Below are 115343 nucleotides of genomic sequence, written 5' to 3'. Positions count from 1 at the left end.
GATACTACGATCCAGCAATTCCGTAACTTCTTCGGTAGCGATGAAGTTTAATCATGAACATGAAAGAACCTGTATCTTATGATATGGGTTCTTTTTTTCATTTTTTTACATACACAGGCTTGGTTGGGAATCGAGAGAATCATAAACGATTGATAACTGGGGTTGAAGTGTAAATCCGGCACCAGGCCAACTGTGAAGGATTTGTGAAGTGAGCTTGATAATTTACCCTGCTTTCAATAGAAAATCCTTTTCATTATCGTTGTTTTCTTATAAAATGAGTGAATAGTCATTCAATTCAGAAAGGGTGTGCACAAGTTGGGCAAAATATCATATATCGATAATATAACGGAGTGGATCTATGATTTTTCTTTTAAACATGAGATTAAGATCCGCTTTTCGGAAACTGATATGTTTGGGCACTTGAATAACACGATTCCTTTTACTTATTTTGAGGAAGCTCGGATTGAGTATTTCAACAGTATGGGGTTCATGAAGGATTGGACCTCGGCTGAATGCGGTGAGATGCCGGTTGTTGCCAATTTACAGTGTGATTACCTTAAGCAGATGTTTTTCAATGATAAATTGACAATCCATGTGAAAGCTGACCATATCGGAAATTCTTCAGTGGACCTACACTATATGGGGACTAAACAAGATGGTTCAATTTGTTTAACGGGCAGGGGGACGATTGTACAAGTGTCCAAGGCAACCGGGAAGCCGGTACCATGGACGGAAGACATGAAGCGTTCGATGCTGTATACTGTGCTGGAACATTCCTAAAAATATTTCCATTTAGACAAGTAAAAGAGTCACTCGATTGCCCCAGCCGACATACTATATCTTGACTAAATAGACACCCACTCCGGGTTTTATGCTGGTGAAGGCAAGGAGGGTAACATTACTTGAAGGAGAACGAATTCACTCATAAGCCACTACTCACCAAAAGAGAAAAAGAAGTATTTGAGTTACTAGTACAAGACAAAACAACAAAAGAAATCGCAGGTGAATTGTTTATTAGCGAAAAAACAGTTCGAAACCATATTTCGAATGCGATGCAGAAGCTTGGAGTTAAAGGACGTTCGCAGGCAGTCATAGAACTCCTTCGTATGGGAGAACTTAAGCTTTAATGTGTTAACTCTTAATACGTAAGCCTTATAAATATTTTCTCTCCCGTTCATTGGCAGCATATAAGGAAGGGCAAAACAATTTGGTTGTTTTGACTTCTTTGGATGCTGCTTATTTTAATGGAGAGCGTTGCATTATGATTCCAGGTAATCAATCTTGAAAATCATTTCACTTTCAGCCAAAATGGTAGTATGATAAGTTTCATGAAGTGGGGAGCTGTGTGTATGGATGAAGAGAAGCAGGCGGCATATGTAGCCGATATCGAGAGGGAATTGCGCTATGTATCGTCATGGCTTAAGCAAAGGGGAAGAGAAATTCTCCATGATTATAAAATTACCATTCCTCAATTCGTGGCTTTGCAATGGCTTTTTGAATCAGGCGACATGACGATTGGCGAATTGTCCACGAAGATGTTTCTCGCCTTCAGCACAACGACGGATCTGATTGACCGCATGGAGAAACATCAGCTTGTCCAGCGTGTCAGGGATGAAAAGGACCGGCGTGTGGTTCGAATTCACCTTCTTGAAGAAGGTGAACGGATAATCGAAGAAGTGATTAATAAACGGCAGCAGTACTTGAGTGGCGTGTTAGTTAATTTTAACGAATCTGACATCATGTCCCTCAAAGGGATTCTAGTAAAACTACATCAAGAAATGAAAGAAAAATGAGGCGAGTTTTTTGAAACAACCGATAGGCATCATTGATTCAGGGGTAGGCGGTTTGACAGTAGCTAAAGAAGTCATGCGTCAGCTTCCAAATGAAAATATAATTTACTTAGGTGATACAGCAAGATGCCCTTATGGGCCGAGGACCAAAAAAGATGTCCAAACCTTTACATGGCAAATGACGAGGTTTTTGATGAAGAAGGAAATAAAAATGTTGATCATCGCCTGCAATACAGCGACTGCAGCTGTACTGGATGAAATCAGGGCAACACTTCCGATTCCGGTGTTGGGTGTCATCCATCCAGGGGCAAGGGCGGCTTTGAAAGTTTCTGATTCCTTGCATATTGGCGTTATTGGTACGGAAGGCACGGTGAAAAGCAAAGCATATGACGATGCGCTTGCCTCCATCAATTCCGATGTGAAAGTAGATAGTTTAGCATGCCCGAAATTTGTCCCAATCGTAGAAAGCGGGGAGTTTGAAGGGGGTATCGTCAATAGGGTCGTGGCACAAACCTTGAACCCGTTGAAGAAAACGAAGATCGATACATTGATCCTTGGATGTACCCATTATCCACTGCTGGGGCCTGTAATCTCTTCCTATATGGGGGATGAAGTACAAGTCATTTCCTCTGGGGAAGAAACGGCCCGTGAGGCAAGTGTCATTTTGGATTACTATAAATTAATCAATAAAAGCAAGCTACGCCCAGTTCATCGCTTTTATACAACCGGTTCCAGAGATATGTTTGGTTCCATCGCGTCGAGCTGGCTCGGTATTCATGTCAATACCATCGAAACAATTAAAATCGATCACTTATAAGACTTCCATTTGGAGGTCTTTTTTTCTTGTCTTGAACAGACGGTGTTAGTATCGATACGGTGATTAGATATAACAGATTCATATTTTGGAACAAGAATTTCCCTTTCAACACAAAGCCTGCTATGTCTTTTCTAGAAGTGCGAAAGGGAAAGAAGGATATGCCGAGTTTAACGAAGATTGTAGGTGATTTCATCGGTAGACAGAAAGAAGGTTCAAGGATCTGTCTTGTCGGCGGTGCAGAAATAGTGAGTGATTTCATGAGGGAAACGCAGGTGGATGAAATGATCCTGTCCATCATTCCGATTATACTTGGGGATGGGAGTCGATTGCTCAATCAGAAGCTGACAAAGATGCAGCAGTACGGGCAAATTGCCGAGCTCCATTATCAGAGGGAAAAATAATTGGTCTATTTTCCCCTAGGGCTCGTATAAATAGGAGTACAAACTGTCCTAGGAGTGATTTTATGTCCAATAAATCAAAAGTAACAATGGCTGTGACCATTCTGGCATCTTCTTTTTGGCTTTCAGGCTGCGGATTATTTGGCGGTGAAGAGAAAAAGGAAATAGATCCGCCAAAGGATGTTTCATTAGTCGAGGATGAATCTTCATTAAAAGAAACAGAAACGAATGTTGAGGAAAAGCCCGCGACTGATGGAGAAGAGGGCGCTGTTGAATCGAAAACAGTGAAGACGGAGTTATATTTAATTGATAAAAGCGGGTATGTGGTACCACAGACATTGGAACTTCCTAAATCGGAAGCTGTCGCCAAACAGGCCCTTGATTACCTTGTCACTAACGGACCTGTTACGGATAAACTTCCGAATGGATTCAGGGCCGTCATTCCTGCCGATACCCAAATAAGCGTGAACATTAAAGACGGAGTGGCTGTGGCGGACTTTTCGCCGGAGTTCAAAAATTATCAGAAAGAGGATGAACTTAAAATCCTTCAAGCCATTACATGGACACTGACTCAATTCGACTCGGTCGAGAAAATCCAAATGAGAATCAATGGGGAAGATATATCCGAAATGCCTGTCAATGGCACGCCGATAGATGAGAATATCTCAAGGTCGTCAGGAATCAATATCGATACGAGTGACGTAGTCGACATTTCCAATACCAAAGCACTCACCGTTTATTATGTAGGCGGTGACGAGGAGTACACCTATTATGTTCCGGTGACACGCAGGATCAGTGAAACGGTGTCTGATAATGTAACAGCGGTCATTAAGGAATTAACGAAGAGTCCATCGGGTTCAAGCCTGCAAACAGGGTTCATGAGTGATGTAGCTTTACTTGATGAGCCTAAAGTGGCAGAAGGTAAGGTCAGCCTCAATTTTAATGAAAATATCCTTGGAAGCTTTAAGGAGAAAAAGGTATCACAAGAAGTCCTTGATGCCTTGGTCCTTTCCTTAACGGAACAGAAAGGAATTGAAAGCGTTGAAGTGCAAGTGCAGGGCAGCGCAGATGTTCTTAATGAAGAAGGCAAGAAATTATCCGAACCAGTGGTCCGTCCAGAGAAAGTCAACACAGGTAGTTTTTAAAGCGCGATTTATATCTAGAAATCACAATGAGGCAGCCTGCAGCTGCCTCTATTTTTTTTTCCGCTATTGAATTACCACGCGGTTATTGCCCCTGTTGTGTCCATCTTAATTGTTGTTTTTAGTTGAAAACTAATTCCGCCGCCAAGCATTTCTCGTATCAAGAGAAAGTTTTTACATAAATAAATTTTTAAAAGGGGAAATTACTTTTAATCATGTAATTAATGGGGGGATATTATGGATCAAAAGGTCATTCAGGCTTTACACATCTATGTTTTGATCATTATGAATACAGGATTCATGGTACATGTCCTGCTCCTTCCCAATATATTGACCGCATCTCAACGCGACGCATGGATAAGTGTCATAATAAGTGTTGTTCCATGTATTGTTTGGACGCTATTTATTTTTTATATTTATAAAAAACTAGATAAAGAAGATATAATCTCTTTTCTGAAAAAATGGTCTACACCTTTTGTTACATATATTTTCACTATGGCATGTGGATTGTACTTTATAATTAACGCCTTCATTACCGTCAAATTTACAGTGATTTGGGCAAAATCTAATTATACTCATGACATACCAAACATCGTAGTTGTCAGCCTATTCACTTTTATATGTATTTTTGCAGGTTATAAAGGAATTCGCACCATAAGTACTTTGGCTCTCCTATTTCTTCCGGTCGTCACTTTTTTCGGGATATTTGTGGGGCTGGGGAATACGGGTAATAAGAATTACGAATTATTGTTCCCGATATTTGAAAGCGGGTATAGCAATACTTTAAATGGAATTCTGTATACGAGTGCAGGATATTTAGAAATTATCGTTTTTTTATTTTTAACTCCTTACCTGAAAAATAAGCTAAAAGCCAAGTGGCTTTTACTGGCTGGTATTATCTTAATCATTCTGACGTTAGGACCCCTCATGGGAGCGATTGCAGAATTTGGTTCTGTGGAAGCAGTGAAAATGAGGAATCCGGCTTATGAACAGTGGAAGTTGTTAAGGTTCGGCTATTATATTACTCGACTCGATTTCCTTTCCATCTTCCAATGGCTTTCAGGTGCCATGATTCGAATAAGTTTATGTTTATTTATAGGCTATAAATTAATCTCAAATTCAAAACATCAGAAGCGGATACTGCTTTCACTATATTTGTTAATTGTTATTGGAACGCTAATCCATTGGAATGCTGATTCATTTTTTAATTTTATATACAAATATTTCTTTCCAATCAGCAGTCTGTTTCTTTTAAGTGCTGCAATTATACTGTTATTTCTTATTTTAAAAAAGGGGAAAGGAAAAGGAAAAGGTGAAACATTATGAAGAAGGGAAAAATGAATGGAACTCCTTCTTACATTGACCAAATCCAAAAATGGTTCGAACATTCTTCCGATGTTGTTTTAAGAACAAAAACTTTTGATAATGAAGGTCGTTATTTGTTGGGGTTTTTATATGCGCCGAACTTAGTGGATATGCAATTTATCAATGAAGTGATACTGCCTACAATATCAAAAGCGGTTCAAGAAAATGGGGAATTAACAATTGATCGATTAAGCAATATTATGGAGATCAGTATGCTTGAAAAGGGCTCCGATCTAAAAGACGAAGTGGAAAGCATTCTTTTTTCAGGAGACCTAATCATTATTAATGAATCTTTTAATGAAATTTACTATACCCCATTAGCTAATTCACCTAAGCGCAGTCCGGAAGAATCCAATATAGAATCTTCCATTCGGGGACCTAGGGATGGATTTGTCGAGAATATATCGGATAACATGTCTTTAATTCGCCAAAGGTTAAAAACGGCATCACTTAAATGTATAGAATATACAATCGGGAAAAGAAGTAAAACTAAAATATTGCTGCTTTATATAGATGACATTATTAATCCCTCGATTCTTTTGGATATTAAAAAACGATTGGATTCATTAAAGGTTGATATCATAGTCAGCAGTTACCAAGTTGAAGAACTCTTATATGATAATCAATTTTCCATCTTCCCCTTAATGGATTATATCGGTCGACCGGACTATGTTGTTGAATCCTTGAATCAAGGGCGCTTTGCCATCCTGGTAGACGGGAATCCTACATGCTTGATCGGACCAACCAGTATTAATCAGTTGCTTTATTCTGCTGATGACGCACATGCAAGTTTTTTTTACATTAGTTTTATGCGCATCATTCGTGTAGTCGCCTTATTTGTAACCGTTACGTTACCGGGTTTTTTTATAGCGTTAGTTACCTATCAATTCGATCAAATTCCCTTTTCGCTTCTTGCGACGATTTCAATTACGAGACAGGGATTACCCATACCTGCTTCTTTGGAGGCATTCATGATGATCTTATTGTTTGAACTATTTAAAGAAGCCGGTCTTCGCCTGCCAAAAGCTGTAGGTCCGACGGTTTCTGTGTTGGGTGGACTAATTATAGGTGATGCAGCGATTCGGGCAGGGCTGACTTCACCCTCCATGCTCGTAATAATAGCTGTAACAGTTCTCTCAAGCTATACCTTAATCAATCAAAATATTGCTGGGAATATTGTTCTTATTAGGTTATTCATATTTGCTTGTTCAGCTTTTTTAGGCTTGTTTGGATTCTTTATGGGGATATTCCTTATCTTGATTGTTGTGGTTTCCTTGGAAAGTTTCGGACAGCCTTTTGTGAATCCATTTTCCAAACCAAATAAATCGGATATGTTAAAAGTCTTATTCAAGCTTCCGTATGGAGTGTTAAGGCAGCGGAATCAAGCTATACAGTCCAGTGATAATGAACCGCAAAAGGAGTCGAACAAATGAGAAAGCTAATTGCAGTCATGGTTATTGGCTGTCAACTTTTATTGACGACAGGATGCTGGGGAATGAAGGAAATTCAAGCTCAAACATATGGATCCGCTCTAGGGATCGATTATGAAGAGGGTGAATTCATCTTATACTTTCAAGCATTAAATTTTGCGGATATAGCAAAACAAGAGGGGGCCGCTGCATTACAAGAAAAATCTTCTGTTGTGATTGGGAAAGGTAAAGGGGAAAGTATCGAAGAAGCATTTACTGAATTAGAACAAAATGCAGCATTGCCACTTTATATCGGGCATATAAACTCCTTCATTTTAAGTGAGAATGTAATCAAAGAGAAAATGAAGGATTTCATTGAATATGTAGGGAAAGAGCCCTTATTGCGATACAATTCATGGCTGTTTGTTACAAACGAGGATATTGAAAAGGTTTTTGACAGTGATAGTTTCTTTAATCTTCCTAACTTATTCACGATCATTCAAAGGCCAGAGACCGTTATTAATGAGAACTATTTCATTTCCCCGATAAAATTCAGTGAACTGGTTTCGAAATTTTATCAGCCGGTGGGTTCCATTTTAATTTCCTCTATGGTCATTAATGAGCATCATTACTCAGAGGACGGAAAAGAAAAAAAGATACCAACGTTGAATGGTGGCCATGTTTTATCAAAACAAGATTATAAAGGGTTCGTAAGTAAACAAGATTTGATAGGTTTAAAATGGGTTGAAAACAAGGCGACAGTAATGTTTTTTTCCCTGAACAAACAAAAGGTAAGTGTTGAAATCATGGACCCCAAAACAAAAATCATAGTATTGGAACAACAAAAGAAACCCTTATATGAAATAGAGGTTAGAGCAAATGGAATATTGAAACAAAATATAGATAACTTGGATATGGATAAAATCGAAAAAAAGGTAGAAACAAAAGTTAAGCAAGATATTTTGAAGACATTGGAGACGGGGGGGGAAATCAATTCAGACCTATTTAACATAAGTGAAAAGGCATACAGATACCATGTCAATAAGTGGGATAATAAAATTATTAATTCCTTTGATAAGACTTCAATAAATAACATAAAAGTTAATATCCATATTGAACATAGTGAAAATTACAAACGTTAGTTTAAAAGTTTCAGGTTATTGCAGATGAGGGAGTTGTGTTAGACTTAACTTATCTGGAAAATTCAGCGGCCGTTATTGATCATGAAAGGCAGCGCTGAATTCGTCCGTTTGGCACTGGAGAAGAAGCGGCTTTTACATATAACGAGTTACAGCAAATTCTTTCTTAGCCCGAAAAGAGCTCACATGCCGATAAAATGAAAAAGGGTGAAATGAAAAATGAAGACAGTAATCATTGCAACGAAAAATAAAGGGAAAGCAAAGGAGTTCGAAAGCTTATTCTCTGCTAAAGGATATGAAGTCAAAACACTTCTTGATGTACCGGATGCTCCGGATGTTGAGGAGACAGGGACGACCTTTGAAGAAAATGCGATCCTGAAGGCAGAGGCCATTGCCCATCAGCTAGGCCGTTTTGTCATTGCTGATGATTCGGGATTGATTGTAGATGCATTGGAGGGCCGTCCAGGCGTATATTCTGCGCGCTATGCTGGAGAGTCCAAGAGTGATGAAGCAAACACGGAAAAAGTCCTCCGGGAACTGGAAGGCGTGCCAAAAGAGGATAGAACGGCGAGGTTTTATTGCGCCTTGGCACTAGCGTCACCCAACCAGGAAACGATCACGGTATCGGGAACCATGGAAGGCTTGATTACAGAACAGCCTTCAGGAGCGAATGGATTTGGTTATGATCCCATCTTTTTTGTTGAGGAACAGGGTAAAACAAACGCCGAATTGACAAAAGAGGAAAAAAACAAAATCAGTCACCGTGCCAATGCATTGAGGGCTCTAGATGAAAAACTTGATCTATTTCTAAAAAGGGAAGAAGGAATGTGACGATGAAAGTGCTAATAATGAGTGACAGTCATGGCTTAACTCATGAAATCAGCATGATTACCGACCGTCATAAACAAGAGGTTGCTGCCATGATCCATTGCGGTGATTCAGAGTTGGAAAGAAATGACCCTCACATGTCGGGGTTCTTAGCCGTACGCGGGAATTGTGACTATGATTCGGCATATCCGAATGACATTGTGGAGATTATTGCAGGCAAGCATTTCTTCCTTACACATGGACACCTCTATAACATAAATATGACCTTGATGAACCTATCTTATAAAAGTGAAGAGACAGGGGCGGATATTATTTGCTTTGGTCACTCCCACGCTGCAGGCTCCGAATTGATTGACGGCAAGCTCTTCATCAACCCGGGAAGCATACGTCAGCCGCGTGGACGAAAAGAGAAAACCTATGCCATTTTGGAAATCGGAAATGACCAACTTGAAATCATCTATTATGACCTTGAAGGAAAAATCGTTGAAGAACTAAGAAATGCTTATCAAATGGAATGACTTCATGTATAATGAACAGGAAGCGTTTTTCCCCGCTTCCTGGTTCATTAAAAAAGAAAAAAACTTTTTTTGAAAAACCGTTGACTTTCTTTTGATATCCTACTATAATAAGAAGTGTCCTAAGGGAACAGTTAAGGTAATACATAAGTTTTACCGCAACTTATATCATACGTCTCAGTAGCTCAGCTGGATAGAGCAACGCCCTTCTAAGGCGTCGGTCGGGAGTTCGAATCTCTCCTGGGACACTAACTAAAAAAAGCCAAAACCTTCTAAGGTTTTGGCTTTTTTACTTTTGGCTTAAGTCAACGAGGGTAATTTCAATTTGCTATCCTTTTAACTGTTAAAGTTCGTATGACGACAAGAAGTTTTTTATTTCGTATTTATCGCAGGTGGATGACCTTTTATGTCGAACTTGTTATAAATAAGGAGATGTTTAAATGAATAAAGATAGATTATTCAAGTTCATTCAAACTTCCACTCGGGGCAATTTCTTCTCAGTCGAAATAACCGAAGATGGAACAGAAGTGGTCCAATTAGCCAAGGAGTTAGAAAAAGAAGGAAGAATCAAGTTGAGGGAATGCACACGAAAAGAGCAAGGTGTTTATCTGGAAGGGATACTTAAGTTTGTGCCTAGCTAATACCTAATGAGCTCTAACGAAGGACTTATATTAGGAATTTCATATGCTCCATAGAAAAAAGGCATCCATGATCGGATGCCTTTTTTCTATATCAAATTCTATTTAATGTTTGGAGATTTTTTTTAATGATTTCACGGTTTTTGATTATTGCCGTATTCAATTCTTCGACGGGTGAACTTTTAACATTTTCTTCACTGAGCTGCATCACACTTGATTGGTTTTGTATAAGTGATTCAATCGTATCGCGTAATTCTGGCAGTGATACCTTGAATTGTTCAGATAAATGTTGTAATGCCTTGTGTAAATCGGTGTTATGGAATGATGGAATTATCGCATCGTTTTCATCTTTCAATAATATATCCTCCTCTAAAGTTTATTCACGCTTATATAGCATATTATTGGGGAAATTACGCTTATTATTCAATATACTATATCGGCATAGTGTCATGGAAATCGTTTAATGGATTGTGTATTCGCCTGTCAGCTGCATGTTATGAAGCCCTCTGGCCATCAAGGTCATCTTTGGATACTTTGCTGGAGTTAAATTAGAAAAAACATTGACATAATGCAAACGAATTAATATTATGTTTATTATATTATAAACTTTATAGGGAAGTGTTTGTTTTATGAAGGACGCTGAAATGTTTTGGAGCGCATCTCAGAATGAGCTTAAACAAGGGTATATAGAAGGTGAGAATCAATATGTTTGTTTGCTGTGCGGAAATGCAGTTGAAAAGGGGGTAGTATACCCGAAAGATGGGGTTCTTTATGAAGCAAAGAGGTATATGCGAATTCATATTGAACATGCACACAGCTCCGTTTTTGAATACTTGATCGATCTCGATAAAAAACTTACAGGTCTCACGGACCATCAAAACCGCCTTCTTCGCCTATTTTACCAAGGGAAGAATGATGCTGAGGTTCAGGAGGAAATGGGGATTGGCAGTCCGTCCACCATTCGGAACCATCGTTTTGTGTTGAAAGAGAAAGAGCGACAGGCTAAGTTGTTTTTAGCCCTGATGGAACTTTTGAAAGATAAAGATGAACATGCGCCGGCATTTATCCCGCTTCATCAAAAAGCGACGATGGTCGATGATCGTTATAACGTTACCGAGGATGAAAAGGTGACTGTACTGAAAAAATACTTCCCTAAAGGCAGTCATGATGCATTAAAGTCTTTCCCGCCAAAGGAAAAACAAAGGCTGATCATTCTCCGAGAAATTATGAACCGTTTTGAAAATGAGCGGAAATACGAAGAAAAAGAAATCAATCAAATATTGAGTGCCGTTTATCATGATCATGTTCTTTTGAGAAGATATTTAATAGAATATGGATTCTTGGATAGAAAGCCTGATGGGAGCCAATATTGGCTGAAGAAATGATGACTGGAGGCAAGAAAGATGGATCGTAAAAAAGAATTGAAGCAATTATATAAAGAAACGAAAGTTGAAGCAGGTGTATACCAAATCAGAAATACGGTAAATAATAAAGTTTTTATCGGAAGCACCAGGAATTTAAAGACGTTGAAGGGGAAACGATTTGAATTGGAAGTCGGAACAAACACCAATAAAGTGCTGCAAGGTGAGTGGAACGAATATGGGGAAGATGCTTTTTCTTTTGAGGTACTGGAAGTATTGAAGCCGAAAGATACAGGATTTTTTGATGTTAAACGGGAATTGAAAAAACTTGAAGAAATGTGGATGGAAAAAATACAGCCATACGAAGAACGGGGATACAATAGAATGAAATCCACTGACTTGTAAGTGGCCTTTAGAGATTCTCCCGATTCCCAGCCCCTGATTTACCTTTGATGCACTTCATTCTTATTTATTTATGCTAAGAGCGAAAAAAAGGGTTGAAAACCTTAAGGCATTCTACATTCATATTACGGTGTATGTATTGGTGAATGTCATGTTATTTGTGATTAACCTATTAACGGATCCTGGTTATTGGTGGTTCCTTTATCCCCTTGGAGGGTGGGGGATTGGTGTTCTGATACACGGAATTACTACCATTAAACAAGGAAACTTCGGGTCCGAGTGGGAAGAAAGAAAAATAAAAGAATATATGGAAAATGATAAAAAGAACAGCTGAATTTGGGCGTGTTCAAAACAGGGAGTCATTTGTGGCTCTTTTTTTGTGGGAAAATAATCAGAAGATCTCACTTGTTGTAAGTTTTTAAATGGTTTAAGCTAATAATGAGGGACTTGTTTATGAAATAGGGGGAAACCCGTGGAGGACCTTACTAAATAATTAATTTTAGGAGTTGCGAATGAAAAAAATAGGATGGACCATAACGGGGATAGGAGCAATCATAGCGCTGGGGGCCTTACTTTATCCTTTGAATGTTATTAATAAAACTCTATGTATATATTTATTGCTCGGCGGTGCAGGGCTAATGTTTGTCGGGTCTATGTTCAGGGCCTTTTCGCTCCTGAAAAGATGACTGATTTTAAGGTTGATCAAAACGTTCGATTAAGGTGATGACATGGAGAAAAACCAATTGAAATATGCCCAGCAGCATCTGGCTAATGAACGCACCTTTTTAGCGTGGGTAAGAACGGTGATTGCGATAGTGGGGGTTGGTTTTCTTGCGACAAGCCTGCATTTTACGATTGGTGTGCATCGGGATCCCCGGATTGACCTGATCAGTATCTTGCTGGGGATGTTTGCATGTGCATTGGGCCTTGTGATTACAGTGCTGGCGACGTTCGGTTATCTTCAGAAGAAGCGGCAAATCAATGAAGGGACATTCCACCCCTCGAGTGCGCACGTTATTCTAATCGCTGTTTTTATGGTCATATTGTTATCGATGATCATTTTATATTTTGTTTTCATAAAAGTGTAAAACTGTCCTAATATTTAAAGGACAGTTTTTTCAGTTTCTACTATTATATACTTATTCTTACATCAATATGGAAAGTTTTCTTCCATTATATAAATTCATCAAAAAATGAAAGCTTGGAAAACTATGTTTTTCATTTTGGTCATGGAGAGAAATTAAAACCTTTAAAAATATTTCATTCAGTATTGTGCACGTCAGCCGTGGTAAAGCTTAGATATTACCAGAAGTGTATATCCGGGGCTAGGAAAAGGTCGGTCGGTTTTGCCTTTTGCCTTCCTAGAAAAATTATATATTAGCCACCATCAGTTTGTGAATAAACTTCACATGGATAAAGCTAGCTTTAAAACTCTTGAAAGTACTTTACTTTATTCAATTTCAATCACGTTTTAAATATTTGTTTAATTTCCATTTTGTGAGATATGATAAAGAGGAACTAAAAGGAGGTCATTAACATGGTTGATATCAGAAAAGGTGAAAGTTCTTTTTTTGTCGAAGAATCTGGTGAGAAATTAGCGGAAATTACATTCTTTAAATCAGGTGATGATGAAATCACTGTCGATCATACCGTTGTTTCTGACAAGCTGCGCGGGCAAAAGGTTGGAAATGCCCTTGTTGAAAAGGTAATAGGATTCGCAAGGGAGGAAAAACTGAAGATTGTTCCGGTATGTTCGTTCGTTCAAAAACAATTTGAAAAAAATGAAGAATACGAGGATGTATTGGCTAAATGAACCAGAGGGCTGGACCAGGGGATGATTAATAACACCTGTGTTCAGCCCTTTGTCATTTTTTTAGATAATCTTCACCCCTTCAATTCTCCAAGAAAAAAATATTAAACGCCTTTCCGCCTACAGTGTTGTTCGCATTTAATATAGGGGAGGTGCTAGGATGGCCATCAAATTACAAACCCTATTGAAACGCGCAAAGGAAAATATGGGAAGCGGTATGAACCCGGTCGTGAACGAGACGATACTCGAAGTGGTTAAATTAGCTTATGAAGCGGGTATATTTGTTCAAATAACGGCTGGTTATCGAAGTTTCCCAGAACAAAATAAATTGTATGAACGGGGCAGAACGAATAAATCAATGCCTATCGTGACTTATGCCAGAGCGGGCCAGTCCTTGCATAACTATGGACTTGCTGTGGATTTTGTCATTGTTAGTGATGACGGCAAGCGGACATTGTGGACAGAGGGCGAAAAGTGGACAAGGGTAGCGGCCATAGCAAAGTCCCTGGGATTTGTTTGGGGAGGGGATTTTGAATTGTTCCGGGATTTTCCGCATCTTGGAATGTCAGGCGGTTTATCCACGAGAGATCTTCAAAAGGGATTGAGGCCGAATCTTGTATCAAGAGTGGCGTCAGTGAACAGTGAAAGGGAAAATGGATGATCCGCTATTTGGGAACACTAATACTAGTGACTGGCATCATGTGGGTAGTTTGAGGATATTTCAGTGGAGAAGTTTGTTATCACTTTAATAATTTTAATGGGATATTTGATGTTTTTAAAAATTAAATATTGAAAAAACTTTTTTTATAGAATGTGGCCATGATAGGTATGTAAGCGGATACAACAAATCTTTCAATTTAGAATTATCAAAAAATTTCAAAAAACCTGTTGACTACTACCTGAAATACACGTAAGATAATCACAAATACAAGACATCAAACATAAGCGTTTCGAAAAATATGAATAATGCGAAAAGCATTGAAGAGGATAAGTAGTCTTTTAAAAAGGCAGTCACAGAGAGCCGGGTAGCTGAGAGCCGGTATTGTCCCGAAAGATGAACTCACCTTGGAGTTTCAGCTTGAACGTCAGACTAGTAGGGCTGAACGGGTGCGTACCAGTACCCGTTACCAAAACAGAGAATAGTGTAGGCTATTCAAAGTGCGCATGGAGTTTCATGCGAAAAAGGGTGGTACCGTGGAGTGGCTCATCAAGCCTTTTCACCCCTTTAACTTGCCGAGTGCAAGTACATTTGGGGTGAAAAGGCTTTTTTGTATGCATAAAAAGCTGAAAATTCTGAATGTTAAGAAATATTTAATAGAAAAGCGAAGGAGGTTTTTTACGAAATGACACAAAAGTCAGTTGTTGCTGATCGGAAAAGTGGAAAGACACATTATAGTGGTGCTGAATTTCTGCTGAATGCATTGAAAAAGGAAAATGTTGAAGTCATCTTTGGTTATCCGGGAGGTTCTGTATTGCCGATTTATGACAAGCTTTACAGTTCAGAACTTTTTCATATTTTGACAAGGCACGAACAAGGTGCGATTCATGCAGCGGAAGGATACGCCAGGATTACCGGCAAGCCGGGGGTGGTCATAGTTACATCCGGTCCAGGGGCAACGAACATTGTCACCGGTTTGGCCGATGCAATGATTGACTCTTTACCGCTTGTGGTAATTTCGGGTCAGGTAGCTACCAGTGTAATTGGCTCGGATGCTTTCCAGGAGGCTGATGTACTGGGGATTACTACCCCGATCACAAAACATAACTATCAGGTAAGGAGGCCGGAAGACCTTCCGCGCATTATAAAAGAAGCTTTTTATATCGCTTCCAGCGGCCGGCCCGGTCCAGTATTAATCGATATACCTAAGGACATGGCCATTATAGAAGGTGTATCGACTGAAGAGGAGCCAGAAATGAATCTCCCGGGCTATCAGCCGACAACCAAGCCGAATTACTTACAGATCAGAAAGCTTGTTGAAGCCGTAAGCGGGGCGAAAAGACCGGTCATTCTTGCAGGGGCAGGTGTCCTGCATGCAAAGGCCTCCCATCTATTAAAGGAATATGTCGAGCAGCAAGGCATTCCCGTCGTCCACACTTTATTGGGTCTTGGGGGCTTTCCGGCGGAACATCCTCTCTTTATCGGAATGGGTGGTATGCATGGCTGCTATGCAGCAAACATGGCATTAGCGAAATGTGATCTATTAATCAATATCGGTGCCAGGTTCGATGATCGATTGACTGGGAACCTAGCGAAATTCGCACAGCATGCAACGGTGGCCCATATCGATATTGATCCAGCGGAAATCGGTAAAAATGTGCCGACAAAAATTCCGGTCGTCGGAAGTGCCAAGGAAGCGCTGGCGGAGTTGATTGCGCAAAGTGGCAAGAAACCGGAAATTGATGAATGGACAACACAGCTGACTGCATGGAATGAAGAGTTCCCATTGCGTTATACCCATGAAGAAGGCGTATTGAAACCTCAGCGGGTCATCCAGATGCTTCATGAAAAAACGAATGGGGAAGCCATTGTTACGACGGATGTTGGACAGCATCAAATGTGGGCAGCGCAATACTATCCATTTAATAAACCGAATTCATGGGTCACTTCCGGTGGATTGGGGACGATGGGCTTTGGCTTACCATCGGCTCTCGGAGCGCAACTGGCGAATCCGAAAGCGACGGTGCTCTCCATATCGGGGGATGGTGGATTCCAGATGTGCCTGCAGGAACTTTCAGTCATTGCCGAAATGAATCTGCCAATCAAAATCATCATCGTCAACAACGGGGCACTAGGGATGGTAAGACAGTGGCAGGAACTCTTTCATGATAAACGTTTCTCACACAGTATTTTTCAATCGCATCCGGATTTCGTGAAATTGGCCGATGCTTATGGAATTCCGGGATACAAAGTGACGACGGAGGAAGAAGCAAGTAACTGCCTGGATGAAGCTTTAAAGACTGATGGTCCAGTGTTGATTGATTTCCGGGTAAAACAAAACGAAAATGTCTTTCCGATGGTAGCACAAGGAAAAGGGCTTGATGAAATGGAAGGAGTTTAATCAATGAAGGGAATTCTTAGCCTCACCGTGAACAACAGGCCAGGCGTCCTGAATCGGATTACGAACCTGTTCACGAAAAGAAATTATAACATTGAAGGCATGACTGTCGGACCTTCCGAACAGGATGGCATTTCAAGGATGACCTTCGTGGTCGATGTTGATGACGAAGCTGTCATTGAACAGATCACCAAGCAATTGAATAAGCAGATTGATGTTTTGAAAGTATATGATATTACGAATCAATCGATTGTGGCGAGGGAACTTGCACTCATTAAAATATTGGTGACTACACAAACCCGAGCCGAGATTTATTCAGTCATAGAACCCTTCCGAGCTTCAGTTATTGATGTCAGTAAAGATAGCCTGACAGTTCAAATCACAGGGGAATCGGATAAAATCGAAGCCTTCATTGAACTGATCAAGCCATATGGCATCAAGGAATTGGCAAGGACAGGGACAGCCGCCATCCCGCGTGGAATGCAAATTGCACACGCTAAGAATGCGACAATCGTATAAAACAAAAACCAAAACAAAGCTAAACAAAACAAAAAACAATGATGAAAAGGGAGATGTAATTATTATGGCAAAAGTATATTATAACGCAGAAGCAAACGAGAATTTCTTCAACAATAAAAAGGTAGCGGTCATCGGATATGGTTCACAAGGACACGCACACGCACAAAACCTACGTGACAGCGGTGTAGATGTAATCATCGGAATCAGGAAAGGTAAATCCTTCGATAAAGCGGTGGAAGACGGCTTTAATGTTTACACGGTGAAAGAGGCAGCTGAACAGGCAGACGTGATCATGAACCTATTACCGGATGAAACTCAGCCGAAAGTATACCAAGAAGAAATCAAACCGGTATTGCGTGCAGGTCAAGCGTTAATGTTCGCACACGGATTCAACGTCCATTTCAACCAAATCGTTCCTCCGGCAGACGTAGATGTATTATTAGTCGCTCCAAAGGGTCCGGGACATCTTGTTCGCCGTACATATGAACAAGGTGCAGGGGTGCCGGCACTATTCGCCATCTATCAAAATGTTACGGGTGAAGCAAAAGATTTGGCCCTTGCGTACGCTCGGGGAATCGGCTCTTTAAGAGCTGGCGGTTTGGAAACTACATTCCAGGAAGAAACGGAAACGGATCTATTTGGAGAGCAGGCCGTACTTTGCGGCGGATTGACTGCCCTTGTGAAAGCTGGATTCGAAACCTTGACAGAAGCTGGATACCAACCGGAAGTAGCATATTTCGAGTGTTTACATGAACTTAAATTAATCATCGACCTTATGTATGAAGGCGGTATGGAAAACATGCGCTATTCCATTTCTGACACAGCTCAATGGGGAGATTTCGTTTCTGGACCACGCGTTGTGACGGAAACTACGAAAGAGGCAATGAAAGCGATCTTGAAAGACATCCAAGACGGTGAGTTCGCTAAAGGATGGATCTTGGAAAACCAAGCGAATCGTCCAGTCTTCAATGCTATCAATAATCGTGAAAACCAACATCAAATCGAAGTGGTTGGCCGTGAATTAAGAAAAATGATGCCATTCGTAAAACCTCAACAACAAGAGAAAGAAGTGGTAGCCGTTGCGAAAAATTAATATATTTGAAACTACACTTCGAGATGGGGAGCAATCAGCCGGTGTAAATTTGAATTTTACCGAAAAACTTGAAATTGCTTATCAGCTTGAAAGATTGGGTGTTGATATTATCGAAGCCGGTTTTCCGGCAGCATCCAAAGGGGATTTCAACTCCGTACAGGAAATCGCGCGCAAAATCAAAAACAGCTCTGTCACAGGGCTGGCGCGTGCTGTAAAAGGAGATATCGATGCAGCTTGGGATTCATTAAGGGGCGGGGAAGAACCAAGGTTGCATACTTTCATCGCCACTTCGCCCATTCATCGTGAATATAAGTTGAAAATGTCGAAGCAGCAAGTGATTGAAAAGGCAGTTGAGATGGTCAAGTACGGTGCAGCGCGTTTTCCGATCGTACAATGGTCTGCAGAAGATGCAAGCCGTACAGAACTTGACTATTTGGCTGAAATCGTCGAAGCGGTCATTCAAGCTGGTGCTAAGGTCATTAACATCCCGGATACTGTTGGATATGCAGCTCCAATCGAGTACGGAAACATTTTCAGATACCTTCGTGAACATGTTCCTTCTATTGATAAAGTTAGTTTGTCCGCACACTGCCATGACGATCTTGGAATGGCGACTGCCAATTCATTGGCTGCCATCGAAGGCGGAGCTACGCAAGTCGAAGGCACAATCAACGGAATTGGTGAACGTGCCGGAAACGTGGCGCTTGAAGAAGTGGCCATGGCACTCTACATCCGTAAAGATTTCTATCAAGCGGAAACGGGTCTTGTATTGAATGAAATAAAAAGGACCAGTGATTTGGTCAGCCGCCTTACGGGAATGCAGGTACCTGCTAATAAAGCCATTATTGGTGCCAATGCATACGCACATGAATCTGGCATTCACCAGGATGGCGTGTTAAAAGAAAAAACGACATATGAAATCATTTCACCTGAACTTGTAGGGGTTTCGTCCAATTCACTAGTTTTAGGAAAGCATTCAGGACGCCATGCTTTCAAAGAAAGATTACAAGAGTTGAATTTTACGGTAACGGATGAGGAAATGAACTCATTATTCATTCAGTTCAAGGAATTGGCTGATAATAAAAAGAACATGACGGATGAAGATATCGTTGCGCTGGTGCTTGAAGAGAAAGCGACGGATATCAGTTTTTATGACATGATTTCCTTACAGATTTCCCATGGTACCCATCAGACGGCGACAGCGACGGTCACACTGAAAAAAGGCGATAATGAAGAGATTCAGGAAGCGGCTACAGGTGCAGGAAGTGTAGAAGCCTTATATAACACGCTTGAAAGGTGTTTGGGCAGCGAGATCAACTTGCTGGACTATCGAATTCAATCGGTGGGCGGCGGAATGGATGCCCTTGCTCAGGTTTTTGTGAAAATTGATTATAACGGTGTGGAAACAAGCGGCAGGGGTCTTGATCAGGACGTCTTGGAAGCATCCGCCAAAGCGTATTTGAACGCTGTGAACCGTGTGATCATCATGAAGGAACTGGAAGAAAAAGCAGTATTACAATAGGAAGGGGAGATTTCGATGAAAAGGAATATTGCGGTGCTTCAAGGAGATGGCATCGGGAAAGAAGTAACAAGAGGCGCTGTAGAAATCCTCGAAGCCGTTGCCCAAAGATATGGACACGATTTTGAATTTCAATATGGTGAGATTGGCGGCGGGGCCATCGATAACACAGGTTCACCCCTGCCGGATGAAACAGTGGAGATTTGTAAAAACAGCGATGCGGTATTATTAGGGGCCGTTGGAGGACCTAAGTGGGATGACCAGCCTGCGCACCTAAGACCGGAACGAGGTTTGTTGAAAATCCGAAAAGATTTGAATCTTTATGCCAACATCCGTCCAATCAGCTATTATTCCAGCTTGTCGGAATCTTCTCCTCTTAAAAAGGAATTCATTGAAGATGTGGATTTCGTGATTGTCAGGGAACTAACTGGCGGCCTTTATTTCGGAAAGCCAAGTGAGCGCGTTGAAAAAGAAGGGAAAGAGGCGGTCGTCGATACACTTTTCTATCAGAAAAGCGAAATGAAGCGCATCATTGAACTTGCTTTTGCATTAGCATCGGATCGCAAGAAAAAAGTAACATCCGTGGATAAAGCGAATGTTCTTGAATCCAGCAGGATGTGGCGTGAGACGGCTGAAGAAATTGCCAAGGACTATCCGGATGTAATCCTTGAACATATGCTTGTTGATAATGCAGCCATGCAATTGATCAAAAATCCGAAACAATTTGATATTATCGTGACGGAGAATATGTTCGGTGATATTTTAAGTGATGAAGCGTCGGTATTGACTGGCTCGCTTGGAATGCTACCTTCCGCCTCCATATCAACAAATGGGCCTAATCTATATGAACCGATTCATGGTTCCGCCCCGGATATCGCAGGCAAAAACCTGGCTAATCCGATTGGGACGATTTTATCAGCGGCTTCCATGCTGCGTCTATCCTTTGGTTTGGAAGATGAGGCGAAAGCCGTTGAGCAGGCGGTGGAAACTGTCCTTGAATATGGCTTAAGAACAGGCGATATCGCAAATGGCCAACCAAGTATTACGTCCACTACAGAGATGATTGCAGAAATAAAAGCAAATCTTTTAGACCAGGAAGCCATTTCCAACATCATGGGAGCTTACGCATAAACTTCTTTCACGGCCTAACATTAGGCCGTGTTTTTTAAAAAAATACAAGATTGATCGAGGTGGGATAGTGATGGGAAAGTCGATAATAGAGAAAATATGGGATCGCCATATTGTAAATGAAGAGGAGAATAAACCGGATTTAATTTATATAGACCTTCAATATATTCATGAAGTGACCTCTCCGCAAGCATTTGAAGGATTGAGATTAAAAGGACGCACAGTCAGGAGACCCGATCGCACTTTCGCGACAATGGATCATAATGTGCCAACCGTTAATCGCTATTTCATCGAGGATGATATTGCAAGGAAACAACTAGATGCGCTTGAGCAAAACTGTAAGGAGTTCGGTATCCGCCTTGCTGATTTAGACAGCCCGGATCAAGGTATCGTTCACGTTATCGGGCCGGAATTAGGGCTTACACAGCCAGGGATGACGATTGTCTGCGGAGACAGTCATACTTCCACACATGGTGCGTTTGGCTCGATTGCATTTGGAATCGGTACGAGTGAGGTCGAGCATGTTTTGGCCACTCAAACCCTATGGCAAACTAAACCGAAAACATTAAAGCTTGAGGTTAATGGCAAGCTTGGTCATGGTGTGATGGCGAAAGATGTCATTTTATATGTGATTTCTAAATTCGGCGTCAATTTCGGTACTGGACATATCATTGAGTATTGCGGGGAAGTTTTCCGGGATATGTCGATGGAAGAGAGAATGACGGTTTGCAATATGTCGATCGAAGGCGGGGCAAGAGCGGGGCTGGTAGCTCCCGATGAAACAACGTTCTCTTATTTGAAAGGTCGAAAATATTTGCCGAAAGGAGAAGAGTTCGAGCGGTGTGTTCAGGACTGGAAGTCACTTTCCAGTGATGAGGATGCTGTTTATGACCAAGTAATCATTCTTGATGGCAGTTTGATTCCACCAATGGTGAGCTGGGGGACGAATCCAGGAATGGCTAGTGGCGTGGACGGTAAAGTGCCTACCTTCGCGGAAGGTATCATGGATCCCAAGGAACTGAATCGAGCCATTGAGTATATGGGTCTTAAGGAAGGCATGCCGATCACGGAAATTCCCGTACAACATGTTTTCATAGGATCGTGTACCAATTCACGAATTGAGGACTTACGGCAAGCTGCAGAAATGATTGAAGGCCAAACTGTTCAAAAAGGAGTTCGGGCGATGGTCGTTCCCGGTTCACAAAGCGTCAAAAGGCAAGCGGAAGATGAAGGGTTGGATGAAATTTTCAAATCTGCGGGCTTCGAATGGCGTGAATCGGGCTGCAGCATGTGCCTGAGCATGAATCCTGACGTGGTACCGGCCGGTGAGCATTGTGCCTCCACAAGTAATCGGAACTTCGAAGGCAGGCAAGGCGCTGGAGCAAGAACGCACCTGGTTAGTCCGGCTATGGCTGCCGCGGCCGCCATTCATGGGAAATTTGTCGATATTAGGAATTTGAAAAGAACTGAACAAGTCCATTAAGAATACGAATTAACCGGAGGTGCATAGAATGGAACCCATTACTATATATAAAGGAAGAGCGGCGGCACTTGACCGTAAAAACGTGGATACGGACCAAATCATTCCAAAGCAATTTTTAAAACGGATTGAGCGAAGCGGATTTGGCGAATTTTTATTCTATAACTGGCGTTTTGATGAAAATGGAAAGAAGCGTCCTGATTTTGAATTGAATCAGCCTCATAATCAAAACACGTCCATTTTAATAGCAGGAGAAAATTTTGGCTGCGGTTCTTCGCGTGAGCATGCCCCTTGGTCATTGAAAGACTACGGATTTGATATCATCATCGCTCCGTCATATGCTGATATCTTTAAAAGTAATTGCATGAAAAATGGCATGGTTCCCATCGCTTTAACCCAGGCTGAGGTAAACTATTTAATGGAGAGAGTGTCCGCACCTGACTATGAGTTGACGATCGACCTTCCCAATCAGACATTGAAGGATGGTCAAGGGTTTGAAACAAGCTTTGAAATTCATCCATATTGGAAGGAAATGCTCATCAAAGGCTGGGATGAAATTTCGATAACGCTTCAATATGATAAAGAGATTTCTGCCTATGAATCTCAAAAAAAGGCTGTTTCGAGTATTTAATAGAAGAAGGTCATATCCCGTTCTCCTTTCTTAATTTGAAAGGATGCGGGATTTTTTTATCTGGGAAAGAAAGAAAGGTGTTCATCCGCCCATATAAATTTTGTGTTTCCTGCTATTACATGCTAAACTGTTTTTCAAAAAGCGAACGGTGAGGCGGAAAATAGGATGGATAATGAGAATAACCAAAAGAAGGCCGGAGAAACCAAGATTATCGCCTTTCCAAATCTCGGTGAAAGGCTGATTGCAAAGGGACTGGATGAGCTTGGAAACAGAAACTTTAAAACAGCTGCACAGCTTTTCAGCCAAGCCAGGGAGTATGAGCCCGAGAATGATGAAGTTTGCATGGGGCTAGTGGTCTCGCTAGTCGAACTTGAGCATTACAAGGAGTCAAAAGAGTTATGTATAGAGATGCTGAATAAAGGCATCGGTGACTATTTTCAACTGATCAATATTTATTTGATGGTACTGCTGCAATTAGGTGAGCATCAGGAAATGGTCACGACGATCGAACTGCTATTTGAAGAAAGCCAAATTCCCTTTGATAAAGAGGAGCATTTCGAAAAGATGCTTCAGTTCAGTAAAAGGGCCCTTGAGGATAAAAAAGAGGAGAAGGAAAGGCAAAATCAGCAGCTTTCGGAGGAATTGCAGAAGGATGAACTTTTTGAAGGGAAAACGGATAATGAAATGCTAATGGTCATTTCAAAACTCACGAATATCAATATTCGACCATTTATCCCTCAAATCGAAAAATTTCTACAAAAAGATGAGGGACACCCTTTCTTTAAAACGATGCTCCTTAACATCCTTATCGACCAGGAATATAACGAGGAAGTGACGTTGAGGAAATTCAATCAATCGAAGTCGGTCATACCAAGGGAATTGAAAAGTTTGAAGGAGACGGACTTCTATAAGAAGGTAACCGGACTGACCGAAGCGGAAATCAGTCAGGATAATCCGAGCTTATTTGAAATGGTCCATAGTTTGATTGAACGTCATTCCTTTTTATTGTTTCCTTTTGAACCCGGACCTGAAAGCTTGCCTGCATGGGCAGCTGCCTATCATGCCTTGGCGGAAGAATACATGACCGGGGAAGTTTTCGGTAGGGACTTAGCGGACCAGTACCAGGCTGATGAGGAAAGCATTGCGGATATTCTTTCCTATATAAAAGAAATTGAAGAAATTTCTTATCCCATTATTTAAGCTATTGCTGTTGTAACAGATTAATCCTGTGGTATAATGTAGTGGTTGTAATGTATATTCGTCTAATTTTGACGATTTCCCCAATATTTTTTGGGTATATTTGAAGGATGACTTGTTAACACTTGCAAAGCATATTCATCCAATGCTTATTATTGAAGTATATAGATTTTTTGGAGGGAAACACATGTCTGTAAAATGGGAAAAACAAGAAGGTAATCAAGGCGTACTAACAATTGAAGTTGACGCTGCAAAAGTAAACGAAGGTTTAGACGCAGCTTTCAAAAAAGTAGTGAAACAAGTAAATGTACCTGGCTTCCGTAAAGGTAAAATGCCACGTCAAATGTTCGAAAAAAAATTCGGCGTAGAATCACTTTACCAAGATGCGCTTGATATCATTCTTCCAGATGCTTATGCAAATGCTGTCGAAGAAGCTGGAATTCAGCCTGTAGATCGTCCTGAAATCGACATCGAGAAAATGGAAAAAGGCGAAAACCTGATCTTCACTGCAACTGTAACAGTTAAGCCTGAAGTTAAATTGGGAGATTACAAAGGTGTTGAAGTTGAAAAATTCAATACTGAAGTAACTGACGAAGATGTTGAAAACGAATTGAAAACTTTACAAGAGCGTCAAGCTGAGCTTGTCGTTAAAGAAGAAGGACAAGTTGCTGAAGGCGATACAGTTGTTCTTGACTTTGAAGGATTCGTTGATGGTGAAGCATTCGAAGGCGGAGCTTCAGAAAACCATTCATTGGAAATCGGTTCAAACTCTTTCATTCCAGGATTTGAAGAGCAACTTGTCGGTCTTGAAACTGGCGCTGAAAAAGATATCGAAGTTACATTCCCTGAAGAATACCATGCTGCTGAACTTGCAGGTAAACCAGCAGTATTCAAAGTGAAAATTCACGAAATCAAAACAAAACAACTTCCTGAGTTGGATGATGAGTTCGCGAAAGATGTCGACGACGAAGTGGAAACTTTGGCTGAACTTAAAGAAAAAACAAAACATAAATTAGAGCATGACAAAAAACACGAAGAAGAAAACTTCATTCAAAACACTGTAATTGGTAAAGCTGTTGAAGGCGCAGAAATGGACGTTCCTGAAGCGATGATTTCAAATGAAGTTGACCGCATGATGAATGAGTTCTCTCAACGCATTCAATCTCAAGGTCTGAATTTGGAACTTTACTACCAATTCTCAGGTCAAGACGAAGAAGCTTTAAAAGCGCAAATGAAAGAAGAAGCTGAAGGACAAGTTCGTACGAGCCTAACTCTTGAAGCAATCGCTGAAGTTGAAAAACTTGAAGCGACTGACGAAGATGTAGAAGCTGAACTTGCACAAATGGCTACTATGTACAATATGGAAGTTGACGCGATCAAACAAGCTCTTGGAAACTTAGAAGGAATCAAAGGCGATCTTAAAATTAAGAAAGCAATTGACTTCTTGGTAGAAAACAGCAAAACAGTTGACGCAAAATAATTTTTATAAATAAGTAGATTTAAATATTTCCTTTAAAAAAAACAAGGCGCGAGTAATCGTGCCTTGTTTTATACATATTGAGAATTAGTGTAAATTTCAAATATCGGTTATTTCCTGATTGATTTTTTTTGGATTTCAGTGTAGATTAGTTCTAATACCGCATATACATATTTATACAGCAAATCCTGCTTTTAAAAATCCAAAGTTTTGGGCATACTGGTAAAGGGCAAATACATATTGATTGATTATTGTACTTATTTAACAACTCGGTCGCGTGAGCATTTTTGTTACTAAACTTCCAAGAACATGATAAAATGCAAAACATACTAGGGATTTTGGAATGCTTAAGTAGATGTGTGCCTAGTTTTTTTCAATACGATTGGGTACCGCTATGTAATAGAGTTGGAAGAGTATTTAAAGGGGTGAACGTACATGTTTAAATTTAATGATGAAAAAGGACAGTTAAAATGTTCTTTTTGCGGTAAAACACAAGAACAAGTCCGTAAACTGGTTGCTGGTCCAGGTGTCTATATTTGTGACGAGTGTATAGAACTTTGTACGGAGATCGTCGAAGAAGAGCTGGGCACTGATGAAGAAGTGGAATTCAGGGATGTTCCTAAACCTATGGAAATCCGTGAAATTCTTGACGAATATGTGATTGGACAAGAACAGGCAAAGAAATCTTTGGCTGTCGCTGTTTATAACCATTATAAACGTATCAATTCCAATAGCAAAGTTGACGATGTGGAGCTTTCTAAAAGTAACATCGCCCTGATCGGACCGACGGGAAGCGGGAAAACCCTTCTTGCGCAAACATTGGCGCGATTACTGAATGTTCCTTTTGCGATTGCTGATGCCACTTCATTGACGGAAGCTGGATATGTTGGGGAAGATGTCGAAAACATCCTTCTAAAGCTGATCCAAGCCGCTGATTATGATGTGGAAAAAGCGGAAAAAGGCATCATTTATATTGATGAAATCGATAAAGTTGCCCGTAAATCGGAAAATCCTTCTATTACACGTGACGTGTCTGGTGAAGGTGTGCAACAAGCATTATTGAAAATCCTTGAAGGAACGGTTGCAAGCGTTCCGCCTCAAGGTGGACGTAAACATCCACATCAGGAATTCATCCAAATCGATACGACCAACATTTTGTTCATCTGCGGCGGTGCCTTTGATGGCATCGAACCGATCATCAAACGCCGTCTTGGTCAAAAAGTCATTGGTTTTGGCTCTGACGTGAAAAAGGATGATGTTGCAGAAAAAGAATTGCTTTCAAAAGTCCTTCCTGAAGACTTGCTTCGTTTCGGATTAATTCCGGAATTCATCGGTCGTCTTCCGGTAATTGCGACTCTTGAGCAATTGGATGAAGCTGCGTTGATTGAAATCCTTACACAGCCGAAAAATGCCCTTGTTAAACAATATCAAAAGTTGCTTGAGCTTGACGATGTTGAATTGGAATTCGAACAGGAAGCGCTAAGTGAAATTGCTAAAAAGGCAATTGAACGTAAAACTGGTGCACGTGGTCTGCGATCCATCATCGAGGGCATCATTCTTGAAGTGATGTTCGACCTGCCTTCACGTGATGATGTTGCAAAATGTGTAATCACAGGCAGCACGATTTCGAAAAACGAATCTCCAAAGCTCGTCCTAAAAGACGGTACAACCATCAAAGGACAAGAAAAGAAAACATCTGCTTGATAATATGGAAAAGCAAGACTGCCAGTTCATGCTGGCAGTCTTTTTCTTTGTCTTTTTTTCAAATTGTTGTTATTTAGGATAAAAACGCCAAAATTTTCAACGCGAATTTCTTGGATAATTTCGCCCTTCCAAAGGAGATACTAACAGAAATGACAAACTAGGAGAGTGCAGGAGGGAATACGATGAATTGGACAGGATTGGCGTTGTTTATCCAGCTGTTTTTTGGGATCATTATTGGATTGTATTTTTTGAACTTATTGAAAGGCCAGCGGACACAAAAAGTTTCCATTGACCGTGATTCACGTAAGGAGATGGACCAATTACGGAAGATGAGATCGATTTCGTTAACAGAGCCATTGGCAGAGAAAGTCAGACCAAGCACATTTAATGAAATCATCGGTCAAGAAGATGGGATTAAATCTTTAAAAGCTGCTTTATGCGGGCCGAATCCCCAGCATGTGATAATTTACGGTCCTCCAGGGGTAGGGAAAACGGCAGCTGCCAGACTTGTTTTGGAAGAGGCGAAGAAAAATGGCAAGTCCCCTTTTAAGAAATCAGCCGTTTTCGTTGAATTGGACGCCACCACAGCAAGGTTCGATGAACGGGGGATTGCCGATCCGCTCATTGGTTCTGTGCACGATCCAATCTATCAAGGAGCCGGGGCAATGGGACAGGCAGGCATTCCGCAGCCAAAGCAGGGTGCAGTCAGCAATGCTCATGGAGGTGTACTGTTCATAGATGAAATTGGGGAGCTTCATCCAATACAGATGAATAAACTGTTAAAGGTATTGGAGGATCGTAAGGTCTTTCTGGAAAGTGCTTATTATCAAGAGGAAAATCAAAATATTCCCACTCACATCCATGATATTTTTAAAAATGGACTGCCGGCTGACTTTCGATTGATTGGGGCCACAACTAGAACACCAAATGAAATCGCCCCTGCGATACGCTCAAGATGCATAGAAGTGTTTTTCCGTGAACTTGACCGTGAGGAAATAATCACCGTGGCTAAGAATGCCTCAGATAAAGTGGGGATCACCATCAGTGAAAAAGGCTTGCAGTCGATCTCGGATTATGCCCGAAATGGCAGGGAAGCTGTCAACATGATTCAGACTCTTTCTGGAATATCAATTAATGAAAACAGGACTTTTATCAGAGAAGAAGATATAGATTGGATGGCCCATAGCAGCCAGCTGACCCAAAGAATGGACAGGAAAATAGAAGCGAATTCTAAAATAGGTCTTGTCAACGGTCTTGCAGTTTATGGTCCCAACAGCGGGGCGTTGCTGGAAATCGAGGTTACGGTCATGGCCGCTACTGATGAAAAAGGATCGATAAACATTACTGGCATCGTTGAAGAAGAAAGTATCGGCGGCGGAAGTGGCAAATCGATTCGCCGCAAGAGCATGGCAAAAGGTTCAATTGAAAATGTCATTACGGTTTTACGGTCGATGGGAGTGCCTGCCGATCAATTCGATATCCATGTGAACTTTCCGGGCGGAAGTCCAGTAGATGGCCCTTCTGCAGGAATTGCAATGGCCACAGGCATATACTCGGCCATATATAAAATCCCTGTTGATCACACAGTGGCGATGACTGGAGAAATAAGCATTCATGGCGGCGTTAAACCGATCGGCGGTGTCATTCCGAAAATCAAGGCAGCAAAACTGGCCGGGGCAAAGAAAGTAATCGTCCCAGCCGAAAACATGCAGCCGCTTCTATCTGAAATCAAGGATATAGAAATCATTCCCGTTTCGAATGTGAAAGAAGTGCTGGATCAGGCACTGAAAAAAGAATTGATGTCGGAACAAATCCTCACAACCTTGGACCTATCAAAAAAAGAAAGTGTATAAAGGAAATGCCCCGGCTAAAAACAAGAACCGGGGCATTTTAAGGACCATATTGGCGTTCCGGACAAACCTGAAGTAAAAATAAACACGCATTCAGACGTGCTTTTTTATCTAATATTGGAGATAATAATAGCAGTCGAAACGTGTTAAGGTAAACGAATAGACACTTCTATATAAATAGGATAGAATTGTTAAAAGGTTGAGAACATGGGTAAATAGTTTACAACGACGATACTAATTAGATGGAGGTGTCAGGAAATGACTGATAAAGAAATCATCGTCCCCCTCCTGCCGCTTAGAGGACTGCTTGTATATCCAACGATGGTACTTCATTTAGATGTAGGCCGAGATAAATCTGTACAAGCCCTTGAGAAAGCAATGGTGGAAGACCATCTTATATTTTTGACGACACAACAAGATGTTTCGTTGGACGAACCAGGTGAAGAAGATTTATTTACAATGGGAACTTTAACAAAGGTGAAACAGATGCTGAAGCTTCCAAATGGTACAATCCGGGTGTTGGTGGAAGGGTTGAACCGCGCAGAAGTCATTGAATTTTACGATTATGAGACACATTATGGTGCCAAGATTAAAATATATGAAGACAGTGATGAAAAGGATGCTGAACATCAGGCATTAATGCGCACACTACTGGATTATTTTGAACAATACATAAAAATGTCCAAGAAAATAACCGGTGAAACGTTTTCGTCCACTTCGGATATTGAAGAGCCTGGACGATTAGCGGATATAATCGCTTCCCATTTGCCTTTGAAATTGAAGGAGAAGCAAGAAGTGCTTGAGACCATTGATATGAAAGAGCGTTTAAGCCGTGTAATCGAGATCATCAATAACGAGAAAGAAGTTCTTTTTCTCGAGAAAAAAATCGGCCAGCGTGTTAAGCGTTCGATGGAACGGACTCAAAAGGAATATTATTTACGAGAACAAATGAAAGCGATCCAAAAGGAATTGGGAGATAAAGAAGGAAAAACAGGGGAAATTGAGGTTCTCAACGAAAAGATAGAAGAAGCGGAAATGCCTGAGCACATCAAAGAAACGGCACTAAAGGAATTGGACCGTTATGAAAAGGTTCCTTCCAGCTCGGCCGAAAGTTCTGTCATCCGCAATTATATCGAATGGTTGATCTCGCTTCCTTGGACCAAAGCGACCAAAGATGACTTGAATATTCATAAAGCCGAAAAAATCCTGAACCGGGACCATCATGGTTTGGAAAAGGTGAAGGAGCGGGTGCTTGAGTATCTGGCCGTCCAGCAATTGACCAATTCATTGAAGGGACCGATCCTTTGCTTGGTGGGACCGCCAGGGGTCGGAAAAACCAGCTTGGCTAAATCGATCGCTTCATCGCTGAATAGGAATTTCGTCCGTATATCTTTAGGTGGGGTGCGCGATGAGTCAGAAATCCGCGGACATCGCCGTACATATGTAGGGGCGATGCCAGGGAGGATCATTCAAGGCATGAAAAAAGCTGGAACGATCAATCCAGTCTTTTTACTGGACGAAGTGGATAAGATGTCCAATGACTTTAGGGGAGATCCATCTGCAGCGATGCTGGAGGTGCTCGATCCAGAGCAAAATCATAATTTCAGTGATCATTATATTGAAGAAACTTACGATCTTTCCAAAGTCATGTTCGTGGCGACGGCGAATAATTTGGGATCGATTCCTGGCCCGCTTCGTGATCGTATGGAAATCATTTCGATTGCAGGTTATACTGAGATAGAGAAACTTCATATAGCCAAGGATCACTTGCTGCCTAGACAGCTGGAAAACCATGGTTTATTGAAGACACAACTGCAAATTCGTGAGGAAGCTCTTACAAAAATCATCCGTTATTATACTCGGGAAGCCGGTGTTCGAAGTTTGGAGCGACAGCTTGCAGGCATCTGTCGGAAGACTGCAAAAATCATCGTGTCCGGAGATAAAAAGCGGGTCGTCATATCAGAAAAGAATGTCGAGGAGTTTTTAGGGAAAACCATGTTCCATTATGGACAGGCGGAGGTCGAGAACCAAGTCGGTGTAGCTAATGGATTAGCATATACGTCGGTAGGCGGCGATACGCTGCAAATCGAGGTTTCCTTATCACCAGGTAAAGGCAAGCTGATCCTGACAGGAAAGCTTGGCGATGTAATGAAAGAGTCAGCCCAGGCTGCTTTCAGTTATGTCCGTTCAAAAACCGAGAAACTTCAGATTGATGCGAACTTCCATGAAAAATATGATATTCATATTCATGTCCCTGAAGGTGCGGTCCCAAAAGATGGCCCTTCTGCAGGCATCACGATTGCAACAGCGTTAATATCGGCCCTTACAAATAGGCCGATCAGAAAAGAGGTAGGCATGACAGGCGAAATTACATTACGCGGACGGGTTCTTCCGATCGGCGGGCTTAAAGAAAAATCTTTAGCGGCCCATCGCGCAGGACTTACGAAAATCATCATCCCGCAAAATAATGAAAAGGATATTGATGATATCCCGGAAAGTGTCCGTAAAGCATTAACATTTGTTCCAGTTTCACACGTCGATGAAGTCCTTGAGCATGCATTGGCAGGTGTGAACGAATGAAAGTGACGAGTTCAGATATTGTCATCAGTGCTGTGAAGCCTGAACAATATCCCAATACTCCAATACCGGAATTTGCCTTGGCAGGCCGTTCCAACGTTGGAAAATCCAGTTTCATCAACAAAATGATCAATCGAAAAAACTTGGCGCGCACATCCTCTAAACCGGGTAAGACGCAGACCTTGAATTTTTATATCATAAATGAAGCACTCCATTTTGTGGATGTACCGGGTTATGGTTATGCAAAAGTATCCAAGACGGAACGTGATGCTTGGGGAAAAATGATCGAAACGTACTTCACTTCCAGAGACCAGCTCCGCGCTGCGCTTCTGATTGTTGATTTGCGTCATCCGCCTACAAAGGATGATATCGCGATGTATGAATTCCTGAAGCATTATGATCTGCCCCGGATCGTCATTGCAACCAAAGCGGATAAGATTCCAAAAGGCAAATGGCAGAAACACTTGAAAATCACGCGCCAAACGTTAAATATGGAAAAAGAAGATGAATTGCTTCTATTCTCTGGTGAAACAGGCGAAGGCAAGGAACAAGCCTGGGGCGTCCTTAAGAAATATATGTAAAAGAAAAGGGTATTCCGCATCTGGAATACCCTTTTTCATTATGGAATCGAAAATTCTCACTTTTTTCGAACCAAAAAATAAATGCCGATTGCCATCAACGCAAATGGCCAAAACCTTTCGATGTTCGCCGTGCTTGTTTCAACAAGCCCAAAAGACGATGTGATTTGATCATAGAATAAGAAAGTGATCGAGATGAGAAGTATTACCATCCCGTGAAACATTCCAGAATTTGTTTTACGTGCCCGGAGAATAAATCCCAGCGAGATGATTAAAATAAAGATACCTATATTATCCGGCCAAATATCCAGATTCTCGACGATATGGAAGTGAGCCCCGAACCCCAGTAAGATGACGCCTGGCAGGATGGACTCATATTCATTACCGCTATATGCCTGAATCAGGAAGGCTGCACCAACTATACATAATAAAGTGGGCCAGCTGAAAAAGCCTGGAAAGATTTCGATTTGGGAATGTTCAAGAAAAAAATAGAGCCCGAAACCGATTAATACGATTCCTGGGAAAATACGCTGCGTTTTCATTTTATCCTCCTATGCAATTCGATTACTTGAAGTTTTTTGCCATTTTTGATATGGTACTTTTGTACACAATGTCGAAATATGTATGTAACTTACCAATCCCGCTTAGACACCTTTTGTAGCATTTCGGGCGTTTTGGCTGTCTTTTCATGGTAGCATACGTTATTCATAAACTGTTCATATTATTTGCGTAAAACCATTTTAGTACATGGTATAATAAATTTACATGAAAAATTTTGGGGGTGCAAAACAAAAGGATGCATATTCTAGCGGTTGGTATAAATTACAAAACTGCCCCTGTAGAAATTCGGGAAAAACTATCGTTTAACGAAGCCGAACTTGCCGAGGCAATGAAAGCTCTTAAAAATAAAAAAAGCATCTTGGAAAATATTATTATTTCAACATGTAACAGGACGGAAATATATGCGGTCGGTGACCAGCTTCATACAAGCAGGTATTATATAAAGGAATTTCTTTCGGAATGGTTTAATATCGATAAAGAAGAATTTTCCAAATATCTGTTCATTTATGAAGGCGATGGGGCTGTCGAGCATTTATTTTCAGTTACCTGCGGCTTGAATTCCATGATACTGGGAGAAACTCAGATTTTGGGACAAGTACGTTCAAGCTACCTGTTAGGGCAGAAGGAAGATACGATCGGTACCGTTTTTAACCATCTCTTCAAGCAAGCCCTTACATTGGCTAAAAAAGCTCATTCGGAAACCGAAATCAATACAAATGCCGTTTCAGTCAGCTATGCGGCAGTCGAGCTTGCCAAGAAAATCTTTGGAGGCCTGAACGGTAAGAATGTCTTGATTCTTGGGGCCGGTAAGATGGGTGAGCTGGCCATTCAAAATCTGCATAGCAATGGTGCAGACAGCATTACGGTCATTAACCGCACCTTCCAGAAAGCGGTCGATCTGGCCGAGAGATTCAATGGTAAGGCGAAACAGCTTCAAGAGCTGCAATGCGCTTTAGTGGAAGCTGATATCCTGATTACTTCCACTGGATCAAAAGATCTTCTTGTAACAAAGGAAATGATGTCATTCATCAATAAGCTTCGTAAAGGCCGTCCTATTTTCATGGTCGATATCGCAGTGCCGCGTGACCTCGATCCAACATTGGCCGAGCTGGAAAATGTCTTCTTATATGACATTGACGACCTTGAAGGGATCGTGCAAGCCAATATCGAAGAACGTAAAAAAGCTGCCGAGAAAATAGAATTGATGATCGAATCAGAAATCGTTGATTTCAATCAGTGGATTAATTTGCTTGGTGTGGTTCCCGTCATTTCTTCTTTACGGGAAAAATCCCTATCGATCCAAAAGGAAACGATGATAAGCATCGAAAGAAAGCTTCCGCATTTGAGCGAACGGGACAAAAAAGTTCTGAACAAGCATACGAAAAGCATCATCAACCAAATGCTGAAAGATCCGATACTTTATGCAAAAGAGCTGGCAGATGAGCCGAATGCAAAAGAGCAATTGAATAATTTCGTGAAAATATTCCAGTTAGAGGAATTGATTGAAGACCAGCTGGTTGCGGATGAAAAAGAACGGAACAGCTCCAAGTCATCCCTATTGAATCCAGTTCCTGTCCAGTAATGGGGTAGATATGGAATTACTAATGACAAGATTGCATGAAGCCACTGTTTTGTTATATGCCATCAGTATGCTTTTATATTTTATCGATTTCCTCAATAATAACCAGAAGGCGAACAGGGTCGCCTTCTGGTTGCTTTCTATTGTTTGGGTACTGCAAACAATTTTTTTATTTCTGTATGTGTTGAAAACGGGAAGGTTCCCGGTATTGACGATTTTTGAAGGCTTATATTTTTATGCATGGGTCCTCATATCGTTATCTTTAATCATTAACCGATTGCTAAGAGTCGATTTTACTGTCTTTTTTACGAATGTATTAGGTTTCATGGTTATGGCCATCCATACCTTTGCACCTGTTCAGATAGAATCTCAAGTCCTTGCACAGCGCCTGGTTTCAGAGCTACTGCTCATACATATCACTTTTGCCATCCTATCATATGGCGCATTCACGCTTTCTTTCGTTTTTTCACTTTTATACTTAATTCAATATGATTTACTGAAACGGAAGAAATGGGGAAAACGCCTGCTTCGACTCGGCGATCTAACAAAGCTCGAGCAAATGTCTTATGTCCTCGCAGTAATAGGTGTTCCATTATTAGTGGTCTCCCTTATCCTGGGGATTCAATGGGCATATATAAAAGTGCCTGGGGTATCCTGGCTGGACATGAAGATCATCGGCTCATTTATTTTGCTTATTGCTTACAGTGTGTTTTTATACTTGAAAATTCGGAAACAAATGTATGGAAGGACGCTAGCCTTTCTGAATATTGGATCTTTCATGATTGTGTTAATTAACTTTTTCCTTTTCGGAAGCCTTTCAACATTCCACTTTTGGAATACATAGGAGGAAACTATGAGAAAAATAATTGTCGGTTCTAGACGTAGTAAATTAGCGATCACCCAAACGAACTGGGTTATCGATCAACTTAAGGAGCTTGGGGTCCCATACGAGTTCGAGGTGAAGGAAATTGTCACAAAGGGTGACCAAATCCTTGATGTAACTCTTTCCAAGGTAGGCGGAAAGGGCTTATTCGTTAAAGAAATCGAACAAGCGATGCTGGATAAAGAAATTGATATGGCAGTACATAGTATGAAAGATATGCCAGCAGTGCTGCCTCCAGGCTTGACGATTGGCTGCATACCACCGAGGGAGGACCATCGGGATGCCTTGATTTCAAAAAATCATGAAACCCTTTCCGAACTGAAGCCGGGTTCCATCATAGGTACAAGCAGCTTGCGCCGTGGCGCGCAAATACTGGCTAGAAGGCCGGACCTTGAAATTAAATGGATTCGCGGTAATATCGATACCCGTCTGAATAAGCTGAAAACGGAAGATTATGATGCTATCATTTTAGCTGCTGCCGGACTATCAAGAATGGGATGGGAGAAGGACATCGTAACGGAATTTTTAGATGAAGATATTTGCATTCCGGCAGTTGGACAAGGAGCACTTTCCATTGAGTGCCGCGAAGACGACAAAGAGCTGCTGGCGGAACTTGCGAAATTGACATGTGAAAAAACGAAAAGAACGGTTGAAGCGGAACGTGCCTTTTTGGATAAAATGGAAGGCGGATGCCAGGTACCGATTGCCGGATTTGCGGTGGCAAAAGATAATGGCTCCGTTTCCTTGACGGCTTTGGTCGCTGCCCCGGATGGAAAGGTGATTTATAAAGAAATGGTTGAGGGAACCGATCCCGAGGCGGTTGGGCATGCTGCTGCCAAACAGATTAGCGAAATGGGCGGTAAAGAATTGATCGATCGCGTAAAAGAAGAGCTTGATCAGTAATGAATCCCTTTCAACCTCTTAAGGATTATCAGGTATTAATCACCAGAGGGAAAGGACAGGCAGATGGTTTAAAAGAGTCGATCGAAAAAAATGGCGGAACGCCGCTTCTTGTGCCATTGCTTGAGTTCACTCTTCCTGATCATTTGGAAGATGTACAACAGCGGTTAGATGAGTTGCTTACATATGACTGGATCATTTTGACTAGTCAAAATGGCGTGGATTTCTTCTTTAAGCTTCTTGGTAACCAGCCTTTAAAGCTTCCGAAAATAGCCGTAATCGGCTCCAAAACAGAAGCGGCACTGAAACGACATGGATATAAGGCGGATTTCGTTCCAACGCAGTTTGTTGCCGAAGGGTTCGTGGCCGAGTTCAATGCCCTGCTTGATAAAGGGTCCCGCGTGTTGCTGGCAAAAGGAAATCTCGCAAGGGCGGTTATTGCGGAGGCAATCAATGAAGCTGGTGCATCCTGTGATGAAGTGATTATTTATCATACCGTGCTTCCTCGAAGCAGTGAAAAAAAACTGGTACAGCTTATAAAGAACGATGATATCGACATCATAACCTTTACGAGTTCATCGACGGTCAATCATTTTTTACAGATCATGAAACGCCATGAATTGGATACATACATAGACCGGATCATCATTGCCTGCATAGGTCCGATTGCCGCTAAAACGGCTGAAAAACATGGGCTATCCGTCAATGTCTGTCCAGATGTTTATACAACGGATGCCATGATTGCGGAGTTAATACGCTTCATTTTGAAAAGAAGTAAAAAGGAGGAACTTTAAAATGAAAAACATTCCATTCAATCGCCACCGTCGCTTGCGTGCAAGTGCTGGCATGAGGGCTTTGGTCCGTGAAACACAATTGCATAAAGAGGATTTGATCTATCCGATCTTCGTCATCGACGGAGAAAATGTGAAAAATGAGATTAACTCCATGCCAGGTATATATCAGCTATCCATGGATAATCTGGGGGCCGAAATGGATGAAGTCGTGAGTCTGGGCATTAAATCAGTTATTTTATTCGGTGTCCCTTTTGATCATGATAAAGACGAACAGGGCACAGGGGCATTTCACCATAACGGACTTGTGCAAGAGGCAACCCGTTTTATTAAAAAACAATATCCTGATGTTATTGTCATAGCGGATACCTGCCTATGTGAGTATACAAGCCATGGCCATTGCGGGGTCGTAGAAGGGGAAAAAATCCTCAATGACGCTTCACTTGACCTTCTTGCCAAAACGGCAATCAGCCAGGCAGAGGCCGGCGCCGATATCATTGCACCGTCCAACATGATGGACGGTTTCGTTGCGGCCATCCGTGCAGGTCTGGATGAAGCGGGTTATGAAGATATTCCGATCATGTCCTACGCGGTGAAATATGCTTCGGCTTTTTACGGCCCATTCCGTGATGCCGCAAATGGTGCGCCACAATTCGGCGACAGGAAAACTTACCAAATGGATCCCGCCAATCGCCTTGAAGCATTCCGTGAAGCTGAATCCGATGTTGCTGAAGGTGCGGACTTCCTAATCGTGAAACCGGCCCTTTCCTACATGGACATCATCAGGGACGTTAAGAATAACTTTAATCTTCCGGTTGTTTCCTATAATGTCAGCGGTGAATATTCAATGGTTAAGGCAGCTGCCCAAAATGGCTGGATTGATGAAAAAGCGATAGTGATGGAAATGCTGACAGGCTTGAAACGCGCAGGTTCCGACTTGATCATTACTTATTTTTCAAAAGAGGTAGCACGCTGGATAAACGAAGATAATCAATGATATAAAAAATATAACCTGTAATGGAAAAAGGGGATTGAATCATGCGGTCATATGAAAAATCGAAAAAAGCGTTTGCCGAAGCAAAAAATTTGATGCCAGGCGGCGTGAACAGCCCGGTGCGTGCCTTCAAATCTGTGGACATGGATCCCATTTTCATGGAGCGCGGAAAAGGCTCAAAAATGTATGATATCGATGGAAATGAATATATCGACTATGTTCTTTCATGGGGACCGCTTATCCTGGGTCACACGAATGACCGTGTCGTGGAATCATTGAAAAAGGTAGCGGAATCAGGTACAAGCTTTGGAACCTCGACGCTGATTGAGAATGAACTGGCCAAGCTGGTCATTGAACGGGTGCCTTCGATTGAAATGATCCGTATGGTATCTTCAGGTACCGAAGCGACGATGAGTGCACTAAGGCTGGCACGAGGCATTACAGGCCGTGATAAAATCCTGAAATTCGAAGGCTCCTATCATGGCCATGGCGATTCCTTGCTGATCAAGGCGGGTTCCGGCGTTGCGACATTAGGTTTGCCGGATAGCCCGGGAGTACCGGAAGGCATTGCAAAAAATACGATTACCGTAGCATATAATGATCTAGCTGCGACCAAATACGCATTTGAACAATTTGGCGAAGACATTGCCTGTATCATCGTAGAACCTGTTGCAGGGAACATGGGTGTGGTTCCGCCACAACCTGGTTTCCTCGAAGGCTTACGTGAAGTGACGACCCAATACGGGGCTCTATTGATCTTTGACGAAGTTATGACAGGGTTCCGTGTCGACTATAATTGTGCACAAGGCTATTTTGGCATCGTACCTGACCTGACTTGCCTTGGGAAAGTTATTGGCGGCGGCTTGCCTGTAGGAGCATTCGGAGGCAAGCGAGAATTCATGGAACAAATTGCCCCGAGTGGGACAATCTATCAAGCGGGAACATTGTCGGGTAACCCTCTTGCCATGACGGCCGGCCTTGAAACGCTGAGCCAATTGACTCCAGAATCTTATGATGAGTTCGCCCGAAAAGGGGATATGCTCGAAAAAGGTATTGGGGAAGCGGCGGAAAAGTACGGAGTTCCCCATACATTCAACCGTGCCGGTTCCATGATTGGACTTTTCTTTACGAATGAAGAAGTCGTAAACTATGATACAGCAAAAACATCCGATTTAGAGTTCTTTGCTTCTTACTATAGGGAAATGGCGAATCAAGGCATCTACTTGCCGCCGTCACAGTTTGAAGGTTTATTCCTTTCCACTGCACATAGTGATGAAGATATCGAAAAGACCATTACAGCGGCAGAACAGGCTTTTGCAAAATTAAAAAAATGATGCAAGGCTTCATGAACTACCGATATATTGAATAATGATAAATTTGAACTGGCTACCATTTTCCAAAAACTTTTGGAGAAAGGCAGCCAGTTTTTTTGAATTCAATCAGTACGTGGTAGAACCGAATCAAATGTTGAAGGCCAAATTAATGTGGATCTAGGTCGAATAAAATGGAGGAAGGCCGAATTAATGGTTTCATTCAGGATCTTCATGTCGATGTTACATCCCGCATTAATTTTAGCCTGCAAAATTTGAATCCCTTCTTTTTAAAAGGTTCAGGAAATATAAGGTCTCGAGTGTGGCATATGAAATTAAGGAATAATCAGCTTCCTTCCTTCATAGATTGATATTGGTATAGGTACCGTTTCCTGAAGTTGAAAGGAGGAGTTGTTTTTGTCGCAAGAAAATGAATCGTATTTACGATTTTCTTTAGAGGAATCCGTTTGGTTCCAGAAGGGACAGGAAGTGGCTGAGCTATATTCCATTTCGCTTGATCCAAATGTGACGATTCAAGAAAGTGATCAATATGTTTTTATACGAGGCTCGTTGGATTTAAGCGGTGAATATAAAGACTCGCAAAATGGTGAAGAAGAGGAGTTTTCGCAGACCTTTTTGCCAAAAGCGGTTCAAAAGGTCGAGAGGCATCTCAATGGACTAAATGAGTTCACACACCGTTTTCCGGTTGACATAACGATTCCGAATAATCGGATTGCCTCATTGGATGAGGTCGATGTCTCGATTCAAAGCTTTGATTATGCCCTGCCAGAGCATAACTGTTTGAAATTGCAGGCGGATCTTTTGATAACCGGAATCTATAATGATTCATATGTGGAAGAACGTTTCGATACGGAGCAGGAAGTTGGGGAAACAGAGGAACAAGAAGAAACGGATGGTGAAAATGAGTCGTATATTCCTTATGCGGCTGCAGTGCCGCCGATCCCGGACTTTCAGCCTGTTTTCCGTGATGAGGAGGAAGAAGAGTTATACGCGCCCTTTTCTGCAGAGTCAAAACAAGTTTCTGAAGCGAATGAAGAACAAGAAGAAGAGGAACCGATTTATTTAAGCGATCAGCATAGTGCCCCAGTTTTTGAAATTCCCGTTTCACCATATCCTGAAGAGGAGGAGTGGGAAACGGAAGTGCATAGACAGGAAGAAGCTGAAGCTGTAGAGGAAGAAGTTATTGGAGATCCGTCTGACCCAACGGATAAGGTACCTTCCATGGAAGAGGGGAAACTGGAGGAAGAACCAAGCAGGCAGGATCCAGTGGAGAAGATAGAGATTCCTAGAGTGACATTGAAAGAAGAAGTAGAAGAAGAAGTAGAAGAGCCAAGTCAAGCAGCCAATCATCAAAATAGCCCTGTTTCCAATTTAGAAACCGAGGATGTCATACGGCAGGAGGAAGATGACGTTGCAGCGGGTCCTATTCTAAATGAACATGTAAAGGTGGAGCAGGAAGAGGAATCCAATTCGTCCTTAAGCGATCTATTCAAAAAGAGGGAAAGACCTGCGCCTCCGGCTAAGGAGGTTAAGAATTTCAAAGGCAGGAAACAAGCCGCGGAACGTGATGATAAAGAAACGGCCGATCATGGTGAGAAGCAGCCTTCCATCATGGATTTATTCGGACGGAAACAGGAAGAAGAACTGGTAAGGATGAAAGTTTGCATTGTTCAGCAAGGGGAAACGCTTGATGACTTAGCTCAACGATATGATGTTACGGTTCAATCGATACTTTTCAGCAATGAATTGGAGTCGAATCAAAACGTTCATGAAGGGCAAGTCATCTATATACCGAAGGCGGTTGCATATAAGAATTGATCGGGACAGAGAGCAGAGCATATGGTCTGCTCCTGTTTTTTAGGTGCTGGAGAATCTTTAGTTTTTTAGAGAAAGTGAGTGAGTCTCGTGAGGGAAAACGAGAATCAGCAGCCTGCCAACCGGAATCGGGACACGGAAACCGTATTGAAGGAATATGCCATGTATGTACAATATATCGAGGACTTCGGGCGTGTGAAAAAAGTATACAGTGATCGCGGTACATTTGCCTTGAAATCGATGTTACCCCAGAACGGCATTGATTTTATCAAAAATGTTCAAAAACTGTACCATCGCGGCTATAATCGGATCGTTCCGATTTATCAAACGATGGATCAGCGTTACGCCGTTCTTCATAATGGGCGTTTGTATTACCTGATGCCCTGGCTCAATAATGAGGGGGACGGGGAGCGCGATGAAAAACATAAGCAAATGTTCAGGGAGCTTGCTCGGATGCATACACTTTCCGTTAAGGAAATTCAAGTGGATATTGAGGAAAGGGAAGCCCATTATGAACGGACGCTTGATGCCTGGAATAACGAGAAGGACTTTATGGATGAGTATATTGTCAGCTGTGAAAAGAAGTGGTATATGTCTCCATTCGAACTGACGGTTTGTTCTTTCTACACTGATATTTCACAGGCGCTGAAGTACTCGATCAAGAAGTTTGAAACCTGGTATGAAAAAACGAAGGATAGTGAAAAGGTTAGAACCGTGGTCACGCACGGAAAGGTTTCTTTGAAGCATTTCGTTTATGATGAGCGGGGGTATGGCTACTTCATCAATTTTGAGAATTCGAATACGGCTCCGCCGCATTTCGATTTACTGCCATTTCTCGTTAAATCGGCCAGGACCTATCCTGTCCAATGCGATGACTGCGTTGACTGGCTATATAACTATTTTCGTTATTTTCCGTTGAAGGAAGATGAATTGCTGCTCATGCAAAGTTATCTGGCATTCCCTGGATCAGCTTTGGAATTAGTGAAGAGTTATTCCGATGGCAGGGTCCATCGTTCAGAGCTTGATAATGTTACTCAACTGCAGCGGCAATTTTGGCTTCTGAAAAATATTGAATATATGGTGATGAAAATCGAAGAAATCGAACAGCAGAAAAAGGCTGCTGCCGAGGCTGCCAAAGAAGAACAATCACCTCAAAGCTAAATATACATGATTGGATTATCTCCAGTCATGTATATTTTTTTGCTGTAAGGGAATAATTAAATCCATTCGAAATATAAAGACATGGCCAGGAAAATAAATGCGATTAGCAGGAGCATATCGAAGAAAGTCGGAAAAATCAGTGTGCGTAATCCTTGGAATACGATAAAGGGGACGATGAACTGCTGGCAGACACCGCGGAATTTCTTCATCCAAGGCGGTAAAGTATAGGGAGTATATCTTCGCTTCATATTATTACCTTCCTTTTTAGGACTTCTTATATAATATGGGTGGGCACTGGAAAAGGTGATAAAGCCGTCACATTTACTGTTTCTGGAGGATAAAATAAAGAAAACGACCTTGAATGTATCAAATGGGATGATTCCTGGGAAAGTAAGCGAAAAGATGATTGACTGGAGCCCCATATTTTTTGTACTATATACTATATGCATTCAATGAATTTACATATGAATATAAATCAATGCAAAGACCGGAAATAGTAAGATGATATGCACTTTTCAGAGAGGAAACCAAATTGGTGCGAGGTTTCCAGGCAGCAGCATCCGAAGTCGTCCGCGAGCAGTCTTCGTGAACCTCTTAGTAGCGAAGGCCGGTGAAGAGCCGTTATCCGATTTGAGAGCCGAAAGAGTTTTTTCTTTTTCGGAAAAAAGGTGGCACCGCGAACAACTTCCTTCGTCCTTTTGTGATGATGGAAGTTTTTTTTATGCCTAAAAAGGAGGAAATGATATGGAAGAGAACCAAATTTCTATGCCGACTAAATATGATCCGCAGACGATAGAGAAAGGCCGCTACAAATGGTGGCTTGATGGAAAGTTTTTCGAAACGACAGGTGACGATAAAAAAGAACCATATACGATTGTCATCCCGCCGCCTAACGTGACAGGTAAGCTTCATCTTGGCCATGCTTGGGATACGACACTTCAAGATATTTTGACACGCATGAAAAGAATGCAAGGCTATGATGTTTTATGGTTGCCGGGCATGGACCATGCCGGTATCGCCACTCAAGCGAAAGTAGAACAGAAACTTCGTGCGGAAGGCGTGAGCCGTTATGACCTTGGACGTGAAAAATTCGTAGAAGAGACATGGAAATGGAAAGAGGAATACGCGAGCCATATCCGTGAACAATGGTCAAAGCTGGGTCTTGGACTTGATTATACACGTGAACGCTTCACTCTTGATGAGGGGCTTTCAAAAGCTGTGCGCGAAGTGTTCGTTTCGCTTTATAACAAGGGCTTGATTTATCGCGGCGAATACATCATCAACTGGGATCCATCGACGAAAACGGCGTTATCCGATATTGAGGTTATTTACAAAGATGTGCAGGGCGCATTTTACCATATGAAATATCCGTTGGTAGACGGATCAGGTGAAATTGAAATTGCCACCACCCGTCCAGAAACGATGCTTGGTGATACTGCTGTTGCTGTACATCCGGAAGATGACCGTTATAAACACTTGATCGGCAAAATGGTCCGCTTGCCAATTACAGGCCGGGAAATCCCGATTGTCGGTGATGATTATGTCGATATGGAATTCGGTTCAGGCGCGGTCAAAATTACTCCGGCCCATGACCCGAATGATTTCGAAATCGGGAACCGTCACGATTTGGAGCGCATCCTTGTCATGCATGAAGATGGCTCGATGAATGAAAAGGCTGGTAAATATGAGGGCATGGACCGGTTTGAATGCCGTAAACAAATCGTCAAAGACCTTCAGGAAGAAGGAGTACTCTTCAAAATCGAAGATCACCTTCACTCAGTCGGCCATTCAGAGAGAAGCGGTGCTGTTGTTGAACCATATCTTTCGACGCAATGGTTCGTTAAAATGCAGCCGTTGGCTGATGCATCCGTCGAGCTTCAAAAAGGATCCGATGAGGAAAAAGTTCATTTCGTACCGGATCGTTTCGAAAAAACGTACCTGCATTGGATGGAAAATATCCGCGACTGGTGCATTTCCCGTCAGCTTTGGTGGGGTCACCGCATTCCAGCCTGGTACCATAAAGAAACAGGTGAAGTGTATGTAGGTCACGAAGAGCCTGCGGACGCTGAAAACTGGGAACAAGATACGGATGTTCTGGATACATGGTTCAGCTCGGCATTATGGCCTTTCTCGACTATGGGCTGGCCTGACAAGGACAGTGTCGATTTCCAACGTTACTATCCAACCGGGGCACTTGTTACAGGCTATGATATCATTTTCTTCTGGGTATCGCGGATGATTTTCCAAGCTCTTGAGTTCACGGGTGAACGACCATTTGAAGATGTGCTGATCCACGGTCTCGTTCGTGACGAACAGGGGCGCAAGATGAGTAAATCGCTTGGCAATGGTGTCGATCCGATGGATGTCATCGATCAATACGGTGCCGATTCACTGCGTTACTTCTTGTCTACGGGCAGCTCGCCTGGACAGGATCTTCGTTACAGCACGGAAAAAGTGGAAGCGGTCTGGAACTTCTCCAATAAGATTTGGAACGCATCCCGTTTTGCTTTGATGAACATGAATGGCATGACTTATGACGAAATCGATTTAAGCGGTGAGAAGTCTGTAGCCGATAAATGGATCTTGACGCGCTTGAATGAAACGATTTCCAACGTAACCAGACTTGCGGACCGTTATGAGTTTGGTGAAGTGGGCCGTGTGCTATACAACTTCATTTGGGATGACTTCTGTGACTGGTATATTGAAATGGCGAAGCTTCCGCTATATGGCGAAGACGAAGCAGCGAAGAAAATGACGCGCTCGATCTTGGCTTATGTACTGGATAACACGATGAGATTGTTACACCCGTTCATGCCTTTCATTACCGAAGAAATCTGGCAGAACCTTCCGCATCAAGGTGAGTCCATCACTGTTGCCGCTTGGCCGGAAGTGAATGAAGGATTGACAGATACAGCTGCAGCCGAGGAAATGAAGCTGCTTGTTGAAATCATCCGCTCCGTCCGTAATATCCGTGCTGAGGTGAACACACCGCTAAGCAAAAAAATCAATTTGATTTTAAAAGCGAAAGATGAGTCCATCTTAGAGACGTTACAGAAAAACAGCAGCTATATCGAGCGTTTCTGTAATCCTGAACAATTGACGATCGGAATCGAAGTCGAAGAACCTGCTCAAGCCATGACAGCTGTCGTAACTGGGGTAGAACTTATCCTTCCGCTTACAGGACTGATCAATATTGACGAAGAAGTGAAACGTCTTGAAAAAGAACTCGACAAACTTAATAAAGAGGTTGAGCGCGTACAGAAAAAATTAGGCAACGAGGGCTTCGTTAAAAAGGCGCCGGCAAGCGTCATCGAAGAAGAACGTGCCAAGGAAAAAGATTATAGCGAAAAACGCGACTCTGTAATCCACAGGATCAGCGAACTGAAACAACTGTAAAAACAAAAGGATGAACCAGCTTTATGCCGGTTCATCCTTTTTTGTGTTTCGTTAGGAGGATACTCTTTCTTTTATGAATGTAAGATACTCCGATACGATATTCATATCACTTAGTGCACTTAATGTCCGGCTGCCGACGACATCCTCGATTTCGTTGAGCATGAGGCTGCCATCTTCGGCAAATATGAAATCGATCCCGACCAGGCCGAAATCAAACGACCTCATTACTCTTTCAACAAGGGCTAATTCAGCTGCAGATAGCTCATATAGTGAAGCCGATCCGCCCAGCGTATAATTTGCCTTGAAACTTGAAGCGGATTCCCTAAGTACAGCAGCCTTCACTTTTTTTCCAATTACAAATACGCGGATATCTTTACCGAATAAGCCGGGTTTTTGGACTATCCAATTTCCATCTTTCAGTTCGGCAAGATCATCGGCATGTTGTATTAGATAAACTTGTTTCCCGCCGCGTCCACTTGTTTCTTTAGCAATGAAAGGGAACTCCATGTCATCGGCACTCGGCTTTCCGTTACAATATACGGTATCGGCCATTGGAATCCCAAGTGAGGACAAATATTGATGCGTCTTTGCTTTGTCATTCGCGATTTCCGATACGAAAGAGGAGTTAAAGCAAGCAATCCCCAGTTGCTCAAGTTGCTTTGTAAAAAAAGGATCGATGGTCCGGACGATAGCAAAGTCTGGCAATGAAATTGGCTGCGTCTCATGTTCCACGTACAACTCGTTGAAACGATGACCGATCCTAAGGTCTTCCCGAAAGTGAAAGTGTAAATCAAGATCAAGCTTACTGGCTTCGTCAAGCATCCAATCTATGTATCCTTTGTTTTTTAAGGCATCCTCACGGTTATAAATCAACCAGCCTGCTTGTTTTTTCATCAGATGCACTTCCTTTTCCTAATTCTTTCAAGATATAATCGAACATGCTATCAGCAATGTTGATGCCTGTGCATTCATAAATATTCAGTAAATGCGAATTCGAATTCACTTCGCACAAAAGCGGACCATCTTCACCGAACAACAAATCGACGCCAGCGAAGTCGGCACCCAGAATTTGCGCACATCGGATGGCAAGTTGTGCTTCTTCACTGGTGGGTATATATGGTGCAGCCTGCCCTCCGGCAGTCATATTAGCTCGGAAGTCTTGCTCCGAATGGCGTTGCATCGCTGCTATGACTTGATTGCCCACGACATTCACACGAATATCCCGACCTTTACTGTGCTCGATGAATTCCTGGATGATAAATGGTTTGTGGCCAAGATTACGGATCGTCTTTAGTAACTCATCCTCTGTTTGGATCAAATATACTTGTTCCCCAAAAGAACCGTATGCTTCCTTAACGATAAGTGGATACCCAAGTTCATTGCCGATTTGTATAAAAGCATCCATATTGACCCTTTCAATCCCTTCGTACGTAAAAGGGGGAAATAAGGTTTTCGGCATCGGTATGCCATGCCCGGCTAATGCTTGATGTGTTTTTGCTTTGCTGTCGCAAATATCGATCGCTTTACTGCTGTTATAAACGGGGGTGCCGAGCAATTCCAAATGGCGTGCCAAATGAATGTCTTTATCCATGAACAGAACAAAATCAGGAAGCTTATCAAAAGCTCCTTTAAGCAGTGGCACTCCTTTTTCGATTATGGGAATGAGATCTGAATTACGAATAAGGGTTGCCGTGATATCTTTCCTTTCAGCCGCCTCTTTAATGAACAAAGCTAAACTGGAAAACTTATTATGCTGTAAATAGCCGTTAACGACAATCCAACAGTGGAAATCTGAAGGTTTCATGGTAAAACACTACCTTTCATCTAGGTTAATCGTTCATATATTGATAAAATAATCTTAACGCATAAGAGCGGTATAAAGAAAGAGGAGGCACAACGATAATGGTAACGACCATGAAAGAAATCAATCATTTTTTTGAACGGCGCCAAGTTCAATTGGGCATGAATTTTGGCCTATCACGGATGGAAGCATTGTTAACTGAATTAGGAGACCCGCACAAGGCGCTAAAGTATATTCATATTGCAGGATCTAACGGGAAAGGATCAACACTGCAATATATTAAAGAAATCCTAATTGCCCAAGGGATTCGGGTCGCTTCCTTCACATCACCTTATTTAATACGGATGAATGAACAGCTCAAGATTAATGAAGATGAAATCAGTGATAAGGATTTTATCGCCGTCTTCCGGGAGCTTTGGCCGATTATTCAAGAGATGGACAGTAAAGGGGACGGTCCTACTCAGTTCGAAATTTTGACTGCGGTGGCATTTTCCTATTTTAGTAAAAAGGAAGTGGATTTGGTTTTGATGGAAACCGGTTTGGGAGGCAGGCTCGATACAACGAATGTCATCCAGCCGTTTCTTTCGATCATTACCTCGATTTCTTTGGAACATACGGGCATCCTGGGTAACACACTTGAGGAAATTGCTTTTGAGAAGGCGGGCATCATTAAAAGCGGGGCGCCGATCATCAGCGGAGTCACAGCCGGGGAACCAGCTAAAGTAATTGAAGAAAAAGCGTCATCTTTAGGCGTACCTTATTACCAATTAGGTAAAGACTTTCATATAGGCAAAATAAAGCAAAGTGATCGAGGGCAAAGTTTCTCATTTTCGTTTGCAGACAGATCTATCGAAAATGTGAAAATGCGGATGCTAGGCCGTCATCAAATGGAGAATGCGGCACTGGCCATTGCTGCTGTCACATTAGGAATGGAAAATATCGATGAAAAAAGCATCCTTAAAGGAATAGGCGAAGCGAAATGGGATGGCCGCTTTGAAAAAATATCGGATGAGCCGTTGGTGATCATCGATGGTGCACATAATCCTGCCGGCATCGACGTGCTGAAGGAAACGCTAAAAGTGCATTACCCCGACTATAAGTACCGATTCGTATTCAGTTCATTTAAAGATAAAAATTATTCCGAGATGCTTCATGGACTGGAAACGGAAGCGATGGAAATCATCATTACCGAATTCGACCATGAACGGGCGGCGGATGCGAAAATGCTTTATGAAAAATGCAGTCATCCAAATAAACGTATAAACAAAGAGTGGGAGGCGGCGATAACGGAAGGCAAAAGGAAAACAGGGGAAAAAGAGATTCTTGTCATCACAGGGTCGCTCCATTTCCTTTCACTTGTGAGGGAGTTCCTAATCAGGGGAAATGCCTAAAGGATGTGCATTACCGTTGGACTATTATTTTTCCTTCTGCTATACAGAGTGAACTAGTGAATGGTCAACTTCATGAGTAACCTGAAAGGATCTTTTCAAAGGTCCTTTTCCCTTGTTAACAGAGCCGCTTGAAAAGAAAAAACTCTAATAGAGTGATTGATAACAAATCACCAAGTATATTTGTTAAAATATGTTTATATATTGATTCTACATGATTGATGAATAGTAGGATCTACTTAATGAAATGACGGGAGGAATGAATAATCATGAAAAGCCCCAGTGATGATTACATAGCGGAAGGGACTTTTTTATTAGGGTTTCATAGAAAAGCAATCGAATCCTCATGCACTTTGTATAAATGATGGCTATCCATATCTATCTCTTCGTCTTCGGCTTAATTTTAGGCTCATTCTTTAACGTTGTCGGTTTAAGTGTTCCAGCCGGTCAGACATTTGCGAATCGTCGCTCCGCCTGCCCTTATTGCGGGCGTACATTGACATTCTACGAGTTGATGCCGGTTATTTCCTATATGTTGCAAGACGGAAAATGCCGGAGCTGTAAAGCAAGGATTTCCCCCCTTTATCCGATAGTGGAAATGCTGACCGGTGTTTTGTTTGCTTCTGCCCCCATATTCCTTGGCTGGTCGAGCGAACTCTTGGTTGGCTTGACATTGATTTCATTATTTATGATCATCTTTGTGACTGATGTCGCCTATATGCTCATACCTGATAAAATACTGCTTTTCTTTACGGTGATTTTTATCGTTTTAAGAGTCTCATTTCCGCTGTCGCCCTGGTGGGATTCAATTGTCGGGGCCGTGGTGGGCTTTAGCCTGCTGTTATTAATCGCTGTCGTGAGTCAGGGTGGCATGGGTGGCGGTGATATCAAGCTATTTGCAGTGATTGGTTTTGTATTGGGACTGAAGATGGTGCTGTTATCGTTTCTTTTTGCGTGCTTTTATGGGGCATTCCTGGGCTTCACCGGATTGCTGACCGGAATCCTAAAAAAGAAAACACTTATTCCTTTCGGACCGTATATCGTTTTTGGGACATTGACTGCTTATTTTTGGGGCGATTCCCTTTTACATTGGTATGTAACTTTTTTAAGATGAGCTTAAAGAACCATCCTAATCCAAGAGGAATTTGTCAAAAATCACCTGAACAATACGCAGTAGGGAACTATCCCCAATTGGCTGCAAGTGAAGCTGTCATGAAAGTGTGATGTATGTAATTGGTGAGAGGCGATATTGAATGGTTCGTGAACCAGAAGTACCAGTACCTGTAAGTCTATTTTAGTTACCCATATATGAATAGGGAAATTTGACGAAACCTATTAATGACAAGACGACAAAAGTCTTGTTATTTTTTTTTACCTCTATGTTAGGATGAAAAAAATGATCTGGAGGGGAGGAAAAAAATTGGGCAAGCCGGAACAAAGCAAGGGTGTAACCATTAAAATAAATGGGGAAGAAAAAGTATTTGCCGATAAAAAGATTGAAAGTCAAGAGGCGGCGAGTAAGGAGCAGGAACAGGAACACAAAGATGAGAGTTTCGAATGGATACTCCCTGAGGATTCAAACGAGAACAAAATCGTATTGGTTCCCTCACCTCCAAAGAAGAAAATGCCGAAGCTCATCGGTTTTGGTACCAGTTCGCTGAAAAGTTCTGATAAAAGACCGATCAAGACATTCATGATCGCTGTCATTTGTGCTGTTTTTTTTGGGTCGATTCTTGGCTTGATCGCCGTTAAAACGATTACAAAGGAAAAAGCTGAAGTATCTTCGGTCGAGACCCCGGTTCCAACGGAAGCCACTGTTGAGGAGGATAAAAAATCGGCAGTGACTGAACCAGGAAACCAGCTGAAGACATTCCTTGTACAGGGAGGAGTATTCAGCAGCGAGGATGCGGCAAGGCAAATACAAAAGAAAATCATTGAAAAGCAGGTTCCTGCTGAAATTTTCAAATTGGAAGACAGCTATTATCTATTCTTGGGATCGGCAGAGAGTCTAGCTGCAAGTAAGGAGCTGGCCTTATTCTTAAAGTCCTATGATGTGGACGTATATTGGAAGGAAATCAATTTTGAAGCGGCTGGGACAAGCCAGGAAGATGAGAAAACACTCGACAAGATGAAGGAAGTATATGCTTCGTTGGCAGAAACATCCGCAACCAAGCTTCGCGGAAAGGAAGGGACGGTAAACAAAGAAACCCTGAAAAAAAACATGGATGAACTGAAGGCGGGGAAATTATCGCCGGAGTTTTCGAATATGAACGATGACCTGACTGCTGCCGCAAAGTCGATTGATGAATATGAGACTTCCAAAAACGAAGAAAAGCTATTCCAGGCTCAAGAAAGTCTTCTTGATTTTTTATTGAATTTCCAAAACAAATCGAGTTAAGTAAGGAAAAGAAGGGGGGCTGCCCAATGGAACAAGCTCCCCAATATGAAACCATCTGTGACACCTTTTTTATTTTCCGGGAAATACTTACAGGCATTTGTCGATTCCTAGTAAACAATAATTGTGGATTGCACCATAATTTGATAGGATAGTTATGTATCTCCCTATGTAAAGAAAGGTGACTTTTATATTATGCAGCCATTGATTTTAGCTTCTTCATCACCACGTCGTAAAGAACTTCTACAATTTCTTCAAATCCCCTTTGAAAGCATGAATTCCAATGTCGATGAAAGTATTGATGAAAACATGTGTCCTGATGCAGCGGTGAAAGAACTGGCATCCCGTAAAGCGGAGGCCATCGCAGCAAAATTTCAGGAAAGCTGGGTAATCGGCTCGGATACCGTTGTTGTCCTTGATGGTGAGATATTGGGTAAGCCGACAAGCCGTGCGGATGGAAAGAGAATGCTGGAAATGTTATCGGGACGGACACATGAAGTATACACAGGTGTCGCCATTCTATTCGGCAAGCATCGCAGAGAATTCGCAGAAAAAACGGAAGTGACATTTTGGGAGCTGCCAGAAGCTGAAATCGAACGTTATCTGGATAGCGGGGAACCTTTTGACAAAGCTGGCGGCTATGGGATTCAAGGATACGGATCTCTTCTTGTCGAACGAATCAAAGGGGACTATTTCTCAGTCGTCGGGCTTCCGGTCTCAAGACTGGCCCGGGAACTTAAAGCGATGCAGGAAGAGTTAGAATGATCGATTTCCTCTGGCATCTACCCTTTTCTAAGGAAGGGTTGATCTTTTGAGCGAAAAAATGTTAATACGGGATTACCCGAAAGAGGAGAGGCCGCGCGAAAGGTTTTTGCAGGACGGACCGCAGAGTCTCTCCAATCAGGAATTGCTCGCTCTGCTATTGAGGACGGGATCAAGGGAAGAATCCGTCCTGCAACTATCCGGCAGGCTCATCAATTCCTTCAAGGGCCTGCGCCTGCTGAAAGAAGCCTCCGTGGAAGAACTGACCGTGATTAAAGGGATTGGTGAAGCAAAAGCGATTCAAATCCTGGCCTCTGTCGAACTTGGCAGGAGAATTAACAATTTGAATGATCAAGACCGTTATGTGATTAGATCTCCTGAAGATGGAGCCAATTATTGCATGGAAGAAATGCGGTTTTTATCACAGGAACATTTCGTCTGTCTTTATTTAAATACGAAAAATCAAGTGCTTCAAAAAACTACGGTATTCATCGGCAGCCTCAATGCCTCGATCGTGCATCCCCGCGAGGTCTTCAAAGAGGCTTTCAAAAGGTCCGCTGCCTCTATCATCTGTCTTCATAACCACCCCTCCGGAGACCCCTCTCCCAGCAGAGAAGATATTGAAGTGACGAAAAGGCTAGTCGAATGTGGTAAAATAATCGGGATTGCAGTATTGGACCATATCATCATCGGGGAGCATAAATATGTTAGTTTGAAGGAAAAAGGTTATTTATGACACTATCAAAATTTTTGACGATACGATATAATATTGTTTATGATTTTTAAAAGAGGAAACTTTTTCAAAACTCTTATTGTCAAAAAACGACAAATTATTATTTGAACTTATAAAAAGGCATTTTTGTTTACGAAAGGGAGATACCATAATGTTTGGAATTGGCGCTAGAGATATAGGGATTGATTTAGGAACGGCGAATACGCTTGTCTATGTGAAAGGAAAAGGTATCGCAGTACGTGAACCATCGGTTGTAGCGGTGCAAACAGATACAAAGCAAATCGTTGCAGTCGGAAACGATGCGAAAAACATGATCGGCCGTACACCTGGTAACGTGGTTGCCCTCCGCCCGATGAAGGATGGAGTAATTGCCGATTATGAAACGACGGCTACCATGATGAAGTACTATATGAAGGAAGCTCAAAAGAAGGGCGTATTCGGCAACAAGCCATATGTCATGATTTGTGTGCCTTCAGGAATTACGGCAGTTGAGCAGCGTGCAGTCATCGATGCAGCTAGACAAGCTGGAGCCCGTGACGCATATCCAATCGAAGAACCGTTTGCAGCAGCGATCGGTGCGGACCTTCCTGTTTGGGAGCCTACAGGCAGCATGGTCGTTGATATCGGCGGAGGAACGACGGAAGTGGCAATCATTTCCCTTGGCGGAATCGTTACAAGCCAATCGATCCGTATCGCCGGTGACGAAATGGATGATGCAATTATCGTTTACATCCGTAAGAACTACAATTTGATGATCGGTGAGCGTACTGCTGAAGCGATCAAAATGGAAATTGGTTCTGCTGGGGATACGGAAGGCGTAGAAAACATGGAAATTCGCGGCCGTGACCTATTGACTGGATTACCGAAAACGATCGAAATTACAGCTGAGGAAATATCCAAAGCATTAAGCGACACAGTTTCTGCAATTGTGGATTCCGTGAAAAACACTTTAGAGAAAACACCACCTGAATTAGCGGCTGACATCATGGACAGAGGCATTGTGCTGACAGGCGGGGGCGCTTTGCTGCGCAATTTGGATAAAGTCATCAGTGAAGAAACGCAAATGCCGGTGATCATCGCTGAAAATCCGCTGGATTGTGTTGCAATCGGAACGGGAAAAGCGCTGGACCACATTCATTTATTCAAGACTAAATCAAGAGATTCGCGATAAGCATTACTTCTCAAATAGGGCCGGCTCAACAAAAGGTGCAATTTTGAGCCGGTTTTTCTTATGTTTTGCTGTTTAATTAAATCCATAATGTAATTTTAAGAAATTTTAGATAGAGGTGTAATCACCATGCCACAGTTTTTTAATAAAAAACTCCTTCTCTTGCTCGTTAGTATTATCGTTCTCGTGGCATTGATCGGTTTTTCATTAAGGGAGAGAGAAGAGTTGACTTGGCCGGAGCAATTCCTGAAAGATACGACAGGCTGGGTCGGAAATGTGTTTAATAAGCCAGTATCGGGTATAACAGGTTTTGTAGGGGGCTTAAAAGACCTTCAACATACATACGATGAAAACAAAAAATTGAAAGCCCGCTTGGATGAATATGTATTATTGAAAACCCAAGTCCAAGATTTAAAGGAAGAAAATGAAGAACTTCGCGATAACCTCAAAAAAGAAGATGACCTGCGCAAGTATTCGCCCACTCAGGCGACGGTCATTGGACGTAATCCCGACCGCTGGCATGAAATGCTGACGATTAATAAAGGGAAGCGTAATGGGGTAGAAAAAAATATGGCTGTCATCACTTCCAATGGGTTAGTCGGTAAGGTGAAATCAGCGACGGATTTCACGGCCTCGGTTCAACTTTTAAGCTCGATCGATAAAGCCAATCGTGTCTCAGCGATCGTCCAAGGTGATGATAAAGCATATGGCTTGATTGAAGGATTCGATGATAAGAAGAACCTTTTGCTGATGAAACGGATCCCATATGATAAAAAGATCAAGAAAAATTCATTGGTCATCACATCCGGTTATGGAGGGATCTTTCCGAAAGGTCTGCTGATCGGGAAAGTTGTCGATGTCAAAGTGGATCAATATGGATTGAACCAGACCGCATATATTGAACCTTCGACGGATTTTTATGATATTAATAACGTCATGGTCGTTCAGCGCGAAGTGGACGGTGTACCGAAAGAAAGTGAAGGGGAGGATGAAGCTGAGTGAGATATTTCATCCTTTCTTTTATAGCCTTGGTTTTTTTTGTTTTTGAAAGCATCTTCGCCCAGATGTTCGCTGGAGATGCATTCGGGGCCGATAAAATCCTCGTGCCCCATTTCATGATGGTTTTCGTTTTTTTCCTGACCATGTTCGGTTCAAGGAAAATGGGGATGCTTTATGGGGCGATTCTTGGGTTGACTTATGATGTCGTATATACGGAAATCCTTGGGACTTACATGTTCCTGCTGCCTTTTCTTGCCTATCTGATATCAAAATGCATGAAAATCCTGCAAAATAATATATTGATTGCCTGTCTTACTGCGCTTTTATTCACGGCAGTTTTAGAGGTTGTCATCTTTCAGATGAATATCATACTATCTTTTGCAGATATGGGATTTGGTGAATTTGCGGAACGGAGATTGATTCCGACATTATTATTGAATCTCGCATTCATTATAATTAGCTGCTACCCTTTAAAGAGAATGATTGAAAAGCTTGATTTGCAAGGAGAAACGGAATAACGTTCCTGTGTCTTAAGAAGCAGGTGGGAAATGTATTTTCTCTTTTCCGTGTACGTAGAAAAAGGAAATTTGTTTTCCTATGTCGAATTATATTTCATTGAGGTGAAACAAACGTCATGAATAAAAGAATTCAGCAAAATGTCATGATTAAGGGAACAAAAGACGGGTTTATGCTTCATCTCGATGATTCTTGCTCATTTTCCGAATTATTGAAAGAGTTAGAAGTGAAGCTTTCGGCAAACTACCAGTTTCAAGAAAATGACCCGTCCATTTCCGTAAAAGTACATACAGGGAACCGCTATCTTGATGAACAACAAGAAGAAAAGATTAAAGAGGTCATCCATAAAAAGAAGAAGCTTTTCGTAGATGAGATGATTTCGAATGTCCTGACGAAGGATGAAGCGAAACGATGGAAAGATGAAAACCAAGTGACGACCGTGACCAAGGTGATAAGGTCGGGACAGGTTTTTGAAGTTCCCGGGGACTTACTGCTGATAGGTGATGTCAATCCCGACGGAACGGTTCGTGCGGGTGGCAACATATATATCATGGGACAGCTAAAGGGAATAGCCCATGCCGGATATAAAGGGAATAACGAGGCCATTATAGCTGCCTCTGTCATGAAGCCCGCCCAGCTGCGCATTGCCGGAAAAGTGAATTTATCTCCTGACCAATATACGAAATGGGGACATGACTTGGAATGTGCCTTCATGGATGAAGATGAAAATATCATAATAGAAAAATTGCAAGTCTTAAAGAAATATAGACCTAATTTAAATAGATTAGAAGGGGGTCTCTAATCGTGGGAGAGGCAATAGTTATAACATCCGGTAAGGGTGGTGTCGGGAAAACGACCACCTCCGCCAATTTAGGAACATCTTTAGCTCTTCTAGGCAAAAAGGTTTGCTTGATTGATACGGATATTGGTCTTCGGAATTTGGATGTGATCATGGGATTGGAGAATCGCATCATCTATGATTTGGTCGATGTGGTCGAAGGGCGCTGTAAGATACACCAGGCGCTTATAAAAGATAAACATTTCGAGGATTTGCTTTATCTGCTTCCCGCTCCGCAAAATAGTGACAAAACAGTGGTGAATGAAGAGCAGATGAGGAAACTCATCAGCGATATGAAGCCTGACTATGATTATGTCATCATTGATTGCCCTGCAGGCATTGAACAGGGCTTCAGGAATGCCATAGCTGGGGCAGACAAGGCGATCATCGTTACGACCGCAGAGAGACCGGCTGTCAGGGATGCTGACCGTATTATTGGCCTGCTTGAAAAAGAAGAGCATATTGAACCGCCTCAATTGATCATCAACCGGATCCGCGGCCATTTGCTTCATGAGGATGAAGAAATGGATATCGATGGAGTTGCAGATTTTCTTAAGATTGATTTGATCGGCGTCATTCCTGATGATGACCAGGTCATTGTGGCTGCGAATAAAAAGGAACCCATTGCCTATAATCCGGACAATAGAGTTTCGCTTGCCTATCGGAACATCGCCAGAAGGATTCTTGGTGAATCTGTGCCCTTGACTCCAATTGGCAGCGAACCAAAGGGCTTCATGTCCAAATTGAAAAAATTCTTCAGCGTGCGGTAAATCCATATTCTTTTGTCAAGAAGCGGGGAGCATTTGATGCCCTCGCTTTTTTTTATGCTTCTTGTGAAATAAAAAAGGCAAGCCATATACTGGCTTGCCTGATCTATATGCTAAAAATGCAGCGGGTTATCCGCGTCTTCCGCCTCTGCCGCCGCGTTTTGATTCGGTGCTGCGTTTAAGAGTCGATAGATTTTCTTCACTAGTCTTTAAAAAGCGCACCATTTTATCTTCGAAATTTTCCTTTGGTTGGAAATTACCTTTTGAACGAAAATCTTTAGAACGGCTATCCCCTTGGCGTGGTGGGCGTTTGGTATAAGAAGAGGTTTGCCCTTCGGGTCTATCTATAGCCTTTTTGATGGACAAGGCAGTTTTTCCGTCTTTCTCACTAATCACTTTTACTTCAATTTGGTCGCCTACTTTAAGATGGTCATTTACGTCTTTTACATAGCTATCTGCTACCTCACTGATATGCACAAGACCTGTTGAGCCTCCTGGTAATTCTACGAATGCTCCAAAATTAGTGATACCTGTTACTTTACCTTGTACTTTGCTGCCTATTTCGATTGACATAAAAAAATGTTCCCCCTCAATAATGTTAAAACCACTTTATTATAACAAATTCCGGGGAACAATTTCAATCTCAATTATTCGATTTTCTGAATCGATGCCCGAACCACCTTGGAAATTCATAAGTTTCGGTGAATTTTTCATCGGAAAAAAATTTTTCAGGGAAGTGCAGAATAGTCTGGACAAGTTGCTCATACGTTGTAATATAGCGCTTTGACATGAGCAGGGGGGGAAGTCTGGAATGGATGATCGCAGGAAAGATATCCGCAATCGTATCGCCAAGAGACGCAAGTTTAATGATAAACCTGCAGGAAGCAGTAGTTGGACGGAGATCAACAATGAGGAACCATATGGGATTGATTCATATAACGGGTATTCCGAAAAAGATCATCCGCTCTTCAAGAAAGAATATTTTTTCTTTAAAATCCTTGCCAGTGTATGCCTGTTCCTGATTGTCGCGGTGATGTTCAAACACCCTTCTGTGCGGCTTGACCCTGCCAGGAGTTTTGTCACGGAGAACATGAAGAAGGAATTTCAGTTCGCTTCAATCTCCAATTGGTATGAAAGTGCGTTTGGTAAACCAATCGCTTTTTTACCGAATGAAGCCAATACGGAAACTGTTGATTCGAATGAAGAATATGCAATGCCAGCTTCTGCGAAGATTACCCAAAACTTCGAGACGAACGGTGAGGGAATCATATTGGAAACGAGCAAAGGCTCAAAGGTAGAGGCCGTTAATGAAGGGGTAGTCATTTTTGCCGGTGAAAAGGAGGGGATCGGAAAGACGGTGGTCATTCAGCATGCCAATAAAAGTGAATCTTGGTATGGGCAGCTGGAGGGAATTGATGTGAAATTGTATGAGTTCGTTAAAAAGGGCAATGAAGTCGGACAGGTTACACTAAGTGAAGATGGATCCATGGGCAGGTTTTATTTAGCGATAAAAGAAAATGATGCTTTCGTCGATCCTAAAAAGGTGATTTCCTTTGAGTGAATATGGGAAGTTACTGTTTAAAATCAGGGTGCACCCGACATTGTGGTTTGTCATTGGCATCGCCATCCTCACAGCCCATTTCATTGAAGTGATGATGCTGTTGCTCATCGTCTTTATACATGAGATGGGGCATGCTGTCTGTGCCCAGCACTTCAAATGGCGGATAAAGTCAATCCAGCTGCTTCCTTTTGGCGGGGCTGTCGAGACTGAGGAATATGGAAACAAGAGTTTGAAGGAGGATTTGGCGGTGGTGCTTGCCGGTCCGCTTCAACATGTTTGGCTCATTGGCGCAGCTTTTTTGCTCTATTTCTTTACCATTATCCCATATGAGCTGTACCAGCCCTTTTTGTATATGAATCTTATGCTGTTGATTTTTAATCTGCTGCCAATTTGGCCCCTGGACGGGGGACGGCTGCTATTCATCGGTGTTTCCCTATACTGCACCTTTCTGGAAGCGCAGAAACATACACTTCACTTTTCTGCAGTATTCGCTTTCCTTGCTTTTTTGACCTGGCTCATTCTGGATCCGCTCAATTTGAACATCTGGCTCATCATCTTTTTCATAAGTCTTTCACTCGTCATGGAATGGCGGCAGAGGTATTATGCGTTCATCCGCTTTCTTTTGCAGCGCCATTACGGGCATACGAATGATTTGGCGAAACTGAAGCCGATCTCGGTGGATTCACAAGAACCGATTTATAAAGTGCTGGAAATGTTTCAACGCGGCTGTAAACACCCCGTGATCATCATGAAAAACGGGAAAGAGAGCGGATCGTTGGATGAAACGGAAATCCTTCATGCCTATTTTTCCGAGAAAATGACAAACGGGAAAATCGGCGACCTATTATATTCTTATTAAATATGTTATCCTTTCTTCAAATTGAGGAGAGGATTTTTTTTGATGAAAAAAATGATCGCGAACCTAGCTTCACGCGAAAAAAGAGTGGCTGTACTTGAGAATGGTGTTTTACGTAAACTTGAAATCATGACGCCTCAAAAGCGGAGTACGGTCGGTAATATTTATCTTGGGAAGGTGACGAAGGTGTTACCGGGCATGGATGCCGTCTTCATTGATTATGGTGCAGAGAAAAATGGTTTTTTACACCGTGACGAGATTCCCTCTTTCCAGCAGACAAAAAAAAGTGATGGGAAAGCATCGATCGGTCAATTTGTCCGTCAAGGAGAAAAGCTGCTAGTTCAGGTGACGCGGGATGAAACGGGCACCAAAGGAGCTAAATTGACTGGACTGATCGAGTTTTCGACAGATTCCCTCGTATACATACATGGAATAGATTATGTTGGTGTTTCAAAGAAATTCAAAAACAATGATCTTCAGAAGCAATGGCGGGAAACGGCCTTGCAGCATAAAAATCCTGATGAGGGATTGATTGTCCGCACCTCGATGGAGAACGAAAGTGAATCGGTCTTCCTTGACAGGTTAAATGGATTGCGGGAGCTCTTTAAAGGGCTTGAACTTAAGGCTGCGTCCCTCAGGGCCCCTTCCCTTCTCTATGAGAGGGACGAATACCTTGATATGATCATTTCCGAAATGTCGGGAACGGCGACCGGGGAACTTGCCATCGATGACTTCGAGGCCTATCGCGAGTTGAAAAAGTGGATACAGGAAAACCGTAAGGAGTGGGAAATATCCCATGTATCGGGTACAAAGAATATTTTTTCCGAATGGAATGTGGAAGCGCAAGTTGAGAAAATGGCCAAGAAAATCGTTTGGCTTGAGAATGGCGGATATTTAATTTTTGAAGAAACGGAAGCTTTCACCGTAATCGATGTCAATTCAGGTAAGTTCACCGGCAAGGTGGCGAAGGAAGCAACATTGTTTGCGGTTAATCAGGCTGCGGCGAAAGAGGTCGCCCGTCAACTGAGATTGAGGAATATCAGCGGAATCATCCTGATAGACTTCATCAATATGGACCAGTCCGGGCATAAGCAGGAAATCATCGAAATCGTCAAAAAGGAAGCGGTGAGGGATGAGAAGCGAATCCAGGTCATCGGTTTTACGGAACTGGGCATTTTACAAATGACGAGAAAGCGAACCTCCCCGTCTTTAAGTGAAATGACGACGGTGCCTTGCCCTGTGTGCAGTGGAAGCGGTAAAATCGAGAGCCCAGAAACGGTGGCCTTCCGGTTGGAACGTGAACTGCTGGAACACAGGAAGACGGATGATGAAGCGGTCTGGGTGGAGGTCAGTAAAGCGGTGGCGGACGTGCTGCTTGGTGAAAAGGAATCATATCGGCCGACATTGGAGGAATTGATCGGTAAAAAGATATTCCTGTCTTTTATCCCAGGTTCGAGGAATGCTTACTCCATCAAGCGCTTCGGGAGCATTCAGGAAATCGGGCTGGCTTTCGAGTGAAGGGCGGGAATTGTTATAAATATATTGACAGCCTTTCCTGTTTCATGTTAGGATTTTAATGTTATGTTTGTAGCACCCGTGCTACAACCGCTCAACATCAGGTTTTAAGCTTTTGCCTTTCTGGTAAAACGCCTGTGATTGGCGAGTCTGAGACATTTAAGGAGGTGCAAGTATGTACGCAATTATCGAAACTGGCGGTAAACAAATTAAAGTAGCAGCTGGCGAAGCGGTTTACATTGAAAAATTAAACGCAGAAGCAGGCGAAACTGTTACATTTGACAAAGTTTTATTCGTAGGTGGCGAAGACGTGAAAGTCGGTGCTCCACTAGTTGAAGGCGCTACTGTAACAGGTACTGTCGAAAAACAAGGTAAGCAAAAGAAAATCACTGTTTTCAAATACAAAGCGAAGAAAAACAATCGTAAAAAACAAGGTCATCGTCAACCATACACTAAAGTTGTTATCGAAGCAATCAACGCGTAAGGGCTGATTCTAGATGATCAAAGTTGTATTTGATGCTCCGCAGGAACGGATTGCTTCGTTCACCTTAAGCGGACATGCTAATTTTGCTAAAAAAGGTTCTGATATCGTTTGTGCAGGTGTATCGGCTGTTTCCTTCGGGGCAGTCAATGCAATCATGTCCTTAACGGACGTTGAGCCTGAGATTGAGCAAGGGAGAGAAGGCGGCTATCTTCGCTGCGTCATTCCGGGGAATCTTTCGCCGGAATCGGAAGAGAAGGTTCAGCTGCTTTTGAACGGCATGCTCATATCGCTGCAAACCATCGAACGTGATTATGGTAAATACATGAAAATTATCCTCAACCAATAGGAGGTGGAACAAATGTTAAGATTAGATCTTCAGTTCTTCGCTTCGAAAAAAGGAGTAGGTTCTACAAAGAACGGACGTGACTCAATCTCCAAGCGTCTTGGCGCTAAACGTGCAGATGGTCAATTCGTATCTGGTGGTTCTATCCTTTACCGTCAACGCGGAACAAAAATCTATCCTGGTGAGAACGTAGGCCGTGGTGGAGACGATACTCTATACGCTAAAGTAGACGGTGTTGTTAAATTCGAACGTTTCGGACGTGACCGTAAAAAAGTAAGCGTATATCCAGTTGCACAAGAAGCATAATTGGCATCTTTGAACAGAGGCTGACTCAAAAGGGTCTGATTCCTTCTACAAGACACTATATACCGCGTCATTTTTAATAATGGTATGCTATATAGTGATGAAGGGGTCCGGCCCTTTATTTATACTATAGGAAATGAACCAGCATTTTGCAGGAGACTTTAGTCATTAGTATAAGGAAAACAACCTCTGACTTACAAAAGGCTCGCCAATCGGCGGGCTTTCTTAAACTTTCAGGGGGGAAATCCAAGATTACTCATCCATCCGATTTGGTTTAAACCAAATAGACACTCCAATTCAACTATAATATCTCCAATTGGTGCATAAAAGGCCCATTCTCTTTTTTAGTTCAAATGGCTCTACCATCGTCCAAAGAACTCAGGGTGTGCGGCTGTATTTTTTGGACGGGGGCTTTCATGTGAAGGCATGTGAATCGAGCTTCATTTCCTGTTTGTTGTTTTTTTGATATACTGTACAAATGGAAGTATTCAACATGATAGAGCTGAATAAAAAGTTTCTTTATCATAATTGAAGGTGTTAATAATGGATAAAAATTGGACGACTATTGAAACTCTGCGTCAAACCAGGCATGACTGGCTGAATAAAATTCAAATCATCAAAGGGAATCTGGAGTTGAACAGAATTGATCGTGTCAAGGGCATCATTGATGAAATCATTGTTGAAACCCAGAATGAAGCACGCCTCTCCAGTTTGAATTTACCTAAGTTCACCGAGATGTTGTTGACGTCGAATTGGAATAATGGATCATTTTATTGCGAATATGAAATCATTGATGTTTTTGAAGGCTCAACTGAGATGGACGGGCTGATGTATCGCTGGACAAACGATTTCTTTAAAATTCTCGATAAGAATCTCGATCCGTTTTTTGAAAATATACTGGCTGTTTCCATGTGTAAAAAAGAAGTGAGCGATATGCACTGTTCATTTCATATGCAAGGCAGGTTCATTGATCAATCCCCAGTGATCGAGTTTTTGGAAAGTTCATTGACGGCCGAGCAATCAATTGAAATTCTTGAATGTAATGAGGATGAAATATTTTTTAAGATGGATATTAACTTTTAGAGAAGTATACAGCAAGAAATGACTTGCAGAAAACAAGGAAGTGATAGCATGTTTGTCGATCAAACGAAAGTCTATGTTAAAGGCGGAGACGGTGGTAACGGGATAGTTGCTTATCGTCGTGAGAAATTCATACCTAAAGGCGGACCTGCCGGCGGAGATGGCGGAAATGGAGCCAATGTCGTTTTTGAAGTGGAAGAGGGCTTGCGTACATTAATGGATTTCCGTTATCAACGTCACTTTAAGGCACCTCGCGGAGAACATGGCATGTCCAAAAACATGCACGGTGCGGCTGCAAAGGATATGGTCATCAAGGTTCCACCTGGCACCGTTGTCATTGATGATAAAACGAAGGAAGTCATTGCTGATTTAGTTGAGCACGGACAACGCGCCATTATCGCCAAAGGTGGCCGCGGAGGCCGGGGAAATTCCCGTTTCGCCACACCTGCCAATCCTGCACCTGAAATCGCTGAGAACGGCGAACCGGGCCAAGAACGTGATATAGTCATGGAATTGAAACTGTTGGCTGATGTCGGTTTGGTTGGGTTCCCAAGTGTAGGGAAATCCACTTTGCTTTCCGTCGTATCCGCAGCAAGGCCCAAAATTGCCGAATACCATTTCACGACGATCGTCCCGAACCTCGGAATGGTGGAAACGGAAGATCACCGCAGCTTCGTCATGGCCGATTTACCGGGTCTGATTGAAGGCGCTTCAGAAGGAGTGGGCCTTGGACATCAATTCCTGCGCCATATTGAAAGAACGAGGGTAATCGTTCATGTAATCGATATGTCGGGTCTTGAAGGCAGGGATCCATATGAAGACTACCAAACAATCAATAAAGAGTTGGAAGAGTATAACCTGCGCTTGACTGAACGTCCGCAAATCATTGTGGCAAGTAAAATGGATATGCCGGACTCAGCAGATAATTTAGCGGCTTTCAAAGAAAAGCTGGAAGAAGATTATCCTATCTTCCCTATTTCTGCGGTAACGCGTGAAGGGATCCGTGAGCTTCTTTATGCTATCGCTGATAAAATCGAAGAGACCCCTGAGTTCCCTCTTGATCATGAGGAAGAGAATACTGGAATCCACCGGGTTCTATATAAACATACATCACAGTCGGATGAATTTAACATTGAACGCGAACCCGATGGCAGCTTTGCCGTATCAGGATTCAAGATCGAGCGTTTATTCAAAATGACTGACTTCACCCGTGAAGAGTCCATACGTCGTTTCGCCAGACAGCTTCGTTCATTCGGAGTCGACGAAGGCCTTCGCCAAAAAGGTGCGACAAATGGCGATATCGTCCGTATCCTTGAATATGAATTTGAATTTGTTGATTGATTGGAGACCATGATGGCAGGCAAAAGGAGGCGTGCGGAGTTTGAATAAGTCCGATCAGAAATTTTTCCTCGTTCGAGAGGATGTCCTTCCCGAAGCGATGAAAAAAACGCTGGATGCAAAAGAAATGATTGAACGGGGAAAAGCAGAATCAGTTTGGGAAGCGGTACAGCGAGTGGACCTAAGCAGGAGTGCTTTTTACAAATACCGTGACACGGTTTTTCCGTTTCATACAGTTGTTAAGGAAAAGCTGATTACACTGTTCTTCTATCTCGAAGATCGTTCTGGTACTCTATCGGAGCTTTTACGGCTCGTCGCCTCATCCGGTTGCAACATCATGACCATCCACCAAACGATTCCTTTGCAGGGACGTGCAAATGTCACCCTATCCCTGAATACGGGTGGGATGACGATGGATATTAATGAACTGCTTACTAAACTGCGTAAAATGGAGTTCGTCGAAAAAGTCGAAATCATTGGTAATGGCGCATGAAAACAGCCTGTACATTTCACATGTACAGGCTGTTTTCATTTGTAAAAGGAAATTAACGATTAACTATTGTAAAAAATCAGAAAATGGCATAACATAAACAATAGATTTTCCGTGAAAAGGAGTTTATAATATGACATCAAAAATTGCATTTCTTGGACCAAAAGCAACGTTCACGGATTTAGCTGTATCGCGACTATTTCCTAATGATATAAAAATACCGATGAACACGATTCCGGACTGCCTTGATGCTGTTCGGGACGGGGAAGTGAATCACGCGCTCGTGCCGATCGAGAATGCTTTGGAGGGTTCGGTAAATATAACGATGGATTACTTAGTCCATGAAGTCACATTGCCGATGAAAGGCGAAGTGACGATTCCAATCCAACAGCATTATATGGTGCATCCGGACCATGCATATCCTGGTTTCAAACCTGACATGGTATATTCGCATTCCCATGCCATCGCTCAATGCCGCAAATTTCTACATAATGAGCTAAGGGGCATTCCGTATGAGTATGTCACATCCACAGCTGCCGCTGCGAAGATGGTGATGGAGAATCCCGATATCAATATTGCAGCGATTGCAAATGATATGGCTGCAGAGGTATACGGTTTGACGATTGCAAAACAAAATATTCACGATTACGAACATAATCACACCAAGTTTATCGTCGTATCCAACAGTGAAGTCGACTATGAAGGGCATTTGACCGTTGAAGGGGACAAGAAAACGACCTTGATGATTCAGCTGCCTGCCGACCACTCAGGGCAGCTGCACCAAGTCCTTTCCGCTTTTTCCTGGAGGAAACTTAACCTTTCCAAGATTGAATCAAGACCCATGAAAACAGGATTGGGCAATTACTTTTTCATCATCGACATCGAAATGCCCCTTGACGATGTCCTTATCCCAGGAGCGATTTCGGAGCTTGAAGCCTTAGGATGTACGGTATCGATCATGGGAAGCTATTCATGCTTTAAAGTCCAAACAGGTGTACCGCAGCGCTGATTTTTCTTTTGTGAAATTTTTTTCTAAAATGATAAATGGTACAGCCTCATCTGAGTTTTATGAATAAAAAGGGTGCCCCGGGAGTATTTCCGGGGCATTTTTTTGTGAAGGCTGTCGTAAAGGTTTGTATTTCCCTTGCGTACAAGTTCCTAAAATGGTTGGCTGTCATTTTATGAAATATATAGAAATAGGCAGAATGATTATGGATGAAAAACAAACACCGATTGTGATGAAAGCAAATACAATAAGTAAATCTCGATATGCCACATGTGGAATACATAAGTTGATGACTAATTCAGTGGATACACCTTTTTAATCAAAAATGCAGAGAGAGGGTGGTGGTCAGCAGAGATGGATAGTCAATTCAAAGAAACTTTCGGTTCTTGGACTCAAGCGATAGGAACCGTCATTTCTGCTGTTGCTGGTACACCATCCAAAGTCTTGGACGAAGAATTTCGTACGAACTTGGATTTGATTGGAAATGAACTTCAAGCAACAGGAAATGCCTTATTGGCGGACGCAGAAGAAACCTGGTCACTGGATAAATTGGGTAATATAATACAGGCGGTCGGGAATTCGACCGTTATCTTAGGCCTAGTCATTGATTTTGATGAAATAACGAAACAGGAATTAATCATCAAAGGCAATCTGATTCAAGCGTTGGGCGGAGGCACCGCTTTAGCGGGGGCATACGAAAATCCGGACGAACCGGAGCAGGCCTTCAATGCTACGGGGAATTTGTTGCAGGCGATTGGGAATTCGATGCAAGCGATAGGTGGAATTGCCGAACTTAAAAATAGCATTCTAGAAAAAGACCAAGATAAGGATCAAGAGCAAGAACAAGATAAGGAGCAGGAACTGCAAAAATATCAATATCCTTATTTGGAAGAGAAGCCATCTGATGCTGAATTAATCCAAGTGATGGGAGGCTGGGTTCAGGCGGTCGGTTCCGTCATTAGTCTTATCGGGCAGTTGAGAAGTAACGAAGATGAAAACTCCGGGGAAGGCAGCTCAAATGAAAGCAATTCCGGTGGTGAGTGAGCATAATGGCCAATAAAAAAATCCTCAAAAGATATGGCTTTTGAGGATTTTTTGTTTATTTTAATCGACTAAAATGCCGGCATCCCTTAAAGCACACTCCGCTTCGTCGAGCAGTTCTTCAGATGATGCGCTCAGTGTATGGAGATGGATGCCGCTCGTTAGTTCCGATAAAAAAGATGCATTTGTTGCCGTCACCCTTGAAAGGAATTGCTGGACTTCCTTACGGCTGCTGACCATGATGGAAGCGGTTAGGTCGCCGTATACGGGGTGCTCGATTTTGACATCTTTCACCGTGATGCCGATATCCACGAGTAAATATAGCTCTTCTTGGGTCCGCGACGGATCGTGTTGGCAAGCAATGACCCTTTCCGGCTTTTGCGTGCTCCCCGTTTGTAAGTACAGATAGCCTTGGCTCGTGGCAATGATAGGCTCATTCCGCGCTTTCAGGAGGGTTATGTCACCAACGATAACCTGCCGGCTTACATTCGTTATCTGCGAAAGCTCGCTGCCTGTTACAGGCTCCGCGCTTGTTTGCAATAAATGTAAGAGTTTCGTCCGTCTTTCTTCCCCGAGTAATTTCTTTCTTTCCATAAACATTCACCTCTTTAATTACAAACATTCTAACACAGATTGGAGGGTTTTATCGAATGGCAGCTATTGCTTCGATGCAGTCCGCCAACTTGTGAATGTCGTCGGCCGTCGTGTATTTGCCAAAGGAAAGGCGGACGAATTGATGGGCTTCATCTTCGCTTTTCCCAATGGCCATCATCGTTTTTGAAGGATCCTGTTTACCGATTTGACAGGCGCTTCCCGTCGAAACGGCGAATCCTTTCTGGTTTAATTCCAGCATGATGTACTGTCCTTGCAATCCAGCGAAGGTCAGCGCCAGAATGTGAGGCAATTGCTCGTTTTTTGCTTCGATGATTTGAAAATCGATTTTCCTATCCGTTAGCCGCTGAATCAATTGCATCCTAAGTGTGGAAATCCGTTTTCGTTCATCTTCCATGATATCCCCCAATTTCTTAGCAGCGGTTACGAAGGAAGCTATTCCGGGGACGTCCACTGTTCCTGGTCGGAAACCATATTCATGAGTGATATTCGGTACCGAAGCCTTCAACTGATGGATGGCCGGGAAAATGACGGCCCCAGTCCCTTTTGGACCATAAATTTTATGACTGGAAACGGATAGTCCATCACATGAGGCAGCTATCTTGCCAAGCGGTAATTTAGCAAATGATTGGACACAATCCACATGAAAAAAAGCCTGGTGTTTACGAACGATTTCACTTATTTGCTCAATGGGTTGAATGACCCCGATTTCCGAATTCACATGCTGGACAATGACCAAGCATGTTTTCTCCGACATACATTCCTGGAGATGTTCAATATCAACACGGCCATCTTCCAAATGCCGTAAATAAGTAACCTCGAAGCCATCTTGTTCAAGCTTTGCCACGAAATTGGCAAGAGATGCATGTTCAGTTCGGCTTACGATCAAGTGGTTCTGCCAGGATGGTTTCGAAGCGATGAATGTATCTATGGCAAGCATGTTGCTTTCTGATCCGCCGCTCGTAAAGATGATTCCTTCCTTTTTTATGTTCAGCATTTCTGCGAGTTGCTGCCGTGACATATCCAATAAACGTGCCGCCTCAGAGCCAATATCATGCAAACTGCTCGCATTCCCGAAAAACTTCCGGGATGCTTGGCTGAATACGTCGAGAGCCTCCTCATCAATCGGAGTTGTAGCGGCATAATCCAAATAAATCAAGAAATCACTTCCATCCTTTAATCTTAAAAAACTTCTTGATAATAGTTTAATAATATGTAAATATAGTTGTCAAGACACCTGTCATAAACAGGAGGAATGAAATAATGGTAAAAGCGGAAATCATCGTGATAGGCAGCGGTATTGCTGCCTTGAAAACGGCATTGGAAGCAAGTGAACATAAGCATGTGATACTCATCACAAAATCAAATATCCGTCATGGCAATTCATATTTAGCTCAGGGCGGGATTGCTGCTGCAATATCTGATCGTGACCGAGTATCCTTTCATAAAAAAGATACGCTGGCTGCTGGTCAGCGATATAACAAGGTGAAGGCAGTGGAAAAACTCGTTGAAGAGGCACCTTCGGTTATAGCTGAACTTATTGAATCGGGTATGCGATTTGACCATGATGATGACGGAACTCTATTGCTTGGCATGGAGGGCGCCCACAGTGAACGAAGAATCCTCCATAGTCACGGGGATGCTACAGGAAAGTACATGATGGAACATCTTATAGGGCGCCTGAAAAAATCATCGATTACTGTGATGGAAAATGTTGCTGCAGTGGAGTTGATCATCGGGCAAGATGATTCCTGCATAGGCGTCAAAACACTTGATAAGGCAGGGGATCTTGTTGCCTATCATGCAGAACAGACGGTTTTGGCAACAGGCGGCTGTGGTTCCCTATACCATTTCACTTCAAATTCACAAACGGTTTCAGGTGATGGAATCGCACTTGCATTCAAGGCAGGTGCAAAAGTTCGTGACATGGAATTCATACAATTCCATCCGACCCTGCTTTTTGTGAATGGCAAAGCGAAAGGGCTCGTTTCAGAAGCGGTTCGCGGGGATGGTGCGAGATTAGTGACGGAAATGGGAAGGCCGATCATGGAGGAGGTCCATAGCTTGAAGGATCTAGCTCCTAGGCATATTGTTGCACAGACGATTTTTTCTTATTTGCAGCGCGGTGAAAAGGTATTTTTGGATATTTCGATGATTAAGGATTTTAAGAATCGTTTTCCGACAGTGAGCTCATTATGTGAAAAAAGCGGGCTGGACCTTCAATCGGGGAAAATCCCCGTTGCACCTGGAAACCATTTTTTAATGGGAGGAATTGAAGTGGATGAATTCGGGCAAACCTCAGTTCCTTCTTTGTTTGCTGTTGGTGAAGTAGCGTGCACGGGTGTACATGGTGCAAACCGATTGGCAAGCAACTCACTTCTCGAAGGGCTGGTTTTTGGAAATACACTTGGCCGTTTCCTTGCAAAAGTGCCGGCAAGGGCGATACCGGAAGAAAAAGGGCGGTCCAAGAGTTCCAGTCCAGTTTCCTTTTTACCTGATCTCACGACATTGCAGGAAAAATTAATGAACGAAGCGGGAATCGTTCGAAATGAAGCGGGATTAACTCGACTGAAGGATTATCTTGAGACATTTAATATCGAAAAATTGCTGCATTTGGAAGTAACGGAATTATCGATAGAAGAAATAACGAAAATCAATGCCATGATAGTGGCGTGGCTGATTGCCGAATCCGCATTGACCAGAACGGAAAGCAGGGGCGGTCATTTCCGCAGTGACTATCCAAGCGAAGATGACACCCAATGGCTTGAAAATTCGGTTATCCTTGCTTGCACGGATGTGAAAAACCGAGTGAAAGGGAGACGACTATATGAATATATTGAAGCTTAAACAGATGCTGCAACAATTTTTATTGGAAGATATAGGGGAATGCGATGTAACGAGTGATACGATTTTCGATCAAGGTGAACAAGGAACTTTGACATTCATCGCAAAAGAAGGCGGGGTCTTTAGTGGAGGGGACGTCATCAAGACCGGATTTGCATTATTGGATGAGCAAATCGAGGTTTTCCTTTTTGTCCAAGATGGCGAAGTCTTTGAAGAAGGACAGCAGCTTGCAAGAATGACCGGCGATATGGCATCTCTTTTAAAAGGGGAACGGGTCGTTTTGAATTTAGTGCAGCGTATGTCCGGCATTGCCACACAGGCTAATAAAGCTGCCATGATTTTAGCGGGGACGAAGACGAGAGCTTGTGATACGAGGAAAACTACACCTGGCCTGCGGATGCTTGAAAAGTATGCGGTCCGTTCCGGCGGGGCATATAATCACAGAAATGGTCTGTATGATGCAGTCATGATAAAGGACAACCATATTTCTTTCGCTGGGTCCATAACGAAAGCGGTTCAAACGGTAAAATCCAAACTGGGACATACCACTAAAGTGGAAGTGGAAACGGAATCACCACAACAGGTGCTTGAAGCAGTGGAAGCCGGTGCAGATATCATCATGTTCGATAATCGAAGCCCAGAAGAAATCAAGCAACTGATTAAATTGGTTCCCGACCACATCATAACTGAAGCTTCTGGAGGGATCAATTTAGACAATCTAGCCTCATATCGGGAAACAGGGGTAGATTATATTTCGTTGGGCAGCTTGACGCACAGTGTCAGGGCACTTGATATTAGCGCAAAGGTCAAAGAATGTGAGGGGATATTGAAATGAACATATTAGAAATGGCTAAAACAGCAGGAAATGCATTGCCTGAAAAGTATAAAACGATGACAAAGGAAGAGATGGAGAATCGGGTCCGGGACATTAAGGAACGACTGGGGAACCGTCTTTATATCCCAGGTCATCATTATCAACGGGAGGAAGTCATTCAATTTTCGGATTCAACGGGAGATTCACTTCAATTGGCCCAGCTTTCCGCACAAAATCGCGAAGCGGATTATATCGTGTTTTGCGGTGTGCATTTCATGGCTGAAACAGCCGATATTTTGACGGAAGAAGGGCAGACGGTTATCCTTCCTGACATGCGTGCAGGCTGCTCCATGGCGGATATGGCGGATATTGAACAAACGGAACGGGCGTGGACAAAGCTTCAGGATTTATTTGGCGATACAATCCTTCCGCTAACGTATGTTAATTCCACCGCGGCCATCAAAGCATTTGTAGGTAAAAATGGCGGGGCGACGGTGACTTCTTCCAATGCACAAGGGATGGTCTCGTGGGCCCTTTCGCAAAAAGAAAGGATCCTTTTTCTTCCCGATCAGCATCTTGGGAGGAATACAGCCTTTGACCTTGGCATCCCATTGAATGAAATGGCTGTCTGGGATCCGCATAAGGATGAATTGATTTATGAAGGGGAACTCGAAGATCTGAAGGTACTTCTTTGGAAAGGACATTGTTCAGTCCATGAAAATTTCACCACAACGAATATTGAAACGCTTCGAGCGGAGCAGCCTGAAATGAATATCATCGTTCATCCCGAATGCCGCCGTGAGGTAGTCGCCCTGTCAGATTATGCGGGTTCGACATCGTACATCATCAATATGATCGAAAGAGCCGAACCAGGTAGTTCCTGGGCAATCGGAACGGAAATGAACCTTGTCAAGCGACTTATCGCCAATAATCCTGACAAGAACATCATCTCGTTAAATCCGAATATGTGTCCATGTCTTACGATGAATCGAATTGATCTGCCTCACCTGCTTTGGGCGCTTGAATCCATTGAAGAAGGTATAATCATCAATCCGATCAAAGTGGAGAAGAACATTGCGGATAATGCCATCCTAGCTTTAAACAGAATGCTGGAACGCGTTTGAGTTAGGGGGGGCAATACCCCTTTGAGTTTGATGACCTAATGGGGATTGGAATGGTTTTATCCCGAATCCCTATTACGATTTTATCCAGGAATTATTGCCATGATTTTAAAACAAGACCGAGTAATCCACATGTATTTTTACTGTTTTAGCTGAAACTCACAGGATTGAAGAAATTTGCGACACTCCTGCCGAATAACTGGCTAGCCTAGACCCCACAGACGCTTGCGTCGAGGAGGCATGGCAGACAGTCGGCGGAAAGGGAGCGGATTGCTAGAAACAACTGCAATTTTTAACATAAAAACTGTAGACAAACTCGCTTTTCTTCGAATTTGTCTACAGTCTGAAAGGGGGACAAGACCCCCTTTTTTCTTATTGTAATCAAAACAGGTAAGAACTTTTAAAGGTTACTCGCTTTAAAAGTATTGCCTTCATTCATATCACCTGATTTAAAACCTTTATTGAACCATCGTTTTCTCTGTTCGGATGTGCCGTGCGTGAAGCTGTCCGGAACCACGTACCCCTGTGCTCTTTCTTGGATACGGTCATCTCCCACACCACTTGCTGCATTCAAGGCCTCCTCAAGATCGCCTTTTTCAAGCAAATTCTCTCCTTGGACATGATGTGCCCAAACTCCAGCCAAATAATCGGCCTGTAGTTCAAGGCGGACGGAATACCTATTATATTCAGTCTCGCTGACCTGTGAACGATCGGGCATTTCCTTTTCCGTTGTCCCTAAAAGTGTCTGAACGTGATGACCGACTTCGTGGGCAATAACATAGGCCATGGCGAAATCACCGGGTGCCTGGAACTCTTGCTTCAACTCTTGATAAAAGCTGAGATCAATATATAGTTTCATGTCACCCGGACAATAAAATGGCCCTACCGAAGAAGCTGCCATTCCGCATGCCGATTCGACACTGCCTGAATACAGGACAAGGTTCGGTTCCTTATATTCCAGTCCATTTTTTCGAAATTCTTCTGTCCAGACCTGCTCCGTTTCTGCAAGGACGACAGATACGAACTGCGCAAGTTCCTTCTCTTCATCAGTCTCGACATAAGTGCTGCCATTGTTCGATTCAGTAGAATTCAAACTGCCTAGCAATTCGCTAGGATTACCGCCAAGGAGCGTGACGATCAAGACAATCACCAATCCGACCCCTCCGCCGATTCCGGCCATGCCTTTTCCGCTCATGCCTCTTCTGTCCTCGACGTTCGAGCTGCCCTGTCTACCTTTCCATTTCATTATAATTCCCCCCCAAGGATGTAAGATAAGTACCTGAAGACGAAGCCTTAGGTCATTTACTTTCTTATACCCGGATTTCCCTGAGTTTAGACAGAAGCTTGAAAGAAGCGTTTCATAACATGATGCTATCAAACCTAAAAACCATTGCCTCCTTTTTTAGAATGAAGGCAATGGTCCCCTTAAATATCCTTTTTTAAGAAATTATTTCCTTTTTGGAGATGTCATATCATTTATTTCCTCTCCAAAAAAGTACCTTCCATTTTCCTAAATCTTTGATCCAATCATAAATGTCATTTTTCACGCATAAGTTTTCATGATAAAAATAATAGCAATTCACCCACTGCTTCATAGAATATATGGACATATGCACAGGAGGGGTTAACAGCGTGAAAATTCATATAGTCCAAAAAGGCGATACACTTTGGAAACTCGCCAAAAAATACGGCGTCAGTTTTGAAGAACTTAAAAAAGTTAACGCACAATTGAGCAACCCGGACATGATGATGCCAGGAATGAAAATTAAAATACCAGGGACATCCGGAGCTGTAATAAAAGAAACGGCCAAACCAAACGTGAATATTCAACCGGGAATTAAAGAATCCCAAATTCTACCGTACCAGGCTCAGCCAGCGCCTATAAAAGAGCAGCAAATTATGCAAAAACCGGCTGTTAAAGAACAGCCGATGTTTCAACAGCCGGTAAAAGAACAGCCGAAATTTCAGCAGCCGGTAAAAGAACAGCCGAAATTTCAACAGCCGATAAAAGAACAGCCGAAATATCAGCAGCCGATAAAAGAGCAGCCGAAATTTCAACAGCCGATAAAAGAGCAACCAATCGTTCAACAACCAGTGAAGGAACAACCAGTCAAGAAAGAGCAGCAGATCATTCAGCCAAAGCCAATCATTAAAGAAAAGCAAAAAATCGTTCCAAAAGAAGTTCCGGTGCCCATGCCGGTGATTCCGGAAATCGATATCAATAATTATTATATGGTCAACATGACCAATATGAGTGTGCAAAAGCCTCCTGCACCACCACCTTTACCAAAGAAAAAGGAAGAGCCGGCAGTCACTAAAAAGAAGAAAAAGCCAGCTGTACAGCCAGCACAGGAATACAGTGAGCCGGTGGATGATTGTATTCCAGTAACACCCATTTTGCCCGGAAGCGGTTATTGCATTCAGCCGCCACCGTGGGCGCAGATGCATATGCAAGCCCCATATCAAGGAGCTCCAGGGTATCAGGCGGCTCCGGAAGCATATGGTTATGAAATGATGGAAGAGAGCTCTGAGGTTTGGGGTGAATCCCCTGACATGCAAATGATGGATCAAGGATTCGTCCAGGGGGCGAGCATGAATATACCAAGCCAGCAACAATATCCATATCAAGCCTCCGCACCGGTTCCGCACCATTACTATGGAGGGATGAATCAACAAGCTCAAGTAGCAGGTTCATATATGCAGCAGGATTATGAGTCACCAGGCGAATCGCCATCTTCATACAACAATAACTATAACTTCCCTCAGCAGTATAACCAGGCTGCCGGTGAGGAAGAGGAAGATTGCGGCTGTAATAAGGGGTTACTTGGAACTTATGGGCCGGAAGTGAAAGGGCAGTATCAAGGGAACCAAAAAATGGATGCCAATGCACATCACCATCCAGATTATCACCAATATCAATCCGTTCAGTCACAGCAGCAACAGGCCCCATACCAAGGGATGTCACTTAATGAGTCTCAAATGGAGAAAGAGATGCAACAATATGAAGAAGAGTCAGTAGAATCGGCTCAATATGAAGGATTCATGATGATGGGCGGCCAAAACGGTGGCCAGCCAGGCATGATGATGGGCGGCCAAAACGGAGGTCAGCCAGGCATGATGATGGGCAGCCAAAACGGAGGTCAGCCAGGCATGATGATGGGCGGCCAAAACGGAGGTCAGCCAGGCATGATGGGCGGCCAAAACAGTGGTCAGCCAGGCATGATGATGGGCGGCCAAAACGGAGGTCAGCCAGGCATGATGATGGGCGGCCAAAACGGAGTTCAGCCAGGCATGATGATGGGCAGCCAAAACGGAGTTCAGCCGGAAATGATGATGGGCGTTCAAAACGGAGTTCAGCCAGGTATGATGATGGGCGGCCAAAACGGAGTTCAGCCAGGCATGATGATGGGCGGTCAAAACGGAGGTTTACCAGGAATAAAAGAGATTCAATTAGGAGGTCCTCCATTTATGATGGGCGTTCAAAACGGAGTTCAGCCAGGCATGATGATGGGCGGTCAAAACGGAGGTCAGCCGGGCATGATGATGGGCGGCCAAAACGGAGGCCAGCCGGGCATGATGATGGGCGGCCAAAACGGAGGCCAGCCGGGCATGATGATGGGCGGCCAAAACGGAGGCCTACCAGGTATGATGATGGGCGGCCAAAATGGAAGCCAGCTAGGTATGATGGGCGGTCAAAATGGAGGTCAGCCAGGTATGATGGGCGGTCAAACCGGAGGTCCGCCGTGGATGGGCCGTCAAAATGGAAGTCAGCCGTGGATGATGGGCGATCAAAACGGAGGCCAGCCGGGAATGATGCCTGGACAATTTGGTGGTCAGCCGGAAATGATGCGCGGTCAGCTAGGGGGGCAACCTGAAGCTATGTTACCTGGACAAATGGGTGGCCAGCCAGGCCAATTCGGGGGCGTTCGTGCGCCTGAAACATTTGGGATACCGACATATGTAGATGAAAGCGATGACTACTAATTATCAAGGAGACAGTGTTTTTAACACTCGTCTCCTCTCTTATTTAAATCGTAAGCCAAAGAATGTCCACCATATTCAAAGCAGTGTCTATTTAATAACTTTTGAAAAGGGTCATTCAATGATCCTTAAAGGATTCGACAGCTTTGAAAAGTGGGATCGGCAAAGAGAATTGACTTCATTGTTAAAACAAAAGGGTTTTCATCAAACGTATTATATTCATCAGAATTTAATGCCCTTTGAATTTAAAGGGAAATGGTATGGGAGTATGGACTATTTTCCGCCGAGTAAGAAAAAATTCAGATATTCCAATCATAAGGATCGTTTAGAGGGAATTAAGTTATTGGAAAGCTTCCATGATGTGTCGGAACATCTCTCCATTAACGCGCCTGTGTTCAATCAATCAAAAAAGTGGAAAGAACGTTTATCACTTTTTAAAAAGAACTTTTCTTATGTTCGCCAATATGTTTCCGAAGATATTATCAAGGAATGGGTTAGATGGGGTGAGTGGGCGCTAGAGGGGTTTGATAAAAATCAGTCTTTATGGAATAAGGAAAAGAAAGTAATCATTCATGGCGATTGTGCTCACCATAATTTCTTGCGCAGAGCTGACGGCACTTTGACTTTAATCGATTTTGACTTAATGGCAAATGCCCCGAGGTGCATTGATTATTTACAGTATGCAAATCGAATATCGCATCATTTGGAAGATGCGGCCACCGAGCTGTGGGAAGTGCCGCAATTGCAAAGGTATCAGTCAGACCTGGCCTTTTTATATGCTTTAACTTATCCTACCGATATTTTCCGTGAATGGAATCGTCTTAATAAAAGTTCTTCCCAGCTTCATTCGGTCTGGAAAATGTCCGTGGAAGGTTTTTCGGAGCGGATGGCGATGAATGAAAAATTGGCAAAAAGGATTTCTTCCCTTAATAGGAATTAAAACGGGTTTTTGGCCGTATCTTACAGAGTACATTTCCCGTTCGACACCCATGCTAATTATGAGCGGAATATAGCTCATTCAATTGCAATGGGAGGGTTATTGGTGCAGAAAATAATATGGGCACAGCCGCTTTGTACGGTATTGGCCGCCGTCAGTTTGGTTGGATGTGCTAATAATGATACAGCGGAAAATGAAAATATCACGAATGATACAGGATACCATGAAAAAGATGCATTGGTACGCAACATCAATTATGAGAATATGGTGCAAGGGTTATACAATAAAGATGATGCGTACAGTACGAGTGACCGTAACTACCATGGACATGAGAGTAAACCGCTTAAGGCGCGATCATCTTATTATAATTCTTATGAAGGCGCTTTAGCCGACAAAGTCAATGGGGTCGCCAATAAAGTGGAGCCGGTCATCGATGCCAGGACGATCATCATGAAAGACGAAATGCTGGTAGCCTTGCTGCTTGATGACTACAGCCAAGCAAAAGATGTTAAAGAAAGAATCAAGAAGGAAATCGGACCGCTTACCAATGGCCGTACCCTATATGTCACCACCGATGAAGGTGTCTATTTCAGGACGATGACACTTGATAACAATCTTCGGGATGGCGATACGAGGGAAATGATCATTTTGGATGCCAATGACATGTTCGATAACCTTAACATTCACGAAAATCACTTGAAATAATTAGTGGGCTGACCCGATATGGAGTCAGCTCTTTTTGATTTTTTTCTGGTTAATAATCCTTATTTGGGTCAAACTACATAAAAAGTAAACGCCTTAAGAGGTGAGTATATTGATTAATCAACTCAGAATCCAATTTTTCTTGACGCTTTTCATATTGCCATTTTGCTTAACCGTTTTTGCCGAAGAAACCGTTCAAAAGGAAAATGATCCAATTGAGAGGAAGGTCATTCTTCAGCGTATGTATCTGGATGGCGAGTTAAGTGAAGAGAAATTGACAGAAACCATTTGGTCGATGGAGGACTTTTGGTCAAAATATGAAGGATGGAAAGTAGTCGATCAAAATGAAGAGCAGATTGTCATGAAGAAAATTGAAAATGACATATCTCCGCTTTTAAAAGCGAATGGTTACCTTGGGATGAGGGAAGATGGTACGTTATCCATTTTTATCGGAAGGCCTGAGCACGCCAAGATCATTCATACTTTCTACCAAATAGACGTTGGTAAACTAGAAGCATACAAGCAGGAGGAACTGCAAAAAGGGATTCCGATCATGAATAAAGACCAATATAAACAGCTCATTAAAGAATATGAGCCATATTCGGTAAACTAGGGTGGGATGATATCCGATCCTTCAGACTGTAGATAAACTCGATAATAATGGAGTTTGTCTACAGTTTTTTTGGTATTTACAATTTGACAGTTGATTTCCACTGCAGGCACTCGCTTTCCGCGGGCGGTCCGCCCTCTGCGCCTGTGCACCTGTGGGGTCTCCCTTGGACGCGTATTTCCCGCAGGAGTCTCGCATACCCGTTCCAATCAACATTGTTTTATGGATGATAGTGACACCGAAAGTCATTGTGAAAAGACTTTGCAGAATATGAAATAACTTTTAATGAACAACACCCCTTTTTATGATAAAATGAGAGGTACAGCAAAATCAGGGAGAGAATTAATTTGTATGATTATATAAAAGGCAAGGTCGATTATATTGGGCCTGAATACATAGTTGTGGAAAATGGGGGGATCGGATATCAAGTGATGACGCCGAATCCTTTTATTTTTTCCGCTCAATACCAGAAAGAAATTCAAGTTTTCTTGTATCATTATGTTCGTGAGGATATGGCCGCATTATACGGATTCCAGACTCGACAAGAAAAGGCGTTATTCACAAAATTATTGAATGTAACCGGAATCGGGCCGAAGGGTGCTCTAGCCATATTGGCATCTGGCCAGGTTGATCAGGTGGTGCAGGCGATCGAAAATGAAGATGAATCGTTTTTGGTGAAATTCCCGGGAGTCGGAAAGAAAACGGCACGGCAAATGATCCTCGATTTAAAAGGGAAACTTGAAAATATTATTCCGGATGCGTTTCCAAGCTTGTTTAACGAAGGCGTCACGGCTGCACTCAGTCCAAATGGTTATACGGAGGAGTTGGATGAAGCCGTCCTTGCATTGAAGGCTCTTGGTTATTCTGAAAAGGAAGTCCAAAAGGTTGCCAAGAAATTGCAGGCGGAAGATATGACGACCGAGCAATATATTAAGAAAGCATTGCAAATGATGTTAAGATAAGGAGTGGCGCAATGGAGGAGAGAATATTCAATCAGGAAGCCGATTTGAACGAACTGTCCTTTGAACAAAGCTTGCGGCCGCAAAACTTAAAGCAATATATCGGACAGGATAAAGTGAAAGCGAATTTAAGTGTATACATCGAAGCGGCAAGGATGCGTGAAGAAACGCTCGATCATGTACTTTTATATGGACCGCCTGGCCTTGGAAAGACGACGCTTGCCGTCATCATCGCCAATGAAATGGGTGTGAATATCCGCACGACTTCCGGTCCCGCCATTGAGCGGCCGGGAGATCTGGCGGCCATTTTGAGTGCACTTGAACCGGGTGATGTATTGTTCATTGATGAGATTCACCGTCTTCCCCGTGTCGTCGAAGAAGTGCTATACCCGGCTATGGAGGACTTCTGTCTGGATATTGTAGTCGGTAAGGGACCGGAAGCCCGTTCGATCAGGATCGACTTGCCGCCGTTTACCCTCGTAGGGGCCACGACACGTGCAGGCTCACTTTCTGCACCGCTCAGGGACCGTTTTGGCGTCTTGAGCCGTCTTGAATATTATACGGAAAACCATTTGACTGATATCATCATCCGTACGGCAAGAATCATGGATACGGAAATGGATGATCAAGCAGCGGCAGAGCTTGCAAGAAGATCAAGGGGCACACCGAGGATTGCCAATCGGCTTTTACGGAGGGTCAGGGATTTCGCCCAGGTACGCGGTGATGGTACGATAACGGCCGAGCTTGCCGATTATGCGCTTGAATTAATGCAGGTCGACCGTTTAGGACTCGATCATATTGACCATAAATTACTTAAAGGGATCATTGAAAAATTCCGTGGCGGGCCCGTGGGTCTGGAAACGATTGCTGCAACGATTGGCGAAGAGGCACATACGATCGAAGATGTGTATGAACCATATCTGTTACAAGTCGGTTTTCTTCAGCGTACCCCAAGAGGCCGGATGGCAACACAGCTTGTTTATGAGCATTTCGGAATGGAGATGCCTGAATGATGAATATACCAAAGATGGTTATGATTCTCGGTGTGATTATATTCGTGATTGGTTTTGCGATGAAATATATTAGTCTCGGCAGGCTGCCGGGAGATATTTTTCTGAAAAAGGGGAATACGACGTTTTACTTTCCCATCGTTACATCAATCATTGTCAGTGTTGTATTGTCCGCGATTTTTTATTTGATCGGCCGTTTTAAATAATGATTACAGCTTGATAGACACGTAAGGAAGTGGAACAGATGAAATTGGATATGTTTGATTTTCATTTACCGGAGGAACTGATTGCACAAGTTCCTTTGGAGGATAGGGAAGCAAGTAGATTGATGGTGCTGGACAAAGAAACCGGCAAGCTTCAGCATGATGTATTCAGCCATATCACGGAATATATCAAACCGGGAGATTGCCTTGTGTTGAATGATACGAAGGTGCTTCCGGCCCGGCTATACGGCAGTAAAGAAGGAACGGGTGCAAAAATCGAAGTCTTGCTGCTTAAGCAAGAGCATGATGATGTATGGGAAACGCTTGTGAAGCCGGCCAAACGGATTAAAGAAGGCTCGACAATCGTTTTTGGCGATGGTAAGCTGAGTGCCGTCTGTACAGGCGTGCTCGAGCATGGCGGCCGAATCCTTGAATTTAAATATGATGGCATATTTTATGAAATACTGGAGAAGCTTGGCGAAATGCCGTTACCTCCATACATCAAGGAACAGCTCGACGACCAGGACCGCTACCAAACGGTATATGCGCGTGAACGGGGATCTGCAGCGGCACCTACCGCTGGCCTGCATTTTACGGAGGATTTGCTCGGGAAACTTAAAGGGATGGGTGTCCACATCGCATTCATCACGCTGCATGTCGGGCTTGGTACATTCCGACCAGTAAGTGTCGACGATATTGACAGCCACGAAATGCATTCCGAATTTTATCAAATGACTGAAGGCACTGCCAGATTACTGAATGATGTGAAAGAAAAAGGCGGGAAAATCATTACGGTCGGCACTACGTCCACAAGGACATTGGAAACGATTGCGTCCCGTAATGATGGGGTTTTCAAGGAAGAGAATGGCTGGACGAGCATCTTCATTTATCCTGGTTATGAGTTCAAAGGGATCGATGCGATGATAACGAACTTCCATTTGCCCAAATCGACTTTAATCATGCTTATTTCTGCACTTGCAGGCAGGGAGCATGTCCTTCATGCCTATGAAACGGCCGTGGAAGAAAAATACAGGTTCTTTAGTTTTGGAGATGCAATGTTAATTAAGTAATATAAGAGTGAAAAGCTCTTGAAGGGAGTTATTGCGTTGACTGCAATACGATATGAGTTAATCAAAACATGTAAACAGACAGGGGCACGGCTAGGCCGGGTCCATACGCCGCATGGTTCTTTTGAAACGCCGGCATTTATGCCGGTTGGAACGATGGCTACCGTCAAAACGATGTCCCCGGAAGATTTGAAACAAATGGGGGCAGGCATCATCCTGAGCAATACGTACCACCTATGGCTGCGTCCGGGGCATGAAATCATCAAGGAAGCTGGCGGATTGCATAAGTTCATGAACTGGGATCGGGCGATTTTGACCGACTCAGGCGGCTTTCAAGTCTTCAGTTTGAGCGAGTTCCGCAAAATTGAGGAAGAGGGCGTGCATTTCAGGAACCACCTGAATGGCGATAAATTATTTTTATCTCCGGAAAAAGCGATGGAAATACAAAATGCGCTTGGCTCGGATATTATGATGGCATTTGATGAATGTCCGCCATTTCCGGCGACTGAAGAGTATATGAAGAAGTCGGTAGAACGGACATCACGCTGGGCGGAACGCTGTTTGAATGCACATGAGCGTCCAAATGACCAAGGGCTGTTCGGAATCGTACAAGGCGGGGAGTTTGAAAATCTTCGCAAACAAAGTGCAAAAGACCTTGTCTCCCTTGACTTCCCGGGTTATGCTATTGGAGGGTTATCCGTTGGGGAACCGAAGGATATCATGAACCGCGTCCTTGAGTTTACAAGTCCGCTGCTGCCAAGTAACAAACCTCGTTACCTGATGGGAGTCGGTTCGCCGGACTCATTGATCGATGGTGCACTCCGCGGTATCGATATGTTTGACTGTGTACTGCCGACGCGAATCGCGCGTAATGGTACGCTTATGACGAGCAATGGGCGGCTGGTTGTGAAAAATGCGAAGTATGCACGCGATTTCGGTCCAATCGATGAAAATTGCGATTGCCATGTTTGCAAGAATTATAGCCGGGCATATATCCGCCATTTGATTAAATGTGAAGAAACCTTTGGAATTCGTCTTACGACTTACCATAATCTTCATTTTCTGTTAAACTTGATGGAACAGGTCAGACAAGCTATTCGAGAAGATCGTCTTGGAGACTTTAGGGAAGAGTTTTTTGAGCAGTATGGTTTCAATGAACCAAATGCGAGAAACTTCTAATTCCATACATATTTTAATGAACGAAAGGAGTGAATATACAGAATGGGTAATTTAACACAAATACTTCCGTTGATCTTAATGTTCGTATTGTTCTATTTCTTATTGATCCGTCCGCAGCAAAAACGCCAAAAGGCTACGCAAAACATGCAAAGCAGTTTGAAAAAAGGTGATAAAGTTGCTACTATCGGCGGCATGCACGGAACAATCGATGCAATCGATGAACTGCAAATCGTCATTAAATCACCAGACGGCACAAAACTGACGTTTGACCGTGCTGCAATCCGTGAAATTAAGGAAAGCGCACCAAATAAAGAAACATCCCTATAAAACAAACGAAAACCGGGCCATGTGCCCGGTTTTTTGCTGTGTTTTTTTAATCGGAGCGGGAGTCGGAACTCATGTTGACCCCAAGAACGCCACCCATCATGGCCGTAATCACGAAACAGCCATAGTATATCCATTGCTTGATCGTGAAGAGTGCATCGTGGCCTAAGTATTGGAAAAGGAACACGACCAACAGATAAAGCAGCCCAGTGCTTCCGCCCAAGAATAGACCTTGCTTTTTCCCTTTGCCTCCTGAAATGAATCCACCAATGAACAGCGATAAAAAGGACACGATCATGATCACGTATGTCAGGGATGATTCCGTCAGTGAAGTGAAACGAAGAAGGATGGATACGATTAAACTTGCAATCATCGCTATGGCAAAGATGGAGCCTACGCCATAAATTACGGCGACACTCATTTTTTTAGTTTCGATGGGTATTCCTCCTTTTTAAAAGGCTGATACGTATAGCCTGTTTATGTGTTTGTACAAGCATATTCCCCATATCGAACCTTTAGACCAGCTTTAAGAAGCTTCCCGTAAATTTAGAAAAGATTTTGGAGTAATTTTTCATTTCCCAAGCCATGCTATGGATGAAGGATGTGGTATTGAAATGGATATCCTGGCTATTATTTTTAGGACAACAGTGATCTATCTAGTCATCTTAATCCTTTTTCGAATGATGGGTAAGCGGGAAGTTGGGGAATTGAGCATTCTTGATTTAGTGGTATCCATCATGATCGGGGACATCGCCGTTCTATCATTTGAAGACTTGGATAGACCATTTTTCAGGCAAATCATTCCGATGTTCGTTCTTGCTTTCATCCAAATAATATTGGCTTTCATTTCATTGAAAAGCATTAGATTTCGAAACATCGTGGACGGTACGCCGCAGATCATCATCAATCAAGGGAAAATAGATGAAAAAGCGATGCGTAAGCAACGATATACTTTCGATGATTTATTGACCCAGCTGCGTGAACAGGGGATTAGTGATTTAAATGAAGTACAATTCGCAATCCTCGAATCTACCGGGAAGCTTTCGATCATCAAGAATACCAAAGGCAAAAGGTCTAAAATCAAGGAAACACCTTATCCCCTTATAATCGATGGGGAGATACAGGAGAATAATCTCGATAGAATTGGCAAAAATCATTTTTGGCTCCGGCACCAGTTGAAAAAACTGGGAGAAACGAAGATAAAAGAGATTTCGATTTGCGGGTACATAGATGGCCAATTTTACATCGACAAAAATGAAACGAAGAAATGACCGAAGCCTTTTAATGCTTCGGTTCATTTTATTTCCAAGCGAATTTTGATAAAAAGCCGCCCACTACAGGAATCCTGATCAGATCCGCCTTTTTTATGCTGCCGGTCATAAGCAGGAAAAATGTGAACAGTAGGATAACGACGGTCACGGAAAGCAAAAGCCGTATGCCAAGTGGCTGTGAGGAGAGCGGGAATTGATACAGATAATAACCGCCCCATCCGGAAATTAAAGCAAGGACCAAAGCTGACATATAGCTGCGGAAATGAAGCGTGAAAGGGACGACCTTCAGCACAGTTGAAAAATGCAGGAAGGTAACAAGCATCGTACCGACGGCTATCCCGATTGCGGCTCCCATGATTCCGAAACTTTCCTTTGACGCCAGCAGCCAGATCACACCGATTTTAAGGATGTTACCAGCCAGGCTGTTGAACATTGCGGCCTTTGCAAGATCCAGTGCTTGCAGCATGGATTGCAGCGGATATTGAAAGTAATAAAGGATGAAAAAGGGTGCCAGGAATTTAATGAAAACAGCAGCATGCGAAGAGCCGTACATGACTTGTAAAATCGGTTCGGCAAAGATGAACAGAATGACGATAGCTAAACAGCCGGTGATAAAGGTGATCTTCAGTGCCTGCTGAAGCCTGTGTTCAACGAGTAAAAAGTTTCCGGTCGTACGGGCTTCGCTCACTGCCGGGACAAGTGCCGTCGCCAATGACGACGTAACGAAGGAAGGAAGCATGAGTAAAGGCAGGGCGTACCCTGTAAGCTCCCCATATTGACTGGTCGCTGCGGCCGCGGTGACTCCGGCGAGTGCCAAACTCTGGGCGACCACTATCGGTTCGAAAAACCACGAAACCGATCCAATCATCCTGCTTCCGGTGGAAGGAAGGGCAATTCCCATCAATTCGGTGAACGTTCCCTTTCCGGATTTGACATTCTTGAAAAAGCCCTTTCTGAACTTAAAATGTTTCTTTAATTTAAAACTGGTCAATAAGTAGATGAGAGATACAAGCTCACCGATAATCGATGCGAACATCGCCCCGGCTGCAGCATATTCGATTCCATATGGCAAAAAGGCCTTCGTCAGAACGGCTATGAAAGTGATTCGGGCAACCTGTTCGATAACTTGTGAGAAAGCGAAGGGCTTCATATTTTGCTTGCCTTGGAAATAACCGCGCAGTACGGAAGATATGGCGATGATCGGTACGATAGGGGCAATCGCCATTAGCGGCCATACCGTCCGTTCGTCAGTGAATAGGTATTCTGAGAGAGCCGGCGCGAAAAGCAGCATCGCAGGAGTGAAAATCATCGATAGAGTAAAGGTGCAAGCCAAAGAGACGACAAGGATTTTCTTGATTTTCCGTTCATCACCTTTGGCATTGGCCTCAGCCACGTATTTCGAAATGGCGATTGGCAGGCCTAACTGGGTTATGTTCACGACGAGAAAGAGGGTCGGTAAAGCCATCATATATAAACCAACGCCTTCTTCGCCGATGAAGCGGGCGATGACAATGCGGTTAATGAAACCAAGAACCCTTGTAATCAGGCTTGCGATTAATAAAATCAGCGTCCCTTTTAAAAATTTGGACATTGAACTCCCTCCCTGCCTTCTCAAAAAAGCGGTTATGCTATACAATTATCTATATGCTTGTACTTGGACAAAGCATGACAAAAGTGTTTGTTTGCGTTCTAACAAATGATGAGAAACCCTTCTAAGAAAATGCGCATTCATTTGAGAATCATTTTTACTGGAGGCAAAGTGATGGCAAAAAAGAATCATCCCTATCAAAGGTATTATCTGAAGGTGCGTCCATTCTTGAAGAGTAAGCGTGAGGAATTCCAAATGGTCGGATTGAATGCCGTAACAGAGGAAGACATATGGGGAACCTTAACGAAAAATAAATGGAAGCGTCCGCAGGAAAACATTCACATACATGAACTTGTCGCAGATATCGTGACATTTTCGAGCAATCAATTCATGACCTTCCAAATGGTCGAAGCTTATAAATCACCAAACCTATTTGAGCCGCTTTCTGAAGAGGAACTGAAGGAACTTTTGAAAGAATGACGCAAAGATATACTTAAATTGACAGCTGTTTGTATTTGACTCATAATAGATATGGTTATGCTTTTTTTGGAAAAGCATGGAAAGCTGTGTCTTTTTTCTTAAGAAGTAAAGGGAATGCAGTTATCATATAAACAAAAAATGACAGTTTTTTTAACTTCAGGAACAGGCGTATTATAGAAAGGGGCCTACTACATAATGGTAAAAAGAAGCAGGATCGTTGCGTTTTTTCTAATCGCACTTTTGATTTTCGCAGCGATGGGGACGACTTCAAAAGGAATCCTAAAGGATATCAAGCTGGGTCTTGATCTTCAAGGCGGTTTTGAAGTGTTATATGAAGTAAAACCGCTGTCTGGGGAGAAGATCACCCCGGATGTTTTACGGGCTACAGTAAGCTCGCTTGAGCGGCGTGTCAATGTTTTGGGTGTTAGCGAGCCTAACATCCAAATCGAAGGGAAAGACCGGATCCGAGTTCAATTGGCTGGGGTCAAAGACCAAAACAACGCTCGGGAAATCCTCTCGACACAAGCTAAATTATCCTTCCGTGACTACAACGATAAGGAAATGATGACCGGGGCCGACCTGAAAGAAGGCGGCGCGAAACAAACGTTCCAAGATAATCAACCGGTTGTTGAAGTCACATTGAAAGATGTGGATAAATTTAAGGACATCACCCAAAAAATATCCACGATGGAAAGTCCTACTAATGTACTTGCAATCTGGCTGGATTTTGAGGAAGGAAAAGATTCCATCAAAGATACCTCTTCACAAGACAATATGATTTCAGCTCCAGCTGTCAGTGAAGTTTTTAATACGAAGAAGGTGTATATTACCGGTCAATTCACGGTGGAAGAAGCGAAAGAGCTTGCAGCCCTTCTGAATGCAGGTGCCCTGCCTGTGGATTTAACAGAAAAGTACTCCACTTCTGTAGGTGCCCAATTTGGTGCAGGTGCACTGAATGATACCATTTTTGCAGGAATCATCGGAATTGCACTTGTTTTTATCTTCATGCTTGTGTATTACCGCTTCCCGGGATTCATTGCAGTCGTTACTTTAAGCATATACATTTTCTTGACTCTATTAGTGTTTGATTGGATGAATGCGGTCCTTACGCTGCCTGGTATTGCGGCATTGGTACTCGGGGTCGGGATGGCTGTCGATGCCAATATCATAACCTATGAGCGAATCAGGGATGAATTGAAACTTGGCAGATCCGTCAAGGCGGCTTATAAAGAAGGTACTAAAAATTCACTTGCTACAATCACGGATGCCAACTTAACGACCCTGCTGGCTGCGGCCGTACTGTTCTATTATGGAACAAGCTCGGTTAAAGGGTTTGCCACCACTTTGATCATTTCGATTTTAATGAGTTTCATTACAGCCGTTTATGGTACACGCCTCTTCATGAGCCTGTGGGTGAATAGCGGGTTCCTCGACAAACGTACAGGATGGTTTGGCGTGAAGAAGAAGCACATTCACGATTTATCCGAGAAAATGGATTTAATGTCATTGCCAACACGCTTTGATAAAATCGATTTCGTCAAACATCGGAAAGTTTTTTATGGCATTTCAATCGGTGTCACCATTATCGGGATCATATTCCTGCTCGTCTTTAGATTGAATCTTGGGATTGATTTCACGAGCGGCACCCGAATCGAGATTGCTTCCAAAGACGTCTTGACGACACAGCAAGTCAAAACCGAAATGGAAAAGGTCGGTATCGACGAAGAGGATATCAAGGATGTCAGGCTCGCTGGACAAGACAATAAAAATGCTGTCGTTCGGACAGTCGGTGTCCTCGATAAACAAGAGATTGCTGAATTGAAGGATCATTTCAAGAAGGATTACGGAGCAGAACCGAATGTCAGCACCGTATCACCGACTGTAGGGAAAGAGCTTGCGAAAAATGCCATGTTTGCGTTAGCGATTGCATCAATCGGAATCATATTGTATGTATCGATACGATTTGAATGGCGAATGGCTGTACCTGCCGTTGTCGCGCTTATACATGATGCATTCTTCATCATCACGATTTTTAGCTTACTCCGGCTCGAAGTGGATATCACCTTCATTGCTGCGGTTCTGACGATCGTCGGTTATTCGATCAATGATACGATCGTAACCTTTGACCGTATTCGTGAAAACCTACGCTTCAGCCGTAAAATCAAAACCGTCGAAGAGCTTGAGAGCATTGTGAACATCAGTATCAGGCAGACTTTGACAAGATCCATTAACACGGTTCTGACCGTTCTCATTACGGTCATCGCGCTGATGATCTTTGGTAGTGAAGCTATCCGTAACTTCTCCATTGCCCTGTTTATCGGTTTGATATGCGGAGTGTATTCATCGCTATTGATCGCTTCCCAATTCTGGCTTGATTTAAAAATCAGGGAATTGAAGAAGAAAGGTCCGCTGAATACCGCAAAAGAGAAGAAACAAAGTCTTGAAGGACAAGTTTAATAGGTGAGAGGGGGCTGGCATGATGCCAGCCTTCTTTTTGTTAAACTAAATTTATTGGATAGGGAATTACAGCCATTTATGAGTTTAAAATAAAATTGAAACTGGTATATTCGTTTTGTATAATGAGTAGGTTGAGGGGTGAATAAATGTTAAAGCCAAAAACACGGTGGAACTTGCAATCTGCCGATGAAAACAAAGTTGCTGTACTAGCTGAAGAGCTTCATATCACACCTTTGGTTGCAGCCCTGCTTGTGAATCGAGGCCTGGATACAATTGAAAGTGCCCGATCGTTTTTATTTGTAAAAAATCAAAATTTTCATGATCCATTTTTATTGAAGGATATGGATAAAGCTGTATATAGAATAAGAGAAGCCATTCAAAATGGAGAAAAAATACGTATATTCGGTGATTATGATGCGGATGGCGTGACATCGACCACAGTGATGATGACGGCGCTGATGAAATTGGGGGCCAATGTTGATTTTTATATCCCGAATCGGTTTACAGAGGGATATGGTCCGAATCCGATGGCGTTCCGCCTTGCAGCTGAGCAAGGGGTGAAGGTATTAATAACCGTCGATACCGGAATTTCTGCAATCGATGAAGCGAAACTTGCCGGCGAGCTTGGCATGGATTATATATTGACCGACCACCACGAACCGGGGCCGGAACTGCCTGAGGCATTGGCTATCATCCATCCTAAACTTGAGAACAGTTCCTATCCATTTAAAGACCTTGCCGGAGTAGGGGTCGCATTTAAGCTTGCACACGCCTTGCTTGGGGAATTGCCTGAGGATCTGCTTGAAATAGCGGCAATCGGCACGATAGCGGATTTAGTGCCTTTGCAAGGGGAAAACCGCCTCATTGCTGCGAAAGGCATCGAGCAGTTACGTTTGACTCGCCGCCCGGGACTTGTTGCGTTAATGAAAGTGGCGAATGTTCAACAGGAAGCATTGAATGAAGAATCAATCGGCTTTGCGATGGCACCGAGGATCAATGCTGTCGGGCGCCTTGGAGATGCCGATCCCGCTGTCGATTTATTGATGTCCGCAAGCCTGGAAGAAGCGGTGGAACTTGCGAATGAAATCAATGATACCAATAAAGAGCGCCAGGAAATGGTTGCAGCAATGGCGGCGGAAGCGATTGCTGAGGTAGAGGAAAACTTCCCGCCGGAGTCCAATGGCGTGCTCATCATCGGAAGGGAAGGCTGGAACGCAGGAGTCGTGGGGATTGTGGCCTCTAAACTTGTTGAACGCTTTTACCGGCCAACGATTGTATTGAGCTATGACCGGGAAAAGGGATATGCGAAAGGTTCTGCTCGGAGCATCGCAGGTTTCGATCTTTTTCAAAGTCTTTCCGCCTGCCGTGAACTGCTGCCTCATTTCGGTGGACATCCGATGGCTGCTGGAATGACATTGAAAATTGAAGATGTCCAGGAGCTCAGGGACCGTATGAATTTGATTGCGAAGGAACAACTGAACGAAGAGGACTTCACACCGATTACAAACTTGGACGGGGCTACGACTTTAGCTGACGTTTCCATTCAAACGATTCAGGAAATGAGCTTGCTGGCGCCATTTGGGGTAACGAATCCCAAGCCGAAGATATTGATAGATTCCGTACAGCTTTCAAGTGTCCGCAAAATAGGTGCCAACCAAAATCACTTGAAGGTCCAGCTGGAAGATGGTGAAAATCACAAACTTGACGGTGTGGGCTTCGGTCTTGGTCATTTTGTCGATGAAATAGCTCCGCACGCTGAGGTCTCGGTTATTGGTGAGCTTTCCATCAATGAGTGGAATAATATGAAAAAGCCCCAGATCTTTGTCCAGGATGTCTCGGTAAACCATTGGCAGTTATTCGATTACCGCGGCAAGGGACAGGCAGAGAAGTGGCTTGCCGACATTCCTGCACAAAACCGGAAGATCGTCATTTTCTCGGAAGATATTTATAGCAGATATCCATTTTTACAAAATCATCCGGATCTCGTTATTATTAAGAATCAACTGGATGCAGAGCAGCTCGACTGCTTCGAAGGTCATTTGGCATTCATGGACATGCCGCCGTCAAGGGAATATTTGAAACGGGTGATTGCCGATAAACACCCTTCGCGTATCTACGCTCACTTTTCCCATGAACAGGACCATTTCCTAAGCACGATGCCAACAAGAGATCATTTTAAATGGTTTTATGCCTTCCTTGCCAAAAAGGGGCCGCTCGATGTGAAAAGATATGGTGATGACCTAGCCAAATATCGCGGCTGGTCAAGAGATACGGTGGATTTCATTTCTAAGGTGTTTTTTGAGCTTGATTTTGTTACAATAGAGAATGGGTTAATTATGCTCACAACCAATGCGAAAAAACGCGATCTCAGTGAATCTGAATCGTATACAAGAAAGAAAGAGCAATTTGAGCTTGAACAAGAGCTTGTTTATTCTTCCTATCAGCAATTATTCGATTGGTTCAATCATTATTTAGTTCATGAGGCAACAGACCTTGAGGAGGAAACAAAGCAATGGATTTAAAGCAATATGTAACAATTGTGCAAGACTGGCCAAAACCGGGTATTGTCTTCAAAGATATTACAACATTAATGGATAACGGTGCAGCTTATAAATACGCAACAGACCAAATCGTCGAGTACGCTCGCGATAAGAATATAGACTTGGTGGTCGGCCCGGAAGCGCGCGGATTCATTATCGGATGTCCAGTCGCATACTCATTGGAAGTGGGCTTTGCGCCAGTGAGAAAAGAAGGAAAACTTCCACGTGAAACGATAAAAGTCGAATATGGATTAGAATATGGCAAGGATGTATTGACAATCCATAAAGATGCCATAAAACCGGGACAGCGTGTATTGATTACGGACGATTTACTTGCTACCGGGGGAACAATCGAAGCGACGATCAAATTGGTTGAACAGCTTGGCGGCATTGTAGCCGGGATTGCATTCCTTATTGAATTGACTGACTTGGATGGTAAAGATAAATTAGACGGCTATGATGTCTTGACATTAATGAGCTTTTAATAAAGAAGAGCACTCTGACCAGGGTGCTCTTTCTGTTTTTACCTGTTTTTTCTGGATTTTGTCGAATTTCCAGTGAAAAAATACAGTATTCTTTATAAAATACACGTTTAACTCTTTACATCCTTGCCTTTTTTTTCGATAATAGTAATAATAAAGAGTTTTTCTGCTAATAAGTTTATTTGCACTTTTATCCGTTTAAGCGGATTTATTTTTTTTCGCAAAAATTGTCACGTTTTGCAGAATAAAGGGAAGTGCTACCAATCATACTCAATCCGGATCATATCCGGTGGCAGTTAAAGTGGGGTTAAGGTGATTAAATGGCTAATGATCAAATATTGACTGCCGAGCAGGTTGTAGAACGGGCCAGCTTATATCTTCAGCCGGAAGAAGCTGAATTTATTCATAGAGCGTTTAAATATGCAGAGTATGCTCACCGAGAACAATTCCGTAAATCGGGAGAGCCGTATATTATTCATCCGATTCAAGTGGCGGGCATTCTGGCTGAACTTGAAATGGACCCTGCAACCATCGCGGCAGGTTTTTTACATGATGTTGTTGAAGACACGGAGATCACTCTGAAGGATATTGAAGAAAATTTCAGTCCTGAAGTCGCCATGCTTGTGGATGGCGTCACAAAGTTAGGGAAAATCAAGTATAAATCACAGCAGGAGCAACAGGCGGAAAACCATCGGAAAATGTTCGTTGCTATGGCCCAGGATATACGGGTCATCTTGATTAAGCTTGCGGACAGACTTCATAATATGCGGACATTGAAGCATCTGCCGCAGGAAAAGCAGAGAAGGATATCGAACGAGACGTTGGAAATTTTCGCACCGCTTGCTCATCGTCTTGGTATCAGTACAATTAAATGGGAACTTGAAGATACTGCACTAAGGTATTTGAATCCTCAGCAGTATTATCGAATCGTCAACCTGATGAAGAAAAAGCGTGCAGAACGTGAAAAGTATCTGGAAGAAGTCATTGATGAAGTGCGTAAAAACGTTGAGGAAGTCAATATTAAGGCTGACCTTTCCGGCAGACCGAAACATATATACAGCATTTATCGTAAAATGGCTTTGCAGAATAAGCAGTTCAGCGAAATTTATGATTTGCTTGCCGTTCGGATCGTCGTCAATAGCATAAAGGATTGCTATGCCGTTTTAGGGATCATCCATACATGCTGGAAGCCGATGCCTGGCCGATTCAAAGATTATATTGCGATGCCGAAGCCGAATATGTATCAATCGCTCCATACAACGGTGATCGGACCGAAAGGCGACCCGCTGGAAGTGCAGATCCGTACTTCCGATATGCATCGTATTGCCGAGTTCGGGGTTGCCGCGCACTGGGCTTATAAAGAAGGAAAAGATGTCGGTGAACAGCCTTCACTGGAAGAAAAATTGACATGGTTCCGGGAAATTCTTGAATTCCAGGATGATGCGACTAATGCAGAGGAATTCATGGAATCCCTTAAAATAGATCTTTTTTCTGATATGGTATTCATTTTCACACCAAAAGGCGATGTCATCGAACTGCCATCAGGATCCAACCCGATTGATTTCGCTTACCGGATTCACTCGGAAATCGGAAATAAAACGATTGGTGCCAAAGTGAATGGGAAAATGGTGCCGCTGGATTATAAACTGAAAACTGGCGACATCATAGAAATCTTAACTTCTAAGCATTCGTATGGTCCAAGTCAGGATTGGCTTAAACTAACGCAAACATCTCAGGCAAAAAACAAGATCCGCCAATTTTTCAAGAAGCAGCGCCGGGAAGAAAATATCGAAAAAGGCAAAGAGCTTGTTGAAAAGGAAATCAAGGATATGGAGTTCGACCTGAAGGAGATCCTGACTGCCGAGAATATCAGGCGTGTTGCAGATAAATTCAACTTCCTGAATGAAGAAGATATGTATGCAGCAGTCGGATATAACGGAATCACTGCCCTTCAGGTAGCTAACCGCCTTACCGAAAAATGGCGTAAGCAGAAAATGGTCGAGCAAGAAGCGGATATTTCTGAAGCGGTAGCCGATCTGAAAACCTTCTCCAATACAGCTAAAAAACGTGACTCAGGTGTACAGGTACCGGGTATTGATAACCTGCTTATCCGTTTATCGCGCTGTTGCAACCCAGTGCCAGGGGACGAAATCGTTGGTTATATAACCAAAGGCCGTGGAGTTTCAGTTCACAGACAGGACTGCCCGAACCTGGATAGCGGAGATGCCGACCATCGCCTTGTACCGGTTGAATGGGAAAGTACGATTAATGAACGCAAGGAATACATCGTTGAAATTGAAATCAGCGGCTATGACCGTCGCGGCTTATTAAACGAAGTGCTGCAAGCCGTCAATGAAACCAAGACCAACATTTCGGCGGTCTCGGGTAAATCCGACAGGAATAAGGTGGCGACCATTCACATGTCGATCTATATCCATAACATTGCCCATTTACAAAAGGTCGTCGACCGTATCAAACAAATTTCAGATGTTTATTCCGTTAGAAGGATAATGAACTAAGGAGTTTTTATTGCCATGCGTGTTGTTTTACAACGTTCCAAAGCGGCAAAAGTCGTTGTCGCAGACCAAATCATCGGACAAATCGACAGCGGGCTCGTCCTGTTGGTTGGTGTCACCCATGGGGATACCATCGATGATGCCGCCTATTTGGCCGATAAGATTGTAAATCTCAGAATATTTGAAGATGAAAATGAAAAGATGAACCATTCACTCTTGGATGTGGGAGGTTCGATTTTATCAGTTTCACAATTCACCTTATACGGCGATAGCCGCAAAGGCCGTCGACCGAACTTCATGGACGCCGCCCGTCCTGAAGAGGCGAATGAAATATATGAAGCATTTAACGAAGAACTCCGCAAGAAAGGCGTCCATACGGAAACCGGTCAATTTGGTGCCATGATGGATGTTCAGCTTACTAATGACGGTCCCGTTACACTAATACTTGAAAGCAAAAAATAACCTGCTGCGGCAGGTTTTTTTTATAGAAAAGCCAGCTTCGATGCGAAGCTGGCTTTTCTAATTCTTATTTAAAATACCGCGCCAATCCATTATAGATGGCAGACGTGATTTTTTCTTGATACTCATTCGATGTTAACGTCAATTCTTCCACTGGATTGCTTAAATAACCTAGTTCAATAAGTGTAGCTACCCGTTTATTTTCGCGGGTAACATGAAAATTCCCGTAACGTGATCCACGATTGGGCACCTGCATGGTTGAACCGAGTGAATTGGCCAGAGTAGCCGCCAATGCACGCTGGTAGTCATGATAGTAGTATGTGGTTATCCCGCTGGTGATCTGGTCCTTGGTGCTATCATAATGAAGGCTTATGAAAGCATCCGCGTTATGTATATGAGAAGTGCTGACCCGGGAAGGGAGTGGAACATAGGTATTTCCGCTTCTGGTCAGGATCACTTTAGCTCCTGCCGCCTGAAGTTTGTCCCGCAGCAGCTCTGCCGTACGAATCGTCAGGTTTTTCTCAAGTGTTCCACCGACGCCTATTGTACCGCTATCCCTGCCGCCATGGCCGGGATCGATCACAATGGTTTTATCCTTTAAGTACTTTTCAACGCCAGGTCGTTGGATCTGCTCGGAATCCCCTTCGATCGTCACGATCCATCCGGCCACATAAGCCGTTTTTCCGCTATTCAGTTTAATGGAATACCAGTCGCCTTCCATACCTGATGCGGAGAACGTTTCACCTGCATTGGCCTGCTCGACAATCTTCGAGTTGCCATCAGGCTCGCTTCTAAGGATCGTACCATCATGAATGATGGTAATCTTGTTTCCTTTTACATCAACCTTTTTTTCCTTCACCGTTTGCTCAACATTTTCTTTTTCCAAATACCAACTCACGACCCAGCCTTTTTTCGAACCGGAGAGCTTGATCTGTGTCATATTTCCCTTTGTTTGCAGCACGGCGTACGTCTCATCCTTGTTCACCGAACCGATGACCTTGCTTGAGAGAGAGGCTTCTTTCCTGACATTTAAGCCCGTCGCGGTCACCCTTGCAGTGGCGCCTGCCGGATCATTTTTCATGTCTTCTTTACCTTCGCTTACCTGTATGTAGGGTTCAGCTACCCAACCGCGGACTCCTTGGAAATCAATTTCAGCCCATTCATTTTCAACCCGGTAAACGGTCAATGCCGTATTTTTATTCAGCTTTCCGAGCGAGGCACTGCTTTTCGACGGTTCAGAACGGACATTGAGCCGGTCCACCAAAGTTACTCCGGTTTTTACGGATTGATTCGTTTCTTTTTTCTTAGTTGAATCTTTCTTCGCTGCATTTCCTGATGCGGCGGGGAGATTAAGGTAGTCAGAAGAGACCCACCCTTCGATATCCGCCGTTTTGATCTTTATCCAATTTTCATTTTTTTCAATGATGTCAACAGCTGTACCTTTACTCAAGGATCCAACCGTTTGAAATGTAGTGCCTGGACCTGTACGGACGCGGACCGAGCTGCCTGATATCACACCTTGTCCGGATTCCTTTTTGACCTGATCGGTATCAGACCCCGTTTGTCTCTCCACTAGCCAATCGGCAACCCAACCCGTTTTGCCGGCGCCAATCCGGATTTCGATCCAGTCGCCATCTTCATTCAGGATGGGATACGATTCCCCTTTTGCCAGTTTTTTTATGATAGGGAAACTGAGACCTGCACCTTCACGGACATTGACCACTTGGGTCGTCACGATATTTTCCCCTTCATCTTTTCCAAAAGCGTGACTGACGGGGAAAATCGCTGAGAATATCAGCATAAGTGTCAGGCCGAATAAACCCGATTTCTTCTTCATAAGTTGTCTCTCCCTTTTAATGTCTATATGTATGTATTCTCGTTCAATGAAAATTTCCCTCTTTCCCTGTGCAAAAAACATTTTTTTTAGGAAAGAATAGAGCTTATATAACTCTAGGAGGGAAACCATATGAAATTCAGCGAAAAAGATCAAACGAGCTTAAGCGGAGGCAATCAAGTATTGGGTGTCGATTTTAACGATTTCATCCAAAAGGAACAAAGCGCAAACCTTGTTGAATTGGCATCTGAATTCGGAGTCAATGTCCGGACAATCAAAAATCTGAAAAAACGTTTGAACCAATAAAATGCGACAAAATCCTCAGTCTGCCTTGACATTTGATGTTAACGTCCGTATGATTATAAAATATCAGACTTATTACTGCAATAACCAATGATGGAGAAGAGTAATTAAGAAACACATGAAAAGAGAGGAAATGCCGAGGCTGAAAGCATTCCACATGATGACTTAATGAAAGAACCCTCCGTAGGCTTCACTCCGAACGGATTTACTTAATAGGAGATGAACGTAAAACAGGCGTTAACTGTTTTTGAGCGGGGGCACTTTTTTTGTGCTTCAACTAGGGTGGCACCACGGGATATCCAAACTCTCGTCCCTTGTAACATATAAGTTACAAGGGGCGGGAGTTTTTTGTTTGGAAAAAATCAGTATAGCGCGCCGTATCAGAAAGGGCGCCTTGCTTTAAAGGAGGAAACACAAATGTCTATTCAGATTCCTAGAGGTACCCAGGATTTATTGCCTGGCCAAACGGAAATTTGGCAGTATATCGAGAACACGGCGCGTGAGATTTGTCACCGTTATCAATATAAAGAAATCCGCACTCCAATTTTTGAGCACACGGAATTATTTTTACGTGGTGTAGGGGATACAACCGATATCGTTCAAAAAGAGATGTATTCATTTCAAGATCGCGGTGAAAGGAACTTAACCCTTCGTCCGGAAGGCACCGCGTCTGTTGTACGGTCATATATCGAGAACAAAATGTTCGGGTGGGCCAATCAACCGGTCAAGCTTTATTATATCGGGCCGATGTTCCGTTACGAACGTCCGCAAGCAGGCCGATTCCGCCAGTTCGTTCAATTCGGCATCGAAGCTTTAGGAAGTAAGGATCCAGGAATCGATGCAGAGGTTCTGTCACTTGCGATGAACCTGTACAAGGAACTTGGTTTGAAAAAGCTGAAACTTGTGATCAACAGCCTTGGTGATAAGGAAAGCCGGACAGCGCATCGCAATGCGTTAATCAAACATTTCGAACCCCGCATCGGCGAGTTTTGCGGCGATTGTCAAAACCGTCTGGAAAAGAATCCTTTGCGTATCCTGGACTGCAAAAAGGATCACGGTCACGAATTGATGAACACGGCTCCATCCATCATTGAATATTTAAATGATGAATCCCGTATTTATTTTGAAAAGGTGAAACAGCATTTAACCGATTTGGAAATCGATTTCGTCGAAGATCCGACTCTAGTGCGCGGCTTGGATTACTATAATCATACCGCCTTTGAAATCATGAGTGATGCTGAAGGATTTGGCGCCATCACTACCCTTTGCGGAGGCGGCCGTTATAACGGGTTGTCTGAAGAACTTGGCGGACCGGAAACGCCCGGAATCGGCTTTGCACTTAGCATTGAACGCCTGATTGCAGCCCTCCAAGCAGAAAACATCGAGCTTCCGATCAAAAAGGGAATAGACTGCTATCTTGTCTCATTAGGAGAAACAGCCAAGGATTATAACGTCAAACTTGCCCATCAATTGCGGAATGCCGGTTTTACCGTCGAAAAAGACTATCAAGACCGTAAAGTGAAAGCACAATTCAAATCAGCCGACCGCCTCGAAGCAAGATATGTGGCGACACTCGGGGATGATGAATTGGAAAATAATAAAATCAATGTGAAGTTCATGGAAACCGGTGAACAAGTCCAGATGGATCTTGCTACATTCGTTGAACAATTCAAAAAGCTACAGGCTTAAGGGGGAAATACCATGTTTGGCAGAACATACTTCAATGGTGAAGTGACAGAAGCAGCTATTGGTGAAAAAGTAACATTAAAAGGATGGGTACAAAAACGCCGGGATTTGGGCGGTGTCATCTTTATCGACCTACGTGACAGAAGCGGAGTCGTCCAAGTCGTTTTCAATCCGGACATTTCGGCAGACGCGCTGGCTACAGCCGAAAAAATCCGTAATGAATACGTCCTTGATATCCAAGGGACAGTCATCAAACGTGATGAAGCCAACTTCAACCCTAACGTAACAACAGGAACCGTCGAAGTTCAAGCCGAAAACGTTACAATTTTAAACGAAGCAAAGACCCCTCCATTCATCATAGATGAAAGAACGGATGTATCAGAAGACATCCGCTTGAAATATCGTTATTTGGACCTCCGTCGTCCAGCGATGTTCGAAACGTTGAAAATGCGTAACCAAACAACAAAAGCGATCCGTGATTACTTGGACGGTGAAGGCTTCCTTGATATCGAAACACCTATCTTAACAAAAAGTACACCTGAAGGAGCACGTGACTATTTAGTGCCTAGCCGTGTGCACGAAGGGGAGTTCTATGCACTTCCGCAGTCACCGCAAATCTTCAAGCAGCTATTGATGGTATCAGGTTTCGAACGTTATTATCAAATTGCCCGCTGTTTCCGTGATGAAGACTTACGTGCTGACAGACAGCCTGAATTCACGCAAATCGATATCGAAACAAGCTTCATGAGCCAAGAAGATATCATCAAGACCGCAGAAAACATGATGGCTAAAGTGATGAAAGACGTAAAAGGACTGGACGTAACACTGCCATTCCCTAGAATGACCTACAATGAAGCGATGAGCCGTTACGGATCCGACAAACCGGATACACGCTTCGGAATGGAACTTAAAGATGTTTCCGAAATCGTCAAAGACAGTGATTTCAAAGTGTTCACCGGCGCTGTTGCAAGCGGCGGACAAGTAAAGGCGATCGTCGTCAAGGACGGAAATGCGGATTATTCCCGTAAAGACATTGATGGATTGGCTGAATTTGCAGCGATTTACGGCGCAAAAGGCCTTGCATGGCTGAAAGTTGAAGAAGACGGCGTAAAAGGGCCAATCGCCAAATTCTTCGCAGAAGATCAAGAACAATTAGTATCTGCATTGGAAGCTGAAGTGGGCGATTTAATCTTATTCGTCGCGGATAAGAAAGGCATAGTCGCTGATGCACTTGGAGCACTACGCATCAAGCTTGGGAAAGAAAGAGGCTTGATCGATCAAAGCAAATTCAACTTCCTATGGGTGACGGACTGGCCATTATTTGAATATGACGAAGAAGAAGGACGCTACTATGCAGCACACCATCCATTCACAATGCCATTCCGTGAAGACATGGACAAACTGGAATCAGACCCAGCAAGCGTCCGTGCCCAAGCATATGACCTTGTACTGAACGGCTACGAACTTGGCGGTGGATCACTGCGGATATTCGAACGTGACGTTCAGGAAAAAATGTTCAAAGTACTTGGATTCTCCGAAGAAGAAGCAAACGCACAATTCGGCTTCCTAATGGATGCATTCGAATACGGAACGCCTCCACACGGCGGAATCGCCCTTGGACTGGATCGGATGGTCATGCTGCTCGCAGGCCGCACGAACCTGCGCGACACCATCGCGTTCCCGAAAACAGCAAGCGCAAGCGACCTGCTCGTTGACGCACCGAGTACTGTAAGTGACAAGCAACTGGCCGAACTTAACCTAAGACTTGCAGCACTTAAAAAATAATTAATTTGGGAAAAATATGAAAAAATACCTAGGTGTTTTTCCTTGAAACAGAGTTAAGCATTATGATATGATATTTCCAATAAGTAAGAGTCCTGATGTGTTCGTTCTTTAACCTATAAGTTTTGACCGAACACTTATAGTTACCGGGAGCACTAGTTTCCTGGCCGCGTAAAAGCCTCCCTCGAAGAGGACTTACAAACGCGAGGAACCGAGCACCCACCTGCGGAGAGCGGGTTCAAAACAAAGGCGTAAACGGCACAATTGGGACTCTTACACCTTACAAAGCAACTCATGTTACATAACATGGGTTTTTTTGTGCGTAAAAATAGTGAAATTACGAGAGAATGCGTGATTTTACAAGTAAATGGTGCGAATTCACGAGTAAATAGCGCAAATTCACGAGTAAATGGCGCGAACTCACGAGTAAAACGTAAATTCACGAGCAAAGAGCGGAAACTCACGAGTAAAAGGCGCAAACTCACGAGTAAATGGTGAGAACTCACGAGTAAAGAGCGGAAACTCACGAGTGAAAGGCGCAAACTCACGAGTAAAACGTAAATTGACGAGTAAATGGTGAGAACTCACGAGTAAAGAGCGGAAACTCACGAGTAAAACGTAAATTGACGAGTAAATAGTGTGAATTCACGAGTAAAAGGCGAGAATTCACGAGTAAATACGCGAACCCACGAGTAAATGACGAAAATTCCGACTGAGCTACAAATCTCAAGAATTAAACCGAGCAAACTCACGGTAAAACACCTGATTTCAGTATTTTAGCAGGAAAAATGGGCATTAACAAAGAAGCTAAAGGAGAAGGAGTTGATATATATATGCTAAAACCGTGTGAAAGGCCTATGAAAATGCTCAAACTGGAGGCATTAAGCAGGAGGCTATCAGCAAATCATCCAAAACAGGAAAGAATAAGGAACGATTTCCGGAAAATCCGTACAGGATTTAACGGGGAGCGGAGTATCGGAAAAGAACTGAAAAATCTTCCGAAAGAATATCGAGTATTTCATGATTTGAGGTTAGGTTACGATGGGAGCCGTTATTTTCAAATGGATTTCCTAATAATCACCCGGAATTACGGCATCATCATCGAAGTAAAAAACTTTGCGGGAACGCTCTATTTTGACCGCACCTATCCCCAATTGATTCGGACAAAAGATGGACAGGAACAAGCTTATCTAGATCCGCTGATCCAGGTTGACGTGCAAAAATCCCGATTTAATGATTGGCTTACTTTTCACAAATTCCCCTCGCTACCGATTGAAACGCTCATTGCCAATGCAAACTCGAATACCATCATCCGGACTACCCCAGGTTTTACCCCCATTTTCAAAAAAATCACGGGAAAAGAAACCCTGATCTCCAAAATTCATAGCCTCGATGAAAAGTATTCTTCTAAGCAATTAACCCAAAGGCAGAGCAATAGACTTTCGAATACGATTCTGCAAAAAAACACTCCGCATAATCCTGATATCCTCGATTTGTATCAAATCGATGAGCAAGATCTGCTCAAAAGCGTTCAATGTCCAGAATGCTCTGCTCTCCATATGCAATATCACTGGGGCAAGTGGTCTTGCAGTCACTGTTCTTACGCCTCCAAAGATGCCCACATTAAAACTCTTCGTGATTTTGCTCTCCTCATAAAACCCAATATTACGAATAAACAAGCACGGCTCTTTTTACAAATAGATTCAATTGATATCATGCAGCGGATGCTGTCTGCACTGGAATTGCCGTCTTCGGGGCAATATAAAAATAGAGCTTATAGACTTGATGGATTAATTCACGAGTAAATGGCGCAAACTTACGAGTAAACGAGCCAAATTCACGAGTAATGGCGCAAACTCACGAGTAAACGGCGCAATTTCACGAGTAAACACCCCGTTCTAACGAATAAAACCCAAAAACCCTCGAATAAACTTCAAATCTTCCCATTTAAGTAACATTCGGCAATATAGATTCGTAAATTATAGTAAGGTTGAGCAATATTCAGCCAAGGATAGAAAGTAGTGAGGGCTTTGAAAGATTTATTGTATGCAAAGAGGAAGGAAATGCTTCAATTAGTGGAGCGGCTAGTGAATATAGATAGTGGTTCTCATACGAAAAAGGGTATTGATGAAATTGGTTCGATTTTAAAAACGAAATTTGAAAGTCTGGATTTTATTGTGGATACCGTTGAGCAACAGAATTATGGCAATCAGCTGGTCATCCAGCATCGTGAGGCGAATCAACCGCATATTTTGATCGTTGCCCATATGGATACGGTGTTTCCGGAGGGGACAGCGCAAAAACGTCCTTTTAAGGTGAAAGGAAATCGGGCATACGGTCCTGGTGTGGCGGATATGAAGTCTAGTTTGGTTGAGCTGTTTTATGCGATCCATTGCTTGAAACAGACAGGGCAGACAGGCTATAAGCATATCCAAATCATTCTTAATAGTGATGAAGAGATCGGGTCACCGTCGTCCGCTCCACTCATATCGGAAAAAGCGGCCAATAAGAAGTTCGCGTTAATTCTTGAACCGGCAAGGACGGACGGTTCGCTTGTCACGGCAAGAAGGGGCTGCGGTCAGTTTAAAGTCGATATTATGGGAGTGGCCGCCCATTCGGGGATCGAACCGGAAAAGGGACGAAGTGCAATTGAAGAATTGGCCCATAAGATCATCGCCTTACACCGATTGAATGATCAAAAGAAAGGAATCAGCGTTAATGTCGGCAAAATTGAAGGAGGCTCCGCTGTCAATATGATCGCTTCCCATGCGGCTGCCTTCGTCGATGTGCGGATTTCGGAAAAAAAGCAGGAAGGCACCGTTCTCAAGCAGCTGAAAAAAATCTGTGCCGAAACCTATATTCCCGGAACGAAAACGACATTAAGCGGGAAAATGGACCGGTCTCCCATGGAAAAGAATGAGAAATCGAACTTGCTTTTAGAGACGATCCGTCAGGCTGGGAAGGAAATCGGCATCGAAATCACGGATACGGCCACGGGTGGAGGTTCGGATGCTTCCATCACTTCTGAATTGGGAATCGCGACAGTGGATGGACTCGGGCCCATTGGAGGAAATGCACATAGTGAAGAGGAGTATTTGGAAATTCCGAGCCTGACGGAAAGGACTCTCCTTTTGGCTGCCGTCCTTCAAAAATTATCAAAAATGACCTAGTGCACCAATTCCGATTAGACTGCTCATATTACGCTTGTCATAAATGATGTTTATGATATATTGTTAATTGGGAAGCTAAATAAGAACAGAATTTATTGGAGTTGAATATATATGCTGCATCAGTTTTCACGAAATGAATTGGCAATTGGCAAGGAAGGAATCGATATTCTGAAAAACACGACGGTTGCTGTCCTGGGTGTAGGAGGCGTTGGTTCATTTTCAGCCGAGGCATTGGCACGTACGGGGGTAGGCCGTATTATTCTTGTGGATAAAGACGATGTCGACATCACAAATGTAAACAGGCAGATCCATGCTCTATTATCAACAGTCGGTCAGCCGAAAGCGGAATTGATGAAAAATCGCATTCAAGACATCAATCCCGACTGTGAAGTGATCGCTCTTAAAATGTTCTATACAGAAGAAACGTTTGAGGAATTCTTCAGTTATGGCCTGGACTATGTCATTGATGCATCGGATACGGTCATTTATAAGATGCATGTGATGAAGGAATGCCTGAAACGGAATATCAAGGTGATTTCAAGCATGGGTGCCGCTAATAAGATGGACCCGACGCGTTTTCAAATTGCCGATATCTCCAAAACGCATACCGATCCGCTTGCAAAGGTCATTCGTACTAGATTGCGTAAAGAGGGCATAACAAAGGGAATCCCGGTTGTCTTCTCCGATGAGAGCCCTATTGTCATTCGTGAGGATGTCCGAAAAGAAGTCGGCAATGATGAGGCAAAAATCCGTAAGGCGCAAATGCCGCCATCTTCGAATGCTTTCGTACCATCCGTAGCGGGCTTAATTGCAGCAAGCTGGGTGATCAATGATATATTAAAAAACATTGAAGTTCGCCGTGTAAACGATTGAAAATAAGTTAACTGACTCTATAAAGGGTCAGTTTTTTTGTGTCGAATAGTAGATATTCCCTTTTAATAACTTTTTTATCCATATCATATAGACGGGGTCGAAAGAATGAGATAAACTTGTTTTCAGAATATTATTTTTATTCAGATATTCTATTTGTTTAAAAGATCATACAAAACAAGGGGGTTTCAAATGAAGAAGAAAAAGCTAGCAGGAGTGTTTCTATCACTTTCATTGGTTGCAGGGGCGCTGGCAGGTTGTAGTGGCGGCGACTCGAAAACTAGCAGTTCAGGCGGGGGTTCATCAAACTCGGGTGACACAATCAAAATTGGGGCCAACCTTGAATTGTCCGGAGGTACGGCATCATTCGGCCAATCGGCTGCCGATGGTTTGCAACTGGCCATCGATGAGATTAATAAAGAGGGCATCGACGGAAAAAAACTGGAAATCGTTAAGGTTGATAATAAATCAGATGCAGCAGAAGCTACAAGCGGTTCGATCAAGCTGGTCAGCCAGGACAAGGTTGTGGCTGTTGTCGGATCTGCGACAAGCACTAATACATTGGCACAGGTTCAGGTCGCACAAGATAATCAAGTTCCTCTACTCACACCAACTGCAACAAATCCCGACATCACCAACAAAGCTGGAAAATTAAATGATTATGTGTTCAGGACTTGCTTTATCGATCCTTTCCAAGGGACGGTGGCAGCCAATTTCGCAACTGACGAAATAGGGGCGAAGACGGCTGCGATCTATGTGGATAGCGCAAGTGATTATTCCAAAGGATTGGCCGCAGCTTTTAAAGAAGCGTTCACTGCCAAGGGCGGTAAAATCGTGGCTGAAGAAGCTTATGTAACTAAAGATACTGATTTCCGCTCTACATTGACACGTATCAAATCCGCAAAACCGGAGTTCGTTTTCCTTCCTGGTTATTATGAGGAAGTCGGATTGATCTTAAAACAGGCGCGTGAAGACGGCATAGACCTTCCATTCATGGGCGGAGACGGCTGGGATTCCCCGAAGGTCGTTGAAATTGCCGGAGCTGAGGCTTTGAAAAATACTTATATCACGAATCACTATTCTCCGGAAGATGAAGATGCAAAAATCCAGGATTTCGTTGCAGCCTTCAAAAAGGAATACAATAAAACACCGGATGCCTTTGCCGCACTTGGCTATGACACTGGCTACTACCTGGCTGATGCCATCAAGAGATCTGGTGATGCTTCTCCCGAAAAAATCAGACAAGCGTTGGAAGATGTCAAAGATCTTCAATTAGTTTCCGGAACGCTGAACCTCGATGAAAACCATGATCCGATCAAATCGGCGACCATCTTGGAATATGTGGATGGCAAACAAACATTCAAAACAAAAATCAATCCATAAAACCTTACGTGGATAGGGGGCAAGTCCCCCCTATTCTATATTCACTTAAAAAACACCTTAACGGGGAGAGTGCAATATGGAACTGATTCAGCAATTGGTAAATGGCATTTCACTCGGAAGCATTTATGCTTTGATCGCGCTTGGTTATACGATGGTATATGGAATCGTCAAGCTCATAAACTTCGCCCATGGAGACGTATTCATGGTCGGTTCATTTGTAGGGTTTTACGCCATTACCGTAATGGACTTATCCTTCATCCCAGCTTTATTGATTTCGATGGTCTCATGTGCCATCTTTGGCGTTTTAATTGAACGCATTGCTTATAAACCCCTTCGTAATGCAACACGGATTGCGGCCTTGATAACGGCCATCGGTGTTTCCCTTCTGATAGAAAACGGGCTGATTTACATCCGGGGCGCCCAGCCGGAAGCCTATCCAAATAATGTCCTTCCGATGGATAAACTCGATATATTGGGAGTTTCCATCAGCAGTCAATCGATATTGATCTTATCTGTTTCCATCATATTAATGATCATCCTACAATTCGTTGTCCATAAAACCAAAATCGGCAAAGCGATGCGTGCCGTTTCATTCGATTCCGAAGCGGCTAAGCTGATGGGAATCAATGTGAATAATACGATTTCAGCTACGTTCGCCATAGGTTCGGCCCTTGCAGGGGCGGCTGGTGTCATTTTTGGAATCTACTATATTAAAATCGAGCCGTTGATGGGTGTCCTTCCTGGCCTTAAAGCATTTGTTGCAGCAGTCTTGGGCGGCATCGGCATCATTCCGGGCGCGATGGTCGGCGGTCTACTGCTTGGAGTGATCGAGGCTTTGGTCAGTGCTGCCGGTTATTCATTATGGCGCGATGGTGTGGCTTTCGTCGTACTTATCTTGATTTTGATTTTCTTGCCGCAGGGTCTGTTCGGTAAAAATAAAAGAGAAAAAGTATAGGGGAGACATGGCGATGACTACTTTAAAGAATTCAAAGGGTTTTTGGCTCTCGATCGTGCTCGCACTTATTTTTTTCGGAATCATGCAGTTCACCATTTCAAACGGTATGCTTAACCCATTTTATATCAACACGCTCATGTTCATCGGCATCAATATCATGCTGGCGACGAGCCTGCATTTAATCATTGGAATCACCGGACAGTTCTCGATTGGTCATGCAGGCTTTTTAGCGGTAGGGGCCTATGCTTCGGCAGTCATGACAATGAAGCTGGAACTTCCTTTCATCATAGCTGTATTGGCCGGGGGCGTAATAGCAGCTGTTGCGGGCATGGTGATCGGGGTGCCGAGCTTGCGTCTGAAGGGGGATTACCTGGCGATAGCTACGCTTGGATTTGGGGAAATTGTCCGGATCGTCCTTTTGAATATTGATTATGTAGGCGGGGCAAGCGGGATGCAGGTATCTCACCTGACTACTTGGCCATGGGTTTTTGCCTGTGTGATGATCACCGTCTTAGTCATCAGGAATTTCACCAATTCGACTCACGGACGGGCATGCATATCCGTAAGGGAAGATGAAACGGCCGCTGATGCGATGGGAATCAATACGACCTATTATAAAGTGGCGGCTTTCGTCATCGGAGCTTTTTTTGCCGGAATCGCCGGATCGCTTTATGCCCATAATTTCTATATTATCCAGCCATCGAATTTCGGTTTCCTGAAATCCTTCGATATACTGATTTTCGTCGTACTTGGCGGTCTTGGAAGTCTTTCAGGTTCGGTTTTGGCCGCAATTTTACTGACGATCGTGACGACATTCCTTCAGGATTATCCGGAAACGAGGATGATCATCTACAGCCTTGTCCTGATCCTGATGATGATTTTTCGCCCGCAGGGTTTAATGGGAACAAGAGAAATCACGGCATTGTTCACACATAAAAAAACGAAAGGGGGCCCAAAGGATGGAAGCCACAATACCGTTGCTTAAAGTAGATTCGGTGGGTATCCGTTTTGGCGGGTTGAAAGCTGTGTCAGATGTGAACGTGGAATTATTTCCAGGGGAACTTGTAGGCCTGATCGGGCCGAATGGTGCTGGGAAAACGACCTTCTTCAATTTATTGACGGGTGTGTATGTCCCAACAGAAGGAACGATTGCCTTGAACGGGGAAAATCTAAATAAGCAGCCGCCTTATAAAATTACCCGAAAAGGGATCTCGAGGACCTTTCAAAACATTCGCCTCTTCAGTGAGTTATCCGTGATCGATAACGTGAAGGTTGCTTACCACTCGCTTGCCAAGCATGGAATTCCAAGCTCCATATTCCGGCTGCCGGGACATTTTTCCGGGGAAAAGGAAATGGATGAAAAGGCGCTGGAATTCTTGAGGATTTTCAAACTTGACCATTTTAAGGATGAAAAAGCGAAGAATCTTCCATACGGACAGCAAAGGCGGCTGGAAATCGCGCGTGCTCTTGCCGCCAATCCGAAACTTCTTTTACTGGACGAACCCGCAGCCGGGATGAACCCGCACGAAACGAAAGAATTAATGAACCTCATTGCTTTTATCCGGAAGGAATTCAACCTTACCGTGTTGCTCATCGAGCATGATATGTCACTTGTCATGGGGGTATGCGAACGGATTTATGTACTTGATCATGGACAGCTTATCGCTCACGGAAAGCCGGAACAAATCCGCAACGATCCAAAAGTTATCGAGGCATATCTAGGGGAGGAGGTTTCCTGATGCTGAAAATAGAGGACATCAATGTTTATTATGGCAATATCCAAGCGTTAAAAGGGGTTTCCATGGAGATTAACGAGGGCGAGATCGTGACTTTGATCGGGGCGAACGGAGCGGGAAAAAGCACGTTGCTCAAAACGATATCCGGTTTGTTAAAACCAAAGCAAGGAAAGGTTCTGTTCGAAGGAGAGCCGATTGGAGGAAAAGCTGCACAGTCCATCGTGAAAATGGGCATATCCCATGTACCTGAAGGGCGACGTGTCTTTGCCAACATGACCGTTGCCGAAAACCTGGAGCTTGGGGCTTATTTGCGGAAAGACAAAGATGGCATCAATAATGATATGGAAAAGGTGTATGAGCTATTTCCGAGGCTGCTGGAGAGAATCAAACAGCAGGCCGGCACGCTTTCAGGCGGTGAACAGCAGATGCTTGCAATGGGCCGGGCCTTAATGGCCAAACCACGGTTATTACTGCTCGATGAACCTTCGATGGGCCTTGCACCGCTTTTGGTGAAGCAAATATTCAACATCATCCAGGAAATCAGTGAGACCGGAACAACGATCCTTTTGGTCGAGCAAAACGCCAACCTTGCATTATCGATTGCAGATCGGGCTTATGTAGTTGAAACGGGCCGAATCGTCCTGTCGGGCAATGCCGAGGAACTCACTTCAAGTGAAGAAATAAAAATGGCCTATTTAGGAGGCCATTGAACCGCAGTTTGGCTGTTTGAGTTTGTATACAAAAGGAGTTGTATCTAAATTTCAGAGCAAAGTTGATTGGAGCGAGTGCCTGCAGTGGAAATCAACGGTCGAATTATACAAAAATAAATTATTATCGAGTTTGTCTACAGTCATGAACCGCCGTTTGGCGGTTTTTTTAATTGATGATCGAGATATGCATAATATACAAGGAGATAAAACCAGGTGATATTCATGCATGATTTTATACATTCAGTATAGTATTATTCAATTTTGATATAGGAATTAAGACTAAAAAACAACGAAAAAACTGGGTTTAATTCCCTATCAATATACTTCTATTTTGGTAAAAATGTAATTAAAAGGATGAAAAAAATAAGGAAATGAATAAAATTTTTTGAGCGGTAAATAAGGAATTTACAATATTAATATAATTAAATTATCAGTTTTTTCTGATTATACCGCTTATTTTCGCAATATTTAAAATATATAAAGATAAAAATGATATAGCACTTCCTGTGAAAAATATCCTATTTAGCGAAATCTTCTCACAATTATTGTATAGACGGAATGAAAATTATGCGGTAAACTATTTTTCGAAATATTAATTTAATTTGAAACATTTCATCTAATCAATTTTTTCTGAGGCATTTTGAATAAATATTCATGCATCAGAGCTTGATTACAAAAGGGGGATTATTTATGAAAAAGAAAAAGTTAGCAGGTGCATTCCTTTCTTTGACACTTGCTGCAGGAGTGCTGGCTGGTTGTTCCGGCTCTGGTTCATCAGAAAAATCAGGCGGAGATGGAGATACGATCAAGATCGGTGTCAACCTTGAATTATCAGGCGGTGTTGCTTCATATGGACAATCGATTGCAGAAGGCCTGGAGCTTGCGACTGCAGAAATAAATAAAGAAGGCATTGACGGTAAAAAAATCAAACTTATAAAAGTCGATAATAAATCAGAAGCGTCTGAAGCGACAAGCGGAGCGATCAAGCTGACATCACAAGATCAGGTTGCAGCGATCGTCGGTGCAGCGACAAGCACGAACTCGATTGCACAAGTACAGATTGCCCAAGATAATAAAGTGCCGGTCATCTCACCATCTGGTACAAGCCCTGAAATCACTTTCAGCAAGGATAAATTGAACGATTACATTTTCAGGACAAGCTTCATCGATCCGTTCCAAGGGACGGTAGCTGCAAATTTCGCCACTAAAGAAATAAAAGCGAAAAGTGCAGCCATCTATATTGACAGCGCAAGTGATTATTCAAAAGGGTTAGCCGCAGCCTTTAAAGAACAATTCGAAAAAAATGGCGGAAAGATCGTTGCTGAGGAAGCTTACATTGCGAAGGATACTGATTTCCGTTCCACATTGACTCGTTTGAAATCGGCAAAACCTGATTTCATTTTCCTTCCTGGTTACTATGAGGAAGCTGGTTTGATCGTGAAGCAGGCACGCGAAACTGGACTTGACGTACCATTCATGGGCGGCGACGGCTGGGATTCTCCTAAGCTAGTTGAAATTGCCGGTGCAAAGGCTCTAAATAACACGTTCATCACAAACCATTATTCTTCAGGTGACCCTGATGAGAAAATTCAGAATTTTGTGTCAGCATTTAAAGCGAAGTACAAAGATAAATCCCCGGATGCATTTAACGCTCTAGGATATGACACAGGATACTTCCTTGCAGACGCGATTAAACGTGCTGGTTCAGCGGATTCACAAAAAATCAAAGAAGCGCTGGAAAAAACGGCGGACCTTGAGCTTGTAACGGGTACATTCACATTGGATGAAAAACATAATCCGATTAAATCTGCTACCATCCTTGAATTTAAAGAGGGAAAACAAGTATTCAACACAAAAATCAATCCTTAATTTCGGAGAACAACTCCAATCCTTTCGCCGGCCCTTCGTCAATAAGAAGGTGCTGGCGAATTCTCATTTTCAAAGCATACCAGGTCGCTGTACTTCCCCATTACGGAATGAAAAGAGTCTGGACTAATCACTCATAAAATTAGATTTTCAAGGAGAGTCGAACATGGAATTGATACAACAGTTAATAAACGGGGTTTCACTAGGAAGTATTTATGCCCTTATCGCTCTCGGATATACGATGGTTTACGGGATTGTTAAATTGATAAACTTCGCACATGGCGATGTATTCATGGTCGGCTCATTCGTTGGGTTTTACTCGATAACGGTTCTGGATCTGTCATTCATTCCCGCCCTATTAATCTCGATGACGGTCTGTGCGCTGTTTGGGGTTTTGATCGAGCGTATCGCGTATAAGCCATTGCGTAACGCAACACGGATTGCGGCACTTATCACTGCCATCGGTGTTTCCCTATTGATCGAATACGGATTCATTTACGTCCGCGGTGCACAGCCGGAAGCTTATCCGAATGATGTATTGCCGACAGAAAAGTTCAATATTTTAGGAGTTTCCATCAATAGTCAATCGGTTTTGATTTTTGGAGTTGCCGTAGTGCTAATGATCATCCTTCAAATCATCGTTCATAAATCAAAAATAGGAAAAGCGATGCGTGCCGTTTCCTTTGACGCGGATGCAGCCAAACTGATGGGAATAAATGTCGATAACACGATTTCTGCCACCTTTGCAATCGGTTCCGCATTGGCTGGGGCAGCGGGCGTCATTTTCGGTATTTACTATATCAAGATCGAGCCGCTCATGGGTGTGCTTCCGGGATTGAAGGCATTCGTTGCCGCCGTTCTTGGAGGGATCGGGATTATACCGGGCGCGATGGTCGGTGGCCTATTGCTAGGTGTCATCGAAGCTTTGGTCAGTGCCGCCGGTTACTCATTATGGCGTGATGCTGTAGCCTTCGTCGTACTGATTCTTATCTTGATTTTCATGCCACAAGGCTTATTCGGTAAAAACAAAAAAGAAAAAGTATAGGGGAGACAAAGCAATGACTACAATTAAGCGAGCAAAAGGTTTTTGGCTCTCGATTTCACTATCATTGATCTTTTTCGCCGCAGTTCAAGTGTTAATCGGCGGCGGATCGCTAAATCCTTTTTATCAAAATACGCTCATGTTCATCGGGATCAATATCATTCTGGCAGCGAGCCTGCACTTGATCATCGGGATAACCGGGCAGTTCTCCATCGGACATGCCGGATTCCTTGCAGTCGGTGCCTATGCTTCAGCCGTTATGACGATGAAGCTGGAAATGCCATTTTATGCGGCATTGATAGTCGGCGGTTTGGCGTCAGCGCTGGCAGGCTTGATCATCGGAATTCCAAGCTTACGCTTAAAAGGTGACTACCTGGCGATTGCGACCCTCGGTTTTGGTGAAATCGTCCGGATCATGCTTTTGAATATCGATTATGTCGGCGGGGCGAGCGGAATGCAGGTTTCCCATTTGACCACTTGGCCGTGGGTATTCGCTTCCGTCATCGTTACGATCATCGTCATCCGAAACTTTACTAGCTCGACCCACGGCAGGGCCTGCATATCGATCCGCGAGGACGAAACGGCTGCCGATTCGATGGGAATCAACACGACGTATTATAAAGTTGTCGCGTTTGCGATCGGTGCTTTTTTTGCCGGTATTGCCGGAGGGCTTTACGCTCATAACTTCTATATCATCCAGCCATCGAACTTCGGATTCTTGAAATCATTTGATATTTTGATCCTAGTCGTACTTGGCGGTCTTGGAAGTCTTTCCGGTGCCGTATTGGCCGCGATATTACTGACTGTCGTCACGACTTTCCTGCAGGATTATCCGGAAACACGCATGATCATCTACAGCCTTGTCCTTATCGTGATGATGCTCTATCGTCCACAAGGTTTAATGGGGACAAAAGAAATAACATCCATGTTCAAACGTAAAGGAGGAGGCAGCCATGAAAAAAATAAAAACACCGCTGCTTAAAGTCGATTCAGTCGGCATCCAGTTCGGTGGGCTTAAAGCCGTTTCTGATGTTAACGTCGAGTTATATCCAGGAGAACTGATTGGCTTGATCGGGCCGAACGGCGCTGGAAAAACGACTTTCTTTAACTTGCTGACAGGAGTTTACGTCCCGACGGAGGGCACGATTTCTTTGGAAGGTGAGAACTTAAGAAAACTGCCTCCATATAAAATCACGCAAAAAGGTATCAGCCGGACATTCCAGAACATTCGCTTATTCAGTGAACTATCCGTGATCGATAATGTAAAAGTGGCCTATCATTCGCTTTCGAAGCATGGCATCTTAAGTTCGATCTTCCGCATGCCGATCCATTTTAAAGGCGAAAAGGAAATGGATGAAAAAGCGATTGAGTTCCTGAAGATTTTCAACCTTGATCAATATAAGGATGAAAAGGCGAAGAACCTGCCATATGGTAAACAAAGACGTTTGGAAATCGCCCGTGCACTTGCAGCCAACCCGAAATTGCTTTTGCTGGATGAACCGGCTGCGGGGATGAATCCTCAGGAAACGCACGAACTCATGAACCTGATTGCCCTCATCCGTGAGAAATTTGATTTGACCGTATTATTGATAGAACATGATATGCCGCTCGTCATGGGTGTTTGCGAACGCATATATGTACTCGATCACGGACAACTGATCGCTCAAGGAAAGCCAGAGGAAATCCGTAACAATCCAAAAGTCATCGAGGCCTATCTGGGCGAGGAGGTTTCATAATGTTAAAAATCGAGGACATCAACGTCTATTACGGAAACATTCAAGCCTTGAAAGGAGTCTCGCTTTCTATTAACGAAGGCGAAATCGTAACCCTTATCGGGGCGAACGGAGCCGGGAAAAGCACGATGCTGAAAAGCATTTCCGGCCTATTAAAACCAAAACAAGGGAAGATCATCTACGAAGGGCAATCCATCGGCGGAAAGGCAGCACAATCGATCGTGAAAATGGGCATCTCCCATGTCCCTGAAGGCAGGCGGGTCTTTGCTAACATGTCGGTTGAAGAAAACCTTCAGCTTGGTGCTTATCTACGCAAAGATAAGGCAGGCATTAAGCAGGATATGGAGAAAGTCTATGAATTATTCCCGCGTTTGCTAGAGCGCCTGAAACAGCAATCCGGAACCCTTTCCGGCGGGGAACAGCAAATGCTCGCAATGGGCAGGGCACTTATGGCCAAACCCCGGCTTCTGTTATTGGACGAGCCTTCCATGGGACTTGCGCCATTATTGGTGAAGCAAATCTTTCATATCATTGAAGAAATCAACAAAACAGGTACAACGATTCTGCTGGTCGAACAAAATGCCAACTTAGCACTATCCATCGCGGACAGAGCCTATGTTGTCGAAACCGGCCGAATTGTTCTATCAGGCAAATCAGAGGAACTGACCGCAAGCGAAGAAATCAAGAATGCCTATCTAGGCGGACATTAAACCGCTTTATAGCGGTTTCAGACTGTAGGGAAACTCGATGAAAATCGGGTTTGCCTACAGTTTTTTATTGAAAAAGGTACCAGTTGATTTCAGAAATCCGCTCCCTTTCCGCCGACTGCCTGCCAAGCCTCCTCGCCTAGCGGCTGCGGTGTCTCGGCTAGCCAGTAATTCGGCAGGAGTGTCGCAAAT

The 115343-nt window shown here is 43.2% G+C and carries 110 protein-coding genes, 1 tRNA gene, 1 other RNA gene, 1 pseudogene and 4 other annotated features (1 of these 117 cut by a window edge); of the genes and pseudogenes, 101 read left to right on the top strand and 12 right to left on the bottom strand.

What is annotated here, in order from left to right:
* The 14 genes from sdhB to ACIQZD_RS03405 all read left to right on the top strand — a co-directional run.
* Positions 1-51, top strand: partial view of a succinate dehydrogenase iron-sulfur subunit gene (gene sdhB, locus ACIQZD_RS03470; RefSeq protein WP_048689018.1) — the end only. Its footprint begins 723 nt before the window's first position; only the last 51 of its 774 coding nucleotides appear in the window; the start codon falls outside the window, past its left edge; it ends in the stop codon at positions 49-51.
* A 264-nt stretch (positions 52-315) separates the two neighbouring features.
* Entirely contained in the window at positions 316-780 is a 465-nt protein-coding gene (locus ACIQZD_RS03465) for an acyl-CoA thioesterase (RefSeq protein ID WP_402898205.1), read from the top strand.
* Positions 781-902: 122 nt separating this feature from the next.
* Complete coding sequence (locus ACIQZD_RS03460) at positions 903-1127, top strand: helix-turn-helix domain-containing protein (RefSeq protein WP_028392149.1); 225 nt, start codon at positions 903-905, stop codon at positions 1125-1127.
* A gap of 222 nt (positions 1128-1349) precedes the next feature.
* A complete protein-coding gene (locus tag ACIQZD_RS03455) occupies positions 1350-1793 on the top strand; it encodes a MarR family winged helix-turn-helix transcriptional regulator (RefSeq protein WP_101222835.1) in 444 nt (147 codons plus the stop codon).
* Between the two features lie 10 nt (positions 1794-1803).
* Complete coding sequence (gene racE / locus ACIQZD_RS03450; protein WP_101222834.1) at positions 1804-2607, top strand: glutamate racemase; 804 nt, start codon at positions 1804-1806, stop codon at positions 2605-2607.
* 158 nt (positions 2608-2765) lie between these two features.
* Complete coding sequence (locus ACIQZD_RS03445; protein ID WP_402898202.1) at positions 2766-3008, top strand: dihydrofolate reductase family protein; 243 nt, start codon at positions 2766-2768, stop codon at positions 3006-3008.
* A gap of 62 nt (positions 3009-3070) precedes the next feature.
* Positions 3071-4150, top strand: coding sequence for a GerMN domain-containing protein (locus tag ACIQZD_RS03440; protein WP_402898199.1), 1080 nt, complete (start codon positions 3071-3073; stop codon positions 4148-4150).
* A gap of 234 nt (positions 4151-4384) precedes the next feature.
* The gene (locus ACIQZD_RS03435; RefSeq protein ID WP_402898196.1) at positions 4385-5473 is read left to right on the top strand and encodes a GerAB/ArcD/ProY family transporter; all 1089 of its coding nucleotides are present in this window, start codon (positions 4385-4387) and stop codon (positions 5471-5473) included.
* On the top strand, positions 5470-6945 hold the full coding sequence (locus ACIQZD_RS03430) for a spore germination protein (protein ID WP_402898193.1): 1476 nt from the start codon (positions 5470-5472) through the stop codon (positions 6943-6945). Before ACIQZD_RS03435 ends, ACIQZD_RS03430 begins: the two co-directional genes overlap by 4 nt.
* Positions 6942-8063 (top strand): Ger(x)C family spore germination protein, encoded by a 1122-nt coding sequence (locus ACIQZD_RS03425; RefSeq protein ID WP_402898190.1) that lies wholly within the window; start codon positions 6942-6944, stop codon positions 8061-8063. Before ACIQZD_RS03430 ends, ACIQZD_RS03425 begins: the two co-directional genes overlap by 4 nt.
* Positions 8064-8279: 216 nt before the next feature.
* Entirely contained in the window at positions 8280-8891 is a 612-nt protein-coding gene (locus tag ACIQZD_RS03420) for an XTP/dITP diphosphatase (RefSeq protein ID WP_402898187.1), read from the top strand.
* A gap of 2 nt (positions 8892-8893) precedes the next feature.
* A complete protein-coding gene (locus ACIQZD_RS03415) occupies positions 8894-9406 on the top strand; it encodes a metallophosphoesterase family protein (protein WP_402898184.1) in 513 nt (170 codons plus the stop codon).
* A gap of 171 nt (positions 9407-9577) precedes the next feature.
* Positions 9578-9651: transfer RNA gene (locus ACIQZD_RS03410), tRNA-Arg, on the top strand.
* A gap of 192 nt (positions 9652-9843) precedes the next feature.
* Positions 9844-10044, top strand: a complete 201-nt coding sequence (locus ACIQZD_RS03405) for a hypothetical protein (protein ID WP_048688856.1) — start codon at positions 9844-9846, stop codon at positions 10042-10044.
* A 91-nt stretch (positions 10045-10135) separates the two neighbouring features.
* Here ACIQZD_RS03405 and ACIQZD_RS03400 read toward each other — a convergent pair whose 3' ends face one another.
* Positions 10136-10396 (bottom strand): hypothetical protein, encoded by a 261-nt coding sequence (locus ACIQZD_RS03400; RefSeq protein WP_402898180.1) that lies wholly within the window; start codon positions 10394-10396, stop codon positions 10136-10138.
* Between the two features lie 274 nt (positions 10397-10670).
* On the opposite strand from ACIQZD_RS03400, the gene ACIQZD_RS03395 reads away from it, so the two are divergent.
* The 20 genes from ACIQZD_RS03395 (at position 10671) to yihA (ending at position 32426) form a co-directional block, all read left to right on the top strand.
* The gene (locus ACIQZD_RS03395; RefSeq protein ID WP_402898177.1) at positions 10671-11426 is read left to right on the top strand and encodes a DUF2087 domain-containing protein; all 756 of its coding nucleotides are present in this window, start codon (positions 10671-10673) and stop codon (positions 11424-11426) included.
* A gap of 18 nt (positions 11427-11444) precedes the next feature.
* Positions 11445-11807: a GIY-YIG nuclease family protein gene (locus tag ACIQZD_RS03390; RefSeq protein ID WP_402898174.1), complete on the top strand. Its 363-nt coding sequence runs from the start codon at positions 11445-11447 to the stop codon at positions 11805-11807.
* A 70-nt stretch (positions 11808-11877) separates the two neighbouring features.
* On the top strand, positions 11878-12138 hold the full coding sequence (locus ACIQZD_RS03385) for a 2TM domain-containing protein (RefSeq protein WP_402898171.1): 261 nt from the start codon (positions 11878-11880) through the stop codon (positions 12136-12138).
* A 178-nt stretch (positions 12139-12316) separates the two neighbouring features.
* Positions 12317-12490, top strand: a complete 174-nt coding sequence (locus tag ACIQZD_RS03380; protein ID WP_202190575.1) for a hypothetical protein — start codon at positions 12317-12319, stop codon at positions 12488-12490.
* 42 nt (positions 12491-12532) lie between these two features.
* Positions 12533-12892 (top strand): YidH family protein, encoded by a 360-nt coding sequence (locus tag ACIQZD_RS03375; RefSeq protein ID WP_402898168.1) that lies wholly within the window; start codon positions 12533-12535, stop codon positions 12890-12892.
* Between the two features lie 449 nt (positions 12893-13341).
* Positions 13342-13617 carry a GNAT family N-acetyltransferase gene (locus ACIQZD_RS03370; protein WP_101222823.1) on the top strand — a complete coding sequence of 92 codons (276 nt, stop codon included), beginning with the start codon at positions 13342-13344 and terminating at the stop codon, positions 13615-13617.
* 157 nt (positions 13618-13774) lie between these two features.
* Positions 13775-14275 carry a M15 family metallopeptidase gene (locus ACIQZD_RS03365; RefSeq protein ID WP_402898164.1) on the top strand — a complete coding sequence of 167 codons (501 nt, stop codon included), beginning with the start codon at positions 13775-13777 and terminating at the stop codon, positions 14273-14275.
* Positions 14276-14583: 308 nt separating this feature from the next.
* Positions 14584-14842: a binding site (T-box leader), on the top strand.
* Between the two features lie 115 nt (positions 14843-14957).
* Positions 14958-16673, top strand: a complete 1716-nt coding sequence (ilvB, locus tag ACIQZD_RS03360) for an acetolactate synthase large subunit (protein ID WP_402898161.1) — start codon at positions 14958-14960, stop codon at positions 16671-16673.
* A gap of 3 nt (positions 16674-16676) precedes the next feature.
* Entirely contained in the window at positions 16677-17189 is a 513-nt protein-coding gene (ilvN, locus tag ACIQZD_RS03355; RefSeq protein WP_402898159.1) for an acetolactate synthase small subunit, read from the top strand.
* A gap of 64 nt (positions 17190-17253) precedes the next feature.
* Positions 17254-18282 carry a ketol-acid reductoisomerase gene (gene ilvC, locus ACIQZD_RS03350; protein ID WP_402898156.1) on the top strand — a complete coding sequence of 343 codons (1029 nt, stop codon included), beginning with the start codon at positions 17254-17256 and terminating at the stop codon, positions 18280-18282.
* Positions 18269-19804: a 2-isopropylmalate synthase gene (locus ACIQZD_RS03345; protein WP_350299633.1), complete on the top strand. Its 1536-nt coding sequence runs from the start codon at positions 18269-18271 to the stop codon at positions 19802-19804. The genes ilvC and ACIQZD_RS03345 overlap by 14 nt, the downstream gene beginning before the upstream one ends.
* A 15-nt stretch (positions 19805-19819) precedes the next feature.
* Positions 19820-20932 (top strand): 3-isopropylmalate dehydrogenase, encoded by a 1113-nt coding sequence (gene leuB, locus ACIQZD_RS03340; protein WP_402898151.1) that lies wholly within the window; start codon positions 19820-19822, stop codon positions 20930-20932.
* A gap of 70 nt (positions 20933-21002) precedes the next feature.
* Positions 21003-22412: a 3-isopropylmalate dehydratase large subunit gene (leuC, locus tag ACIQZD_RS03335; RefSeq protein ID WP_402898148.1), complete on the top strand. Its 1410-nt coding sequence runs from the start codon at positions 21003-21005 to the stop codon at positions 22410-22412.
* A gap of 28 nt (positions 22413-22440) precedes the next feature.
* Complete coding sequence (gene leuD / locus ACIQZD_RS03330; RefSeq protein WP_402898144.1) at positions 22441-23040, top strand: 3-isopropylmalate dehydratase small subunit; 600 nt, start codon at positions 22441-22443, stop codon at positions 23038-23040.
* Positions 23041-23205: 165 nt separating this feature from the next.
* The gene (locus tag ACIQZD_RS03325) at positions 23206-24240 is read left to right on the top strand and encodes a tetratricopeptide repeat protein (RefSeq protein ID WP_402898140.1); all 1035 of its coding nucleotides are present in this window, start codon (positions 23206-23208) and stop codon (positions 24238-24240) included.
* Positions 24241-24424: 184 nt separating this feature from the next.
* Complete coding sequence (tig, locus tag ACIQZD_RS03320; RefSeq protein ID WP_101222812.1) at positions 24425-25717, top strand: trigger factor; 1293 nt, start codon at positions 24425-24427, stop codon at positions 25715-25717.
* Positions 25718-26149: 432 nt separating this feature from the next.
* Positions 26150-27418 (top strand): ATP-dependent protease ATP-binding subunit ClpX, encoded by a 1269-nt coding sequence (clpX, locus tag ACIQZD_RS03315; protein ID WP_057276653.1) that lies wholly within the window; start codon positions 26150-26152, stop codon positions 27416-27418.
* 182 nt (positions 27419-27600) lie between these two features.
* The gene (gene lonB / locus ACIQZD_RS03310; RefSeq protein WP_402898136.1) at positions 27601-29271 is read left to right on the top strand and encodes an ATP-dependent protease LonB; all 1671 of its coding nucleotides are present in this window, start codon (positions 27601-27603) and stop codon (positions 29269-29271) included.
* Positions 29272-29526: 255 nt separating this feature from the next.
* Complete coding sequence (gene lon / locus ACIQZD_RS03305; RefSeq protein WP_402898133.1) at positions 29527-31848, top strand: endopeptidase La; 2322 nt, start codon at positions 29527-29529, stop codon at positions 31846-31848.
* Complete coding sequence (yihA, locus tag ACIQZD_RS03300) at positions 31845-32426, top strand: ribosome biogenesis GTP-binding protein YihA/YsxC (RefSeq protein ID WP_034308918.1); 582 nt, start codon at positions 31845-31847, stop codon at positions 32424-32426. Before lon ends, yihA begins: the two co-directional genes overlap by 4 nt.
* A 56-nt stretch (positions 32427-32482) precedes the next feature.
* Here yihA and ACIQZD_RS03295 read toward each other — a convergent pair whose 3' ends face one another.
* Positions 32483-32965, bottom strand: a complete 483-nt coding sequence (locus tag ACIQZD_RS03295) for a LiaI-LiaF-like domain-containing protein (protein ID WP_101222808.1) — start codon at positions 32963-32965, stop codon at positions 32483-32485.
* Positions 32966-33219: 254 nt separating this feature from the next.
* Here ACIQZD_RS03295 and hemA point away from each other — a divergent pair, with 254 nt between their 5' ends.
* The 8 genes from hemA to ysxE all read left to right on the top strand — a co-directional run bounded on the left by hemA (position 33220) and on the right by ysxE (position 42438).
* Positions 33220-34566, top strand: coding sequence for a glutamyl-tRNA reductase (gene hemA / locus ACIQZD_RS03290; RefSeq protein WP_402898130.1), 1347 nt, complete (start codon positions 33220-33222; stop codon positions 34564-34566).
* A gap of 10 nt (positions 34567-34576) precedes the next feature.
* On the top strand, positions 34577-35407 hold the full coding sequence (locus ACIQZD_RS03285; RefSeq protein ID WP_133349505.1) for a cytochrome C assembly family protein: 831 nt from the start codon (positions 34577-34579) through the stop codon (positions 35405-35407).
* Between the two features lie 9 nt (positions 35408-35416).
* The gene (gene hemC, locus ACIQZD_RS03280; RefSeq protein ID WP_137020109.1) at positions 35417-36349 is read left to right on the top strand and encodes a hydroxymethylbilane synthase; all 933 of its coding nucleotides are present in this window, start codon (positions 35417-35419) and stop codon (positions 36347-36349) included.
* The gene (locus ACIQZD_RS03275; protein WP_402898125.1) at positions 36349-37140 is read left to right on the top strand and encodes a uroporphyrinogen-III synthase; all 792 of its coding nucleotides are present in this window, start codon (positions 36349-36351) and stop codon (positions 37138-37140) included. Before hemC ends, ACIQZD_RS03275 begins: the two co-directional genes overlap by 1 nt.
* A 1-nt stretch (position 37141) precedes the next feature.
* Positions 37142-38134, top strand: a complete 993-nt coding sequence (gene hemB, locus ACIQZD_RS03270; protein ID WP_352919453.1) for a porphobilinogen synthase — start codon at positions 37142-37144, stop codon at positions 38132-38134.
* Between the two features lie 41 nt (positions 38135-38175).
* On the top strand, positions 38176-39465 hold the full coding sequence (hemL, locus tag ACIQZD_RS03265) for a glutamate-1-semialdehyde 2,1-aminomutase (RefSeq protein ID WP_402898119.1): 1290 nt from the start codon (positions 38176-38178) through the stop codon (positions 39463-39465).
* Positions 39466-39858: 393 nt separating this feature from the next.
* Positions 39859-41280, top strand: a complete 1422-nt coding sequence (locus ACIQZD_RS03260; RefSeq protein WP_402898116.1) for a LysM peptidoglycan-binding domain-containing protein — start codon at positions 39859-39861, stop codon at positions 41278-41280.
* An 87-nt stretch (positions 41281-41367) separates the two neighbouring features.
* On the top strand, positions 41368-42438 hold the full coding sequence (gene ysxE / locus ACIQZD_RS03255) for a spore coat protein YsxE (protein WP_402898112.1): 1071 nt from the start codon (positions 41368-41370) through the stop codon (positions 42436-42438).
* A 56-nt stretch (positions 42439-42494) separates the two neighbouring features.
* On the opposite strand, the gene ACIQZD_RS03250 is transcribed toward ysxE, so the two are convergent.
* Positions 42495-42686, bottom strand: a complete 192-nt coding sequence (locus ACIQZD_RS03250) for a hypothetical protein (protein WP_101222799.1) — start codon at positions 42684-42686, stop codon at positions 42495-42497.
* A 226-nt stretch (positions 42687-42912) separates the two neighbouring features.
* Positions 42913-43139, top strand: a binding site (T-box leader).
* 43 nt (positions 43140-43182) lie between these two features.
* Between ACIQZD_RS03250 and ACIQZD_RS03245 the strand changes: the two genes are divergently transcribed.
* The gene (locus ACIQZD_RS03245) at positions 43183-45834 is read left to right on the top strand and encodes a valine--tRNA ligase (RefSeq protein WP_402898108.1); all 2652 of its coding nucleotides are present in this window, start codon (positions 43183-43185) and stop codon (positions 45832-45834) included.
* 51 nt (positions 45835-45885) lie between these two features.
* Here the strand turns inward: ACIQZD_RS03245 and ACIQZD_RS03240 are convergent, their stop codons facing one another.
* Positions 45886-46728 carry an ATP-grasp domain-containing protein gene (locus ACIQZD_RS03240; RefSeq protein WP_402898106.1) on the bottom strand — a complete coding sequence of 281 codons (843 nt, stop codon included), beginning with the start codon at positions 46726-46728 and terminating at the stop codon, positions 45886-45888.
* Positions 46697-47638, bottom strand: coding sequence for an ATP-grasp domain-containing protein (locus tag ACIQZD_RS03235; RefSeq protein ID WP_402898103.1), 942 nt, complete (start codon positions 47636-47638; stop codon positions 46697-46699). Before ACIQZD_RS03235 ends, ACIQZD_RS03240 begins: the two co-directional genes overlap by 32 nt.
* Positions 47639-47736: 98 nt before the next feature.
* Between ACIQZD_RS03235 and ACIQZD_RS03230 the strand changes: the two genes are divergently transcribed.
* From ACIQZD_RS03230 to minD, 10 genes are all read left to right on the top strand, one after another.
* The gene (locus ACIQZD_RS03230) at positions 47737-49026 is read left to right on the top strand and encodes a bifunctional folylpolyglutamate synthase/dihydrofolate synthase (RefSeq protein WP_402898100.1); all 1290 of its coding nucleotides are present in this window, start codon (positions 47737-47739) and stop codon (positions 49024-49026) included.
* 358 nt (positions 49027-49384) lie between these two features.
* Positions 49385-50137: a prepilin peptidase gene (locus tag ACIQZD_RS03225; RefSeq protein ID WP_402898097.1), complete on the top strand. Its 753-nt coding sequence runs from the start codon at positions 49385-49387 to the stop codon at positions 50135-50137.
* A 306-nt stretch (positions 50138-50443) separates the two neighbouring features.
* The gene (locus ACIQZD_RS03220) at positions 50444-51421 is read left to right on the top strand and encodes a hypothetical protein (protein WP_402898094.1); all 978 of its coding nucleotides are present in this window, start codon (positions 50444-50446) and stop codon (positions 51419-51421) included.
* A gap of 192 nt (positions 51422-51613) precedes the next feature.
* A complete protein-coding gene (locus ACIQZD_RS03215; RefSeq protein WP_402898091.1) occupies positions 51614-52183 on the top strand; it encodes a Maf family protein in 570 nt (189 codons plus the stop codon).
* Positions 52184-52241: 58 nt separating this feature from the next.
* On the top strand, positions 52242-52916 hold the full coding sequence (gene radC, locus ACIQZD_RS03210; protein ID WP_402899873.1) for a RadC family protein: 675 nt from the start codon (positions 52242-52244) through the stop codon (positions 52914-52916).
* 148 nt (positions 52917-53064) lie between these two features.
* Positions 53065-54084: a rod shape-determining protein gene (locus tag ACIQZD_RS03205; protein WP_034308871.1), complete on the top strand. Its 1020-nt coding sequence runs from the start codon at positions 53065-53067 to the stop codon at positions 54082-54084.
* A gap of 126 nt (positions 54085-54210) precedes the next feature.
* Positions 54211-55083 (top strand): rod shape-determining protein MreC, encoded by an 873-nt coding sequence (gene mreC / locus ACIQZD_RS03200; protein ID WP_034308869.1) that lies wholly within the window; start codon positions 54211-54213, stop codon positions 55081-55083.
* A complete protein-coding gene (mreD, locus tag ACIQZD_RS03195) occupies positions 55080-55598 on the top strand; it encodes a rod shape-determining protein MreD (RefSeq protein WP_402898088.1) in 519 nt (172 codons plus the stop codon). Before mreC ends, mreD begins: the two co-directional genes overlap by 4 nt.
* Before the next feature lie 116 nt (positions 55599-55714).
* Positions 55715-56398: a septum site-determining protein MinC gene (minC, locus tag ACIQZD_RS03190; protein WP_402898085.1), complete on the top strand. Its 684-nt coding sequence runs from the start codon at positions 55715-55717 to the stop codon at positions 56396-56398.
* A 2-nt stretch (positions 56399-56400) separates the two neighbouring features.
* Positions 56401-57204 (top strand): septum site-determining protein MinD, encoded by an 804-nt coding sequence (gene minD / locus ACIQZD_RS03185; protein ID WP_034308862.1) that lies wholly within the window; start codon positions 56401-56403, stop codon positions 57202-57204.
* A 126-nt stretch (positions 57205-57330) separates the two neighbouring features.
* Here the strand turns inward: minD and ACIQZD_RS03180 are convergent, their stop codons facing one another.
* A complete protein-coding gene (locus tag ACIQZD_RS03180) occupies positions 57331-57774 on the bottom strand; it encodes a S1 domain-containing RNA-binding protein (RefSeq protein ID WP_034308861.1) in 444 nt (147 codons plus the stop codon).
* Positions 57775-58012: 238 nt separating this feature from the next.
* Between ACIQZD_RS03180 and ACIQZD_RS03175 the strand changes: the two genes are divergently transcribed.
* The 11 genes from ACIQZD_RS03175 (at position 58013) to ACIQZD_RS03125 (ending at position 67221) form a co-directional block, all read left to right on the top strand.
* Positions 58013-58762 carry a peptidoglycan DD-metalloendopeptidase family protein gene (locus ACIQZD_RS03175; RefSeq protein ID WP_402898081.1) on the top strand — a complete coding sequence of 250 codons (750 nt, stop codon included), beginning with the start codon at positions 58013-58015 and terminating at the stop codon, positions 58760-58762.
* Positions 58755-59621, top strand: coding sequence for a M50 family metallopeptidase (locus tag ACIQZD_RS03170; RefSeq protein WP_402898079.1), 867 nt, complete (start codon positions 58755-58757; stop codon positions 59619-59621). Before ACIQZD_RS03175 ends, ACIQZD_RS03170 begins: the two co-directional genes overlap by 8 nt.
* 42 nt (positions 59622-59663) lie before the next feature.
* Complete coding sequence (locus tag ACIQZD_RS03165) at positions 59664-61136, top strand: Rne/Rng family ribonuclease (protein ID WP_402899869.1); 1473 nt, start codon at positions 59664-59666, stop codon at positions 61134-61136.
* Positions 61137-61211: 75 nt separating this feature from the next.
* Positions 61212-61295, top strand: a sequence feature (ribosomal protein L21 leader region).
* Positions 61296-61308: 13 nt separating this feature from the next.
* Positions 61309-61617, top strand: a complete 309-nt coding sequence (gene rplU / locus ACIQZD_RS03160) for a 50S ribosomal protein L21 (RefSeq protein ID WP_034308849.1) — start codon at positions 61309-61311, stop codon at positions 61615-61617.
* A 13-nt stretch (positions 61618-61630) separates the two neighbouring features.
* Positions 61631-61963 (top strand): ribosomal-processing cysteine protease Prp, encoded by a 333-nt coding sequence (locus ACIQZD_RS03155; RefSeq protein ID WP_101222784.1) that lies wholly within the window; start codon positions 61631-61633, stop codon positions 61961-61963.
* 12 nt (positions 61964-61975) lie between these two features.
* Positions 61976-62266, top strand: coding sequence for a 50S ribosomal protein L27 (gene rpmA, locus ACIQZD_RS03150; RefSeq protein ID WP_048688955.1), 291 nt, complete (start codon positions 61976-61978; stop codon positions 62264-62266).
* 540 nt (positions 62267-62806) lie between these two features.
* Positions 62807-63346, top strand: a complete 540-nt coding sequence (locus ACIQZD_RS03145) for a Spo0B domain-containing protein (RefSeq protein ID WP_098370077.1) — start codon at positions 62807-62809, stop codon at positions 63344-63346.
* A 48-nt stretch (positions 63347-63394) separates the two neighbouring features.
* Positions 63395-64684 (top strand): GTPase ObgE, encoded by a 1290-nt coding sequence (obgE, locus tag ACIQZD_RS03140; RefSeq protein ID WP_402898074.1) that lies wholly within the window; start codon positions 63395-63397, stop codon positions 64682-64684.
* A 40-nt stretch (positions 64685-64724) separates the two neighbouring features.
* The gene (locus tag ACIQZD_RS03135) at positions 64725-65174 is read left to right on the top strand and encodes an ACT domain-containing protein (protein WP_034308837.1); all 450 of its coding nucleotides are present in this window, start codon (positions 64725-64727) and stop codon (positions 65172-65174) included.
* 130 nt (positions 65175-65304) lie between these two features.
* Complete coding sequence (gene pheA, locus ACIQZD_RS03130) at positions 65305-66180, top strand: prephenate dehydratase (RefSeq protein ID WP_402898071.1); 876 nt, start codon at positions 65305-65307, stop codon at positions 66178-66180.
* A gap of 351 nt (positions 66181-66531) precedes the next feature.
* The gene (locus ACIQZD_RS03125; protein WP_402898068.1) at positions 66532-67221 is read left to right on the top strand and encodes a DUF6944 family repetitive protein; all 690 of its coding nucleotides are present in this window, start codon (positions 66532-66534) and stop codon (positions 67219-67221) included.
* A 60-nt stretch (positions 67222-67281) separates the two neighbouring features.
* Here the strand turns inward: ACIQZD_RS03125 and ACIQZD_RS03120 are convergent, their stop codons facing one another.
* Together ACIQZD_RS03120 and ACIQZD_RS03115 are read right to left on the bottom strand one after the other, a co-directional pair.
* Entirely contained in the window at positions 67282-67812 is a 531-nt protein-coding gene (locus ACIQZD_RS03120) for a transcription repressor NadR (RefSeq protein WP_207436988.1), read from the bottom strand.
* Positions 67813-67861: 49 nt separating this feature from the next.
* Positions 67862-68989: an IscS subfamily cysteine desulfurase gene (locus ACIQZD_RS03115; protein WP_402898064.1), complete on the bottom strand. Its 1128-nt coding sequence runs from the start codon at positions 68987-68989 to the stop codon at positions 67862-67864.
* A 104-nt stretch (positions 68990-69093) separates the two neighbouring features.
* On the opposite strand from ACIQZD_RS03115, the gene nadB reads away from it, so the two are divergent.
* Genes nadB through nadA form a run of 3 tightly spaced genes read left to right on the top strand, consistent with a single transcriptional unit; the run spans position 69094 to position 72612 of the window.
* Positions 69094-70677, top strand: coding sequence for an L-aspartate oxidase (nadB, locus tag ACIQZD_RS03110; RefSeq protein WP_402898061.1), 1584 nt, complete (start codon positions 69094-69096; stop codon positions 70675-70677).
* A complete protein-coding gene (gene nadC / locus ACIQZD_RS03105) occupies positions 70658-71509 on the top strand; it encodes a carboxylating nicotinate-nucleotide diphosphorylase (protein WP_402898058.1) in 852 nt (283 codons plus the stop codon). The genes nadB and nadC overlap by 20 nt, the downstream gene beginning before the upstream one ends.
* Positions 71506-72612: a quinolinate synthase NadA gene (gene nadA, locus ACIQZD_RS03100; protein WP_402898054.1), complete on the top strand. Its 1107-nt coding sequence runs from the start codon at positions 71506-71508 to the stop codon at positions 72610-72612. The genes nadC and nadA overlap by 4 nt, the downstream gene beginning before the upstream one ends.
* Positions 72613-73009: 397 nt before the next feature.
* On the opposite strand, the gene ypfJ is transcribed toward nadA, so the two are convergent.
* The gene (gene ypfJ, locus ACIQZD_RS03095; RefSeq protein ID WP_402898051.1) at positions 73010-73855 is read right to left on the bottom strand and encodes a KPN_02809 family neutral zinc metallopeptidase; all 846 of its coding nucleotides are present in this window, start codon (positions 73853-73855) and stop codon (positions 73010-73012) included.
* Between the two features lie 386 nt (positions 73856-74241).
* On the opposite strand from ypfJ, the pseudogene safA reads away from it, so the two are divergent.
* From safA to yajC, 10 genes and pseudogenes are all read left to right on the top strand, one after another.
* Positions 74242-74386: pseudogene (safA, locus tag ACIQZD_RS03090) on the top strand (SafA/ExsA family spore coat assembly protein); the annotation flags it as partial.
* A gap of 2196 nt (positions 74387-76582) precedes the next feature.
* Entirely contained in the window at positions 76583-77530 is a 948-nt protein-coding gene (locus tag ACIQZD_RS03085) for a phosphotransferase (protein WP_402898048.1), read from the top strand.
* 102 nt (positions 77531-77632) lie between these two features.
* The gene (locus tag ACIQZD_RS03080) at positions 77633-78232 is read left to right on the top strand and encodes a YhcN/YlaJ family sporulation lipoprotein (protein WP_402898045.1); all 600 of its coding nucleotides are present in this window, start codon (positions 77633-77635) and stop codon (positions 78230-78232) included.
* A 109-nt stretch (positions 78233-78341) separates the two neighbouring features.
* Entirely contained in the window at positions 78342-78842 is a 501-nt protein-coding gene (locus tag ACIQZD_RS03075) for a BofC C-terminal domain-containing protein (protein ID WP_402898042.1), read from the top strand.
* 344 nt (positions 78843-79186) lie between these two features.
* Positions 79187-79801, top strand: a complete 615-nt coding sequence (gene ruvA / locus ACIQZD_RS03070) for a Holliday junction branch migration protein RuvA (protein WP_137020417.1) — start codon at positions 79187-79189, stop codon at positions 79799-79801.
* Positions 79802-79812: 11 nt separating this feature from the next.
* Positions 79813-80811, top strand: coding sequence for a Holliday junction branch migration DNA helicase RuvB (gene ruvB / locus ACIQZD_RS03065; protein WP_034308811.1), 999 nt, complete (start codon positions 79813-79815; stop codon positions 80809-80811).
* Positions 80808-81014, top strand: a complete 207-nt coding sequence (locus tag ACIQZD_RS03060) for a DUF2905 domain-containing protein (RefSeq protein ID WP_137020415.1) — start codon at positions 80808-80810, stop codon at positions 81012-81014. Before ruvB ends, ACIQZD_RS03060 begins: the two co-directional genes overlap by 4 nt.
* A 38-nt stretch (positions 81015-81052) precedes the next feature.
* The gene (queA, locus tag ACIQZD_RS03055; protein WP_402898037.1) at positions 81053-82081 is read left to right on the top strand and encodes a tRNA preQ1(34) S-adenosylmethionine ribosyltransferase-isomerase QueA; all 1029 of its coding nucleotides are present in this window, start codon (positions 81053-81055) and stop codon (positions 82079-82081) included.
* Positions 82082-82117: 36 nt separating this feature from the next.
* Complete coding sequence (tgt, locus tag ACIQZD_RS03050) at positions 82118-83257, top strand: tRNA guanosine(34) transglycosylase Tgt (protein WP_101222768.1); 1140 nt, start codon at positions 82118-82120, stop codon at positions 83255-83257.
* A 42-nt stretch (positions 83258-83299) separates the two neighbouring features.
* Positions 83300-83584, top strand: coding sequence for a preprotein translocase subunit YajC (gene yajC, locus ACIQZD_RS03045; RefSeq protein WP_402898034.1), 285 nt, complete (start codon positions 83300-83302; stop codon positions 83582-83584).
* 46 nt (positions 83585-83630) lie between these two features.
* On the opposite strand, the gene ACIQZD_RS03040 is transcribed toward yajC, so the two are convergent.
* Complete coding sequence (locus ACIQZD_RS03040; protein ID WP_170971607.1) at positions 83631-84002, bottom strand: TIGR04086 family membrane protein; 372 nt, start codon at positions 84000-84002, stop codon at positions 83631-83633.
* 193 nt (positions 84003-84195) lie between these two features.
* Between ACIQZD_RS03040 and ACIQZD_RS03035 the strand changes: the two genes are divergently transcribed.
* Positions 84196-84852 carry a DUF421 domain-containing protein gene (locus ACIQZD_RS03035; RefSeq protein ID WP_402898029.1) on the top strand — a complete coding sequence of 219 codons (657 nt, stop codon included), beginning with the start codon at positions 84196-84198 and terminating at the stop codon, positions 84850-84852.
* Positions 84853-84880: 28 nt separating this feature from the next.
* Here the strand turns inward: ACIQZD_RS03035 and spoVB are convergent, their stop codons facing one another.
* Positions 84881-86443, bottom strand: a complete 1563-nt coding sequence (spoVB, locus tag ACIQZD_RS03030) for a stage V sporulation protein B (protein WP_402898026.1) — start codon at positions 86441-86443, stop codon at positions 84881-84883.
* A gap of 171 nt (positions 86444-86614) precedes the next feature.
* On the opposite strand from spoVB, the gene ACIQZD_RS03025 reads away from it, so the two are divergent.
* From ACIQZD_RS03025 to dtd, 6 genes are all read left to right on the top strand, one after another.
* On the top strand, positions 86615-86920 hold the full coding sequence (locus ACIQZD_RS03025; RefSeq protein ID WP_137020410.1) for a post-transcriptional regulator: 306 nt from the start codon (positions 86615-86617) through the stop codon (positions 86918-86920).
* A 195-nt stretch (positions 86921-87115) separates the two neighbouring features.
* Complete coding sequence (secDF, locus tag ACIQZD_RS03020) at positions 87116-89377, top strand: protein translocase subunit SecDF (protein ID WP_402898022.1); 2262 nt, start codon at positions 87116-87118, stop codon at positions 89375-89377.
* 146 nt (positions 89378-89523) lie between these two features.
* Positions 89524-91899: a single-stranded-DNA-specific exonuclease RecJ gene (gene recJ / locus ACIQZD_RS03015; RefSeq protein ID WP_402898019.1), complete on the top strand. Its 2376-nt coding sequence runs from the start codon at positions 89524-89526 to the stop codon at positions 91897-91899.
* A complete protein-coding gene (locus ACIQZD_RS03010; protein ID WP_034308789.1) occupies positions 91890-92402 on the top strand; it encodes an adenine phosphoribosyltransferase in 513 nt (170 codons plus the stop codon). The genes recJ and ACIQZD_RS03010 overlap by 10 nt, the downstream gene beginning before the upstream one ends.
* 317 nt (positions 92403-92719) lie before the next feature.
* Complete coding sequence (locus ACIQZD_RS03005; RefSeq protein ID WP_350299591.1) at positions 92720-94918, top strand: RelA/SpoT family protein; 2199 nt, start codon at positions 92720-92722, stop codon at positions 94916-94918.
* Between the two features lie 15 nt (positions 94919-94933).
* Positions 94934-95377, top strand: a complete 444-nt coding sequence (gene dtd, locus ACIQZD_RS03000) for a D-aminoacyl-tRNA deacylase (protein ID WP_241593340.1) — start codon at positions 94934-94936, stop codon at positions 95375-95377.
* Positions 95378-95441: 64 nt separating this feature from the next.
* Here the strand turns inward: dtd and ACIQZD_RS02995 are convergent, their stop codons facing one another.
* Positions 95442-97211, bottom strand: a complete 1770-nt coding sequence (locus tag ACIQZD_RS02995; protein WP_402898014.1) for an N-acetylmuramoyl-L-alanine amidase family protein — start codon at positions 97209-97211, stop codon at positions 95442-95444.
* Positions 97212-97340: 129 nt separating this feature from the next.
* Between ACIQZD_RS02995 and ACIQZD_RS02990 the strand changes: the two genes are divergently transcribed.
* From ACIQZD_RS02990 to ACIQZD_RS02910, 17 genes are all read left to right on the top strand, one after another.
* Positions 97341-97514, top strand: coding sequence for a hypothetical protein (locus tag ACIQZD_RS02990; RefSeq protein ID WP_402898011.1), 174 nt, complete (start codon positions 97341-97343; stop codon positions 97512-97514).
* A 78-nt stretch (positions 97515-97592) separates the two neighbouring features.
* Positions 97593-97829, top strand: a binding site (T-box leader).
* Positions 97830-97928: 99 nt separating this feature from the next.
* Positions 97929-99200 (top strand): histidine--tRNA ligase, encoded by a 1272-nt coding sequence (gene hisS / locus ACIQZD_RS02985; protein WP_402898008.1) that lies wholly within the window; start codon positions 97929-97931, stop codon positions 99198-99200.
* A gap of 12 nt (positions 99201-99212) precedes the next feature.
* On the top strand, positions 99213-100982 hold the full coding sequence (gene aspS / locus ACIQZD_RS02980) for an aspartate--tRNA ligase (RefSeq protein ID WP_402898004.1): 1770 nt from the start codon (positions 99213-99215) through the stop codon (positions 100980-100982).
* Between the two features lie 86 nt (positions 100983-101068).
* Positions 101069-101254, top strand: a non-coding RNA gene (gene ssrS / locus ACIQZD_RS02975) — 6S RNA.
* 558 nt (positions 101255-101812) lie between these two features.
* Positions 101813-102784: an NERD domain-containing protein gene (locus tag ACIQZD_RS02970; RefSeq protein ID WP_402898001.1), complete on the top strand. Its 972-nt coding sequence runs from the start codon at positions 101813-101815 to the stop codon at positions 102782-102784.
* Positions 102785-103042: 258 nt separating this feature from the next.
* Positions 103043-104149, top strand: coding sequence for a M20 family metallopeptidase (locus ACIQZD_RS02965; protein ID WP_402897998.1), 1107 nt, complete (start codon positions 103043-103045; stop codon positions 104147-104149).
* A 111-nt stretch (positions 104150-104260) separates the two neighbouring features.
* Positions 104261-105022: a tRNA threonylcarbamoyladenosine dehydratase gene (locus ACIQZD_RS02960; RefSeq protein WP_241593321.1), complete on the top strand. Its 762-nt coding sequence runs from the start codon at positions 104261-104263 to the stop codon at positions 105020-105022.
* A 189-nt stretch (positions 105023-105211) separates the two neighbouring features.
* Positions 105212-106402: an ABC transporter substrate-binding protein gene (locus tag ACIQZD_RS02955; protein ID WP_137020398.1), complete on the top strand. Its 1191-nt coding sequence runs from the start codon at positions 105212-105214 to the stop codon at positions 106400-106402.
* Between the two features lie 76 nt (positions 106403-106478).
* Positions 106479-107357, top strand: a complete 879-nt coding sequence (locus ACIQZD_RS02950; RefSeq protein WP_101222754.1) for a branched-chain amino acid ABC transporter permease — start codon at positions 106479-106481, stop codon at positions 107355-107357.
* Between the two features lie 13 nt (positions 107358-107370).
* On the top strand, positions 107371-108342 hold the full coding sequence (locus ACIQZD_RS02945) for a branched-chain amino acid ABC transporter permease (protein WP_402897993.1): 972 nt from the start codon (positions 107371-107373) through the stop codon (positions 108340-108342).
* A complete protein-coding gene (locus ACIQZD_RS02940) occupies positions 108317-109096 on the top strand; it encodes an ABC transporter ATP-binding protein (RefSeq protein WP_137020396.1) in 780 nt (259 codons plus the stop codon). Before ACIQZD_RS02945 ends, ACIQZD_RS02940 begins: the two co-directional genes overlap by 26 nt.
* Positions 109096-109803 carry an ABC transporter ATP-binding protein gene (locus ACIQZD_RS02935; RefSeq protein WP_137020395.1) on the top strand — a complete coding sequence of 236 codons (708 nt, stop codon included), beginning with the start codon at positions 109096-109098 and terminating at the stop codon, positions 109801-109803. Before ACIQZD_RS02940 ends, ACIQZD_RS02935 begins: the two co-directional genes overlap by 1 nt.
* A 690-nt stretch (positions 109804-110493) precedes the next feature.
* Positions 110494-111672: an ABC transporter substrate-binding protein gene (locus ACIQZD_RS02930; protein WP_402897989.1), complete on the top strand. Its 1179-nt coding sequence runs from the start codon at positions 110494-110496 to the stop codon at positions 111670-111672.
* A 163-nt stretch (positions 111673-111835) separates the two neighbouring features.
* The gene (locus ACIQZD_RS02925) at positions 111836-112714 is read left to right on the top strand and encodes a branched-chain amino acid ABC transporter permease (protein ID WP_402897986.1); all 879 of its coding nucleotides are present in this window, start codon (positions 111836-111838) and stop codon (positions 112712-112714) included.
* A 13-nt stretch (positions 112715-112727) separates the two neighbouring features.
* Complete coding sequence (locus tag ACIQZD_RS02920; RefSeq protein ID WP_402897983.1) at positions 112728-113693, top strand: branched-chain amino acid ABC transporter permease; 966 nt, start codon at positions 112728-112730, stop codon at positions 113691-113693.
* Positions 113665-114447 carry an ABC transporter ATP-binding protein gene (locus tag ACIQZD_RS02915; protein WP_034308746.1) on the top strand — a complete coding sequence of 261 codons (783 nt, stop codon included), beginning with the start codon at positions 113665-113667 and terminating at the stop codon, positions 114445-114447. The genes ACIQZD_RS02920 and ACIQZD_RS02915 overlap by 29 nt, the downstream gene beginning before the upstream one ends.
* Positions 114447-115154: an ABC transporter ATP-binding protein gene (locus ACIQZD_RS02910; protein WP_353872283.1), complete on the top strand. Its 708-nt coding sequence runs from the start codon at positions 114447-114449 to the stop codon at positions 115152-115154. The genes ACIQZD_RS02915 and ACIQZD_RS02910 overlap by 1 nt, the downstream gene beginning before the upstream one ends.
* Positions 115155-115343: the final 189 nt, after the last annotated feature.

This window comes from Peribacillus sp. NPDC096447 (genome assembly GCF_044762725.1).
GTDB lineage: Bacteria > Bacillota > Bacilli > Bacillales > DSM-1321 > Peribacillus.
Note: the sequence above shows the minus strand (reverse complement) of the source record. Positions and strands in the feature narration are given on the sequence as shown.

Coding starts and splice junctions, on each gene's coding strand:
- ACIQZD_RS03025 (WP_137020410.1), top strand. CDS start 86,615: ATGGCAAAAAAGAATCATCCCTATCAAAGGTATTATCTGAAGGTGCGT.
- ACIQZD_RS03435 (WP_402898196.1), top strand. CDS start 4,385: ATGGATCAAAAGGTCATTCAGGCTTTACACATCTATGTTTTGATCATT.
- ACIQZD_RS03285 (WP_133349505.1), top strand. CDS start 34,577: ATGGAATTACTAATGACAAGATTGCATGAAGCCACTGTTTTGTTATAT.
- ACIQZD_RS03370 (WP_101222823.1), top strand. CDS start 13,342: ATGGTTGATATCAGAAAAGGTGAAAGTTCTTTTTTTGTCGAAGAATCT.
- ACIQZD_RS03380 (WP_202190575.1), top strand. CDS start 12,317: ATGAAAAAAATAGGATGGACCATAACGGGGATAGGAGCAATCATAGCG.
- ACIQZD_RS03250 (WP_101222799.1), bottom strand. CDS start 42,686: ATGAAGCGAAGATATACTCCCTATACTTTACCGCCTTGGATGAAGAAA.
- pheA (WP_402898071.1), top strand. CDS start 65,305: ATGACATCAAAAATTGCATTTCTTGGACCAAAAGCAACGTTCACGGAT.
- spoVB (WP_402898026.1), bottom strand. CDS start 86,443: ATGTCCAAATTTTTAAAAGGGACGCTGATTTTATTAATCGCAAGCCTG.
- ACIQZD_RS02935 (WP_137020395.1), top strand. CDS start 109,096: ATGCTGAAAATAGAGGACATCAATGTTTATTATGGCAATATCCAAGCG.
- secDF (WP_402898022.1), top strand. CDS start 87,116: ATGGTAAAAAGAAGCAGGATCGTTGCGTTTTTTCTAATCGCACTTTTG.
- ypfJ (WP_402898051.1), bottom strand. CDS start 73,855: ATGAAATGGAAAGGTAGACAGGGCAGCTCGAACGTCGAGGACAGAAGA.
- ACIQZD_RS03420 (WP_402898187.1), top strand. CDS start 8,280: ATGAAGACAGTAATCATTGCAACGAAAAATAAAGGGAAAGCAAAGGAG.
- recJ (WP_402898019.1), top strand. CDS start 89,524: ATGTTAAAGCCAAAAACACGGTGGAACTTGCAATCTGCCGATGAAAAC.
- queA (WP_402898037.1), top strand. CDS start 81,053: ATGAAATTGGATATGTTTGATTTTCATTTACCGGAGGAACTGATTGCA.
- leuB (WP_402898151.1), top strand. CDS start 19,820: ATGAAAAGGAATATTGCGGTGCTTCAAGGAGATGGCATCGGGAAAGAA.
- ACIQZD_RS03205 (WP_034308871.1), top strand. CDS start 53,065: ATGTTTGGAATTGGCGCTAGAGATATAGGGATTGATTTAGGAACGGCG.
- ACIQZD_RS02970 (WP_402898001.1), top strand. CDS start 101,813: ATGCTAAAACCGTGTGAAAGGCCTATGAAAATGCTCAAACTGGAGGCA.
- ACIQZD_RS02940 (WP_137020396.1), top strand. CDS start 108,317: ATGGAAGCCACAATACCGTTGCTTAAAGTAGATTCGGTGGGTATCCGT.
- leuC (WP_402898148.1), top strand. CDS start 21,003: ATGGGAAAGTCGATAATAGAGAAAATATGGGATCGCCATATTGTAAAT.
- ACIQZD_RS03440 (WP_402898199.1), top strand. CDS start 3,071: ATGTCCAATAAATCAAAAGTAACAATGGCTGTGACCATTCTGGCATCT.
- ACIQZD_RS03215 (WP_402898091.1), top strand. CDS start 51,614: ATGCAGCCATTGATTTTAGCTTCTTCATCACCACGTCGTAAAGAACTT.
- ACIQZD_RS03395 (WP_402898177.1), top strand. CDS start 10,671: ATGAAGGACGCTGAAATGTTTTGGAGCGCATCTCAGAATGAGCTTAAA.
- ACIQZD_RS03040 (WP_170971607.1), bottom strand. CDS start 84,002: ATGAGTGTCGCCGTAATTTATGGCGTAGGCTCCATCTTTGCCATAGCG.
- ACIQZD_RS03425 (WP_402898190.1), top strand. CDS start 6,942: ATGAGAAAGCTAATTGCAGTCATGGTTATTGGCTGTCAACTTTTATTG.
- ACIQZD_RS02910 (WP_353872283.1), top strand. CDS start 114,447: ATGTTAAAAATCGAGGACATCAACGTCTATTACGGAAACATTCAAGCC.
- ACIQZD_RS02925 (WP_402897986.1), top strand. CDS start 111,836: ATGGAATTGATACAACAGTTAATAAACGGGGTTTCACTAGGAAGTATT.
- ACIQZD_RS03235 (WP_402898103.1), bottom strand. CDS start 47,638: ATGAAACCTTCAGATTTCCACTGTTGGATTGTCGTTAACGGCTATTTA.
- ACIQZD_RS03125 (WP_402898068.1), top strand. CDS start 66,532: ATGGATAGTCAATTCAAAGAAACTTTCGGTTCTTGGACTCAAGCGATA.
- ACIQZD_RS02995 (WP_402898014.1), bottom strand. CDS start 97,211: ATGAAGAAGAAATCGGGTTTATTCGGCCTGACACTTATGCTGATATTC.
- ACIQZD_RS03390 (WP_402898174.1), top strand. CDS start 11,445: ATGGATCGTAAAAAAGAATTGAAGCAATTATATAAAGAAACGAAAGTT.
- nadA (WP_402898054.1), top strand. CDS start 71,506: ATGAACATATTAGAAATGGCTAAAACAGCAGGAAATGCATTGCCTGAA.
- ACIQZD_RS03415 (WP_402898184.1), top strand. CDS start 8,894: ATGAAAGTGCTAATAATGAGTGACAGTCATGGCTTAACTCATGAAATC.
- ACIQZD_RS03155 (WP_101222784.1), top strand. CDS start 61,631: ATGATCAAAGTTGTATTTGATGCTCCGCAGGAACGGATTGCTTCGTTC.
- ACIQZD_RS03325 (WP_402898140.1), top strand. CDS start 23,206: ATGGATAATGAGAATAACCAAAAGAAGGCCGGAGAAACCAAGATTATC.
- lonB (WP_402898136.1), top strand. CDS start 27,601: ATGAATTGGACAGGATTGGCGTTGTTTATCCAGCTGTTTTTTGGGATC.
- ACIQZD_RS03035 (WP_402898029.1), top strand. CDS start 84,196: ATGGATATCCTGGCTATTATTTTTAGGACAACAGTGATCTATCTAGTC.
- rplU (WP_034308849.1), top strand. CDS start 61,309: ATGTACGCAATTATCGAAACTGGCGGTAAACAAATTAAAGTAGCAGCT.
- obgE (WP_402898074.1), top strand. CDS start 63,395: ATGTTTGTCGATCAAACGAAAGTCTATGTTAAAGGCGGAGACGGTGGT.
- ACIQZD_RS02965 (WP_402897998.1), top strand. CDS start 103,043: ATGCTTCAATTAGTGGAGCGGCTAGTGAATATAGATAGTGGTTCTCAT.
- ACIQZD_RS03180 (WP_034308861.1), bottom strand. CDS start 57,774: ATGTCAATCGAAATAGGCAGCAAAGTACAAGGTAAAGTAACAGGTATC.
- ACIQZD_RS03245 (WP_402898108.1), top strand. CDS start 43,183: ATGGAAGAGAACCAAATTTCTATGCCGACTAAATATGATCCGCAGACG.
- ACIQZD_RS02945 (WP_402897993.1), top strand. CDS start 107,371: ATGACTACTTTAAAGAATTCAAAGGGTTTTTGGCTCTCGATCGTGCTC.
- ACIQZD_RS03240 (WP_402898106.1), bottom strand. CDS start 46,728: ATGAAAAAACAAGCAGGCTGGTTGATTTATAACCGTGAGGATGCCTTA.
- mreC (WP_034308869.1), top strand. CDS start 54,211: ATGCCACAGTTTTTTAATAAAAAACTCCTTCTCTTGCTCGTTAGTATT.
- ACIQZD_RS03225 (WP_402898097.1), top strand. CDS start 49,385: ATGATGGCTATCCATATCTATCTCTTCGTCTTCGGCTTAATTTTAGGC.
- ilvN (WP_402898159.1), top strand. CDS start 16,677: ATGAAGGGAATTCTTAGCCTCACCGTGAACAACAGGCCAGGCGTCCTG.
- yihA (WP_034308918.1), top strand. CDS start 31,845: ATGAAAGTGACGAGTTCAGATATTGTCATCAGTGCTGTGAAGCCTGAA.
- ACIQZD_RS03010 (WP_034308789.1), top strand. CDS start 91,890: ATGGATTTAAAGCAATATGTAACAATTGTGCAAGACTGGCCAAAACCG.
- aspS (WP_402898004.1), top strand. CDS start 99,213: ATGTTTGGCAGAACATACTTCAATGGTGAAGTGACAGAAGCAGCTATT.
- hemC (WP_137020109.1), top strand. CDS start 35,417: ATGAGAAAAATAATTGTCGGTTCTAGACGTAGTAAATTAGCGATCACC.
- ACIQZD_RS03385 (WP_402898171.1), top strand. CDS start 11,878: ATGCTAAGAGCGAAAAAAAGGGTTGAAAACCTTAAGGCATTCTACATT.
- nadB (WP_402898061.1), top strand. CDS start 69,094: ATGGTAAAAGCGGAAATCATCGTGATAGGCAGCGGTATTGCTGCCTTG.
- ACIQZD_RS03375 (WP_402898168.1), top strand. CDS start 12,533: ATGGAGAAAAACCAATTGAAATATGCCCAGCAGCATCTGGCTAATGAA.
- ACIQZD_RS02930 (WP_402897989.1), top strand. CDS start 110,494: ATGAAAAAGAAAAAGTTAGCAGGTGCATTCCTTTCTTTGACACTTGCT.
- nadC (WP_402898058.1), top strand. CDS start 70,658: ATGAATATATTGAAGCTTAAACAGATGCTGCAACAATTTTTATTGGAA.
- clpX (WP_057276653.1), top strand. CDS start 26,150: ATGTTTAAATTTAATGATGAAAAAGGACAGTTAAAATGTTCTTTTTGC.
- ruvB (WP_034308811.1), top strand. CDS start 79,813: ATGGAGGAGAGAATATTCAATCAGGAAGCCGATTTGAACGAACTGTCC.
- ACIQZD_RS03275 (WP_402898125.1), top strand. CDS start 36,349: ATGAATCCCTTTCAACCTCTTAAGGATTATCAGGTATTAATCACCAGA.
- tig (WP_101222812.1), top strand. CDS start 24,425: ATGTCTGTAAAATGGGAAAAACAAGAAGGTAATCAAGGCGTACTAACA.
- ACIQZD_RS03120 (WP_207436988.1), bottom strand. CDS start 67,812: ATGGAAAGAAAGAAATTACTCGGGGAAGAAAGACGGACGAAACTCTTA.
- ACIQZD_RS03005 (WP_350299591.1), top strand. CDS start 92,720: ATGGCTAATGATCAAATATTGACTGCCGAGCAGGTTGTAGAACGGGCC.
- ACIQZD_RS03175 (WP_402898081.1), top strand. CDS start 58,013: ATGGATGATCGCAGGAAAGATATCCGCAATCGTATCGCCAAGAGACGC.
- dtd (WP_241593340.1), top strand. CDS start 94,934: ATGCGTGTTGTTTTACAACGTTCCAAAGCGGCAAAAGTCGTTGTCGCA.
- ACIQZD_RS03230 (WP_402898100.1), top strand. CDS start 47,737: ATGGTAACGACCATGAAAGAAATCAATCATTTTTTTGAACGGCGCCAA.
- ACIQZD_RS03085 (WP_402898048.1), top strand. CDS start 76,583: ATGACTACTAATTATCAAGGAGACAGTGTTTTTAACACTCGTCTCCTC.
- minC (WP_402898085.1), top strand. CDS start 55,715: ATGAATAAAAGAATTCAGCAAAATGTCATGATTAAGGGAACAAAAGAC.
- ACIQZD_RS03430 (WP_402898193.1), top strand. CDS start 5,470: ATGAAGAAGGGAAAAATGAATGGAACTCCTTCTTACATTGACCAAATC.
- ACIQZD_RS03445 (WP_402898202.1), top strand. CDS start 2,766: ATGCCGAGTTTAACGAAGATTGTAGGTGATTTCATCGGTAGACAGAAA.
- ACIQZD_RS03295 (WP_101222808.1), bottom strand. CDS start 32,965: ATGAAAACGCAGCGTATTTTCCCAGGAATCGTATTAATCGGTTTCGGG.
- ACIQZD_RS02955 (WP_137020398.1), top strand. CDS start 105,212: ATGAAGAAGAAAAAGCTAGCAGGAGTGTTTCTATCACTTTCATTGGTT.
- ilvB (WP_402898161.1), top strand. CDS start 14,958: ATGACACAAAAGTCAGTTGTTGCTGATCGGAAAAGTGGAAAGACACAT.
- hisS (WP_402898008.1), top strand. CDS start 97,929: ATGTCTATTCAGATTCCTAGAGGTACCCAGGATTTATTGCCTGGCCAA.
- ACIQZD_RS03060 (WP_137020415.1), top strand. CDS start 80,808: ATGATGAATATACCAAAGATGGTTATGATTCTCGGTGTGATTATATTC.
- ACIQZD_RS03365 (WP_402898164.1), top strand. CDS start 13,775: ATGGCCATCAAATTACAAACCCTATTGAAACGCGCAAAGGAAAATATG.
- ACIQZD_RS03165 (WP_402899869.1), top strand. CDS start 59,664: ATGAAAAAAATGATCGCGAACCTAGCTTCACGCGAAAAAAGAGTGGCT.
- radC (WP_402899873.1), top strand. CDS start 52,242: ATGTTAATACGGGATTACCCGAAAGAGGAGAGGCCGCGCGAAAGGTTT.
- ACIQZD_RS02920 (WP_402897983.1), top strand. CDS start 112,728: ATGACTACAATTAAGCGAGCAAAAGGTTTTTGGCTCTCGATTTCACTA.
- yajC (WP_402898034.1), top strand. CDS start 83,300: ATGGGTAATTTAACACAAATACTTCCGTTGATCTTAATGTTCGTATTG.
- hemB (WP_352919453.1), top strand. CDS start 37,142: ATGAAAAACATTCCATTCAATCGCCACCGTCGCTTGCGTGCAAGTGCT.
- ilvC (WP_402898156.1), top strand. CDS start 17,254: ATGGCAAAAGTATATTATAACGCAGAAGCAAACGAGAATTTCTTCAAC.
- lon (WP_402898133.1), top strand. CDS start 29,527: ATGACTGATAAAGAAATCATCGTCCCCCTCCTGCCGCTTAGAGGACTG.
- ACIQZD_RS03455 (WP_101222835.1), top strand. CDS start 1,350: ATGGATGAAGAGAAGCAGGCGGCATATGTAGCCGATATCGAGAGGGAA.
- leuD (WP_402898144.1), top strand. CDS start 22,441: ATGGAACCCATTACTATATATAAAGGAAGAGCGGCGGCACTTGACCGT.
- hemA (WP_402898130.1), top strand. CDS start 33,220: ATGCATATTCTAGCGGTTGGTATAAATTACAAAACTGCCCCTGTAGAA.
- ACIQZD_RS02990 (WP_402898011.1), top strand. CDS start 97,341: ATGAAATTCAGCGAAAAAGATCAAACGAGCTTAAGCGGAGGCAATCAA.
- ACIQZD_RS02950 (WP_101222754.1), top strand. CDS start 106,479: ATGGAACTGATTCAGCAATTGGTAAATGGCATTTCACTCGGAAGCATT.
- ACIQZD_RS02960 (WP_241593321.1), top strand. CDS start 104,261: ATGCTGCATCAGTTTTCACGAAATGAATTGGCAATTGGCAAGGAAGGA.
- ACIQZD_RS03405 (WP_048688856.1), top strand. CDS start 9,844: ATGAATAAAGATAGATTATTCAAGTTCATTCAAACTTCCACTCGGGGC.
- hemL (WP_402898119.1), top strand. CDS start 38,176: ATGCGGTCATATGAAAAATCGAAAAAAGCGTTTGCCGAAGCAAAAAAT.
- rpmA (WP_048688955.1), top strand. CDS start 61,976: ATGTTAAGATTAGATCTTCAGTTCTTCGCTTCGAAAAAAGGAGTAGGT.
- ACIQZD_RS03145 (WP_098370077.1), top strand. CDS start 62,807: ATGGATAAAAATTGGACGACTATTGAAACTCTGCGTCAAACCAGGCAT.
- ACIQZD_RS02915 (WP_034308746.1), top strand. CDS start 113,665: ATGAAAAAAATAAAAACACCGCTGCTTAAAGTCGATTCAGTCGGCATC.